Here is a 115,343-nt window from a genome sequence, read left to right as displayed (position 1 = left end):
TCAGCAGACCGGTGGGCGACGGTGGGAACCGGACCCGCACCTGGTTGGGCTCCAAGCCGCCGAGAACATCGTCGTCGGTCGGGGCGGGCTTGTCAGTCACGCACGATCACCTTGTTCGTCAGAGTTCCGAGTCCTTCGACGCTGATCGCGACCTCGTCGCCAGGCAGCATCGGGCCGACACCCGCGGGGGTGCCGGTGAGTACGACGTCGCCGGGCAGCAGCGTCATGAACGAGGTGATGTAGGCCAGCACCTCGGGGATGTCGAAGATGAACTGCGAGGTCCGGCCGTCCTGCTTCGGCTCGCCGTTCAGCGTGGTGGTGACTCGCAGGTCGGCAACATCCAGGTCGGTGCTGATCCACGGGCCGAGCGGGCAGAACGTGTCGTACCCCTTCGCCCGCGCCCACTGGCCGTCCGACTTCTGCAGGTCCCGCGCCGTCACGTCGTTGGCGATCGTGTACCCGAAGATGACCTCTTCGGCCCGCTCGCGGGGCAGGTCGCGGCAGATCCGGCCGATCACGATCGCCAGCTCGCCCTCGAAGTGCAGGTCGTTGGTCTGCTCGGGGTAGACGATGCCGTCCCGCGGGCCGATCACGCTGGTGTTCGGCTTGAGGAAGATCAACGGCTCCTTCGGCACCTCGTTGCCCAGCTCTTCGGCGTGCGCGGCGTAGTTGCGGCCGACGCAGACCACCTTGCTGCGCGGGATCACCGGGGCCAGCAGCCGGACGTCGGCCAGTTGCAGCTGCTCGCCGGTGAGCTTCACCGGCCGGTAGAGCGGGTCCGAGTCGAGCACTGCGACGGTACCGGTGAGCCCCTCGGGGTCGTCGGTCTCGACGATGCCGTACTTCGGCTCGTCATCAACGGAGAATCTGGCGATACGCACGGGCCCGAGCCTACCGTCGTACCAGGGTGAGACAGTTACACGGTGACGACTGACATCCGGCTGGCAAGGCCCGCGGAGTACGAGGACGTGGGTTCGCTGACCGTGGACGCCTATGCCGCGGACGGCTTCATCCCCGAGGGATCCGACTACGGACTGACCCTGCGCAACGCGGCCGACCGCGCCGCGAAGGCCGAGTTGTGGGTCGCGGTGGACGGTACAGAACTGTTGGGCACGGTCACTTTCTGTGCCCCCGGCTCGGTCTACGGCGAGATCGGCCGCGCCGGCGAGGGCGAGTTCCGCATGCTCGGGGTGGCGGCGAACGCGCGCGGCCGTGGCATAGGTACCGCGCTGTCGGCGCACTGCGTCGACCGCAGCCGCTCACTGGGCTACCACCGCGTCGTCCTGTCCAGCGCCAGCTACATGACCACAGCCCACCGCATGTACGAACGCCTAGGCTTCACCCGCCTCCCCGACCGCGACTGGTCCCCCCGCCCCGGTGTCGACCTGTACGCCTTCTCCCTGGACCTATGACCGCCGTACTGAACCCGACCGTCCTGGAGCCCGCCGACTGGCAGGCCCAGCAGGCAGCCCACGCCACTCGCGTAGACGCCTTGCTCGCCGCCCACCTGGAGCGCAAAGCCCGCGGCGAGAAGCACCCGGTCGAGGATTTCCTCTTCACCTACTACCCCACCCGCCCCAAACAACTCCGCCTCTGGCACCCCGGCCCAGGCGTAGGCCTACGCGGCGCCCGGGCTTACGAGGGCAAACGCGGCTACCTGTACGCCGACGACGTAGCCCGCCTGGACCCCGCCGAGGTGTTGAGGCGCGCCGACTCCATCACCTGGATCGGAAAGTTGCTCTCAGCAACCGCATCCCGCCAACCCCAGTTCGGCTGCTTCGGCCTCCACGAATGGGCGATGGTCTACAAGACCGACGACATCCGCCACGACTGGCCGTTGCGTCTAGGCAGCGAAGCCACCAACCAGGTAGTGGAATCCAGCAAAATCACCTGCTCCCACTTCGACGCCTTCCGCTTCTTCACCACCCCCGCCCGCCCCCTCAACCTCCTGCAACCCACCCGCGAATCCCAACCCCTGCTGGAACAGGGCGGCTGCCTACACGCCAACATGGACCTCTACAAATGGTCCACCAAACTCATGCCCTTCACCCCCAGCCCCCTACTCCTCGACTGCTTCGAGCTGGCCAAGGACATCCGCACCCTAGACATGCAAGCCTCCCCCTACGACTTCACCCCCCTCGGCTACGACCCCATCCCCATCGAAACTCCACTCGGCAAAGCCCAGTACGCCGCGGCTCAACGCACCTTCGCAGACCGCGCCCGCCTGCTGCGTCTCCAACTGGCCGACCTCTGCGACCTCCTACTTCAGAGCGTGTAGGAAGTTTCGCTCCCGCCACTCTTGCGTCCCGGCGAAGGACGCCCCCAACTGTCACCATCTATAGATGCCACAGCAGCTCCCCCGCCTGATCCTCCGACAGCAACTGACCGAGGTACGTGCTGGCATCGCTGGCCAGTTCACCGAATGGAATCCCGGTGCCGTGCTGACGAGGCTGCGCGCATCGGCTACAAGCGACGGAGACATCCACAGTCCGTGGGGAGCTTGGAAGCCCGGCGACGCCCCGCTGCTCGCGGCCGCCACCCCTTGGTCAGTCGACATGTGGCTGCCAGATGTTGCCCAGTGGCGGCCAGAGGTTGACTTCTCGCAGCCCGACGACGCTTGGCTGTTGCGCTCTGATGACCTCGGCGGCACGACAGAGTGGGGTGCCTGGGGCTTGGTCGATGGCTCGCCTGTGCTGGCGCTTGGCTACCACACCGGCTCGAAGTTCGGGCACTTACTCTGGCGGGAAGACGCTGGTCTGAAGGCGTTTGAGCCTGGATCGCAAGACGCGCTGCTGTGGGGCGCTTGGGGGAAGGTCGACGGCGCGGCTGTGCTGGCGACCGGTGGCGAAGACGGCTGGGTGCGGCTTTGGGATCCGGTCACCCTGAAGGAGCGCGGTGGGATCCAGACCGGGAAGGCCGGACGGCAGGTCGGCTGGGGAGCCTGGGGTGAGATGGATGGCCAACCGGTGCTCGCGACCGGAGGAGACACCTCCCTGCAGATCCTGCCGACCGCAGCTCTGCAGACCACGAGTCACTCGACCTCGGTCGGCCTGTCGATGCTTCCTGGCGACGAGACGACCTGGGGTGCTTGGGGCACGGTCGACGGGCGGTCTGTGCTCGCGTACGGCGGTGTGAACAGTTCGGTGCGGCTCCACGATCCGGCGGCGACCAACCGGTCCACGACCATCGAGCTTCAGGTGGGCGGGGAATCCGGCGCCACCACGATCTGGGGATCGTGGGGCATCTTCAACGGTGAGCCGATGGTTGTGGCCGGCGGGCCGGACGGGCAAGTGTGGTTCTGCGATCCGGTCAGCCTCACGTCGCACTGGGTTGTGCTCGGTCACCCGGTGCGCTGGGGGTCGTGGGGCTGGGTGAACAACCAGCCGGTACTGGCTGTCGGCGACGGCCACGGGGAGGTCCGGCTGTACGACCTCGCCTGGGAGCGGGTTGTGCCGCGGGTGCCGAACTATCGGTCGGATACCGGTGGGGCTGTCGATCTGCTGGGGCGGCGGGATGATGCGGCCGCGTTGGCTGATGTGATCACCGCGCGGTCGGCTCAGCCGCCGTTGGCTGTTGGGTTGTTCGGGCAGTGGGGTGATGGGAAGAGCATGTTCCTGGAAATGTTGCAGGAGCAGGTGAGTGAGCGAGCCCGGACCGCCGGGGTCAACGATCCGATCGCGCACGGGAACATCCGGCAGGTGCGGTTCAACGCCTGGCACTACGCCGAAGCTGACCTGTGGGCGAGCTTGGTTGCTGAGCTGTTCGCGCAGTTGAGTGATGGTGCCAATCCGGTGCGAGAGCAGCGACAGCGGTCGCGGTTGGCCAGTGAGTTGGTGCAGGCGCGCGGGCTGAGGGAGCAACTCGGTGCGGCCGAGGAGCGGCTGGCTGATCTACGGCAGGCCGGTGGGAGTGAGGATGGCGGCTGGGCGAGTCTGACGCCGTCGGCGCGGCTCCGTCTGCAGGACCTCCTCGGAGCCGACGCCGAGAGGCTGTACCGGGAAGCCGCCGTGACCGCGTCAACCACCCGGCGATCCTGGCGCTCGACGAAGAGGTTGCTCAAGGCGATCTCTTGGCGTGGATGGTTGGCTGCTGCGGCTGGAGTCGCCGGCACCGCCGCACTCGTCACCTGGGGATCCGACCTCGCGCGGTGGATCGAGGCTTTGCCGGTGGTGGCGGGACTGGTCGCCTTGGCCGGTGCCGGCGTGCGAGGTTGGGCTGGAACGCAACCTGCCCGGGAGGCGATCGGCTCGGCCTGGCAGACGGTTCGCCGGGTTCGGGACGAGCAGAAGCAACGGCTCGACACCGCCGAGGCGGTTGCTGCTGCCGAGGTGGAGGAGCTTCGGAAGCGGCTGCAGAACCTGACCTCCGCGGGGCAGCTCGCCGGTGTCGTCCAGGAGCGCGTCGGGGCGGCGTCGTACCGGGAGCGGTTGGGGTTGATGACGCAGATTCGGCAGGACTTCGAGCGGATGGCGGAGTTGCTGCGACCGGATGAGGCGATGCGCAGCGACGTACCGGTCGAGGATGCAGCTGGTGACGAACTGCCTGCGATCGATCGAATCGTCATCTACATCGACGATCTCGACCGGTGCCCGCCCGATCGGGTGGTCGATGTGCTGGAGGCTGTGCATCTGCTACTTGCCGTGCGGTTGTTCGTCGTCGTGGTAGCGGTCGATCCGCGGTGGTTGTTGCGGTCGCTGACCAGTCATTACCGGGAGCTGTTCGCCGCGGCGGAGGGGGCTCAGGATGACGACGAACTGTGGGCCGCGACGCCGGCGCAGTATCTGGAGAAGATCTTCCAGATCGTGCTCACGCTGCCGCCGATGGAGCAGGACGGCTATCGGAAGATGATCGACGACCTGGTCGGCCTCCGCACCGACTCCGATCCGGAATCCGAGGCTGCGGCGGCGGAGGCAGCCGCCAAGGCGAATGCGGTAGCGCGGGCGGCCGCGGACCTTGGGGTCAGCGCCGTGATTCCGACCGGCGGTCCAGCGGCGATCGACGCAGTGAGCAGGGCTGCGGCGATCACGGCGAACGCGGAACTCCGGGCGGCCGCGGCGAAGGAGAAGGTGGCGGAGGCCGCATGGCGCGCGCCTATCGACTTGACTGCTGTGGTCACCGAGCGGGTCGATCCACTGGCGCTGACACCGGCCGAGTACGAGTTGATCAATCTCCTCGGGCCGCCGCTGGTGACCGGGCCGCGTTCGGTCAAACGGCTGGCCAACAGCTACGGGCTGCTGGTCGCGACCGGCACGCGTCTGGCCACCGGACAACGCTCGGACCTGGAGCCGGTGCAGGACCTGGAGGGCGCGACGCCGCCGTACCGGGCGGGCATGGTGTTGCTGGCGGCGGTGATCGGGTTTCCGATGCTTGGGCCGTCCTTCTTTTCTGACCTGCACCACGCCGCACTGTCCAGTCCGAACAGTCGATGGGCCGACCATCTCGAGAGCCTTCATCCGACTGCGACGGGCAACCGCGCCGAGCTAACTGTTAGTCCATTCCGCAGTCAGCAGTGGAACGATTTCCTGTCCGCCTTGGAGAAGGTCGGACGACGCGCCACTGCCGCCGGCCAGCCACTCCCTGAACGCCTGTCGATCTGGTCAGCTTGGGTGATCCCTGTCGGGCGGCTGTCCTTCCCGACCGGCAGCACAGTCACCAAGTTGATGACTTAGTTCTCTTATTCAAGCTTGTTATCTAACCTTGAATAAGAGATAGTGGTCGATATGGCCAGGGTTGAGTTGCATCGGTGGCCGGGGCAGCTGGATGGGTTTACGCGGGCTGAGCGGCTGGGTGGGTCTTATGAGTTGTACTTTCCGGATCCGTTGGTGGGGCGGGAGTTCGATCTGAGTGGTGAGGTGCTGGCTGCGTTGGAGGATGCGGCCGGGGATTTGGGGCGGTTGGATGGGACTGCGGCGGTACTGACCAACAGTGAGGCGTTGGCTCGGTTGTTGTTGCGGGCTGAGGCGGTGGGGTCGTCGCAGATTGAAGGGTTGGTGGTGGGGGCTCGGCGGTTGTTGAAGGCTGAGGCGTTGCGGGATGGGGGGCGGCATCGGGATGTGACGGCTGAGGAGGTGTTGGGGGCCGTCGATGCGATGGTTTGGGTGACTGAGTCGGTGCGGATCGGGGACAAGCTCGAGGTTGAGCATCTACTTGAAGCGCATCGGCGGTTGATGGCGCATTCGCCTAATCCCGAGTTCGGGGGCGAGGTGCGGTATCTGCAGAACTGGATCGGGGGGCGGTCGCCGGCTGAGGCGTACTACGTGCCGCCGCCGGCGCAGGTGGTGCCTGGGCTGCTGGGTGATCTGATGGCGTTTGTTCGTGAGTCGCCGTTGCCGGTGCTGGCCAAGACGGGGATCGCGCATGCGCAGTTCGAGACGATCCATCCGTTTGCTGATGGCAACGGCCGGACGGGGCGGGCGTTGATTCACATGATCTTGCGCGCCGAAGGGCTGGTGGAGCGGAGTGTGCCGCCGGTGTCGTTGTCGCTTGCCACACATGCGACGCAGTACGTCGAGGCGCTGACCGCTTTCCGGCATACCGGGAAAGCGACTAGTCCCCGCGCACGTAGAGCTGCCAACGAATGGCTGCTGATGTTCGCGACCGCATGCAGCCATGCGACCGCTGAGGCAGCGCGTTTCGAACGTACGGCCGCGGACCTCAAGATCGCTTGGCGCGAACGAGCCGCCCCGGTGCGCGCGGGGTCCGCCGTCGACCTCTTGATCGAGACGGTGCCGGCCGCGCCCGTTCTGACGCTCGCCGCCGCGGCCGAGTTGATCGGCAGGTCGCAGCAGGCCGCCAACCAAGCGCTGACCCGCTTGACCGAGGCCGGGGTCCTGCGGGAGATCACGGATGGTCGCCGCAACCGGGTCTATGAAGCTCCTGAGTTGATCGATGCCTTCACCCTCCTCGAACGCCGCTTTGCCAGCCCGGCTGCCGATACACGGGTGGCAGCGCCTAGCAGACCTGTTCCTTCAGTGCCGGGACCGACACGCTGAGCTGATTGACTTTCCTCGCTTCCTCGATGAACAATTCGAACATACGTTCGAGAGCTGGACCAAATCGGGGAGTGTGAGGATCTGTGATGCCGGAGCCGTTCGACTGGGAGATCTTGCAGCGGCCGTCCGCGATGGCGATGGTGCGCGGGCAGCTCGGCTTCAGCTGGATGGTGTTGGCGGGGCGATTGGCGGCACTCACCGACGAGGAGTATTTCTGGAGGCCGAGCAGTGAGGCGCTGACGGTCGTCCGGCGGCAGTACGCGGGCCGGTTCAGGTCGCTCGGGTCGGGCGAGTGGGTGGCGCAGTGGCCGGACGAGCCGGACCATCGCGGGCCGCGGACGATCGCCTGGCTGATCGCCCACCTGACCGAGACGTTCTTCGAGCGCTGGGAGTGGACCTTCGGAGCGAGCCGGCAAGGCCGCGCGGACATCACTCTGCACGGCAACGCCCAGGACGCGGTCGCCTGGCTGACCCACTGGGTCGAGGCCTGGCGCGATTCGATCGCCGAGCTCGAGGAGGAGCAGGTGATGACCGTCGGCCTGAGTCAGGCGACCGAGCTCGACGCCGCCGAGCCCTTCGGCCACGTCGTACTCCGCCTGAACCGCGAACTCATCCACCACGGCTCCGAAATCATGACCCTCCAAGACCTCCACTCCCTGGCCGCCTAACCCACCCAACCGTTCCCGAACCGCCTGACCCACACCACCCCGATCGCCTGGTCGTCGAGGCGGAGGCCACTCCATCCACCGCTCAGGAGTGCGCCTCGGCGACCAGGCCCAGGCCCAAGCCCAGACCCAGAGGTCCCGGCCCATACCCAGACCCAGCCCCGGGCACCGCTCAGGAGAGCGCTTTGGTGGCCAGGTCCCAGACCTGCTCGAAGGCGTTGATTTCGGTGGGGTTGAAGCGGTTCTTGGTGACGGCTACCGAGATGCCGGTGGCGGTGTCCGCGTACGCTGCGCTGCCACCGATGCCGACCATGCCGAAGACGGTGGGCTCGACAGGGCGCATGCCGAGTTGGCCGATCGTGTAGCCGAGGCCGTACTGCGCTGGGCCGCCGGTCATCTCATCGAGGCCCGTGGTGGACAGGGCTGAGGCCTCGGCCAGCCGGGACCGGGACAGCAGGCGCACACCGTCGACTTCAGACATCAGTGCGGCGTACATGCGGGCAAGACCACGGGCGGTCACGGTTCCCCAGGCGGGGATGTCGGCCATCGTCACGTCGACGTTGTTGGCCAGCGCCGCGTTGGGGAACAGCGATCGCGGGCCCGACTTGAAGAGCGGAAAGTCCGGCGGCAAAGAAGCGAACATAGCCGCGCCGGCCGGGTCGTCCTCGAAATGCGCCACCCGCCCGAGTTCCGAGGCCGGTACGCCGAAGTACAACTCCCCCGCGATCCCCAACCGCGAGCCAATCTCAGAAGCCAGCACAGCAGAGATCGGCACACCAGTAGCCCGCCGCACCACCTCGCCAAGGATGAAGCCGAAGGTGACCGCGTGATACCCGACCCGCTCCCCCGGCACCCACCAAGGCTTCAGCCCAGCGATCACCGCACACATCGCCTCCCAATCGCAGAACCGCGCCAACGTCAGATCCGCCGGCACCGCCGGTACTCCCGCCGAGTGCGTCAGCACATGCCGGACCGTCGTCCCTTCCTTGCCATGAGCCCCGTACTCCGGCCACACCGAGGCCACCAACGTGTCGTAAGACAACACCCCCTGGTCCACCAACACGTGGACGACACTCGACGTCACCCCCTTCACCGCCGACGCCGCATAGAACAAAGTGTCCGACGCAACGGGCCGCCCCGGAGCGGCCATCCCCGCCACCGCATCCACGATCAACTCCCCCCGGCGGTAGACAGCGGCCTGTACGCCGTTCTCCGAACCCGACGCGACCAGCCCATCCATCACCGACTGGATCTGCTCCTGCAAAAACTCGTTCATCCCGGCTCCTTCTTGACGACTCCCAGCACTGGGTCGGAGCCGGCAAGCCAAACTTGACATGGTGTCGAGCTGAGTTTCTGACACAAGATGTGCGACACGCGGCGCGTCGAGACACTAGATGTGGGGTTCAGCGGGTTAAAGTCTCACCACTGGTCGTCAGGGGAATCCGGTGAGAATCCGGGGCTGCCCCGCAGCGGTAAGCGGGTAAGCGGTCCCGTGAGCCCGAATACCTGCGACCGGTGCGTGTGCCGCCGGCACGCGCTGTCCGAGGCCTCGAGGGTGGGTCGCAGGGCGAGCAAGCGACAGATCATGCAACGCCGGCGGGCGCACAGGTCTGGTGCGGGAACTCGTCATGCGCTTCTCCGGGTCCTCGGCCTCAAGAGACTCGCGTGGAGAGAGCGCTTGTGATCATCACTTCAGCAGGCAAGTCGGCCCCGGCCGCACCCCCGAACCAGCTCACCGTCGTACGCCGGGACGGCAACAGCACCGCCTTCGACCCGACCAAGATCTCGGTCGCCCTCAGCAAGGCGTTCCTCGCCGTCGAAGGCAGCGAGGCCGGCGCCAGCCACCGCGTCCGCGACCTGATCGCCGACCTCACGGCCAAGGTGGTCGACGCGCTGACCAGCCGCGGCCGCCCCGGCGTGCAGGTGGAGGACATCCAGGACCAGGTCGAGCTGGCGCTGATGCGGGCGGGCGAGCACCAAGTCGCCCGCGCCTATGTCCTGTACCGGGAAGAACGCGCCAAAGCCCGTACGCCGGACAACGCGGCCGAGCTGAGCACCAGCGGCGGCAATGACAGCAGCAACACCACCCCCACCCGCCCGTCGATCACCGTCCGCGCCGCCGACGGCAGCACCGCTCCCCTGGATGTCGACCGGCTCCGCGTCATCGTCGCCGAGGCAGCGGCGGGTCTCGATTCCGTGGACGCCGAGCTGATCCTCAACGAGACGCTCGGCTCCTGCTACGACGGCATCGCTCAGCACGAGGTCGAGCTTGCGCTGGTGATGGCGGCTCGCGGGTACGTCGAGACGGAACCGGAGTACAGCTATGCCGCAGCCCGCCTGCTGCTCGACCAGATTCGCCGCGAGACCCTCGGCCGGGTGCACGGTGAGTCGCGGCAGGCGAGCCAGGCCGACATGGCCTCGGCGTACGTCGACTACTTCCCCGAGTACATCAAGACCGGTATCGACGCCGGCCTGCTCGACCCCGAGCTGGCCACGTTCGACCTGGCCAAGCTGGCCGCCGCGATCAAGCCCGAGCGCGACCTGAACTTCACCTTCCTCGGCCTGCAGACCCTGTACGACCGTTACTTGCTGCACATCGACAAAACCCGGTTCGAGCTGCCGCAAGCCTTCTTCCTGCGAGTGGCGATGGGCATCTCACTGAAGGAGGAGAACCGCGAGGACCGCGCGATCGAGTTCTACGAACTGCTCAGCTCGATGCGGTTCATGTCGAGCACGCCGACCCTGTTCAACTCCGGTACGACCCGCCCGCAATTGAGCTCCTGCTTCCTCACCACCGTCGACGACGACCTGTCCGGCATCTTCGCCGGCATCCGCAACAACGCGCTGCTGGCGAAGTACTCGGGTGGCCTGGGCAACGACTGGACTCCGGTCCGCGGGATCGGCGCCAAGATCCGCGGCACCAACGGCGAGTCCCAGGGCGTCGTACCGTTCCTGAAGATCGCCAACGACACCGCCGTCGCGGTCAACCAGGGCGGCAAGCGCAAGGGCGCGGTCTGCGCGTACCTCGAAACCTGGCACATCGACGTCGAGGAGTTCCTCGACCTGCGCAAGAACACCGGTGACGAGCGTCGCCGCACGCACGACATGAACACGGCCAACTGGGTGCCCGACCTGTTCCTGCAGCGGGTCGAGTCCGGAGGCGACTGGACGCTGTTCTCGCCGGACGAGGTGCCGGACCTGCACGATCTGTACGGCACCGCGTTCCAGACCGCGTACGAAAACCATGAGCGCAAGGCCGACCAGGGTGAGATCCGGGTGTTCCGCCGGGTCAAGGCCGTCGATCTGTGGCGGCGGATGCTGACCGTGCTGTTCGAGACCGGCCACCCGTGGATCACCTTCAAGGACGCGTGCAATCTCAGGTCGCCGCAGCAGCACGACGGCGTCGTCCACTCGTCCAACCTGTGCACGGAGATCACGCTGAACACGACGGTCGACGAGACCGCCGTCTGCAATCTCGGTTCGGTCAACCTGGTCGCCCACCTGACCAGCACCGGTCTCGATGCCGAGCTTCTGAAGAGCACCGTCAAGACGGCTGTCCGGATGCTCGACAACGTGATCGACGTGAACCTGTACACCACGCCCGAGTCGGAGCGCGCGAACCAGCGCCATCGCCCGGTCGGCCTCGGCCTGATGGGCTTCGCGGACGCGCTCTTCGCACTGCGCATCCCGTACAGCTCCGACGCCGCCGTCGCGTTCGCCGACAGCTCGATGGAGCAGATCAGCTACCACGCGATCGAGGCGTCGAGCGATCTAGCTGCCGAGCGCGGCCGGTACCAGACGTACGAGGGCTCGTTGTGGAGCCAGGGCATCCTGCCGATCGACTCGCTCGAGCTGCTCCGCCAGGCGCGCGACGGCGACCTGACCGTCGACACGAGCAAGCAGCTCGACTGGGACGCGCTGCGCGGCAAGGTACTCCGCGACGGCATGCGCAACTCCAACGTGCTGGCGATCGCGCCGACCGCGACGATCTCCAACATCTGCGGGGTCAGCCAGTCGATCGAGCCGATCTACCGCAACCTGTTCGTGAAGTCGAACATGTCCGGTGAGTTCACCGTCGCGAACCCGTACCTGGTCGCCGACCTCAAGGCGCGCGGGCTGTGGGACCAGGTGATGGTCTCCGACCTCAAGTACCACGACGGCATCCTGTCCCAGATCGACCGCGTACCGGCCGACCTGCAGGAGCTGTACGCGACCGCGTTCGAGCTGGACCCGCTGTGGCTGGTCAAGGCGGCGTCGCGCCGGCAGAAGTGGCTCGACCAGGCGCAGTCGCTCAACCTCTACATGACGGCTCCCTCGGGCAAGGCGCTCGACGAGCTGTACCGGTCGGCGTGGCGCTATGGGCTCAAGACCACGTACTACCTGCGCTCCCAGTCGGCCACGCACGTCGAGAAGTCCACAATGCAAGGCACGGACGGCCGGCTGAACGCAGTACCGGTTGCACTACCCGAACCCACGGGTGCCGTCTGTTCAATCGAAGACCCTGAGTGCGAGGCCTGCCAGTGACGACCACCGGATTGGGCGAGATCGCCCTCGGAGCGGCCCGTGTCGACGTCACCGACAAGGCGATGATCAACGCGCGAGCCGACGTCAACCAGCTGCTGCCGCTGAAGTACCAGTGGGCCTGGGACAAGTACCTTGCCGGCTGCAACAACCACTGGATGCCGACCGAGGTCTCGATGCAAGCCGACATCGCGTTGTGGCGGCGTCCACCAGGGGGCAAGGACGGTCTGACCGAGGACGAGCGGCTGATGCTGAAGCGCAACCTCGGCTTCTTCGCGACCGCGGAGTCGCTGGTCGCGAACAACATCGTGCTCGCGGTCTACCGTCAGCTCACCAACCCCGAGTGCCGCCAGTACCTGCTCCGCCAGGCGTTCGAGGAGGCCGTGCACACGCACACCTTCCAGTACATCTGCACGTCGCTCGGGCTGGACGAGGGCGAGCTGTTCAACATGTACCGCGAGGTGCCGTCGATCTCCGACAAGGACGCCTGGGCGCTCAAGTACACGCAGCACCTGGAGGACCCGGACTTCAGGACCGGTACTCCCGAATCGGACACCGACTTCCTGCGGGACCTGATCGCGTTCTACGTGGTCTTCGAGGGCATGTGGTTCTACACCGGGTTCGCGCAGATCCTGTCGCTCGGCCGGCGCAACAAGATGGTCGGGATCGCCGAGCAGTACCAGTACATCCTGCGCGACGAGTCGATCCACCTGAACTTCGGCATCGACTGCATCAACCAGATCAAGCAGGAGAACCCGCACTTGTGGACGGCCGAGTTCCAGGCCGAGATACGCCAGATGCTGACCGAAGCATGTGAACTCGAGGTCGCGTACGGCCGCGCGACCATGCCCAACGGCATGCTCGGCCTCACCGCCGACCTCTGCGAGCAGTACATGCACTTCGTCACCGACCGGCGCGCCGAGCAGATCGGCATCGCCCCGATCTTCGGCGAGACCCGCAACCCCTTCGGCTGGATGTCCGAGATGATGGACCTGAAGAAGGAGAAGAACTTCTTCGAGTCCCGAGTGATCGAATACCAGTCCGGCGGCGGCCTCAGCTGGGACTAGTCAGCTCGCCGAATGGCGCCACTCCGCCAAGGGGTGGCGCCATTCGGCGCATTCAGGTGGGTCGGCCGATTTGATGGAGGGAGCGGTCGAGGAGGGTGATGAGCAGGAGCAGGGAGGTGGTGATCAGGAGGAAGAAGGACAAGTGGTGGAGGCCGGTGGTGGTGGCGCCGGTTTTGAAGAAGGTGGCGTTGGCGGCGGCTGCCATCAGGGCGCCTAGGTAGGTGCCCGTTCGGAGTAGGCCGGCGGATGAGCCGATGCGGGCTGGATCCGCTTGGTGGTAGAGCGCGTTCTGGTTGGCCAGGCCGTTGAGTCCCTGGGGAAAGCCTGCGGTGATGCCCAGGGCGATGAGCAGCCAGAGAGCGCTTCCCGCCTGGGCCAGTTGGAGGCCGGAGACGGCGAGCAGCAAGATGATGCTGCCGGCAACGAGTTTGCCTCGTACCCAGGCCCGCCGACCCGTGATCGCGGTGATCACGATCGCGGCACCCGACATCGGCAGCAACACCAGCCCAGCCGCGGAGGCACTCAGCGAGCGCGACTCCTCCAGCCATTGGGCGAACCCGTACAGGAACGAGTAGCTGACCACGAACGACAGCACCTGACGGGCATACGTCGCGAGCAGAGGCGCGTTGCCCCCGAGCACGCGCAGGTCGATGAACGGTTCCAGCGTCCGCAGTTCACGCCAAGCGAAGGCTGCTCCGAACCCAACGGCGAGCACCGGCAGGTACAGGCGAGACACAGCAGGCAGCATCAGGAAGACCATCAGCGACACCAGCATCGCCGCGAACAACCCGATCCCGGCATAGTCCAGCCGCTGCCCAGTCCGTACGCCGGTCGCGCGGCGAGGTAGCCAGAACCAGCCCAGCACAACGCAGGCGATCGACAGCGGCACGTTGATCGTGAAGATCAGATGCCAGCCACCGAGGCCGATCAGCACGCCACCGAGCGTCGGGCCGATCACCGCGATCACCTGGTTCGCGATCGAGAGAGCGCTCAGTACGCCGGTCGGGCTCTCCTGGCCGGTGCGGTCGGCCTCACTACGGATAAGGGACATCGAGGCCGGGTACGCGGCCGAAGTACCGAAGCCGAGCAGTACCCGCGAGGCGATCAGGAAACCGAGACTCGGCGCCAGCGCACCCATCAGGCCGGCGATCCCGACCAGTGCGGTGCCGATCAGGTAGAGCCGGCGCGGTCCGTACGTGTCGACGAGCTTGCCCATCACCGGCTGGCCGACCGCCGTCGCCAGGTACAGGCCGGTGACCAGCCACGCGGTCTGGGACGGCGGGATGCCGAACGCGGCGCCGATCGGGATCAGCGCGACCGCCAGCATCGACGAGTTGATCGGGTTGAGGATCGAGCCGAGGATCATCGGCGCGATCAGCTTGCGATCGAAACCCGCGGAGCTCACGCCTGGGTCACTTCATCCAGCAGTGCGAGTGCCTCGATGATCTTCTGCCGTTGCTCCTCGGTGCATTTGTCCTGCAAGGTCGCGGCCAGCCACTCCTGCCGGACCTGCCGATCGCCCTGCAAGCGCTCAACTCCCGCGGTGGTCAGCGAGATCAACTGCTTGCGTCCGTCGCCGGGATCAGGTGTCCGCTGGACGAAGCCCAGCTCCATCAGGGCCGCGACCGTGGCCGCCATCGACTGCGGGCGGACGCGCTCGGCCGCCGCGAGATCACTGGCCGAGGCCACGCCGTGCTTGTCGAGCCGGCTCAGCACCGCCTCCTGCGAAGGCGTCAGGTCATCGGACGCCGCCAGTGCTCTCAGCCGTCGGCGAAGGCGGCCGAAGGTCACCCGCACCTCGCTGGCCGCGAGCGCGGCGGACTCCGAGATCTCCATCCCTCCACGATAAACCTTCAGTTCAAACTGTCCAGTCCAGGCTGTCTATATTTATCGTTGGTGCAACCAACAAACTCGGCGTATCGTTGGCCGCACCAACAAAGGAGTGGATGATGATCGAGCCGTTCACGATCGACGTACCGCAGGCCGACCTCGACGACCTGGCCGACCGCCTCACCCGCACCCGCTGGTCCGACGAGCTGCCGGACGTGGGCTGGGACTACGGGATCCCGCTCGCCCGGGTGAAGGAGCTGGCGGAGTACTGGACGACCGGTTTCGACTGGCGCAAGCACGAGGCGCGGCTCAACGAGCTGCCGCAGTACATGACCGAGATCGACGGGCAGCGGATTCATTTCGTGCACGTGCGATCAGCCCGCGATGATGCGTTGCCGCTGATCCTCACCCACGGCTGGCCGGGCTCGTTCCTCGAGTTCGAGCAGGTCATCGAGCCGCTCAGCGAGAACTTCCACCTGGTGATCCCGTCCATCCCAGGCTTCGGATTCTCCGGACCGACCCACGAGCAGGGCTGGGGTGTCCCCCGCGTCGCCCAGGCCTGGGCAGAGCTGATGAGCCGCCTCGGCTACGACCGGTACGGCGCCCACGGCGGCGACTTCGGTTCCGGCATCTCTCGCGCGCTGGCGGCCGTCGCGCCCGGCAAGGTGGTCGGCGTGCACCTCACCTACCTGCCCGGCCCGCCGCCGCCCGGCGTGACGTTCGACCTCGACGAGGAGGACACCCGGCGACTGGCCCGGATCAAGGGTTTCATCGCCAACAGGCCGGCGTACCAGGCACTGCAGGCGACCCGGCCACAGACGATCTCGTACGCCCTGACCGACTCCCCCGTCGGCCAGCTCGCCTGGATCGCCGAGAAGTACACCGAATGGACCGACCCGGAATCGGAGATCTCCAGCGACGAGATCCTGACCAACGTCTCGCTCTACTGGCTCACCGGCACGGCCGGCTCAGCCGCCCGACTCACCAAGGAGACTGCCGGCATCGCCCCACCAACCTGCGCAGCACCCATCGCCGTCGCCGTCTTCCCCCACGACATCACCCTGGCGATCCGCCCGCACGTCGAGCACCTCTTCGACGTCCAGCAATGGACCGAATTCGAACACGGCGGCCACTTCTCCGCCCTGGAAGTGCCCGAGTTGCTCGCGGCCGACATCACCGGCTTCTTCGCGAAGCTTCAGAGCCGGGCGTCGACCGCTGCCGCGGAGTAGACCTCGTCGACCACCAGCCGCGCGATGCCCTGCAGGGCGGCGCGATCCGCGAGCCGGCCGGTCACCACCTCGAGGTGACGGGTCGCTCGCGGCAGCGTCGTCTGGTAGAGCACCTCGTGCACGCCGGCGACGAAATGATGGTCGGCCAGGTCGCCCGCGATCATCAGCACGCCAGGGTTGAGCACGCTGACGACCGTCGCCAGCACCTCACCGACCCGCCGGCCGGCCTCGCGAGCCAGCCGTAAAGCGTCCGGCTGGCCCGTCGCGATCAGTTCGCGGACATCGGCCCCCGACCGCGCGACCACGCCGAGGTCCGACAGCGCGCCGGCAATGGCGCCACCGCTGGCCACCGCGGCGAGGCAGCCGATCGAACCGCACTGGCACTTGGCGTCGCCGCCGTCGCGCACCCGGATGTGGCCGATGTCGCCCGCTCCGCCGTCGATCCCGCGGAAGACCGAGCCGTCGATCACCACTCCCGCGCCGATTCCGGTGGAGACCTTGACCAGCACGAACGCGGGACAGTCCGGGTACCCGGCCGCCTGCTCGCCGAGTGCCATCGCGTTGGCGTCGTTGTCGACGAACACCGGTACGCCGAAATGCCGGCCGAGGTGTTCGCGGATCGGGTACTCGTCCCAGCCCGGCATGATCGGCGGGCGGATCACCAGCCCTGTATCGAACTCGACCGGCCCCGGCACCGACAGCCCGATCCCGGCGACCTCGTCCACCGCGCGACCCACCTGCGAGAGCAACCCGGTGAACCAGTCCGTGATCGTGTCGAGCACCACGGCCGGCCCGTCGGCGACGATCAGCTCACCCGACTTCTCCGCGAGTACTTCCCCGGCGAGGTCGAGCACCGCGGCGCGAGCATGTCGGGTGTCCAGGTCCGCCGCCAGTACGACGGCATGACGCGCGTCGAACCGCAGTACCGTCGGCGGGCGCCCGCCGGTGGAAGCGGTCGAGCCCGCCTCCACCAGCCAGCCGTTGCCGAGCAGCCCTTCCAGTCGCAGGCCCAGAGTCGATCGGGACAGGCCGGTCAACTGCTGCAGCTCGCCCCGGGTACCGGCTCGGCCGGTCCGGACCAGTTGCAACAGCTGCCCTGCCGAGGCTGCCCCGTCAGCTCTTGTCTGCCCCACTCGTCAACCCTTCCGTCAGCATCCGCTCCGCGCCGTAGAACATGAGTACCACCGGCAGCGTCAAAACGACGGATCCTGCCATCAGTACGGTCTTCGGCACCTCCACGCCGTTCGCCAGTTGCTGCAGTCCCAGCGACACCGTCCAGTGCGACGGTTCGGCGGCGAGGAAGAGCAGCGCGAAGAGGAACTCGTTCCACGCGATCATGAAAACGTACAGGCCGGTCGCCATCACCGACGGCGCCGCCAGCGGCAGCACGACCCGCCGGACGATCTGGTACCGCGAGCAGCCGTCCAGCGCGGCGGCCTCCTCGATGCTGATCGGCACGGTGGTGAAGTAGCTGCGCAGCATGTAGATCGCCACCGGCACCGTCTGCGCGATGTAGACGATGACCAGCCCGATCAGACTCCCCTGCAACCCCACCTTCGCGAACATCACGAACAGCGGGACCGCAAGGAGCGTCGACGGGAACAGGTAGACCCCGAGGAACAGCGCGCTGACCTTACGCTGCCCGGTGAACCGCAGCCGGCTCACCGCGTACGCGCCCGGGATCGCCACCAGCAAGGTCAGGATCACCGCTCCGATCGAGACCAGCGCCGAGTTCCGCAGCATCAGCAGGAATCCCTGGCCGCCGTTCTCCACCGAAGTGAGCACGGATCGGTACGAGTCGATGGTGAACTCACTGGCCGAGACCCAGATCCGCCCCGGATCCAGCAGCAGGTTGTCGATCGGTTTCACCGACAGCAGCAGCATGTAGTAGAAGGGGAACAGCGTCGCCACCACCAGGCCGGCGATCACCACCCACCGCATGATGCCGAAGAACTTGTCCTGAAACGCGCCCCTGGTCACGACTGCTCCTCCTGTACTCGGCGGCCGAAGAACCGGAAGTAGAGGCCGAGCGCGACGACCAGCACGATCGCCAGTACGACGGCCTGTGCGGAGGCGAGCCCGACGTCGAAGCGCGCGGTGAGGAACCGGTAGACCCGGACCGCCACCACGTCCGTACCGGCTCCGCCGCCGGTCAGCAGGTAGACGTCATCGAACTTGTTGAACGTCATGATGAAGCGCAGTACCGACAGCAGCGCGATCACCGGCATCAGTTGGGGCAGCAGGATGAAGCGGAACCGCTGCCACGGCGTCGTACCGTCGACCACCGCAGCCTCTTCCAGCACTGCGGGCACGGCCTGCAACCGGGCCAGCAGGAAGAGGAACGCGAACGGGAAGTACCGCCAGGTCTCGAATCCGATCACGGTCAACAGAGCCATCGGCACCGGTACGCCGGCGACGTCGTACGACCGCTGGGTCAGGAACGCGATCGGCCGGTCCCAGCCGAAGATCGTCGTTCCCCAATGGTTCACCACGCCGAGGTCTGGGCTGAGCATGACCTGCCAGACGAACGCGACGGCGACCACCGGAGCGACGTACGGAAGCAGCATCGCGCCCCGGATCAGCGCGCGGCCGCGGAACGGCTTGCGCAGCGCCAGGGCGGCGATCAGACCGACCAGGATCGATCCCAGGGTGGAGCCGATCGTGTAGACGACGGTGGTACCGAGCGAGGACCAGAAGCCTGGTGAGGTGAAGACCCGGTCCAGGTTGCGTAAGGTCCAGTGGCCGAGCAGGCCCTGGCTCTGGATGTCGACCAGCCGCACGTTCTGGAAGGCGAGCACGATCGTCCACAGGATCGGCAGCACCACCACGACCAGCACGATCACGAAGGTCGGCGAGACCAGCGCCAGGCCGGCCCGGTTCTCTTGTCCCCGCAGCGTGCCCTTGCGGCGCGCGGCGGCCCGGCGGCCGGGCTCCGGCTCGGTGGCCGGGGGTCGTTGCGTCACAGTTGTCATCTCTGCCTCACCCGAGCGAATCCTGGATCGAGGCGACATCGGCGGTCGCCTGTTCGGCGGCCTTGTCCGCGTCCACCTGTCCACTGGCCAGCGCACTGATTGCCTTCGGCACCGGTAGCTCACCGAGCGTGGCGCCCACCAGCGCGCCCTGCCCTTCAGTGATGCCCCAACGCTGCATCTTCCCGAGCCCTTCGCGCAGCTCTGAGATCACCGGCGCGGGGTAGATCGCGGCCAGTGGCTTGCGGGTGTCGACCCCGATGTCGGCCTTGTCCCAGGCCAGGTCGAACTTGTCCGGATCCGCCGCGGTGCCCGGCCGGACCGGGAACTTGCCCTCGGCGGCCATCCCGAACCACTGTTCGTAGCCCTGGTTCATCATGTACTCGACGAACTGCTCGCTGGGATCAGCCTTCGCGGTCTTCATCACCGCCCAGCTACCGACCTCGCCGAACTGAGCAGGCGCCTTGCCGTCGGGACCCTGTACCGCCGTGACGACGCCGGTGTTGCGGGCCAGCCAGCCCTTGTCCTTGGCGCACTGCTGACAGCTCGGCAACGCGTCGTCGCGCAGGCCGGCCAGCTCGTCGAGCAGGAACGACGACCACACCACCATCGCGGACTTGCCCGCGAAGTACGAGGCGCGGGTGGAGTCCACAGTCTGGGTGCCGGCCGCGGAGTACTTGGTGGCCAGGTCGCCGTAGAACCTGAACGAGTCCTTGCAGGCCGGGCTGTCGAGCGCGACCTTGCCCTGGGCATCGACCAGCTGACAGCCGTTCGCCAGCGCCAGGTGCTCGAAGCTCTGCTGGGTGAACGGATCCGACGGATCCGTCGCCAGCGAGATGCCTTCGACGCCGCCGGTGTTCAGCGTCTGCGCCGCCTTCTCGATTGCCTCGTACGTCGTCGGCGCGGGCAGCCCGGCCTTGGCGAACAAGTCCTTGCGGTAGAAGAGCAGTTGCGTCCAGCCGTCGGACGGTACCGCGATCTGTTGATCACCGCTGCGGGTCAGCTCGAGCGCGCGGGGATTGAACGTCTTCGGTCCGAGCGCATCCACCACCTTCTGCGCGGCGTCGGGGTTGAGCAGGCCGTTGCTCGCCATCTGCTGGATCCCCGCCAGCGACACGCCACCGATCACGTCGGGCAGCTTGCCGGCGGCCGCGGCGGCCATCACCAGTTGCGGGACCTGCGGTTCGTCGACGCCGACCAGCTTCGTCTCGATGCCGGTGTCGGCGGTGAACTTCTTCAGGATCGCGCGGGTCGTCTCCAGCCGGCCGGCGACGTTCTCGAGCGACCACACGGTGATGCTGCGCCGGTTGCCGGCTTCGGACTCGTTGCCGCAGGACACCAGCAGCCCGGCGGTCAGCAGGAGCGCGCTCATCGCGGAGAGCGCCCTGACCATACGTGACATGCATCCTCCTCAAGGGACTTTCATCACGCATAACATCAGGACTATTGTATTTTGACAAGACCTAAGTTCTCGTTCAGGAGGTTTCCGTGGCTCGCGTTGTCCAGTTCACCGCTCCCCGCCAGGCGGAGGTGGTCGAGTTCCAGCCGGAGGCGCTGCCGCGCGGGCATGTCCGGGTCCGGACCGCCTACTCGGGGATCTCGGCCGGTACGGAGCTGACCGCGTACCGCGGTACCAACCCGTATCTCACCCGTACCTGGGACCCGGACGCGCGGATCTTCCGGGACGCCGAGGCCGGCGTGGCGTTTCCGGTCGTCGGATGGGGCTACTCCGAGACCGGCGTGGTGATCGAGCTTGGTGACGGCGTCGAGGGTCTCGCGGTTGGCGATGAGGTCTGGGGCATCTGGGGGCACCGCAGCGAAGCCGTCGTACCAGCCGAGAAGCTCGCCGGCCACCAGCTTCCCGCAGGCGTCTCCCTCTCCTCGGCAGCCTTCGCCCGCGTCGGCGCGATCGCCTACAACGCCATCCTCGCCGCCCGCATCAACCTGGGCGAACTGATCGCCGTCTTCGGCCAAGGCGTCATCGGCCTACTAGCCACCCGCCTAGCCACCCTCAGCGGCGCCCAGGTCGTCACAGTCGACGGCGTGGAGTCCCGCCGCAACCAATCCCTCCACTTCGGAGCCACCCACTCCTTCACCCCCGGCACCGCAGCCGAACAAATCCGAGCCCTGAGCACCGCAGGCGCGGGTGCTGATACTGCAATTGAGCTGAGCGGGGTTTATGCGGCTCTGCATGAGGCGATTCGGTCGGTTGGGGTTGGCGGGCGGGTTGTTGCCTCGGGCTTCTATCAGGGGGAAGGGAACGGGTTGCGGCTCGGGGAGGAGTTTCATCACAACCGGGTGGAGCTGGTCAGCTCGCAGATCGGCGGGGTGCCGCTGGAGCTTGCCAACCGGTGGTCGGTCGACCGGCTGCAGAAGACGTTCCTCGGACTCGTCGGCAGCGGCGCCGTCGACGTCGAACCACTCATCAGTCACCGGGTCCCGATCGAGGACGCGGCCGACGCCTACACCCTGCTCGACACGCGTCCCGGCGACGCCCTGCAAGTACTACTGGAGTTCTGATGATGAAGATCGCATGCCAGGAGCAACTACTTCCCGGTACCACCCTGCAGGAGAAGTGGGAGTTCGCGGTCGCCGCCGGCTACCAGGCGATCGAGCTGCGCGGCAAGGGTGACCTGTCCTTCCGCGACCGCCTGCCCGAGCTGCGCAAGGCCCAGGCCGACGGCGTCGTGATGCCGACAGTCTGCGTGGACATGCTGCACTTCTTCGGCGCCTTCGACGACGACCTGCGCGCCGACGCGCTGGTACAGATGAAGTCGCAGCTCTCGGTGATCGCAGAGCTCGGCGGACTGGGCGCGCAGACGCCCGCGTCGTACGGGATGTTCTCCCGCCGGCTGCCTCCGTTCGAGCCGCCGCGGGACGAGGCCGGCGATCATGAGGTACTGCTGGACGGCTTGCGTCAACTGGGTGAGCACGCGGCGGCCGAAGGAGTCGAGCTCTTCCTGGAGCCGCTCAACCGGTACGAGGATCACATGGTCAACCGGCTCGACCAGGCGGTCCAGCTGATCAAGGAGGTCGGCCTCGACTCGGTACGGATCGGCATCGACAGCTACCACATGAACATCGAGGAGACCGACCCGTCAGCCGCGATCATCGCCGCGGCGCCGTACATCGGCCATGTCCAGCTGAGCGACTCCAATCGCTTCCAGCCCGGCGCCGGCCACCTCGACTGGGCCGCCTTCCTGGGCGCCCTCGACACGATCGGCTACGACCGCTACCTGGCCATCGAATGCCGCCTCACCGGCGACCCCACCGAAGCGATCCGCTCGATCCCTCCAGTCGTCCGGAGGTACGTATGACGGCCGAACCCACAGAGCGGGTCCGGCGGGACGCGGCGCGGGTGTTGTTCGGGAACTGGAGCGGGCACTCGACCGTGCCCTCCCATTCGCTGTATCCGCATCAGTGGAGCTGGGACTCGGCGTTCATCGCGATCGGTCTGCGCCACCTCTCCCCCCGCCGGGCGCAGATCGAGCTGGAATCACTGCTCGGCTCCCAGTGGACCGACGGCCGCATCCCCCACATCAGCTTCTCCCCCTCAGTCGCCCGCGACGCGTACTTCCCCGGCCCGGACTTCTGGCAGGCCACCACCCGCGGTGGCGTCGAGACCTCCGGCATCGTGCAACCGCCGGTCCACGCCCTCGCCGTCCTCCTCACCCACGCGGCCGACCCCACGGAGTCCGTACGCCGCAACTTCCTCGCCCGGACGTACCCGAAACTCGTTGCCTGGCACACCTATCTGCGCACCCGCCGCGACCTCGGCGGCCGGGGCCTGGTCGCGATCGTCCACCCCTGGGAATCCGGTATGGACAACAGCCCCGCCTGGGATGACGCCCTCGCCAGAGTCGAACCAGCGCCCCTGGACTCCTTCACCCGTCGCGACACCGACCACGCCAGCGACGCCGACCGCCCCACGGACCTCGACTACGGCCGGTACGTCCAACTGGCCGCCACCTACCGCGACCACTCGTACGACGATGCCACGACGCCGTTCGCCTTCGCTCTCGAGGACCCGTGCTTCAACGCCCTCCTGATCGCCTCCGAACACGCACTGGCCGAGATCGCCCGAACCCTCGGCCTCGACCCCACTCCCCACCTGAACACCGCGGACGATCTAACCAACTCCCTCGGCACCCTCTTCGCCGACGGCGTCTTCCGCGCCCGCGACCTGAAGACAACGGAACTGGTTGCCGCCGACACCATCGCCGGGCTGATCCCGCTGCTCGTTCCACAACTGCCACAAGCAACCGAGCTCCTGGCCACCGCCCGAGGCAGCAGGTTCCAGCTCGGCAACGCCCGAATGGTCCCCAGCTACGACCTGACCGGCCCCGCCTTCGAACCCGGCCGCTACTGGCGTGGTCCCAGCTGGTTCAACACCGCATGGCTGGTGCACCGCGCCTTGGTCACGCTGGACCAGACAGTTGCCCCGCGCACCGAAGTACAGGCGCTGGCGACCGCGCTCCGGGACGACATGCTCGCGCTGGCAGCAAGCACCGACTTCGCTGAGTACGTCGACCCGTCGACCGGCGAAGGCCGCGGTGCCCGCGACTTCAGCTGGACCGCGGCGCTGACGCTGGATCTCGTCCGGGACGGGCTCAGGAGTAACTGACCTCGAGGACGCCGATGATCTTGTCGAGCCGGGCGGCGACCCGGCCGGCGTCGAAGCCGTTGCCTTCGACAACGATGCGGAGGGTGCTGGTCTCCAGGCAGAGGTTGAGTTCGCGGACGTCGTACGGGTTCAGCTGGACCGCGATCCGGGCGAGCAGGCCGCGGGTCTCCACCACCTGGGCGGTGAAGGTGGTGAGGATCCGCTCCGGTACCACGTAATCGACCGGTTCCAGGGTTGCCAGCGTGGTCATCGCACGACCTCCTTGTGGCGAAGCAGACCGTAGGTGACGCCGTCGACCAGCGCCTCCCACGAAGCCTCGATGATGTTGTGGCCGACCCCGACGGTGAGCCACGAACCCTCACCGTCGGCGGTCTCGATCAGGACTCTGATGACCGCGTCCGTGCCATGACCCTGGTCGAGGATCCGGACCTTGTAGTCGACCAGCTCGAACTTGTTGACGACCGGATAGGCGCGCTCGATCGCTGCCCGCAGCGCGTGATCGAGCGCGTTCACCGGGCCGTTGCCCTCGCCGGTGACGATCTCGCGATCGCCATTGGCGACAAGCTTCACAGTCGCCTCCGAGACCGCCTCGCCGTCAGCGCGCGACTCGGTGATCACCCGCCAGGACTCGACGTCGAAGAAGCTCACCCGCTCGCCGGCGACCTCTTCGGTCAGCAGCAACTCGAACGACGCGTCCGCGGCCTCGAACGTGTAGCCGCGCGACTCCATCTCCTTCACCCGGTCCGTCACCCGGCTGACCAGGTCACGGTCGTTGCCGAGGTCGAAACCGAGTTCGCGGCCCTTCAGCTCGACGCTCGCCCGGCCGGCCATCTCCGAGACGAGCATCCTCATGTCGTTGCCCACCAGGGCCGGATCCGTGTGCTGGTAGAGATCCGGATCCACCTTGATGGCACTGGCGTGCAGTCCCGCCTTGTGGGCGAAGGCTGACACACCGACGTACGGCTGCCGGGTCGACGGCGGCACGTTCGTCACTTCGGCGATCGCGTGCGCGATCCGGTACGACTCGGCGAGCCGTCCGGGCGGGAGCAGTTCCATCCCGCGCTTGAGTTCGAGGTTGGCCACCACCGCGAGCAGATCGGCGTTGCCGGTCCGCTCGCCGTAGCCGTTGATCGTGCCCTGTACGTGGGTGCAGCCCGCCTCGACCGCGGCGATCGAGTTGGCGACCGCGCAGCCGCCGTCGTTGTGGGCGTGGATGCCGAGCCGCGCGCCGGTGCTTTCGAGGACATCGCGGACGACGTCCTGCAGCTCGCGCGGAAGCGTTCCACCGTTGGTGTCGCAGAGCGCGACCACGTCGGCGCCGGCCTCGGCCGACACCCGGACCACCTCCAGCGCGTAGGCACGGTTGGCCCGGTACCCGTCGAAGAAGTGTTCGGTGTCGAGGAAGACCCGCTGACCGTGCTCACGCAGGTGCCGGACGGTGTCGGCGATCATCCGCAGGTTCTCGTCGAGGGTGGTCCGCAAGGCCCGCTCGACGTGCGCGTCGTGGCTCTTGGCAACCAACGTGACGACGGCCGCGCCGGACTCACGCAGCGCCGCGACCTGCTGGTCGTCGGCTGCCGGCGTACCGGGTTTGCAGGTCGCGCCGAACGCGGCGAAGGTCGCGTGCCGCAGGTGCAGCTCGGTCCTTGCCCGCTGGAAGAACTCGGTGTCCTTGGGCACCGCGCCCGGCCAGCCACCCTCGATGAAACCCACCCCCAGGTCATCCAGGTGCTGGGCGATGGCGATCTTGTCGGCCACTGACAACGCCAGACCCTCCTGCTGCGCGCCGTCGCGCAGGGTGGTGTCGTAGACGTGGAACTCGTCGGTTGTGCTCACGGAATCGCCTTCCGATGGGGGCTGCAGGCAACACTTCAGGCAAACAAAAAGACCTCCCGCAAGGTGCGAGAGGTCTGCGCGCTCAGGTACTGCTCGGCTGAGCGCGCTAGTCGATAATGATCTGGTAGCTCTTCATGACATTTGGCAGTCTGCCACAGGAATTCGCAGCTGCGGCCGATTGTCTCGAAACGCGAACATCCAGTACGTCAGCCTGTACTACGTCGTCCACCGGAGTACTGAATCACGCGGTGAGCGACCAGCCCGGGTCGTCCCAGGCGGTGTAGAAGTCCTCCCGGCTGAGCGGCCGGAGCCCCCATTCGTCGCGATTCAGCCCTTCCTCGACGAGGGCGCCGTCCTCGTCCTCGAGCCGCTGCCACCAGTACCGCAGTACGGTGCCGTCCTCGCCGACCTGCAACTGCCGGACGATGACCCACTCGCGCTCGTGCCAGACCGCCTCGAACAGCCAGTCGGTGCCGTACTCGTCCGCGCGCGCCCCGAAGGTCCGGGCGCCGGTCCCCCGGTCGAGGTCGCGGATCAGCTCCACCGAGGCCCGAAAGGCCCGCACGGTGTCCGGCTGCCAGCCGCGTTGATCGGCCAGCTCCGCGTAGTACGCCTCAACCTCATCCGGAAAGCCGCTCATACCCTCGCCTTCGACTGGCTGCCAGTCACTCGACCCTACCCAACGGTCCCCGGTCAGCGGCTGAGAGGATCCTAATGAATTCCGGTGGTTCGAGAGGACACGATGAAGCACTCGCAGTTCCGGCCGGCGTCCATCATCTGCGGCATCGCCGCGATCCTGGTGCTGGCGCCGACCTGGTTCACCTTCGCCGGCTCGCCCGGTCACGACGCCTACCACGCCAGTGGCTTCGGCCTGACCGGCGTGATTCCCGGTCAGGACCATTCGCCGACCGGAGCCGTCGGCGTCTTGATGGTGCTGGTCACCGTCGTGGCGGCGCTCGCTCTGCTGGCGATTCCGCCGGACGACAAGGCCACCTTCGTACTGGCCGTCGCCGGGCTGATCGCGACAGGCGTCATCCTCGCCGACCGCGGTCCCCGGATGATCGGAGTCTCGGCGACCTGGGCACCCTATGCGGCCGCCGCCATCTGGCTGGTCGCCGTCGTCGTCTGCCGCACCGCCGGCACCCGAGCCCAAACGCCCCGGCGACCCTGAGGTCACCGGGGCGTTCAGTTCTGGACTTCAGCAGACCTTGGTCATCCAGCCGTGCGTGTCGGTGGCGCGGCCGTACTGCAGGTCGAGCAGGGCCGAGCGGACGGCCGCGGTGACCTTGCCACCCTCGCCGTCTGCCACCTGGACCTCGCCGCCGTTCCACTTCAGCGAGGCGACCGGAGTGATCACCGCGGCGGTACCGCAGGCGAACACCTCCTGGATCCGGCCGGACGCCGCCCCGTCGCGCCACTCGTCGATCGAGATCTTGCGCTCGGTGACGGTGTAGCCGAGATCGGTGACCAGCTTCAGGATCGAGTCCCGGGTGATGCCCTCGAGAATGGTGCCGGACAGTTCCGGTGTGACGACCGTGCTGTCGTCGAGGACGAAGTACAGGTTCATCCCGCCGAGCTCTTCGATCCACTTCTTCTCGACCGCGTCGAGGAAGGCGACCTGGTCGCAGCCCTGCTCGGTGGCCTCTGCCTGGGCGAGCAGCGACGAGGCGTAGTTGCCACCCGTCTTCGCCGCGCCGGTACCACCCGGGGCGGCGCGCGTGTACTCCTCGCTGAGCCAGATCCGGACCGGCTTCACGCCCTTGGCGAAGTACGAGCCGGCCGGTGAGGCGATCGCGCAGTACGTGACCTGGGCCGACGGACGGACACCGAGGAACGGGTCCGAGCCGAACATGAACGGCCGCAGGTACAGCGAGGTCTCGCCGCCGGTGGGGACCCAGGCCTGGTCCAGCTCGATCAGCTTGTGCAGCGAATCGAGGAAGGACTCCTCCGGCAGCTCCGGCAGGGCGAGCCGCTGGGCGGAGCGGTTGAACCGCGCCGCGTTCGCCTCGGGCCGGAACATGTGGATCGTGTCGTCGGGGTGCCGGTAGGCCTTCATCCCCTCGAAGATGGTCTGGGCGTAGTGGAACACCGAGGTCGCCGGAGACAGCTCCAGCGGTCCGAAGGCGGTGATCCTCGCGTCGTGCCAGCCGTTGTCCCGGGTCCAGGTGGCGATCGCCATGTGGTCGGTGAAGTACTGCCCGAATCCTGGGTTCGCCAGGATCTGGGCGCGCTGGTCGTCGCTGGCCGGTTGGGTGTTTGGCTCAACGGTGAACTGCAAATCCGCGCTCATAGGCGCACCGTACCTCTTGCTGAACTGGTCATGCGAGCCCTCCGTTGTCAGCCCGCGGCGCGCTTGGCGATCGCGTCACCGATCTCGGAAGTCGTCCGGGCCGAGCCCGTACGCTCCTCGATGTCGGCCGTCACGGCCGCCTCGATCGCCGCCGCCGCCTCGGTCAGGCCGAGGTGGTCGCAGAGCAGGGCGGTGGACAGGATCGCTGCCGTCGGGTCCGCCTTCTGCTGGCCGGCGATGTCCGGCGCGGAGCCGTGCACCGGCTCGAACATGCTCGGCGCCCTCTTGTCCGGGTTGATGTTGCCGCTCGCGGCCAGCCCGATGCCACCGCTGATCGCGGCCGCCAGGTCGGTGATGATGTCGCCGAACAGGTTGTCGGTGACGATCACGTCGAAGCGGGCCGGGTCGGTGACCAGGAAGATGGTCGCCGCGTCCACGTGCAGGTAGTCGACGGCGATGTCCGGGAACTCCGTTGCGACCGCGTCGACGGTTCGCTTCCAGAGGTGACCGGCGTACACGAGCACGTTGTTCTTGTGGACCAGCGTCAGCTTCTTGCGCGGCCGCGCCTGCGCCCTGGCGAACGCGTCCCGGACGACCCGCTCCACGCCGTACGCCGTGTTGACGGAGACCTCGGTGGCGATCTCGGCCGGTGTGCCCACGCGGAGCGCGCCGCCGTTGCCGGTGTACGGGCCCTCGGTGCCCTCGCGGACGACGACGAAGTCGACCTCGCCGGGGTTCGCCAGCGGCGAGCCGACACTCGGGTAGATCTTCGAGGGCCGCAGGTTCACGTAGTGGTCCAGTGCGAAGCGGAGCTTCAGGAGCAGGCCGCGCTCGAGCACCCCGGACGGCACGGTCGGGTCGCCGACGGCGCCGAGCAGGATCGCGTCGTGGCCGCGGATCTCCTCCAGCTCGGCGTCCGGCAGCGTCTCGCCGGTCTCGTGCCAGCGCTTCGCGCCCAGGTCGTACTCGGTGCGCTCGAACGTGACGCCGTAGTTCGCGCTGACCGCGTCGAGGACCTTGAGCGCCTCGGCGGTGACCTCGGGACCGATCCCGTCGCCACCGACCACTGCCAGCTTGAACGACTTTTGCGTGCTCACTTCTTGGGTTCTCCCCCGTTGTCGCGGCGGTTCATGGCCTCTTGGACTGGTTGGGTCTCGGCCTGGCGTGGGGCGGGACGGCGACGGCGGGCGGCCTTGCGCTCGCGTCCGTCGACGACCTTCCAGTTGGCCGGATACATGTCGTACATGCTGCTCTCCCGTTTGGTCTGGTGCTGTCACAAACGGCCGACGACTGGCACTACCGGGCGGGAGGTACGCCGAACCCGCGCCGGGGAGGTCGGCCTCAGCGGACCCCGGCGCGGCAGCGAATAAGGCGTACCACGAACTTCATGATGGCTCCGAAGATACTCTGGCGTCCGACTATTTCGCCACAATGCGGGCATCCTGTCTCGGTATTTGAGATATCAGTGACACAACTGGACCAATGCTGTGCAACTCTCAACCGGTGAGTGCTCCCCCAGAACTGCCTCCGCTGGTTTCAGCGGCCCTCAGCCTGTCCGGACGCCGTGGATTCGTCAGCGCGACGCGCAACGAGACCGGCCGATTGCTCGCCACCCTGGCGGCCTCGCGGACCGGAACGCTCGGCGAGGTCGGTACCGGCTGCGGCGTCGGCTCGGCCTGGCTGCGGCACGGCGCGACCGACGACACCAAGATCGTCACCGCCGAGAGCGACCCGCAACTGGCCCAGGTGGTCAAGGAACTGTTCGCCGACGACGGCCGGATCGAGGTCCTGTCGGCCGACTGGACCGCGCTGATCGAGCGCGGCCCCTTCTCCCTCCTCTTCGTCGACGCCCGCGAGGCCAAGCTCTCGGCCCGCGACGTGATCGCCGAAGCAGTCGAGCCCGGCGGCTTCGTAGTACTGGACGACTTCACCCCGTCCGCGGTCTGGCCCCCCATGTACGAAGGCCGAGTCGACACGCTGCGCCAGGAATGGCTCCAGGACAAACGCTTCACCACAGTAGAAATCATGGTCGCCACCGACGCCGCAGTCCTCCTCGCCACCAAACGCTAGGTACTCCCGCGCAGGTGCCGCGATATCCGCTGTCGGTAGCGACGTCCGCCAGCCAGAATGGGTCCATGGCGACTGACGAGATGCCCGGGCACTGGTACGACGCCTACGAGCTGGGCCGGCCCGGCTACCCAGCTCAGGTCGTTGATGTCGCCGAGCTTGCGCCGTCGGCGACGGTGCTCGAACTTGCCGCTGGGTCGGGCAAGCTGACCCGTCGGCTCAGCTCGAGATTCGCGCACGTGGTGGCCGTCGAGCCGGACCGTGGCATGCGTCGCCTGCTCGCCGCGGGTTGTCCAGGCGTCGAGGCGATCGACGGTACCGCGGAACGGATCCCGCTCGCGGACGACGCGGTCGAAGCGGTCTTCGTGGCCCAGGCCTTCCACTGGTTCGACAACGAAGCCGCGCTGGCGGAGATCGCCCGCGTCCTGCGGCCGGGCGGCGCCCTCGTGGTGCTGTGGAACGTGGCGAACGGCCCGGTCGTCCCCTCCATCACGGCTGTCGAAGAACTTCTCGCACCCGTCTGGCCTCAAGACTTCGGGCTTCCGCTCGACATGATGAGTGGCGACTGGGCACCCAACGCCTGGAGCCTGCCCTTCGCCGAACGGACCTTCGACCCGATCTGCGACGCGCGGCTGCCGAATCCCCAGACCCTCGACCCCGAGGGGCTGGTCGCCTTCTTCGGTTCCATGGGCTGGATCGCGAACCTGCCCGACGAGGAGCGGCGGCCACTCGTCGACGCCATCAGGTCTCACCTCACCGCCGCCGAGTACGTGCTGCCCTGGCAGACACGCGTGCAATGGACGCGACTCGAAGCATCGCAATGAATCAGGGTGGTCCTGCCAACACTTTGGCGGTCGCGGAGCGTCAAGGGGGCAGCTGGTGCGAAGGGCACCGGGTGTTGAGAGGACACGGATGGCTATTGGGCGTGAATTCGAGGAATTCACGATCAGCAGACAGACAGCGCTGTTCCGTTACGCGTATCTGCTGATCGGCGACCGGCAACTCGCCGAGGATCTGCTCCAGGAGTCCCTCACGAAGACCTACGTGCGGTGGCACAAGCTGCACGACGCGGCCAACGCCGATGCGTACGTCCGCAAGGTGATGACAAATACGGCGATCAGCTGGTTTCGGCGCAAGTCGTGGCGTGAACGACCCCACGACAGTCTGCCGGCCGGCGTACCGGCGCGCCCCGACGAGGACGTGCCCAGCAGGGTCTGGCTGTGGGGCGAGGTGCGGAAGCTGCCGCCGCAGCAGCGCGCGGTACTGGTGCTCCGGTACTACGAGGACCTGAGCCAGGCCGAGACCGCCCGCATCCTCGGATGCAGCGAAGGCACGGTGAAGAGCCAGAGCTCCCGTGCCCTGAAGAAACTTCGCGCCGGGCTCGGTCCCGAGGCGCTCGTGCTGATGGAGAAGGTGGTGACCGCATGACCGGTCTGCTGAAGGAGACGTTTACCGAAGAGGCCGAGGCGATCGGCGACCCGAACCTCGACCTGGACGCGATCGTTGCGACCGGCAACCGTCGCATCAAGCGCCGCCGGCTGGGCTCGATGCTCACCGCGGCGGCCGCGAGTGTGGCGGTGGTCGGCGGCGGACTGGTAGCGGCGCAGCACTTCGGCAGCAACGAGGGCGCCCAAGTCGCCACCGGTGGACCGCTCACCGAACGCCGCCCGACGTGGGCCTCTGGCAAGGAGATTCACTTCGGCACCGACGTGATCCGGGTGCCTGTCGCCGTCGCGTCGTTCGTCCAGACCAATGCGTACTTCGTCTTCACCAGCGCCGACGGCAGCGTCTACCGCGTCAGTGACATCGGTTCCGCCGGCAAGATCGGCAAGGGCAGCAAGACCCACCAGCTCGCGGCGGATGCCGAGCACGGAATCGTCGGCTGGGTCGACGCCACTCGCCCGGTACCGGAGTTCGTCCTGTACGACCTGGAGGCCGACCGCGAGGTCGCCCGCACGGCAGCCGGCAACCAACGAGCCTCATCGCGCGCCGAATCGCCGCGCGTTGCCGCGATCGACGACGGCATCGCGTACCTGGCGGCCTCCGACGGCCTCCGCCGCTGGACCCTGGCCACCGGCGTCGGCGAACTCATCAAACCCAAGGCCGCGCCGAACTTCCTGCTCGCCGCCGAAGCGGGCCAACTCGTCTGGGACAACAAGGCCGCCGACGACCTCGCCGTGGGCACCGACGTGAACGCTCCGGACCCGGCCCATTTCGACGGCTGGCACGCCAGCATCTCGCCCGAGGCTCGCTACCTGCTGACCGACAAGGCGGACACGGTCGGAGTCGTCGACCTTCGCAGCGGCAAGTCGGCGCCGGTGACGATCCCTGGCTACACGCTGATCGCCCCGACCCAGTGGAAGGACGACCACACCGTCTACGCGGTCGGCTTCCGCGACGAAACCTCGCCGCTGGACCTGCTGACCTGCACGATCAAGCCACCGACCAGCGTGGCGTGCACGCCTACCCTGAAGGACTTCGCCCCGCCCCTCACCCGCGCCTCGACCACTCAGTTCCCGAATGGTGCACCCGCCAATTCGTAGAGGCTGCATGATGGGTGGCGGTGGATCGCACATCCGAATTGGGAGTAGACATGCAAGCACTGAAGCTTTCGAACGGCGCCGAGATCCCGGCACTCGGTCTGGGGGTGTGGCAGGTGCCGGAGGGGCCGGTCACCGAGGGGGCCGTGGTCGCGGCGCTCGAAGCCGGGTACCGGCTGATCGACACGGCCCAGGCGTACGGGAACGAGCAGAGCGTGGGCCGGGCGCTTCGGAGCAGCGGCCTACCGCGGGAAGAGATCTTCCTGACCACGAAGTTCCTTCCCAGCCGCCGCGACCCGCTGGCCGAAATGAAGAAGAGCCTCGAACGCCTCGACACCGACTACGTCGACCTCTACCTCGTCCACTGGCCCCAGGGCGGCCCGACAGCCGCCTGGCCAGGCATGGAAGCAGCCCACGCCGCCGGCCTGGCCAAGGCCATCGGCGTCTCCAACTTCAGCGCCGCCGAACTGGCGACGGTCTCGAAGTCCAGCGAGGTCGCCCCGATGGCCAACCAGTTCCAGTACAGCCCGTTCCTGGACCGCCGCACCCTGGTCGAAGCCTGCCTAGCCGCCAACGTAGTCCCCCAGGGCTACAGCCCCCTGGGTACCGGCGAACACCTCGACGACCCCGCAGTAGCCAAAATCGCAGCCACCACCGGCCGTACCCCCGCCCAGATCCTCATCCGCTGGTCCCTCCAACGAGGCGTCTCAGTAATCCCCAAGTCCTCCACCCCCGCCAGAATCAAGGAAAACTACGCCGCCCTCGACTTCGAACTGGACGAGGCCGCAATGGCAACCCTGGACGCCCTGGACACCACCAACCACACCCCCGAAGCCAAGGCCCCGGGCCAGAAGTGGTGGTCCTGACCACCTCGTCGCCCTAGGTTGGCGGCCGTGAAGGTCGTCAAGGCGGTCCAGATCAGGATGAATCCGGCCAAGCGTTCGGGGGGCATCGGCTCCCCGAACGCGAAGACGGCAAGGAAGAACTGCACCGTCGGCGTGAGGTACTGCAGCAACCCGAGATAGGTCAGCGGGATCCGGCGGACAGCCCCGCCGAAGAACAGCAACGGAATCGCGGTGGCCGGGCCGGCGGCCGCCAGGAGTAGCGATGCCGACCAGCCCGCGTGCCCGAACTCCGCGCGTCCGGCGTGCTCGAGCCAGACCAGATACCCGGCCATGAAGGGCAGGACGACCGTCGCCTCGACGGCCAGGCCTTCGATGGCCGGTGTCGCCGCCTTCTTCTTCAGTACGCCGTACGCGGCGAAGCTGACCGCCAGCCCGGCCGCCACCCAGGGAACCCGGCCGTAGTCGATCGCCAGCCACCCGACCCCGGCGACGGCCAGGCCGAGGGCGAGCCATTGCCCGCGCCGTAGCCGTTCGCGAAACAGAACCACGCCGAACAGGACCGTGATCAGTGGGCTGATGAAGTAGCCGAGCGAGGTCTCCACCACCCGCCCGTGGTTCACGCCCCAGATGTAGAGGTACCAGTTGAACGCGATCACCGTCGCGGCAGCGGCCAGGTACCGCAGCGCGGCAGGCCGCTGCCGCAGCGCACGCCACCACCCCGAGCGCGGGCGCAACCACAGCAGCAAAGCGATGAACGCGAGGGTCCAGACGAACCGGTGGGCCAGTACTTCGACCGCTCCCGCGCCGTCGAGAAGCCGCCAGTAGAGGGGCAGCAGTCCCCAGATCCCGTACGTCGAAGCGCCGTACAGGAGGCCGCGGTTCATTTCAGGACTCGGTACTTGAGGTGGGTGACACCGGGCGCCTCGACGGACCGGATCTGTTCCAGCCGGACATTCCCCGACGTGCCGAAGATGCGAGCGCCATCGCCCAGCAGGATCGGCACGACGTGCAGCTCGAGCTCGTCCAGCAGTCCTGCCGCCAGGTACTGCCCGATGATGTCGCCGCCACCCCAGAGCATCACGTCCTTCCCGCCGGCGGCTTCCTTCGCCTGGTCGAGAGCCGACGCGATCCCGTCGGTGATGAAGTGGTACGTCGTACCTCCTGCCATCTCGACCGGCTCACGCGGGTAGTGGGTCACCACGAACACGGGGTAGTGGTACGGCGGGTTGTCGCCCCACCAGCCCTTCCAGTCCTCGTCCACCCATGGGCCGCCGCCGATCGGGCCGAACATGTTCCGGCCCATCACCGCTGCGCCGAGATTCTCCCGGGCCTCCTCGACGACCCGGTCGCTCGCGTTGACCTGACCGCCCTCCTTGCCGTGACCCTCACGCCAGCTGGCCAGTGGCACCACCCAGTCGTGCAGCCGCTCGCCACCCTCGCCGAGCGGGTTCTCCTCGCTCTGGTTGGGCCCCGCGACGAAACCGTCCAGCGAGATCGAGATGTGACACCTGAGCTTGCTCATCGCTCCTCCTCGGTCGGTGGTCCTGAATCCGAGCATGGAGCAGCGGAGAGATGCCGTCTAATGCCAATATGGTGAGGAATACATTGATATTCTCTATCAATGCTGAACCCGGTCCATCTCAAGATCCTGGCCTCGGTGGCGCGCCACGGCTCCGTGACCGAAGCGGCCAGAGAACTGCACTACTCGCAGCCGACGGTGAGCCACCACCTGGCCCGCCTCGAAGCGTCCACCGGCGTCAAGCTCCTGCAGCGGGTCGGTCGGGGGATCCGGTTGACGCCGGAAGGCCGGCTGCTGGCCAACCGGGCCGCCGAGATCATCGGGCGGATGGACGCGGCGACGAACGAACTCGCTGCTCAGGTCGGACTGCAGGCCGGCCGGGTCCGGCTGGCCGGCAACTCGTCGGTGCTGAGCACGATCGCGCCCAGAGCGGCCGGCATCCTGACCCGGACATACCCGGGACTCGAGCTGAGCCTGATCGAGCGCCACCCCGTCGAGGCGTTGCAGATGCTGCGCCACGGCGAGATCGACGTCGCCCTGATCTTCCGGTACGCCGACGCGCCCGCCGAGGACGAAGGGTTCCGCCTGGTCCACATCGGCGACGACTCGATCTATCTGATCAGCGGGCGCCCCGACGACAGCATCGAGAACCATCGCGACTCCGCCTGGATCGGCGGTTGCGAGCGCTGCCAGGAGGAGCTCTTCACCGTCTGCCGGCGAGCAGGCTTCATCCCGCGAATCGGGTCACTCAGCGACGACATGACCGTCGTACAAGCCTTCGTCGCGGCAGGCATCGGCGTCACCACGCTGCCCGGCCTCGCCCTCCAGGCCCACCGCCACCCCGACATCCACGCCACCAAGATCCCCAACCACACCCGCCAACTCCACGCCGTTACCTACGGCGATCCCCCTGACCCCCCAGCCGTCACCGCCTTGCTGGAAGCCCTGAAAGCCTCCGTCGAGTAACCAGCCGAAAGCTCCCGCATTCCGGCGCTCGACCAGCCCCACATGCTGCGCCCTCGGCTAGTCCGCAGTGCGCGACTAGCCGTCGACTGAGCACCTACCGGAGTACCCGGTAAAGCAGGTGGGCCCGAGCGCGCTCCCGGTGGGAGGGCTCGGGCCCTGGCCGGCCGCCATGCGCCTGCGGGCGGCTGGCCGGACCTGTTTGAACAGTTTGCCTTTCCCTGGGGTCGGTAGCGACCCCAGGGGTGTTTCGACTTGTCAGACCTCGAGGTCGACCGTGCGGGCGGTGTCGGCCTGTACTGCGGTGGCGATGTCGTCCAGGACCGCCGTCGGGATGCTGGAGTCGACGCTCAGCGCGACGAGGGCCTTGCCGCCCTTGCGGTCGCGGCTGACCTGCATGCCGGCGATGTTGATCTCGGACTTGCCGAGGATGCCGCCGACCTGGCCGACGATGCCCGGGCGGTCCTCGTAGCTCAGGAACGCCAGGTGCGCCGCCAGCTCGACCTCGAGGTCGAAGCCGTCGATCTCGACCAGCCGCTCGGACTGCTTGACGCCGACCAGCGTGCCAGACACGGATACCTGACCGCCGTCGGCGAGCGTGCCGCGCAGGGTGATCAGGTTGCGGTGCTCCGGGCTGTCGTGGTCGGTGACGAGGCGTACCTCGAGCCCACGCTCGGCCGCGAGCAGCGGGGCGTTCACGTACGACACGTTGTCCTCGACCACATCGGCGAACACGCCCTTCAGCGCGGCCAGCTCGAGCACCTTCACGTCGTACTGCGTGATCTCCCCGCGCACCTCGACGTCCAACTGCTGGGCGACGCCCCCGGCGAGAGCGGTGAAGATCCGCCCCAGCTTCTCGGTCAGCGCGATCCCCGGCCGGACGTCCTCGGCGATGACCCCGCCCTGGACGTTGACCGCGTCCGGCACGAGCTCACCCGACAGCGCCAGCCGCACGGACTTGGCGACGGCGATACCGGCCTTCTCCTGCGCTTCCTCGGTGGAGGCGCCCAGGTGTGGAGTGGCGACGACGTTCTCGAACTCGAACAGCGGGGAGTCGGTGCACGGCTCCTTGGCGAAGACATCCAGCCCGGCCGCGGCCACCCGGCCTTCCTTCAAAGCGCTGTAGAGAGCAGCCTCGTCGACGATGCCACCGCGGGCGGCGTTGACGATGATGACCTCGGGCTTGACCTTGTGCAGCTGCTCGTCGCCGATCAGCCCGATCGTCTCGGGCGTCTTCGGCAGGTGCACGGAGATGAAGTCGGACGCGGCCAGCAGCTCGTCCAGCGACGCGAGCCGGACCCCCATCTGGGCGGCGCGGCCGGCCTGCACGTACGGGTCGTAGGCGATCACGTTCATGCCGAAGGCGGCCAGCCGCTGGGCGACCAGGACGCCGATCTTGCCCAGGCCGACGATGCCGACGGTCTTCTCGAACAGCTCGACGCCGGAGTACTTCGACCGCTTCCACTCGCCGTTCTTCAGCGAGAGGTCGGCGGCCGGCACCCGGCGAGCAGCGGCGAGCAGCAGCGCGACGGCCAGCTCGGCGGCGCTGACGATGTTGGAGGTCGGTGCGTTGACGACCATCACGCCGGCCTGGGTGGCGGCCTTCACGTCGACGTTGTCGAGGCCGACGCCGGCGCGGGCGACCACCTTGAGCTTCTTGGCGGCGGCGAGCGCCTCGGCGTCCACCTTGGTGGCGGACCGGATCAAGATGGCGTCGACGTCGGCGATGGCCGGGATCAGCTCGGCGCGGTCGGCGCCGTTCGCGTGCCGGATCTCGAAGTCGGGGCCGAGCGCCTCGACGGTGGCCGGGGACAGTTCTTCGGCGATCAGGACGACGGGCCGTTGAGCGTCAGTCATGAGAGATGTCTCCTGCAGAAGCGGTTGGGGGCTCGAAGAGTCAGAGCACCGCGCTGTGCCCGCTGAACACGATGCTACCTGGTCGCCGATCCGGCTGCCCGCAGGGTCTCATCTCAGTCGCAGGGCTGCGGATCCCGTACCGCGACCGCGCGGTCGACCAGCAGCCGGCCCTTCTCGCGCACCAGCTGGTACCGGTTGTCGAGCCGGTTGCAGGTCTGACCGAGCGCGCCGACGCTGTTCGGCGAGAACAGCACGCTGTACGTCACGCGGGCGTTCACCGTCTCCCCCACCTGGGTCACCTCGATGATCCGCGGACCGAACAGGTACGACGTCTGGTGGTGCTCGCGGTCCTCCTCCTCAGTGAGGCTCCTGGCGAGTTTCGACGAGTAGAGCGCCCGCAAGCCGTCGAAATCGTGCCTGTTCGTGGTGGTCATGTAGGCGCCGATCAAGGTCTGCACCTCGCCCGCGAGCGGCGTGTTGGCGACGGTCAGCTCGGGCACGATCGCGGCCTGCGGTCCACGCGAGCGCACGCAGGTGCCGCCGGGTTCCGGGGTGATGCCGGGCTGCCCGGTACCGGCGTACTGGCGCAGTTTTGCGACCGGGACGATGGTGGCCTTGGGCACCGTGTCGCCGGTGATCAGGCCGACCACGCGGCCGGAGCGGTCCAGGGCGGGCGCGCCGAGTTTGGTTGCGTTCAGCACCGCGGTCAGTGGAGTGGGGTTCTTGGCCGGGCCGAGCGGCAGGACGGTCTGCAGCCCGTTGGCGATGTAGCCGACCACGGCTCGATCAGCACCTCGCGACGGCTCCTTCGACGCCAGCTCAGCCGGCGGGTTGGGGAGCTGGCCGATCATTCGCAGTACTGCGACGCCGTCCGCGCTGCTGCCGAGCACGTTGGCCCGCCGGACGTCACCGGTCGACGTGACCAGCGCGACGGACATCGGCTTCTTGATCGCCGAGGCTGCGGTCAGTACGAGGCCGTTGTCGAGCATTACGCCGCTGGCGATGCCGGTGCCCTCGCAGGTGGTGGCGAGGATCTTGACCACGCTCGGACCGGACTTCCGGAGGACTTCGGCCGTGTCCAGGGTCAGGCTGTCCTCGCGGATCAGCCAGCCGGCGCCGGCGCCCAGGACGAGTACGAAGACGATCAGCGGGACCACGAACCGCGGCCGGAACCTCGGCGGCAACGGCGGCTGGGTGGTCACGGCCGGCCGCCGTGGCGGTGGCGCTTCGATCGACGTCAGCGGAGTCGGCACTCCGGCCGGGACGCGCCGAGGCGGCTTCGGCAGCTCTCGCCTGCCGCTGTCCACCATCGACTACCCCCTGGTCACCCGCTCCGGCCCGTTGCGTCACTGATTGTGTCAAACGCCCGGCCCACCACAAGGGCGGGCCGGGCGTCCGGGCGTACAGGCGGAGGTCAGCGAGCCGCGCTGCCCTCGACGTAGTCGTCGTCGTGCGACTTGACCCACGCCATCAGACCGCGCAGCTCCTTGCCGACGGCCTCGATCGGGTGCTCGGCGCTCTTCTTGCGGAACTCGGCGAACTCCGGCGCGCCGGCGTCCTGGTCGGCGATGAAGCGGGCGGCGAAGGTGCCGTCGGTGATGTCGCCGAGGACCTCCTTCATCCGCTGCTTGACCGACGCGTCGATGATCCGCGGGCCGGAGACGTAGTCGCCGTACTCGGCGGTGTCGGAGACCGACCAGCGCTGCTTGGCGATGCCGCCTTCGTAGATCAGGTCGACGATCAGCTTGAGCTCGTGCAGGCACTCGAAGTACGCGACCTCGGGCTGGTAGCCGGCCTCGGTCAGTACCTCGAAGCCGGACTGGATCAGCTGCGAGACGCCACCACAGAGGACGGCCTGCTCACCGAACAGGTCGGTCTCGGTCTCCTCGGTGAAGGTGGTCTTGATACCGCCGGCCCGCAGGCCGCCGATGCCCTTGGCGTAGGACAGCGCGAGGTCCCAGGCCTTGCCGGACGCGTCCTGCTCGACGGCCACCAGCACCGGTACGCCGCGACCCTCGGAGAACTCACGACGGACCAGGTGTCCGGGGCCCTTCGGCGCGACCATGAAGACGTCGACGCCGGCCGGGGGCTTGATGTAGCCGAACCGGATGTTGAAGCCGTGGCCGAAGACGAGCGCGTCGCCGTCGACCAGGTTCGGCTCGATGGCCTCCTTGTACAGCGACCGCTGCGCCGGGTCCGGGGCCAGCACGACGATCACGTCGGCCTCCTCGCACGCCTCGAACGGGGTGAGCACCCGCAGGCCCTGGGCCTCGGCCTTGGCGCGGCTCTTCGAGCCCTCCGGCAGGCCGACCCGGACGTCGACGCCGGAGTCGCGCAGCGACAGCGCGTGGGCGTGGCCCTGGCTGCCGAAGCCGAGCACGGCCACGTTGCGGCCCTGGATCACCGACAGGTCGGCGTTGTCGTCATAGAACATTTCTGCTGCCACTTGGAGCTCGTCTCCTTGATTTCTTTTTGATGAGGTTTTTGAAGCTCAGGCCTGTCGGGCGGGAGCGGGACGGTGACCGGGCGGCGGGTGCGGCACCGGGTGATTCGGGTTGGCGGCGGCCGGCGCGCCGTTCGCAGTACCGGCCGGGGCGCTGTTCGCAGTACCGGCCGGGCGGGCCTGCAGCGTCGGGGATCCGGTCGCCACGTGTGGTGGCGGGACCGGGACCGGGCGCAGGGTGCGGTCGGAGATGGAGCGGCTGCCCCGGCCGATCGCGACCATGCCGGACTGGACCAGCTCGCGGACGCCGAAGGGTTCCAGCACCCGGAGCATGGCTTCGAGCTTCTCGGGGTTGCCGGTGGCCTCGATGGTGATCGCGTCCGGAGCGACGTCCACCACTTTCGCACGGAACAGCTGGACGGTCTCCAGCACCTGCCCGCGGCTCAGGGTGTCCGCCTTGACCTTCACCAGCAGCAGTTCACGCTGCACGGTGGCGGTCGGCTCGAGCTCGACGATCTTGATCACGTTGATCAGCTTGTTGAGCTGCTTGGTGATCTGCTCCAAAGGCTGCTCGTCCACGCTGACCGCGATGGTCATCCGGGAAACCTCCGGATGCTCGGTCGGGCCGACGGCCAGCGAGTCGATGTTGAACCCGCGCCTGGAGATGAGCGCCGCGACCCGGGCCAGAACACCATGCTTGTTCTCGACCAGAATGCTCAGGGTGTGCTTGGACATTTACAGCTCCTCCCCATCCCACTGCGGGGCCATGTCACGCGCGAACTGGATGTCGTCGTTGCTGCTGCCGGCGGCCACCATCGGCCAGACCATCGCGTCCCGGTGGACGACGAAGTCGACGACGACCGGCTGGTCGGTGACCGACATCGCCTTGTCGATGGTGGCGTCGACCGACTCCTTGTCCGAGCAGCGCAGCCCGACGCCGCCCATCGCCTCGGCCAGCTTGGCGAAGTCCGGGATCCGGGCCGAGTGCAGGTCGGTGTTGGAGTAGCGCTTGTCGTAGAACAGCGTCTGCCACTGCCGGACCATGCCCAGCGACTGGTTGTTGATCACCGCGACCTTGATCGGGATCCCCTCCAGCGCGCAGGTGACGAGCTCCTGGTTCGTCATCTGGAAGCAGCCGTCGCCGTCGATCGCCCAGACGGTTTTGTCGGGCCGGGCGACCTTGGCGCCCATCGCCGCGGGCACGGAGTACCCCATGGTGCCGAGGCCGCCGGAGTTCAGCCAGTGCATCGGCTTCTCGAACGGCAGGTAGTGCGCGGCCCACATCTGGTGCTGGCCGACGCCACTGGTGTAGATCGCGTCCGGTCCGGCGATCTGGCCGATCCGCTGGATCACGTACTGCGGCGACAGGCTGCCGTCCTCCGGCTCGTCGAAACCGACCGGGTACTTGGCCCGGACCGCCTCGAGCTGGGCACGCCAGGCCGAGTAGTCGGGGGACTTGCCGTTGCTCGCGATCTCGCTGTTCAACGCCGCGATCAGATCGACGACGACCTCCTTGCAGTCACCGACGATCGGCACGTCGGCATGCCGGTTCTTGCCGATCTCGGCCGGGTCGATGTCCGCGTGGATCACCTTGGCCTCGGGCGCGAACGAGCTGAGCTTGCCGGTCACCCGGTCGTCGAACCGCGCACCCAGACAGATCAGCAGGTCGGACCGCTGCAGCGCGCCGACGGCCGAGACCGAACCGTGCATGCCCGGCATGCCGAAGTGCAGTTCGTGCGTGTCGGGCAGCGCGCCCCGCGCCATCAGCGTGGTGACGACGGGGATGCCGTGCTGCTCGGCCAGTTCCTTCAGTTCGGCGTGGGCCTTGGCGCGGATCACGCCTCCACCGACGTACAGGACCGGCTTCTCGGCGGCGGCGATCAGCCGGGCCGCCTCGCGCACCTGCTTGGGGTGCGGGCGGGTGACCGGGCGGTACCCGGGCAGGGACAGCTCGGTCGGCCAGCGGAAGTCGACCATCGCCTGCATGGCGTCCTTGGTCACGTCGACGAGGACCGGGCCGGGGCGGCCGGTGCTCGCGATGTGGAAGGCCTCGGCGATCGTACTGGCGATCTCGTTCGGGTCGTTGACGAGGAAGTTGTGCTTGGTGATCGGCATCGTGATGCCGCGGATGTCCGCCTCCTGGAAGGCGTCCGTGCCGATCGCGGCGCTGGCCACCTGGCCGGTGATCGCGACCATCGGCACCGAGTCCATGTAGGCGTCGGCGATCGGGGTCACCAGGTTGGTCGCGCCCGGGCCGGAAGTCGCCATGCAGACGCCGGTCTTGCCGGTCGCCGAGGCGTAGCCCTGGGCCGCGTGGCCGGCGCCCTGCTCGTGACGTACCAGGATGTGGCGGATCTGGGTCGAGTCGAGCATCGGGTCGTACGCCGGGAGGATCGCGCCACCCGGAATGCCGAAGACGGTGTCCACACCGGCATGTTCCAGTGCGCGGATCAGAGCCTGTGCCCCGGTCAGCTGCTCACTCATGGTGCCTTCCCTTGGTCGTCACTGCTGCTTACTACTGCTAGACAAAAGACCGATGCTGATACAAAGAAAAAGCCCCCTGAGCCGGGTGGGCTGAGGGGGCGCGCTCGACTCGAAGGTCGCGTCAGTCGGCGCGCCGCACAAGTACGAGAAGAATCGATCGCATGCAGTCACCTTCGCCGACTCCTCTCGATCCGGTCAAGCCTGGCACAGTTCCATCTCATTGGCTGAGATGAGTGTCTTACGTTTGAGCCAGTTTAGGAGATGCAGACGGCGCCCTGGGAGGCGGAGGTGACCAAGCGCCGGTACTTGCCCAGCACTCCCCTGGTGATCGCGGGCTCTTTCGGCGTCCATCCCTGGCTGCGTCTTTCGAGTTCCGCGGGCTCGACGTGCAGGTCGAGGGTGCGGTTCTTGACGTCCAGGGTGATCCGGTCGCCGTCGCGGACGAACGCGATCGGGCCGCCGTCGACCGCCTCGGGCGCGACGTGGCCGACGCAGAGTCCCGTCGTACCGCCGGAGAAACGTCCGTCGGTCAGCAGCAGCACGTCCTTGCCGAGGCCGGCGCCCTTGATCGCGCCGGTGACGGCGAGCATCTCGCGCATTCCCGGGCCGCCCTTCGGGCCCTCGTAGCGGATCACCACGACGTCGCCGGCCTTCAGCGTGCCGTCCTCCACCGCGTCCATCGCGCCGCGCTCGCCGTCGAAGACGCGCGCGGTACCTTCGAAGACGTCCTCGTCGAAGCCGGCGCTCTTCACCACGGCGCCGTCCGGGGCCAGGCTGCCCTTGAGGATGGTGATACCGCCGGTGCCGTGGATCGGCTTGTCCAGCGCCCGGATGATCGTGCCGTCGACGTCCGGCGGGGCGATGTCGGCGAGGTTCTCGGCCATCGTCTTGCCGGTCACGGTCAGGCAGTCGCCGTGCAGCAGACCGGCGTCGAGCAGCGCCCGCATGACGACCGGGATACCGCCGACGCGGTCGACGTCCGTCATCACGTACCGGCCGAAGGGCTTGAGGTCACCCAGGTGCGGGACCTTGTCGCCGACCCGGTTGAAGTCGTCGAGGGTGAGCTCGACCTCGGCCTCGCGGGCGATCGCGAGCAGGTGAAGTACGGCGTTGGTCGAACCACCGAGCGCCATCACGACGGCGATCGCGTTCTCGAACGCCTCCTTGGTGAGGATCTGCCTCGCGGTGATTCCCAGGCTGAGAAGATTGACGACGGCTTCGCCGGACCTGCGGGCGAAACCGTCTCTGCGTCGGTCGACCGCGGGCGGCGCCGCCGAGCCGGGCAGCGACATGCCGAGCGCCTCGGCCGCTGAGGCCATCGTGTTCGCCGTGTACATGCCGCCGCAAGCACCCTCGCCCGGGCAGATCGCGCGCTCGACGGCGTCGACCTCCTCGCGGGTGATCAGGCCGCGCACACATGCTCCGACGGCCTCGAAGGCGTCGATGATGGTGACGTCCTTGTCCCCGAGCTTGCCGGGCATGATGGATCCGGCGTACAGGAAGACCGATGCCAGGTCGAGCCTGGCTGCGGCCATCAGCATGCCGGGCAGCGACTTGTCACAGCCGGCCAGCAGAACCGAGCCGTCGAGCCGCTCGGCCTCCATCACCGTCTCGACCGAGTCGGCGATGATCTCGCGGCTGACCAGCGAGTAGTGCATGCCGACGTGACCCATCGAGATCCCGTCGGACACGCTGATCGTGCCGAACTCGAGCGGATACCCCTGGGCCGCATGCACGCCGTCCTTGACCGCCTTCGCGAGCCGATCGAGCGACAGGTTGCACGGCGTGATCTCGTTCCAGCTGGACGCGACCCCGATCTGCGGTTTGACCCAGTCGTCGTCCCCCATCCCAACAGCCCGCAACATCCCCCGGGAGGCCGTCGCCTCCAACCCATCGGTGACCGTACGACTCCGCGGCTTGATATCAGGCGTCTTCGACATACCGCTCACTGTAAGAGCGCCACCCCCACAAGACTCCCGACCCCCTGTCCAGTACTACGCCATCTGCTTGGCAACCGCGGTGGCGTAGGTCATCAACGGGTCGTCGCCACCGCTGTATCCCCACGGCAAGGACTCGATCCGTCCCTGGGTCAGCGTCGCATGATCCATCGCTGCCTGCTTGGCGCCGGCTTTCATCAGAGCGAACGCCATCGTGCCGTGACCCGAGATATCAGCGGCCTGCGGCGCCCGGCCGGGGATCAGCCACTTCGCGCTGGCTGCCAGCAGAGCGTCCTTGCGGTTGGTGATCTCGCGGGTGTACCGGGCACCGCGCTGGAGCTTCGTCAGTTCGCTGTCCGACAGCACATCGATCCACACTTCGGCCGCGACCATCCCGAGGACCGAGTTCAGCACCGCCCCCGGCTTGGCCTTGCTCACCGTCTCGTCCCCGAACCGGACCAGCTCGGCGATGTCGCGACCGGACCATTTGGGCGCCAGCACCTGAACCCGTCCGGAATGGGCGGCATAGCTGTCCGGCTGGCGTTCACAGGCGGATCTGAAGATGTGGTCCTTGTCCTCCGGCGACGCCTGCAGACCGAGCGCAATCCACTGCAGCACATCCCACGGGGACGCGTCATCCGGCGCTTGGTCGATCGCCGTGTTCACCACGGCACCTGCGGTCGCGAGGATGTCGTGGAAGGTGGCGAACTGCTGATCGGAGACCTCCTTCGCCCGCTTCCCGCTGCGTACCTCCCATGCCTCGGACACGAGTACCCGCCCGAGCCACAGCAGCAGATCCGGATCGCCCGGTGCCGCCTCCAGGAAGAGTTCCAGCTGCTCACTGCGGCCGGTCGCAGCCTCCCCGAGGCCGCCGACGCGGATCGACCGCTGATCGGTGTTCGGCTCGGTGGCTTTCAGCAACTCCAGCCCGACGGCCAGATCACCCTTGCGAACAGCCTCAAAGGCAGCATCCAGCTCCGGATCGGCCCAGCCCCGATCCAGCAGGAGGCCATCGGTGCTGACCTGCGCCGGCGCCTGTTTGCGCGAGAAGATTCCCATTCGCGGAGAATACGGCCCCGCGAGCACCCTCCAGCACCGATCTGCTGCTTGTTGCAGTTAAATCATCAGCCGCCGGCGACGCTGGGGAGGATCAGGAGTTCGTCGCCGTCTGACAGGTTGGTGTCGAGGGCGTTGAGGTCGCGGATGTTGTCGTTGCCGAGGAAGACGTTGACGTGGCGGCGGAGGGCGCCTTGGTCGTCGGTCAGGCGCCGGCGCAGAGCTGGGTGCTCGGCCTCCAGCGCGGCGAAGACCGAGGCGACGGTCGCCTCGCCGGAGACGTCGACCTCCACCCGCTCCACTCCCCCGGCGAACGGTCTCAGCACCGTCGGGAGTTTGACTGCCACGGACATCAGCCGACCACCGCAGCGCGCACGGTCAGTACGTCGGGCAGATGGCGCGCCACCTCGACCCACGAGTCCCCCGCATCAGCACTCGCGTACACGCACCCGTCGCGAGTACCGACGTACACCCCGGCCGAGTCCGCCTGGTCAACGCACAGCGCGTCACGCAGTACCGGCGCATAAGACGGAACATCCGGCAGCCCGTTCGTGAGCGCCTCCCAGGTCGAGCCCGCGTCACGGGAGCGATAGACCCGGCATTTCGCGTCGGTCGGGATCCGGTTGCCATCAGCAATCAACGGGAAGACGTAGACGGTCGACGGCTCGTGCGGATGCACCACGATCGGGAACCCGAAGTCCGACGGCAGCCCGTCCGCGATCGACTTCCAGATCGCGCCACCGTCGTCGGAGCGATAGACGCCATGATGGTTCTGCGCGAACAACCGCTCCGGTACGTCGGGATGCCCGGCCAGCTTGTGCACGCACTGACCGAACTCCGGATCCGGGTCAGGCATGAAATACGCCTTGATCCCATGATTCGCCGGCGACCAGGACTCGCCGCCGTCAGCAGTCTGGTAGACCCCACCCGTCGACATCGCGACGCTCATCCGTTGCGGATCGGTCGGATGCGGCAGCACGGTATGGACCGCCTGACCGCCGAACCCGGCACCCCAGTCCTTGCGATGCGGGTGATCCCAAAGCCCCCGGACCAGCTCGAACCGGACGCCCCCGTCGGTCGACCTCCACAACGAGGACGGTTGCGCACCGGCGTACACGACTCCCGGTTGATCCGCCGGCGCCGGCTGGATCTGCCAGACGCGCTCGAGCGACGCCTCCTCGCCGGCCGGGAACCCGATCGAACCCTCCGGCGGCTCGTCCCACGTCCGGCCGAGGTCATCGGAGTGGAACACGGCCGGTCCCCAGTGCTCGCTGGTACCCCCCGCGAAGAGCCGTGGCTGGTCGCCACGGGTGTCGATGCCGACCGAGTAGATCCCCTGCATCTCGAACATCGGCCCGTCGAGCGTCCACTCGCGGCGCTCGGTGTCGCTCCGGCCGATCCAGAGCCCCTTCTTGGTACCGATCAGCAATACGGTCTCGGACATCTTTGTCCATCTCCATCGGTCTGCGCGGCGGGCCCGCGCGGTCGGTCTGCGCAGCCGCGACAGCCGCGCAACGGTTCAGGTCAGCGCGGCGGCCCCGCGACGACGTTGATCAGCGGTACGCCGGCGACGTACCGCTCGAGTTGGGCCCGGACCAGCCGGGCGACGCGTGGTGCGAAGGCCGTCGAGGCGCCTCCGCGGTGGGGGTTGATGAGGATGTTGGGCGCCGACCAGAGCGGGTGTCCGGCGGGCAACGGCTCGGGGTCGGTCACGTCGACGGCGGCACTGATCCGCTCGGTGGTCAGCTCGGCGAGCAACGCGTCCGTGTCGACGACCACACCCCGGGCGACGTTGACCAGCAGAGCACCGTCCTTGAGTTGCGCGAGGAACTTGGCATCGACCAGCCCGCGCGTCTCGGCCGTCGCCGGTGTCAGCAGCACGACGACGTCCGCACGCGGCAACAGCTCGGGCAGATCGGTGATCGGATGGACGCCGTCGCGAGCCCGACGCGCCACCCGGATGATGTCGCACTCGAACCCGTCCAGCCGCCGCTCCAGCGCCTCCCCGATCGAGCCGTAGCCGAGGATCAGTACGGTCCGATCGGCGAGCGAATCGTCCAGCTCCTGGTAGGACGACGGCCACTCGCCGTGCTCCTGGTTCTTCACGGCGCGCGCCAACCGCCGGTACGACGCCAGGATCAGCCCGACGGCGAGCTCGGCCGTCGACGCGTCGTGCACACCTCGCGCATTGCACAGAGTGACGCCCTCCCGCAGGACCGGCAGCAGGTTCTCGAACCCCGCCGTCTGGGTTTGGACGACCTTCAGCGCCGGCATCTCGGCGACGATCTCGATCACGTCGGACGAGCCCATATAGCTCGGCACGTAGAACTCGACAGTGTCCAGCGCCGGCGGCTCGCCACCGGCGTAGAACTGCGTCTCGACGCCCGCGGGCAGCCCGCGGAGGAAGCCGTCCGGGTCCTCCCACGGCAGCAATGCCTTCACCAAATCACCCATGTCCGGCAACCTACTCGCTCCCTCCGACAAGCCGCATCGACTCGTCCTCCGCCCGCAACGTCGGAGCCGATGCCGCAGTCTCGACATCCCGCTCCCGCACTACTCCCAGTAGACAGGACCACCGCGGCGAGTGGTCCCAAAGTGCACTCTCGGTGCACCACGGGTGCAGTGAGAATTCCGTGCCGAGGACGTTTTTGAGTCGTACTCTGAACAGGTGCCTACGACATCGGATCTGGCCTCGACTCTCGATCACGATCAGGCCGTCGGGCGGCTGCGGTCCTCCTACCAGCGCATCCCGGCGGGAGCCCCGGTCCGCCTCGCGAAGCGCAGCTCAAACCTGTTCCGCCCCAGAACGACGCTCGAGACCCCCGGCCTCGACGTCTCCGGCCTCACCGGGGTGATCTCGGTCGATCCGGTCAGCCGCACCGCCGACGTACAGGGCATGTGCACGTACGAGGACCTGGTCGCCGCGACCCTCCCACACGGGCTGGTGCCGATGGTGGTCCCCCAACTGCGGACGATCACGCTCGGTGGCGCGGTGACCGGCCTCGGCATCGAGTCCTCGTCGTACCGGGCCGGTCTCCCGCACGAATCAGTGCTCGAGATGGACATCCTCACCGGCGACGGCGAGATCGTCACCGCCCGCCCCGACGGCGAGCACGCCGACCTGTTCCGCACCTTCCCCAACTCCTACGGCTCCCTCGGCTACGCCACCCGCCTGCGGATCGAGCTCGACCGCATCTCCCCGTACGTCGCCCTCCGGCACGTCCGGCTCGGCCTCGACGAGCTCGGGCCGGCCATCGAGTCGATCGTTGCCGACGGCACGTATGCCGGCCAGCCGGTGGACTTCGTCGACGGCGTCGCGTTCAGCCCCGACGAGGCGTATCTGACGCTGGGACGGAACAGCGACACCGCAGTACAGGTGAGCGGCTACACCGGCCAGCAGATCTTCTACCGGTCGATCCAGCAACGGTCGACCGATGCGCTGACCGCGCACGACTATCTGTGGCGGTGGGACACCGACTGGTTCTGGTGCTCGGCTGCGTTCGGCGCTCAGAACCCTTATCTCCGGCGGATCTGGCCCCGCCGCCTGCGCCGCAGCGACGTCTACCACAAGATCATCGGCCTGGAGAACCGCCATCAAGTTGCCGCCCGCATCAATCGCCGACGCGGCAACCCGGATCGCGAGCGGGTCGTCCAGGACGTCGAGATCCCCGCCTCGCGGCTGGCCGGCTTCCTGCGCTGGTTCGACGCCGAGGTCGGGATGCGGCCGGTCTGGCTGTGCCCGTTGCGCCTGCGCGGCTCCTCGGCCTGGCCGCTCTACCCGCTCGAGCCCGGCGAGACCTACGTGAACGTCGGCTTCTGGGGCACCGTCGCGATCGCCCCGGGCGCCGCGGACGGCGATGTGAACCGCCGGATCGAGGCGGCTGTGGCCGAGTTCGACGGCCACAAGTCCCTGTACTCCGACGCGTACTACGACCGGGAGACCTTCGACCGGCTGTACAACGTACCGGCCCTCACGCTGGTGAAAGAACGCTACGACCCCGATGCCCGGCTCACCGGGCTCTACGAGAAGGCGGTGACGCGCCGATGACGGCAACGATCCCGACGCAGATTTCGATCGCAGCAGCGCTCACCGCGGTGGCGCCCGAAGGACTTCCCTTCCGCTTCACCGCGTACGACGGCAGCGCGACCGGGCCCGAGGACTCCCCGATCCACATGCACCTGGCCACCGAGCGCGGCCTGTCCTACGTCCTGACCGCACCCGGCGACCTCGGGCTGGTACGCGCTTATGTATCAGGAGATCTGGAGATCGAGGGCATCCATCCGGGCAACCCGTACAACCTGATGAAGATGATGCTCAACCAGGTCCACTTCCAGCGCCCCAGCCCGTCGGAGGCCCTGCGCATCGTCCGCGGCCTCGGCTGGAGCCACCTCAAGCCGCCGCCTCCGCCCCCGCAGGAGCACCTGCCCAAGTGGCGCCGCACCTTCGAAGGCCTCCGCCACTCGAAGAGCCGCGACAAGGCCGCGATCCACCACCACTACGACGTCTCGAACACCTTCTACGAGTACATCCTCGGCCCCTCGATGACCTACACCTGCGCCGTCTACCCGACCGCCGAGGCGACCCTGGAAGAAGCCCAGTTCGAGAAGTACGACCTGGTAGCCCGCAAACTGGACCTCAAGCCCGGCCAGCGCCTCCTGGACGTAGGTTGCGGCTGGGGCGGCATGGTCCGCCACGCGGCCCGCGAGTACGGCGTGAAGACGCTGGGCGTAACCCTCTCAGCCGCCCAAGCCGAATGGGCCCAGGCCGCGATCAAACGCGAAGGCCTGGAGGACCTGGCCGAAGTCCGCTTCTCCGACTACCGAGACGTCACCGAAACCAACTTCGACGCCATCTCCTCCATCGGCCTCACCGAACACATCGGCGTCCGCAACTACCCCAGCTACTTCGGCTTCCTCCTGGACCACCTGAAGCCCGGCGGCCGCCTCCTCAACCACTCCATCACCCGCCCCGACAACCGCTACCGCCCCACCGGCGCCTTCATCGACCGCTACATCTTCCCCGACGGCGAACTCATCGGCTCCGGCCGAATAATCGCCGACGCCCAAGACGCCGGCTTCGAAGTCCGCCACGAAGAAAACCTCAGAGAGCACTACGCCCTGACCCTCGCCGCCTGGTCCAACAACCTGGTAGCCCACTGGGACGAAGCGGTCGCCGAAGTCGGCTACGCAACAGCCAAGGTCTGGGGCTTGTACCTAGCCGCCTGCCAAGTCGGCTTCGAACGCAACAACACCCAACTCCACCAGGTCCTAGCCGTAAAACTAGACGACCAGGCCAACGCCCACTTCCCCCTCCGCCCCACCTGGGGAAGCTGAACTCCCACTCAGCCCGCGGTACGAAGAAGCCTCGCCCCCGGACGACCGGGGAGCGAGGCTTCTTGAATGTTCGACACCTCAGCAGCCGACTACGGAAGCCACCCTTCCTTGTTGGAGCCAGTGTCGATCGGAAACGTCACATCCGAAGGAAATTCCAGCCCCGTACGCTCTTCATACACATCTGCAGCCAGATAGATCAACTCCTCCGCGCGCTGGGCATACGGCACCACGAACTGCGCAAATTCGGGGACCTCCACCTGCGCCCCCGCATAGCGAGATTCACCACCGAGAACGCAGGCACACCTGGCATAGAGGAAATAGTCGTCCGTCTGCGTCAAAACCTGCCCGGATGACAGGGTGACCGGAATATCAGCGAGCTCCTTCTTGTCAATCCGAAAAAGATGCTCACGCAATTCCTTGTCAAACTGGATCAGTTCCGATTCGGCAAGACCCGACAGCCGCCGCCCGACAGCGGCCACCGCCTCCTCAACTTCTTCACCGCTCGTGAGCGCACTAGATCCGATGATCTTCCAGAATTCGGTCATGTCCTACCCATCTCACCAAAGCGTGAGCTGCTCATAGTTCCGCTCCTGCAAGATCTTCTTTCCCGGCGACGCCTTCTTGTTGGACAACGAGACGCCCTGGCCACGAAGTTCCTCCATACGCTGATGCTCAGCCACGAGCAGATCCTCGTCCGTCCCACACACGTGGGTGCACTTCGCATCCGCGCGGCTGGCCAACCGCCCGTCACTCACATGAGTCCGGAGGCGTCGAGGGAGGTCCAGCGCCTTACCGACGTACGTATCACCGGGACTTGCCAGGTCGGCAAACTCATAGATGCCCTGTTTTTTACCACAGTTGTGCACGAGCACCGGAACATCGCCGGCCACCACGTAGTACGTGTGAATTTCACGGATCGTGAGGTTGTAGACCCGCGCCTGCGTCGAGTACCGGGTGACAGTGCTGACCGTTGCCGTCGACCCATTGCCGAAGGCCGCTAGCCGGGTTCCGCGCACCAGGTTGCCGGCGTCGACCCACTGCCGGCTGTCCGGCAGATAGAAGCGATGTCCTGCGGTCGCCGTGAGCTTTGCGGTCGTCGGCGGGCCACGCGGCCCCGCGACCTCGACCTCGATATCCACCAGGTCCTTGGAACCCTGGCCGATGATCGTCCGCACCACTGGTTCAGCCGAGCTCTTGGCCGATGCCGGGTCGGCGGCGAGGACCTTGTCCTTCAGGGTCAGTTTTTCGATCGGTTTCTGGGTGCCGTTGGTGAGGAGGACCAGGGTGCCGGGTGCGAACGAGTTGATCGAGCAGGTTTCGCCGGCTATCTGTTCGGCCTTGTGGAGTTCTTCTTCGGCTTTGCGGACGCCCTTGACGCCGTCGATCATTTCGTCGACGAGGCCTTTTATTCGGCCGATCAGTTTCCAGGCTTTTTTGGCGTGGAGGAGGTATTTGCTGACCAGCTTGCCCGCGATGCCGCCGACGAAGGATGAGAGGACGGTGACGCCGGTGGAGATGCAGGCGCCGACGTCGCCGTTGGTGAAGCAGTTGAGGGCGTCGGTGATGCCGAGTTCGTCGGCGACGATCTTGACCAGGTCCTTGACGACCTTCTTGATGCGTTGTTTGGCTTGTTCCTTCGCCTTCTTGTGGTGGCTGATCTGCTGGACGGCCTCGTGCCGGTTCTGGGCCTTGACCTGTTCGTAGGTGGGGGTTTTCGGCGGCTTGTAGTTCGGCCGGGGTGCGTGCACGCCGTCGTTCGCGGGGTCGTCGGGGAAGTACTCCTTCAGGCCGTCGGGATCGCTGAAGGTGGCCGGGTTGTTGTTGCCGTAGCGGTAGCCGTTCAGGGTGATCGGGTCGGTGACGTCGATCAGTGGGTCGACGCTGATGAAGCGGCCGAGCTTCGGGTCGTACTCCCGGGCGCCGAGATGGGTCAGCGCGGTCGACGGATCGTCCACCCCGTTGACGAAACCGTGGGTGTTCGGCTCCCAGGTGGACGACGTCGGACCGCGACTGTTGCCGAACGGGTCCATGTACCGCCGCGAGACAGCCGCGGTCAGGCCGTCGACCGAGACCGACGCCGTGCCCTGCGGGTCCGACATCAGGTACTCGACGGACTGACTGTTGTTGCGCATGGCCACGGTCGAGCCGTTGTATTCGTAGTACCTGGTCGACGACACCGTGTCGGCTGCCTTGTCCCACCGGACCTCCGCCGCTGACAGGTACAGAGTGGCGCCCTTGGGGTCATGGCGAATCAGCCGACTGCCCTCAGGGTCGTACACATAGCTGGTGTCCCCGCCGGGACCGGAAACGGACGCCAACCGCCCCTCGGCATCCCAGACGAAGGCGTCGGTATCGCCGCCAACCGTCCGCGACGACATGTTGCCCGAGGCGTCGTACCCGTAGCTGTCAGCTGACGTGCCACCCGGGCCGGCCGTCGTCACACCGGTGACCGCGTGCGGCCGGGCGGCGGTCGCGGCCGGGTAGGCGAACGTCGACGTCGTGTCGCCGGCCGCCTTGTGGTCGATCAGCGACGTGCGGTTGCCCGACGCATCGAAGCGATAGGACTGCCAGTACGGCGCGGGCCCGGCCAGCGTCGACGCCGATCGGGCGTCCGTGCAACTCCCGGCCGGCGTCCAGGCTTCGGTCGTACGCCGGAGGTAGTCGTTCGTGAAGCACTGCCGGTCCACCGTGGTGCCCATCGTGTGGGTCACCGACGTCACGTTGGCCGCGTTGTCGTAGCTGTAGTCGAACTTGTCGTCCGACGGCACCTGACCGCTGCGATCCACCGTCATCTGCTGAAGCCGGCGAGTGCCCTGCTCGTAGGCGAAGGACTGCCAGATCGACAGCTCCGACTTCTGCCCCATCGTGTACTGCAGCGTGTCGCCGTACTCGCTGTACTTCGTCGCGGCGACGTACGACTGCCAGCCACCCATCCCGCGCAGGTTGCCGAACTCGTCGTACTTCATCTCGATCGTCTCGTCCGGCAGCCCGGGCGTCGTCGGCAGCTTCGCCTTGTTGACGCTTCCGTCCGGGTTGAAGCTGGTGGTCGAGGCGTAGGTGCCGGCCAGCTTGCCCTCGGACGCCGGGATGACGACCTGCGTGGCGGTGGGCCGGTCCAGCGAGTCGTACGCCGTGACCGCCGACACGTAGTCGTTGCCGTTGATCGTCCGCGTCGACGACGTCAGCAGCCCCTTGCCCAGCGTGTCGTAGACCCACGACGCCAGCACCGGGCCGGTCGCCGAGCCACTCCGGACGGCGGTCTTGCGGTCCAGCTCGTCGTAGGAGATGAACTGTTGCTGCCCCCGCGCGTCCTTGGTCGACGTGACCCGGTCGGCGGCGTCGTACGTCGTCGTCGTGGTGCCCTTGTCCGGATCGGCCGAACTGATCTGCCGTCCACGCAGGTCGTACCCGTACCGCCAGACGCTCCCCTCGGCGTTCGTCACCGTGTCGAGCTGCTGGTCCGGCGTGTAGGTGTACTTCGTGGAGTCGAACGAACCGGTCGGGGCGACACCGTGGTACTGCCGCAACTCACTGAGCTTGCCCCGGGCATCGAGCACCTGCGTGGTCGTGGTCCCACCGGCCGGCGGGATGACCGTGACGGTGTTGCCGCCGTAGCTCGTCTGGGTCTTCCAGCGTTCGTGCCCCTGGACCTCGAAGCTCTGGACGACAGGCCGGCTCGCCCCGTCGTACGAGGTCACCGTCTGGGACGGCAGGTTCTCCTCGTTGACATCGAACAACACGTCCGACGGGCCGGAGCTCGCGTCGTAGTACACGCCCGTCGTGGTCTTCGTGTTGCCGCGCCGGTCGTATGTCGTGTCGGCCAGTACCCGCCCACTGCCGGTCGCCGCCGGCGTCTGGACCTGCCGCTGCCGCAACTGCCCGTCGAACAGGGACTTGGTCGTCTTGTAGGTCCCGTCCGGCTTCAACTCCTGGGTGGTGGTCACGTTCGGCGCGTTCTTCGACACGGAGTAGCCGAAGATCATCGACGCGGTGCCTGTCTTGATCCGGTTCGGCAGCCAGACGCCGGTCAGCCGGCCGAGAGCGTCGTACGCCAGATCGGTACGCCGCCCGTTCGGGTCGACCTCGGCGACCGTCGCGCCGAAGGCCGGGTCGATCAGCGTCGAGCTGACGTATCCCTTCGCGTCCTCGACCGCACGAGCCGTGACAGGTCCGCCGGTGGCCGGTGTGAAGGTCACCTTGCCGGTGAGCCGGTTCAGCCCGTCGTACGTCTCCTTGACCCGCCCGAGCGAGTCGTACGTGGTCCGGGACCGCTGCTCGTACTGCGGCCCGTTCGACCAGCCGCTCATCGACTCGATCTTGCTGACCAGTCCCTGGGTCGGCGCGGCGTTCAGGTCGGTGTGCTGGTCGTAGAACGTGCGCTCGTCGGAGATGATCTGGGCCGGCCGGTTCGGCGTCGCGGCACAACCGACCGAGACGGTCTCCTCCCGGCTCACCGTGGTCAGGATCTGCGCCGCGGTGTTGCGGCTGTACGTGAGCCGCGTGCACCGGTCGTCGTTGCCGAGGGCGACGTCGCCGCGATCGTTGATCTCGGTCGCCATCCCCAGATCGTCGAACTCGGTGTCCAGCGCGGTGATCTGGTAGCTGCCGTCGCTCAGCCGGGTCCGGGTCGAGGTGGACTTGGTCTGCAGCATCGTCGCGGCCCCACCCAGTGGTGAGGTGGTCTGCTTGGTCCACGGCGTGTTGATGGTCGCGCTGACCTCCGGACCGCTCACCCCGTTGTAGGTGATCTGCTCGCGGGTCATTCCGTTCAGCCGGGGCGAGTCGACCAGCGCGTTGCCCTGGCTGTCGGTGACGCTGACGTTCTTGCGGGTCGAACCATCAGCCTTCGCGTAGTCACCGTTCATGCCGCGGAAGAAGGTGTACTGCGTGCGGGTCTGGTCGGCGGGATCCAGCCCACCGGTCCTGACCTCGACCTTCTGGTACCCGCGCCAGTCACCCCAGCTCCGGTACGCCGGCAGCGTCAACTCGTTGTCGTCGTAGTGCCAGGCCGGCGTGTCGAGGTAGTCGTAGTACGTGCCCTGATCCGGGGCGTCGGTGCTCATGTCGTCGATCACGACGCTGGTCACGACGTACTTGTTGAACCAGTGCATGGTCGGCTTCTCGGCGCCGTCGATCCCCCAGAAGACCGGGAAGCAGCGCTTGGTGTTGGTCGCCGGATCCGGCCGGAACGACGACGTGCACTCCTGGTCGCTGTAGTTGACGTTGGTGATCTGGCCCGACTCCGACGCGATCGCCGAGATCCGCCACTTGACCATCGCCGGGGCGCCGTCGCCGATCGCGTCGACCCGGTTGGGCTTGTCGACGCCGACGAAGGACACCGACGGATTGGTCAGCGTCGTTGCGCCGGCCAGTCCCTGATGGGTGATGGTGCGCAGGAACAGGGACCGGTTCTCGACGCTCGAGGCCGGGTAGTCCTGGGTCAGCGTCCAGCTGTCGACCGGTGAGAAGGTCGAGCCCTTCAGGATCCCGGTGGTGATCTTGGCCAGCCGCTTGCGGGTGAAGAACGACGGCGACGTCCGGTTCGGGCAGGTCGTCGTGGAGGTACAGATCTGGTCGAACGGGGTGTCCGGCCAGGCGTAGGCGTTCGCCGCGGTCAACTGGTTCTCGGCGCAGGTGATCGTGCCGCTGGGCAGGCAGCGCTCGGCGACGTCGAACCAGACCCGAGCCGGGGCCACGGTCGTGGTCTCGGTCGCGCCGACCACCTTGCCGTAGTCGATGAACCACGGGTAGCTCGCCCGCTGGTACTGCGAGACGCCACTGTTGTTGTTGCGCCCGTAGTAGTTGTTCTCCCGGACGTACCGGTACCGCATCAGGTTGCCGTTGACGTCGACCACCCGGTCGACGTTCCACCGCCAGGCCTGCTGGCAGTACGACGCGGCGAAGGTGGTCGCGTGACAGGGCTCGCCTGTCTGGTTGCCGAAGACGGGCACGGTGTTGACCGAGTCCGCGCGGTCGGAGCCGGAGATGATCGGGTTGCTGCCGAAGTAGTACTTCGTACCGTCCGAGGTGGTGACCAGCCAGTGCTCGCCACCCTTGGCGCCGCTCTCGTTCGTCGCGTCGTACAGGCGCTGGATACGCGACCCGTCGTCCTTCTCGAGCCGGAACGTGTTGTCGTCCATCTTGACCAGCTCGCCGGAGTGACCGCCGAGCGAGAGCACCGCGTTGTCCGACTTCCAGCACTGGTCGCCGGTCTTGGTCGTGGTGTTGCTGCCCACCATGTCGTCGGCACAGGACACGTACTTGCGCTCGATGAAGCCGGTCTCGAGGCTGTGCCCCTCACCGACCCAGGACGTCTGGTTGTTGCTTGAGGCAATCTGCCCGTCGACCGAACCGGAGCTGTAGCCGATCGACAGGTCAGGGCGCGGACCGGCCGTGCCGGGTGGGACACGCAGCGGGTAGTTCCAGCTGAAGTCACCGGTCTGGACGCTGACGTTCCAGGCCGACGACGGAGACAGCGGCGTGGCGGCGTACGAGCCGGTCGAACCGGCGGCACCGGCAGCGACGGCGAAGGTGCTGAACGACGTACCGGCGCTCTTGGTCTGCGCGCTCCGGGCTGCCTTGCTGGGCAGCGCGACCTCGGCGGTCACGGTCTGCTTGTCGTTGTCGTTGACCGAGCCGGGTACGACGCGACCTTCGGCGCAGGTACCGCCGGCCGTGCAGTTCAACTCGACCAGGCGCAGACGGTCAGCCCAGCCACCGCCGAAGGCCGTGGCGAACTTCGAGTAGTCGACGTTCACCTTGACCTTGGCGGCCTGGGATTGCCCGTCGGTACGGGCCAGCTGGACGACGACGCCTTCGACCCCCAGCTTGGTGGTCGCCGCCTGGTCCAGTACGTCGACGCGCACCGATGGTTGCACCACCACCGTGGCCGACTTGGCCGCCTTGACCGGAATGGTGGTCACGGTGACCGGCGAGGCGGCCGTCTTGCCGGAAACCCCGCCGGTCAAGTTCGCGGAGCGGGACAGCGGCGTACCGGCCGTCGTGCTGGTCGCCCCCGGCCAGACCGGGGCCGCCGCGGCCTTCGAGGCGGCCACGGCCTGTTGCGCGGACTTGTCGACACCGGCCTGTTCTGGCCGGAAATCCTTGCCGGGCGTGGGTTTCTCGGACTTGACGGCCGGGGCCGGGCGGGACGTCGTCTTCGCCTCGGCCTCCGGAACGTACGACGCCACTCCGGCCACCAGGCTCACGCCCAGCAGAGTCACCAGGCCCGCATTGGCCCGTCGTTTGATGCGCATCAGCAGGTCCTCGGCTACTCGGTGGGCGTGGAGTCTTCGTAGTTCTGGCTGAGCGCGGCCTCGTCGATCGGGCCCGGGTAGATCCGGACGTCGTCGACCTGGCCGTCGAGGAAGTGGTTCTGAACCCCGGCGTCGAGGGCGGACCCGATCCGCAGCTGCCCGGTACCGTCTGGTGCGGTCACGGTTCCGGGGACGTCGACGGTCGTCTCGAAGGCGCCGTCGTCCAGGGTCAGGCTGAGCTTGCGGTCGGCCGAGTTGTAGTAGCCGGTGAGATAGATCCAGTCACCGAGTTCGTAGCCGATCGAAGGGCTCTTCACGACGACCTGGCCGGTCCCGTCCGGATCCGGGATGGCGAAGCTCCAGACCGCCTTGCGTTCGTCGGGATCGGTCAGATCCCAGTGGTCGAAGCCGAGCATGAAACCACCCGTACCGGCCCGGTCCTCGCTGACGGCGACCTGCCGGGTCGCCTTGGCGCCGGCCTTCACCCGGGCGCTGACGGTGAAGTTGCGACTGGTGTCGATGATGTTGGACGCGCTGGTGGCGATCGACGAGGTGCCGGGTAGCGCTACCGACCAGTCGTTCGCGCCGGTCGACGTCGAGTCCCACGAATCACCGTGCGCCCAGCTTGCCGGCGTACCGACGGTGAAGTCGTGAGCCTTTCCGCTGGTGTCCTTCGAGGTGGTACCGGTTCCCTCGTCCAGGTACCAGCGGCCGATGAACGGACCTGTCTCGACCCGGATCGTCAGGGCGTTGGAGTCCTTGCTCAGGTTGCCGGCCCGGTCGACGCTCCAGGCTCTGATCACCAGCGGGCCGGCCTTCATCGGGATGAACCGGAACGTTCCGCTCTTCGTCGCGTCGATCGACACCCACTCGGTCCCCGGCTCCAGCTTGTCGATCGCGTACAGGAAGTGGTTCGGGTCGTTGGTGGTGACGCTGAGCTTGACGTCGATCGGCTGCTGGAGCGGGAAGACGTCGCCGGGAGCCGTGGTGATCACGGTGATCTTCGGCGGCGGCGGCTCGGTCAGATCGATGATGAACCAGCAGTAACCCGACCAGGCCGAGTAGTCGATGCCGTCATAGGCCCGGGCACGCCAGCCGATCAACTGGTTCTCCGGCAGGCCGGAAACGTTCGCGCCCGGGATGTACTCGATCAACTTGCCGCTGGCCTTGGTCATGCTGCTGCCGGTCCAGATCGTCGATGCGGCGCCGCTGACCCGGAACTCGAAGTCGACCTTGGACGGCTGGAGATCTGGGTCCAGGATCGTGACCGTCGGGACCGGGCTGTCCTGACTCACCTTTGCCGGAGCGGTCGAGGTCGGGCAGCCCATCGTCGGGCTGGTCGTGTGCGCGTTGGACAGAACCGGGACGTGGTTGTAGATGATGTCGAGCCGGACCGCCTTGCCGAACCGCTTCCAGGCCATCGCGTCGGTCTCACTGGCCGCCCGGAGTCCCAGGTAGGCGTACTGGCTGCCGCCACCGGCCTGTTCGGCGATGATCGTGGTCGCGTCGAACTCGAGCCACTTGCCTCCCGGCGTGCAGCCGTCCCTGCCGACCGCGTCGACGACAGAGTCGACCTTCTTCAGCCAGGTGGCCGAACCGGAGCCGGTGTTCCAGGTGATGCTGGGGGTGATCGCCGAGGTCTTCCACAGCTGCACCTCCTTCTTGGTGCAACTGGCAGCCCAGGTCTCGTACCCGCTGAAGACCGCCTTCGTGATGTGCGTGTACTGCAGCCCGGCGATCCGCATGTGGTAGATCAGGCGCTTGCGGCTCCACGGCTCGAAGTCCTGGTAGCCGACGCCCTCCGGCCCTTCCCACTGCCAGGACGCGGTGGTCGGGTAGTGCTGGTTGATCATCGCGCGGCCGTACTGGGCCGAGTGGAACGCCGGGTCGATGTAGATCGGGTACTTGACCGCGGCATCGTTCACCAGCGCGGCAGCCGGGCTGACCCGCATCGACAACTTGCCGACCGTGAGCGGGATCGGTACGACCTTGTCACCCTCGAGCGGCATCTCGCTGCGGTCCTCGTCCGTGGGCGCCTTGCCCGCACCGCGGGAGTCCCACATCACCGGCGCCGGGCTGGTGAAGACGACCTTGCCGAACTTGTCCTTGGCCAGCACGACCCCACCGGCCACCTTGGCGACCTGGAGAGTGGGTGCCTTCACCGCGAAGTCAAGCCGCTGCAACTGCGGCAGCCGGGCAGCCTGAGGCGTCTTCACCACCAGTACTTCGCTGTAGGAGCTCGTGTCCGCGGTGATCTTCAGATCGACATCAGGAAAGACGTTCTGGTACGTGACGTTGTCACCGGCAACGACCGGCACAGGCAACGGCTCCGGCCAGGACAGCGTCAGCTCGTGCCCCTCGGACCTCATCGAGATGAGCGCGCCGTCACCACCCCCGGAGAAGCTCATCTCCATGGCAGCAGCCTTGGGCCGCACCCGCCCGTCCGCCCCCTTGCTCAGCGACGCGTCGAGATCGACCCACTCCCCACCCCGCTTCGTCCGCACCGGAACGTTGCTCTGCTCAAGAGTGAAACTGCCATCCGGATTGGCAAACGTCCGAGCCATCTCGGTCCGCTTCCCCACCACCTCAACCCGCGTCTTGGAGTCAACAGCCCGCTTGGACGCCGACTGCTCGCCCAGCCCCTGCCCCTGCCCCTGCCCCACAGGCGCAGCCACAGCCGCTTCCCCGGACTCAGGCGCAACAGTCACCCACCCCAAGACCCCAACCGCCATGGCACAAACCCCCGCCACAGCACGCCTCTTACCCAAGATCCACCCGGCCATGACCCCACCGCTCTCGACTCCCCCGAGCCACAGATGCGATGACGCTAAGCCCTCAACCCCATCCCCCAACACCTACAACTTATACAGTTCACCCATACAATTCAGCGCCCACTAGCACCAGAACCCCAACACCACAAGGCAAACCCACTGCCACTAGCTGCAAAAGCAGATCGCCTAGTCGAGGTGGAAGTGAAGAGCCGCGCCGGCTCTGGTTGGGACTGGGTCGTTCCAGTGTTCTAGGTAGTTTTCGGTGGTGGAGAGGGAGCGGGTTTCCAGTTTGTCCACGTAGACGGTGCCGTGGAGGTGGTCTGTTTCGTGTTGGACGATGCGGGCCTGCCAGCCTTCGAAGGGCTCGTGGTGGTTGGTGCCGGCGGGGTCTGTGTAGGTGGCGGTCACGGCGTAGGGGCGGTTCACTACGCCGGTGTAGCCGGGCATGCTGAGGCAGCCTTCGTAGAAGCCTCGGCGTTTGTGGCCGTGAGCTTGGTATGAGGGGTTGATGGCGGCGAAGAACTCCAAGGGGTAGCGGTGGCGGGCTTCGGCTACCTCGTCGGAGATGGTGGCGGGGTCTTCCAGTACTGCGATGCGCACCGGTACACCGATCTGCGGGGCGGCCAGGCCGACGCCGGGAGCTGCCAGCATGGTGCGACGCATCAGGGCGATGAACTCGGTCAGTACCTTGTCGTCGACCTGGCCGTCGAAGGGCTCGGCGACCTGGCGTAGTACGGGATCCCCCAGGGACACGATCGGGGCAACACCGTCGCGGTGCTCCTCCACCAGCTTCGTGATCTGATCCTTGATGTCGTTCATAGGCGGGCGGCCAACTCCTGAGGCTGTCTGGGCGGAACCGGCCAGCGGCAGGGCCGCGGTACCTGCGAGCAACGCGCGCCTGGTGATACTCACAAACCCTCCCGCTGTCGGTTCGTTCGGACCTCTATTTGATCAGGAGACGACAGTGATCCTGATATTGGTGGGCTCGAAGCTCTCGTTGCCTGCCTTGTCGTAGGACCAGGCGTTGATGTAGCTCGGGCCTGCCTCGGTCAGCTTGACCTTGGCCGTGCCGGTGCGAGCGGGCACAAAGGTGTTCGGCTCCTGGGACAGGACGCTGAATCCGTACTTCGTGACGTCGGCCGAGCCCGCGTTGGTGAAGTTCAGGGTGATGGTCTGGCCGACCTTGTACGGCTGCTCGGCCGGGGTGATCGTGAGTCCCGGAGAGTTCGGCTTGACCGTGTCAACCGTCAGTTCACAGGTCCTGGACCAGGCCGACGTCGTGGTGCCGTCGGAGACGCGTGCGTGCCAGCCATAGGTTGTTGCGTCCTGCAGTTGGGGCGGCAGTTCCAGGGCCTGCGTCCAGAGCCCGGTCTGGCCGGGGTTCTTCGGGAAGCTGGTACCGGTCCAGATCACCTGGCTGTCGGCGAGGGTGAACAGCTCGAAGTCGACGGTGTACTGGTTCGTGGTCTCCGCGCCGGGAAGGAACGCCTGCAGCCGCGGCTCGACCTGGTCGATCCACGGGCGGGCGGTACCGCGGAGGCAGGTCGTGGCCGGATCGATTGTCCGGAGCTGCTTGTCCGTGGGTCGGGGTGGTCCGGCCGCGACGTCGGCCGAGGCCGTCGCCGTGCCGATGGTTGCCAACAGCATCACAACGCCCGCACCGAGCAGGCGTGTCTTGAATCCGCGCATCGTCATCCTCACGTTGTCAGCCCCGAGCGTGCGAAGGCTACGGTGCGCGATCGGGTGGTGACAACTGTCAGAAGCTGCAACCGGGCGGCCGGCCGTGGTGTATCTCATTGCGACCGAGTCGGAGGTGTCTGAGGGGGCAGGCATAACGTGCTGGGGTTTGTGGCGTTGGAGTGGTCGATACCTTGGGGGTCTGGGGATGGGTTAGGGATGGGTGGTGGGCATGGGTAAGGGTCGCTGGGGTTTGGTGGCGGTTTTGGTGGTTGGGGTGGTGGCGGGGTGTGGTGATGGGGGTGGAGACGCGCGGCCGTCGTTGTCTACTTCTTCGCCTAATGGGCCGACCGGGACGGCGACGGGGAAGGCTTTGAAGGTTGCGGCGGCTGGGGTGGTGGCTACTGGGGTGGAGGTGCCTTGGGGGTTGGCGTTTTTGCCGGACAGCAGTGCGTTGGTGACTGAGCGGGATTCGGGGCGGATCAAGCGGGTCACGGGGGCGGGGATCGTCAGTGACGTGGGGACGGTGGCGGGGGTTGATCCGTCGTCGGAGGGTGGGTTGCTGGGGATCGCGGTGGATCCGCAGTATCCGAAGCGGCCGTACGTCTACGTGTACTACTCCAGCGGGGATGACAATCGGATCGCTCGGCTGACCTACAGCAATGGTGGGATCAGCGAGCCGACGGTGATTCTGGAAGGGATTCCGCAGGCCGCTGTTCACAACGGTGGGCGGTTGCGGTTCGGGCCGGATGGGTTCCTGTACGCCGGTACGGGTGATGGCGCGGATCGGCCGAACTCGCAGGACGACGACTCGCTCGGCGGGAAGATTCTGCGGATCACCACGGAGGGCAAGGCCGCGCCGGGGAACCCGGATGGCAGGTTGTGGATCTCCAAGGGGCATCGCAATGTGCAGGGGCTCGCGTTCGGCGGGTCGCAGTTGTACGCCGCGGAGTTCGGGCAGGACACCTGGGACGAGTTGAACGCGATCACGCCCGGGGCGAACTACGGGTGGCCGGCCGCCGAGGGCGTCAGCAATCTGGATGGCATGGTCGATCCGATCGTCCAGTGGCCGACGAAGGACGCCTCCCCCAGCGGAATCGCCTTCGCCCAGGGCCACATCTTCATGGCTGGACTGCGAGGCCAGCGACTTTGGGCGATCCCGGTCGCCGACGGCAAGCGGACCGGTGAGCCGGTGGCGTTTTTCAGCGGTCAGTACGGCCGGTTGCGCACGGTCGAGGCGGCGCCCGACGGCTCGCTGTGGCTGACGACCTCGAACACCGACGGCCGCGGCGACCCGAGGCCGGGTGACGACCGAATCCTCCGCCTCACCATCTCGAGCTGAGTCCTCTCGAAGGTTTCCGCTTGGGCAGACCTGGTACTGGTGGAGTAGTCGCACCAGTGAGGGAAGGGGAAAAGGTTTGCGGTCTGCTGCGCAGGTGCCGGTTCATGACACGGTGATCGTCTCCGCGAGGAGCTACCCGGAGGCTGAGGAGACGGTCCGCCTGCTCCGCTCGTCGGGGATGACCCGGGACAGTCTCGTCATTGTCGGAGCCGAGCTCGTCCTGGCCGACAGACCCGCGGGTGCCGGCCGGCTGGGCAGGCTGACCGCGAGGAATGCGGCGATCGGGCTGGGGATCGGACTGCTGGCGGCAGTCTTCGTGACGCTGGTCGCCGACACCACCATGACCGGTCTGGTGGTGATGCTGTGGGGCGCCGTCTATGGCGTCATCATCGGTGCGCTGACCGGGTTCTTCAAAGGGCTCGTCAACAACCGCCCGGATGCCGGATTCACCGAGGTGCTCCCCGCGCGCTACGAGGTGCGGGCATCGGCGCAGGACGCATCGGTCGCTCGCGCCCTGCTCGACCAGCCGTCCCAACGCGCCGCCTGAACGCAACAGCGCTGAGGCCCATTCCGACAGATCTCAGCGCAGCCTGACCGCGACAGCGCCGAGGCCCGTTCCGTCCGACCTCAGCGCTGCATGAACGCGACAGCGCTGAGGCCCACATGACGGATCTCAGCGCTGCCTCGGTGGAACGTCAGATGCCCAGGGTCGCGTTCAGGAGTTCGCGGACCTTGGCGGCGTCGGCCTGGCCTCGCATGTCCTTCATGACTGCGCCGATGAGGGCTCCAGCGGCGGCGGGCTTGCCGGAGTTGACCTTTTCGACGACGTCGGGGTTGGCGGCGATGGCTCGGTCGATGGCTTCCTGAAGGGCGGAGTCGTCCGAGACCAACGCGAGGCCGCGAGCGGCGATGATCTCGGTGACGGAACCTTCGGACTTGACCAGGCCGTCGAAGACCTCGCGAGCGAGCTTGTCGTTCAGCGCGCCTGCCTCGACGAGCTTCTGGACCTCGGCGATCTCGGCCGGCCCGACGCCGAGCGCGTCGACGTCCTTGCCGGCCTCGTTGGCCGCGCGGGCCAGCTCGCCCAGCCACCACTTCTTGGCCGCGGCAGGAGCGACACCCAGCGCGACGGTCTGCTCGATCAGGGTCTGCACGCCGCCGTTGACGACGTCGCGCATCTCCAGATCGGTGAAGCCCCACTCGGTCTGCAGCCGCAGCCGCTTGGCCGGTGGCGCCTCAGGCAGCGTCGCCCGGATCTCCTCGACCCAGTCGCGCGCCGGAGCAACCGGCACCAGATCCGGCTCCGGGAAGTACCGGTAGTCGTCGGCGTCCGACTTCTCCCGGCCCGAGGTGGTCACCCCGGTGTCCTCGTGCCAGTGCCGGGTCTCCTGGAGAATCTTGCCCCCGGCAACCAGTACGGCGGCCTGCCGGGTGATCTCGTAGGTGATCGCGCGCTCGACCGAGCGGAACGAGTTCACGTTCTTGGTCTCGGTCCGGGTGCCCAGCTGCGACGACCCGGACGGCTTGAGCGACACGTTGGCGTCACACCGCAGCGACCCCTGGTCCATCCGGACGTCGGAGACGTCCAGCGCCAGCAGCAGATCACGCAGCATGCTCACGTACGCCCGCGCCACCGCGGCCGCCTTGGCCGGCGGCACCTCGATCGTCTTGGTGACGATCTCGATCAGCGGGATGCCGGCCCGGTTGTAGTCGACCAGCGAGTGCGACGCGCCGTGGATGCGACCGGTCGCGCCACCCACGTGGGTGGACTTGCCGGTGTCCTCCTCCATGTGCGCGCGCTCGATCTCGATCCGGTACGTCTCCCCGTCGACGACGACCTCGGTCCACCCGTTGAAGGCGATCGGCTCGTCGTACTGCGAGGTCTGGAAGTTCTTCGGCATGTCCGGGTAGAAGTAGTTCTTCCGGGCGAACCGGCACCACTCGGCGATCTCACAGTTCAGCGCGAGGCCGATCTTGATCGCGGACTCGACCGCCCGCGCGTTCACCACCGGCAGCGCGCCCGGCAGGCCGAGGCAGACCGGGCAGGTCTGCGTGTTCGGCGGTGCGCCGAACTCGGTCGGGCAACCACAGAACATCTTCGACAAGGTGTTCAGCTCGACGTGGACCTCCAGGCCCATTACCGGGTCGAACTGCGCCAGGGCGTCATCGATGGACAGCACATCAGCAACCACAGTCATCGGGTGACCTCCAGCTCCGGAGCCTTCGACATCAGCACGCCACCCCACTGGTCGGCGTACGCCGACTCGAGCGCCGCCCCGACCAGGTAACACAGGTCGTCGCGCATCACCGGCGCCATCACGTGGAAGCCGACCGGCAGGCCGTCCTCGTCCGCGAGGCCGACCGGGAACGACGCGGCCGCGTTGCCGGCCAGGTTCGACGGGATCGTGCAGAGGTCGTTCTTGTACATGGCGATCGGGTCGTTCACCCGGTCGCCGATCGCGAACGCGGTGGTCGGCGTCGAGGGCGACACCAGTACGTCGACGTGCTCGTAGGCCGCGGTGAAGTCGCGGGCGATCAGCGTCCGCACCTTCTGCGCCTGGCCGTAGTACGCGTCGTAGTAGCCGCTGGACAGCGCGTGCGTGCCGAGCATGATCCGGCGCTTGACCTCGGGACCGAAACCGGCCTCGCGGGTCAGGCTCATCACCTTCTCGGCGTCGTTCTCGCCGTCGTCGCCGACCCGCAGGCCGAACCGCATCGCGTCGAACTTGGCCAGGTTGGACGAGGCCTCGCTCGGCAGGATCAGGTAGTACGCCGGCAGCGCGTACTGGAAGTGCGGGCAGGACACCTCGACCACCTCGGCGCCGAGCTTGGTGAGCAGCTCGACCGCCTCGTGGAAGCGGGCCTCGACCCCCGGCTGGTACCCCTCGCCACCGAGCTCCTTGACCACACCGATCCGCAGACCGGTCACGTCACCACGACGCGCGGCATCAACGACGGGCGGTACCGGCTGGTTGATCGAGGTGGAGTCCATCTCGTCGTACCCGGCGATCACCTCGTGCAGCAGCGCCGCGTCGAGCGTCGTCCGCGCACACGGGCCAGGCGTGTCGAGGCTGGAGGCCAGCGCGATCAGCCCGTACCGCGAGGTCCCGCCGTACGTCGGCTTCACGCCGACCGTGCCCGTGAAGGCGGCGGGCTGACGGATCGAGCCACCGGTGTCGGTGCCGATCGCCAGCGGCGCCTGGTACGCCGAGATCGCGGCCGATGAGCCACCACCCGAACCACCGGGGATCCGGTTGAGGTCCCACGGGTTGTGGGTCGTCCCGTACGCCGAGTTCTCCGTCGAGGAGCCCATGGCGAACTCGTCCATGTTGGTCTTGCCGAGGATGACGATGCCGGCCGCCTTGAGCCGCTTCACGACCGTCGAGTCGTACGGCGGCTTCCAGCCCTCGAGGATCTTCGAGCCGGCGGTCGTCGGGACGCCGTCCTGGGTCAGCACGTCCTTCAGCGCCAGCGGTACGCCGGCCAGCGGACCGAGCTCGTCACCCGCGGCCCGCCGGGCGTCGACGTCGGCCGCCTGGGCGAGCGCGCCCTCGGTGTCGACGTGCAGGAACGCGTGCACGGCGCCATCGGTCGCACCGATCCGGTCCAGGTGCGCCTGGGTGATCTCCACCGACGACGCCTGGCCCGAGCTCATCAGCTCGGAGAGCTCGACCGCGGTCTTCCGCGTCAGGTCGGTCATCTCATGCCTCCTCGGTCAGAATCCGCGGTACCCGGAAACGCTGCTCCTCGGCTGCCGGGGCGCCGGACAGCGCCTGCTCCGGGGTGAGGCAGGGGACGTTCACGTCAGGCCGCATCACGTTGGTGAGCGGCAGGGCGTGCGACGTCGGCGGGATGTCCTCGGCAGCCACTTCACTGACCTGGGCGACCAGGCCGATGATCTGCTCGAGCTGCGGAGCGAGGTGGTCGAGCTCGTCTTCGGTGAGCTCGATCCGCGCCAGCCGCGCCAGATGCGCGACCTCTTCGCGGGTAATCGATGGCATGAAGGATTCCAATGGTCTACAACGAGTTGCCGGCAGCGTGCGGCTCGCACCTACCTGTACGGACGCGGCCATCCTAGTGGGCCGTTGTGACACTTGTATTTCCGGTTTCCACAGGGTCATCCGTTCATCAGATGAGAGGGCCCGGCGTGTCACTTTGTTCCGCTCTGTAACATTGGCCGCGACAGGGCGTAACTTGGGTGGTATTCGGCTGGGAGATGATCGTTCGGTGTTCCTGCTGCGATTGATCATCCCGGACCGGCCCGGTTCGCTGGGCACCGTGGCAACGGCACTCGGCGAGGTGAGCGCCGACATCCACGCGATCGAGATCGTGGAGCACCGGCGCGAGAACGGCACCGCCGTCGACGACATCGTGGTCGACCTCCCACCGGGCGTGCTGCCCGACCGGCTGGTATCCGCCTGCAACGGCGTCCCCGACGTCGAGGTGATCTGGTTCTCCCGGTACGGCGCCGGCGGCGGCCTGCACATGGACCTCGAGGCCGTCGAGCAGATGACCTCGGCTCCGGCCGAAGCGGTCGACATCCTGGTCGAGCAGGCACCCGCGGTGCTGCACGCCGACTGGGCCGCGCTGCTGGACGGTACCGGCAGCGAGATCAAGGTCGCGCTGGAGACGAGCGCGACGCCCGAGTTCGGCGACCTGGGTGACCAGTGGCTGCCGCTGGAGAAGGCGACCACGCTGACCGCTCCGGACCACAAAGGTCTGGCCGAGTCGGTACTGGTCGCCGCGCCGCTGGAGTCCAACCGCCGGGTGCTGGTGATCGGCCGCCGCGGTGGACCCGAGTTCCTCGGCTCCGAGGTGGCCCGGCTGAGCTACCTGGCCAACCTCGCGGTCACCATCCGCGCCACCGCTTAGACCTGAGCATCAACGAAGAAGGGCCGCTCCGATCGGAGCGGCCCTTCTTCGTTGTCCGGATCAGTTGAACTTGAAATACCACAGCGTCCAGGCGCCGGCCAGCAACAGCAGCAGGATCACGCCGATGGCGGCGACGATCACCACCGTCTGGGTGTTGTCGCCGTCACGCTCCGGCAGGTCGAACTGGGTCGGCCCCCACGGACCGCCGCCGTCCACCCGGGACACCGACTCCGGCGGCGGCTTGGCCACCTGGGTCTCCGGCCGCTTCTCCGGGTTGGACTTCATCACACCTCACACGTAGTACGACTCGTACTTGATGCTGATCGACTGGGACGAGTAGTCGTCGTTGGCCGTGCCGGTCTGCTGAACCCGCCAGCCGGCCACATAAGCAGCGTACGGCTTCCCGTCGGTGTGTGCTTCGAGGAAGGTCTTGAGCGCAGCCACATCCGGGCCCTTGAGCACACCCATCGCATCGGCGACGGCGACCGGGAGGGCCGCCTTGACCTCGGCGGGGTCGCCCGACGCCTCGATGTCGAGCGAGCGGATCGCCTTGCTGCTGCCGCCGAGCGGGAAGATCCGCTGCGAGCCGGATCGGCCCAGGTCCTTGCGGCAGGCCAGCGTGCAGGCGTACTGCTTCGCCTTCAGCGCGGTGGTCATCTGCTCGACGGTGGTCGGGAACTCCTTGGTGGGCAGGTCGAACGACTCCATCCCGGACTTGCTGCCGGAGACCTGGACCGAGTCACCGTTGTTGAACAGGTTGAAGTCACCCCAACTGCCGGCGACCTTGGCGTCCTTCTGACCGGTCTTCACCGCTGCCTGGATCTTCGCCACGTCGCTGCCGCCGATGGTGTCGTTGCCGATCGCCTGCAGCGCCGCGTCGAAGGAGACCGCGGCGTTGTTGACGTTCTCCCGGTTCACCGACCGGATCAGCGTGCTGATGATCGTGCCGTCGGCCTGGAACTGGAAGATCACCTCGGCCTGGCTGACCTCGTCGAACTTGAAGCAGCCGCGGTGCGCGCCCTGGGCGCCGTTGAACAGATCACTGCACTGGAAACCGGCGTTCTGCAGCCTGTCGGTGGCACCTTGCGCCTGTCCACCGGCCACCGACTGGGTCGGCTGTGTGCTCGGGTTGGTCGTCGTCGTCTTGTCGTCGCCGCCGAGAAAGTGGATACCGAGGAACACCAGCAGGGCGATCACCACCAGGCCGATCAAGCTACCGCCGACCACCAGCGGCAGCTTGTCCTTGGAGATGCCGTCCCTCTTACGACCGGGCCCACCCTGCCAAGGCTGCTGCCCCTGCTGCCACCCACCCTGCGGCTGCTGCTGACCCCACGGCTGCTGATACCCACCGGGCTGCTGCCCGTACTGCGGAGGCTGACCCTGCTGCGGAGACTGCCCGTACTGCGGCGGCTGACCCTGCTGCGGAGGCTGCTGCCCGTACGGCGGTTGCTGCCCGTACCCCGGAGGCGGCCCCTGCGGAGGCTGGCCCTGCTGGGGAGGCTGCTGGCCGTACTGCGGCGGCTGACCTTGCTGCGGAGGCTGCTGACCCCAACCACCAGGCTGCCCACCCTGCGGGGGTTGCCCACCCTGCGGGTGAGGACCCTGCGAAGGCTGGCTGCCTTGCGGAGGTTGGCCACCCTGCGGAGGCTGGCTGGACTGGTGACCCCAGCCGCCGCCCTGCTGCGGGGGCTGACCATGCGGGGGCCCCGCCGGCGGGTACTGCTGTGCCGGCGGCTGGCCGCCCTGCGGAGGTTGGCCGGGCTGCTGGTTCCAGCCGCCATGCTGTGGCGGCTGGCCCTGCCCGGGACGACCACCAAGCGGTCGTCCTCCTTGTTGTCCGCCCGGCTGGCCCTCTGGCTGCCCAGGACCCCACGGTCCCTGTGGCGGCGTCGTCATAGCTGCTCCTTAGAAAACCACGTCTAGAAGGTGAAAACTAACAGTCGGACGGATCAGTGGAGCCGCTGGATCCGTCGACTGTCAGGCCTCTTCCGGCTCGCGATTCGTCGCCACCGCCGCAGCCGCCTCCGGCCCCTCGGTCAGCAGTACGACGAAGCCCGCCGCATCCAGAATCGGCACCCCGAGTTGCACCGCCTTGTCGTACTTCGACCCCGGCGCATCCCCCACCACCACGAACGAGGTCTTCTTCGACACCGACCCCGCGACCTTGCCGCCGCGCGACACGATCGCCTCGGTCGCCTCGTCGCGGCTGTACCCCTCGACGGTGCCCGTCACCACGACGGACTGGCCGGTCAGCGTCTGCTCGACGGTCGGCCCGGTCCGCACCTGCCGCAACTCGACGCCGGCTTCCTTCCACTTCCGGACGATCTGCTGATGCCAGTCGATCCCGAACCACTCGATCACCGCATGCGCGATGGTCGGCCCGACCCCCTCGATCTGCGACAGCTCCTCCTCCGAGGCCGCCTCGATCGCATCGATGTCGTCGTACGCCGCCGCCAGCGCGGCCGCCGCGGTCGGACCGACATGCCGGATCGACAGCGCGACCAGCCCACGCGACAACTGCTGAGTCTTGGCTTGCTCCAGATTGGTGAGCAACTTCGTGGCGTTGGCGGACAGCGCACCGGCCTTGGTGGTGAAGAACGAACTGGTCGCCAGATCTTCCGCGGTCAGCGAGAACAGATCCCCTTCGTCCGCGATCAACTCACTGCTGATCAGGGCATCGGCAGCCTTGAAGCCCAGCACCTCGATGTCAAAGGCAGACCGCCCCGCCAGATGGAACAGCCGCTCCCGCAACTGCGCCGGACACGACTGAGAGTTGGGGCAACGAATGTCGATGTCCCCTTCCTTCATCGGCCGCAGCGTCGTCCCGCAGGACGGGCACTCGGTCGGCATCCGGAACGGGTACGCGTCCTTGGGCCGCAGCTCCATCACCGGCCCGAGGATCTCGGGAATCACGTCGCCGGCCTTGCGCAGTACCACGGTGTCGCCGATCCAGACGCCTTTGCGCTCGACCTCCTGGCTGTTGTGCAGGGTGGCGAACTCGACGGTCGACCCGGCCACCCGGACCGGCTCCATCACGCCGTACGGAGTGACCCGGCCGGTACGCCCGACGTTCACCTTGATGTCGAGCAGCTTGGTGGTGACCTCTTCCGGCGGGTACTTGTACGCGATCGCCCACCGCGGAGCACTCGACGTCGAGCCGAGCGCGCGTTGCAGATCGACCTCGTCGACCTTGACCACCACGCCGTCGATCTCGTGGTCGACCGAGTGCCGGTTCTCCCCGTAGTACGCGATGAACTCGTTGACCTCGTCCAGGGTCGTCACCCGGCGGGCGCGGTCGCTGACCGGCAGACCCCACTCCTTCAGTTGCTCGTACGCCTCCGAGAGGCGGTGCACGTGATAGCCCTCGACCTTGCCGAGACCGTGTACTACGAAGCGCAGCGGGCGACTCGCGGAGACGCGCGGGTCCTTCTGCCGCAGCGATCCGGCCGCACTGTTGCGCGGGTTGGAGAACGGGTCCTTGCCTGCCTCAACGAGTTGCGCGTTCAGCTCGGTGAAGTCCTCGACCCGGAAGTAGACCTCGCCCCGCACCTCCAGGAAGGCCGGCGGGTCGTCGGTCTTCAACTCGTTCGGGATCGAGTCGATGGTGCGCGCGTTCAGCGTGATGTCCTCGCCGGTGCGGCCGTCGCCGCGGGTGGCGCCGCTGACCAGCCGGCCGTTCTCGTAGACCAGGTCGAGTGCCAGGCCGTCCACCTTGAGCTCGCAGAGGAACCCGCTCTCGTGGATCTGCGCGACGGTGACCTCACGCTCCAGCCGCTTCGCCCACGCCTCCATCTGCTCGGCGGAGAAGGCGTTGCCGAGGCTCTCCATCCGTTGCGGGTGCTCGACCGCGGTGAACAGCGTCGAGATCGGCACGCCGACCTTCTGCGTCGGCGAGTCCGGCGTCTGCAGCTCGGAGTACTGCTCCTCGATCCCCTGCAGCTCGTGCATCAAGGCGTCGAAGTCCGCGTCGGAGATGGTCGAGGTCGCCATGTAGTAGCGGAACCGGTGCTCCTCGATCTCCCGGCTCAGCTCGGCATGCCGCTCCCGCACCTCCGGCGGCGCGGCAGGCTGGTCGGCGGCACTGGTCTCGGGAATCTCCGTACTCATAGACCGAACTTACCGCCAGCCAGGGACATTTCTAGGCCTCTGCGGCGTCTCCTACTACTTGTGCCGTACGACCGAGAAGTTCGAGCCGTGACCGGGCGTCCGATGGTGACGTCGAGCCCGCGAGGCCACACGCTGGGGTGATCACGACGTCGACCAGTGACTTCTGGGCCAGGCCGATCTCGTGCCAGCGACGGGTCAGGAGCGCCGCTGCCTGCTCAGCCTTTGGCACAGGTCCAGTGGTCGGTACTACGCCCGCATACAGCGTCGTCCCGTCCTCCACTGCGAAGGCAATCTGCTCCCAGGCGGCATCAGTCAGCAGGGACACGTCCACTGCTACTCCCCCGGCCCCGGACTTCCGGAAGACCTCAATGGGCGGGCGTGCGGCACAGCAGTGGACCACTGTGATCGCAGGCGCTGCAGCCTCGATCACTCGGCTCAGTAGATCTACAGACCCCGGCCCGTCGACAGAGCGGTGCTTACCCCACCCACTGGCAGTAGGCACAGCCCCAGCCAGTACTGCGGGCAGCCCCGGCTCATCAAGCTGCACCACAAGCGAGGCCCCCGGCACCCGTCGCCGAAGGTCAGCAATGTGGTCCTGCAGCCCATAAGCCAACGCCTCGGCCAGATCGCGCCGAGCACCGTGATCCGCGAGCACCTTGTCGCCACGAGGCAGCTCGACCGTCGCAGCGAGTGTCCACGGCCCGGTCACCTGGAGCTTCAGCGGGCCGGTGTACCCATCCGCCAGCTCCTCCAGGACATCCAGGTCCTGCAGCAGCAAGGACCGAGCCCGTCGCTGATCAAGGCTCGCCCGCGGGTCGTTGCCACCCGTCAAGCGCCAGCCAGCCGGCTGCAGATCCATAGCCAGCGACGTCACCACGCCAGCGGCCCGGCTCACCATGTCGGCGTACGGGCGGGCCGGCAACTCGGGCAGGAACGGGATCGTCACCCCCTCCAGCACGTACTTGGTCCACTCGCGCACGTCCTCGCCAGGCAGCGAGCCCATCGCAGTGGTCGCCGCTGGGCCGAAGGGACTGCTCACGTGGTGTTCCTGTTCCTCTGGAGATATCTGGCGATGCGGCCGGGGGTACGCGAAGCGATAGCGGAAGCACCTGTAGTGCGGGTCGGCCGCCTGACCAGCTCGCCGCCGCAGTTGGGACAGACATGCGCCATCGCCTCAGAGCACTCCGGGCAGAAGGTGCACTCGTAGCTACAGATCACCGCATCGGCCGTAGGACCGAGTTGCGCGGCACAGCGCTCGCAGGTGTCCTTCATCCGCAGCACGGGAGATCAGACCTTCTGCGTTGCGCGCTCGACCGAGTCGATGGTGGCCGACCCGATCACCCGGGTGCCGTCGTACAGGACGACTGCCTGGCCGGGGGCGACGGCATCGGCGGGCTCGTCGAAGGAGACCAGCACCTGGTCGCCCTCGAGCCGTGCAGTGACGGCGATCTCCTCCCCGTGCGCCCGCAGCTGAGCCTTGACATGCATCGTCGACGTCGGGACCGGGCCGCACCAGCGCGGGTTCGACGCAGTGAGGCTCTCGACCGCCAGCTCCGCCCGCGATCCGACCGTGACGGTCCGCTCGACCGGGGAGATGTCCAGCACGAAACGCGGCTTGCCGTCGGCTGCCGGCGTACCGATCTTGAGGCCCTTGCGCTGGCCGACGGTGAAGCCGTGGGTGCCCTTGTGCTCGCCGAGCTTGTTGCCCTGGGCGTCGACGATGTCACCGGGCGCCTCGCCGAGCTGCTTGGCGAGGAAGCCGGGGGTGTTGCCGTCGGCGATGAAACAGATGTCGTGGCTGTCGGGCTTGGCCGCCACCGACAGCCCGCGACGCTCGGCCTCGAGCCGGATCTCGGTCTTCGGAGTGTCGCCGAGCGGGAAGAACGCGTGCTTGAGGTGCTCCTGGGTCAGTACCCCGAGCACGTAGGACTGGTCCTTCGCCGGATCGACCGCGCGGTGCAGCTCACGGCCCGCCGCGGTCTCGACGATCTGCGCGTAGTGCCCCGTGGCGACGGCGTCGAAGTCCAAGGCCAGGGCCCGCTCGAGCACCGCGCTGAACTTGACCTTCTCGTTGCAGCGCAGGCACGGGTTCGGCGTACGGCCTGCTGCGTACTCCGCGACGAAGGGCTCGACCACATCGGCGTGGAACCGCTCGGCCAGGTCCCAGACATAGAACGGGATCCCGATCACGTCGGCGGCGCGGCGGGCGTCACGGGAGTCCTCGATGGTGCAGCAACCGCGGGCGCCACTGCGGTACGACTGGGGGTTGCGGCTAAGCGCCAGGTGCACGCCGACCACGTCGTGCCCGGCCTCGGCCATCCGCGCCGCGGCGACGGCGGAGTCGACCCCGCCGGACATGGCTGCGAGTACCCGCATCAGTGGTTCCTTCCTACGTTCTGCAATCCGGCGGACATCGCCCGCTCGACCACGGGCCCGATGTTGTCCAGTACGGCGTCCACGTCGGCCCGGCTGGACGTGTGCCCCATGGTGAAGCGCAAGGACCCGCGGGCCCGCTGATCGTCGTACCCCATCGCCAGCAGCACATGGCTGGGCTCGGCGACACCCGCGTTGCAGGCTGACCCCGTAGAGACCTCGATGCCGCGCGCGTCGAGCAGCAGGAGCAGCGAGTCGCCCTCGCAGTCCTTGAACGACAAGTGTGCGTTACCCGGCAAGCGGTGCACCGGATCACCAGACAGCATCGCGCCCGGGACCGTACTGGTGATGCCCTCGATCAGGGCGTCGCGCAGAGCTGTCAGCCGCGCGCCGTGCTCGGCCTGATGCTTGACGGCATGCTCGATCGCCGCCGCGAACCCGGCCGTCGCCGGGGTATCCAGGGTGCCCGAGCGGACGTCGCGCTCCTGCCCACCGCCATGCACGATCGGCGCCAGCTTCGTCTCCTTGTGGACGACCAGCGCGCCGATCCCGAACGGACCGCCGACCTTGTGCGCACTCACCGTCATCGCGTCGACACCCAGCTCGGCGAAGTCCACCGGCACCTGCCCGACCGCCTGGACGGCGTCGGTGTGCACCGGGATCGCGTACGGCTTGGCGAGCGCGGCGACCTCCCGGATCGGCTGCAGCGTGCCGACCTCGTTGTTGGCCATCATCAGCGTGACGAAGGACACGGACTCGGGGTCCTTCTCGATCGCCCGCTGGACGTCCTCGGCCCGCACCCGGCCCAGCTCGTCGACCGGCAGCCACTCGATCTCGGCGCCCTCGTGTTCCTCGAGCCAGATGGCCGGGTCCAGTACCGCGTGATGCTCGATCCCACTCAAGAGGATCCGCCGCCGACGCGGGTCCTCGGCCAGCCGGGCCCACCACAGCCCCTTGAGTGCGAGGTTGTCCGCCTCCGTACCGCCCGAGGTGAACACCACCTCGCTCGGCTGGGCACCCAGCGCCTCCGCGATCGTCTCCCGCGACTCCTCGACGGTACGCCGCGCGGCCCGCCCGGACCCGTGCAACGAGGACGCGTTGCCCGTACGCCCGAGGTGGGCAGCCATCGCCTCGATCGCCGCGGGAAGCATAGGTGTCGTCGCGGCGTGATCGAGATAGACCGTCCGACGGCCTGAAGAGGTCATAACACCCTCAAGAGTAAGTCCTCGCCCCTTGTTCCCGAATTGCGCCGTTTATTCCCGATCGCCCCGATTGTTTTGCTCAGCCGCCGCGGATCTGCTCCAGCCAGGCGTGGTCGGGGTGCAGGTGGTGAACCATGTCGGCCAGCCAGCTGCGCCTGGCCGCTCCCAGCAGGGGCAGTGCGGCGGCCAGGTCGGCGCGATCCTTCGGACGGTTCCCCTGGGCCTTGTAGGCGAGCGCCATCTCCGGATTGACGTAGCGGATGCCGTCGTCGGCGACCCAGGTCACCTCGTCGAGCGCGTAGTCAAGGGACGGATCGCGGCGGAACACCCAGCGCCCGTCGCGATCCGGGTTCAGCACCACGTCGTACTTCCAGGGCGCCAGCGCGTGCTCGCGCAGCCATACCTGGTCCGCGTCGTCCGGTATCACCGGCCGCTCGGGTGAGAGCGGGGAGAGCTTGTGACTCCCGGCCGACCAGACGTGGTACCGGCCGTCCGCGTACCTGACCAGCTCCGGCACATGACGCCGCCAGAACGACACGTCGAGATCCTCGTGCGGCCGGGAGACACCGGTGAACGTTTCGACGGCCCAGCCGCCCGCGACCCACCAGTCCAGCCCGAGTCCGCCGAAGAACTCGACCGCCTCTTCCCGGGTGGCCGGTTCCACCGGTCCGTACAGGCGCTGGAAGGCCAGTTCCTCGGGGTCCAGGCCGTCGGCGTACCAATACGTCTGCTCCATCGTCCGATCCTGACACCTCGTCGGTCCGGACGAAATCGGGCCGGTCAGTTGTCGGTTGCGACGAATACTCCGGCGGCGGCCGGTCCTAGCGTCGGTGCATGGCGACCCTGAGCGAAATCGAGACGTGGCTTCAAGACCGGCTGCCGGCGTTGCTCGCCGAGCACCAGGTCCCCGGTACGGCGGTCGGCGTGCTGTTCGGCGGCGAGGTGATCGACCACGCTGCCGGCGTACTGAGCAAGGCGACCGAGGTGCCGGTCACCCCCGACACCGTGTTCCAGATCGGCTCGATCACGAAGGTCTGGACGACGACGCTGGTCATGCAACTGGTCGACGAGGGCAAGATCGACCTCGACAAGCCGCTGCGCGACTACCTCCCGGAGTTCGTGATCAGCGACGAGGCCGCGGCGGCCGTGATCACCGTTCGCCAGTTGCTCAGCCACACGTCCGGTTTCGAGGGCGACATCTTCAACGAGACCGGCAAGGGTGACGACGCGGTCGAGAAGTTCGTCGCCAGCATCGCCGAGGTCAGCCAGCTCTTCGCGCCCGGCGAGATGTTCTCCTACAACAACGCGGCCTTCGCGGTCCTGGGCCGGCTGATCGAGGTACTTCGCGGCAAGCCGTTCGACACCGCCCTCCGCGAGCACCTCTTCACTCCACTCGGCCTCACCCACGCGGCGACCGACCCGTACGAAGCGATCCTGTACCGCGCCGCGGTCGGCCACATCCGGCCCGCTCCCGACGCGGAACCGGTACCCGCGCCGATCTGGGGGATGACGCGAGGGATGGCCCCCGCGGGCGCCATGCTCGCGATGCGGCCACGCGACCTGCTCGCCTTCGCCAAGATGCACCTCGACTCAGGAACAGCCGCCGACGGTACGTCGGTACTGAGCCCAGCGAGCGTCAAGGCGATGCAGGAGGAGCAGGTCAAGCTGCCCAAGCTCGGGATGATGGGCGACTCGTGGGGCCTCGGCTGGGAGTTGTTCGACTGGGACGGTACGACCGTGATCGGCCATGACGGCGGCACGATCGGCCAGAACGCGTTCCTGCGGGTCGTACCGGAGCATGGGCTGGCGGTCGCCGTACTGACCAACGGCGGCGACACGATCGAGCTCTACAAGACTGTGGTCGGCCACGTGGTCAAGGAGCTTGCCGGGCTGGACCTGCCCGCGTTGCCCACTCCCCCGGCCACGCCGGTGCCGATCGACGTGGACCGGTTCGTCGGCACCTACAGCTGTGAGGTCGTCGACGTCACCGTCCGGCAGGACGAGGACGGCAAGGTCTGGCTCGACCAGACGCCCAAGGGGATCTTCGCCGAGCTCGGGCCCGCGCCGGACCCGGTCGAACTGGTCGGGCGGAACGAGGAAAGCCTGATCGCGCGCAAGGCGGAGAACGGCGTTCACATTTCTTATGTGTTCGTAGGGAACGAATCGGGCGGTCCGGCCCTCTTCATCCACAGCGGCCGGGCCATCCGCCGCGCTTCAGCCTGATCCGCCCTTTCCCTTCGGAGGAATCATGAGATCTGCCATCATCGCCGGCGCGCTGCTCACCGGACTGGCCTTGTCTGCTTGCAGTTCGGGCGAATCGACCACCACCGGCGGCGGCAAGCCGGTCGAGGGTCAGACGCTGACCATGGCGCTCGGCTCCGACCCCGGCAACCTCGACCCGCAGTTCACCTCGCTGTCGATCACCAAGCAGGTCGACGCGTTCCTCTACGACTCGCTGGTCAACCTCGACCAGAACGGCCAGCAGGTGGCGGGCCTGGCGGAGAAGTGGGAAGGCACGACCACCACGGCGAAGTACACGCTGCGCAAGGGTGTCACCTGTCTGGACGGCAGCCCGCTGACCGCCACCACGGTCGCGGCCAACATCAACTTCGTCGGCAATCCGGCCAGCAAGTCGACCAGGATCGGCGTCTTCGTCCCGGCGGGCGCCAAGGCTGTCGGCGACGACACGGCCGGCACGGTCACCGTGACGGCGGCCGCGCCGGATGCGTTCCTGGTCCGCAACATCGGTGGTCTGCACATCGTGTGCGACAAGGGCATGAAGGACCGCAAGCTGCTCAAGCAAGGCTCGGACGGCACCGGGATGTACAAGGTCACCGAGGCCGTGCCCGGTGACCACTACACGCTGACCCGCCGCAAGGAGTACGCCTGGGGCCCTGGCGATTTCAAGGCCGACCAGCCGGGTCTGGCGGACAAGGTTGTGCTCAAGGTCGTCGCCAACGAGACCACCGCGGCCAACCTGCTGATCTCCGGTCAGGTCAACATCGCCGCCATCTCCGGCCCGGACAAGCAGCGGCTGCAGGCGCAGCAACTCTTCAACCGCAGCGCCGGTACTCCGCTCGGCGAGCTCTGGTTCAACCAGAAGCCCGGCCTGCCGACCGCCGATCTCGCCGTCCGCAAAGCGCTGACGCAAGCCCTCGACCTGACCCAGCTGGGCAAGGTGATCACCGGCGGCACCGGCAAGCCGAGCACGAGCTTCGTCGTCCCCGGCACTGGGCCCTGCAACGACGACACGATCACGGGCAACATCCCCGGCCATGACCTCGACGCCGCCAAAGCAGCTCTCGACGCGGCCGGCTGGAAGGCAGGCGCGGGTGGTATCCGGGAGAAGGGCGGCACCAAGCTGTCCCTCGTCTTCTATTACTTGACCAACCTGGGCCCGACGCTGCAGTCCGGCGCCGAACTGTTGCAGAAGGCCTGGGGTGAGCTCGGCGTCGATGTCTCGCTCAAGGCCGTGTCCACTGCGGAGATCAGCACCGTCGTTCTGGCCGGCCAGGGCACCTGGCACGCCGGGCTGATCCCGCTGACGGTGAACCTGCCCAGCCAACTGGTCAGCTTCATGTCCGGCACGGGTCCGCCCAACGGCGGCAACTTCGCCTCGATCAAGAACCCCGAGTACGACGCCGCGATCGCCAAGGCGTCCAAGATCGCCGGCGCGGACGGGTGTGCCGACTGGGCGACCGCTGAGCGCGCTCTGCTGAAGGAGGTCAACGTGGTGCCGTTCGTGGACTCGACCGTGCCGATCTTTGGCAAGGGCGCCACCTTCGAGCTCAGCGACGGCGTCGCCCCCCAGACGATCCGGATGCTCGGATGACCACAGCCACCGGCATCCAGGGAACCGGCTCTGTCAGCGGTCGGCCAGGCGGGGGGCCGCGCGGGTTGGGCAGTGCGGCCGGGCTGCCGGCGGGCTTCGCCGCTCATCCCTGGGTGCGGTTCGCTGTCCGTCGGCTGGGGCGGTTGGCTGGATCGATTCTGGTGCTGGTCAGCGCGGCCTTCCTGATGATCCACCTGATCCCCGGCGACCCCGTCCGGGGAGCACTCGGACCGGCAGCCGCGCAGAGCCTCGTCGACGCCCAGCGCGAGTCACTTGGCCTCAACGACCCGCTCTGGTTGCAGTACATCCACTACCTGCAGCACCTCTTCACCGGCAACCTCGGTACTTCGATCACCACCGGCCTTCCCGTATCCGACGTGATCCGGGACCGGCTGCCGGCCACTGTCCAGCTCGCCTTCGCAGCCTTCATTGTTGCCATGCTCATCGCCTTGCCGGTCGGCTTGGCGATGGGCGTCCTGACCCGGGCCGGGCGACGGCCGCGTGCCGAGCTGAGCTTCACGTCGACGACGGTCATCCTGGCGGCGATCCCTGAGTTCCTGCTGGCCGTGGGGCTCGTGTACGTCTTCGCAGTGAAGCTCCACTGGCTGCCGGTGGCCGGGCGCGGAGGCTTGTCGTCGTACGTGCTGCCGGTGATCTCACTCGCTATCGGCCCAGCGGCGGTGCTGGCCCGCATCTGCCGGGTGGAGCTGCTTGCCGTCCTGCAGACGGACTACCTGCGTACTGCCCGGGCCAAGCGACTCCCGGCCGTTGCTGTCTACGTGCGGCACGCGCTGCCCAACGCAGTCACGGCCACGATCACTCTGGGCGGACTACTGCTCGGTGGCATGGTCGCCGGGACAGTGCTGGTCGAGAACGTCTTCGGCTGGCCGGGACTCGGCAGCACGATCGTGTCGTCGATCCTGTCCAAGGACTACCCGCTCGTGCAGGGCGTGGTGCTCGTCTACGGCGCGGGCGTCCTCCTGGTCAACCTGGTGGTCGACGTGATCCTCGCTCTGCTGGACCCCCGATCAACCATCAGGGAGAGCTGATGAGAGGGCAGAAGAGATGAGAGGGCAGACCAGGACGGGAGGGCAGGCCAGGATGAGGGCGCGCTGGATGGCGGTACTTCGTACGCCGGTCGGCTTGGGCGCTGGCGTGCTTCTGCTGGCGGTGCTCCTGCTGGCGCTCTTCGCCCCGATCATCTGGACCCAGCAGGCGAGCGCGATCGACACCGAGCACTTGCTGGAAGGCTCGTCCGCGGCGCATTGGCTCGGCACCGACAATCTCGGGCGCGACATCTTCTACCGGGTGCTGGTCGCCTCGCGGACATCGATTCTGCTCGCGCTCGCGGCGATCTCGATCGCTGTGGTCAGCGGTCTCGCGCTGGGTTGTGCGCCGGTGCTGCTCGGGCGGCGGGCCGGCCGGTTGACGACCGCGGTGGTGAACATCGCGGTCGCGTTCCCTGGGTTGCTGCTCGCGTTGTTCTTCGCGGTGATCTTCGGAGTCGGCGCGAAGGGCGCGGTGCTGGCGATCGGCTTCGCCGGAGCGCCGTCCTTCGCGCGGCTGACGCAGACGCTGGTCGCGGGGATCGCCGAGCGGGACTTCGTGGCGGCCGCGCGGATCGCCGGAGTCGGACGGTTCCGGATGCTGCTGCGGCACATCCTGCCGAACATCGCCGAGCCGCTGGTGGTGAACGCGACGATCGGAGCGGGCGGCGCATTGCTTGCCTTCGCCGGGTTGTCGTTCCTCGGGTTGGGAGTGCAGCCGCCGGCGTACGACTGGGGCCGGTTGATGGGCGAGAGCCTCAACAGCATCTACGTGCATCCGGCCGCGGCGTTGGCTCCCGGGGTTGCAGTGGTCGTTGCCGGGTTGGCGTTCAACCTGTTCGGGGAGGCGGTGGCGAAGGGCTTCGGCGTACCTGTGCTGAAGAGTTTCGTGCCGGCCGTGAAGGGCTCACTCGAGCGGATGCCGGAGACCAGGCCCGCGGCGGCTGTCGATGACGATGCCGTGCTGGTCGTCGAAGACCTGCACGTCAGCTTTCCCGGCCCTGTTACACCGGTACGTGGAGTCAGCTTCACGATCAGCCGGGGCGAGATCGTCGGCGTCGTCGGCGAGTCCGGGTCGGGCAAGAGCCTGACCGCGTTGGCTGTCGCGCAGTTGATCGAGTCGCCTGGGGAGGTACGGGCCGCTGAGTTGTCCTTTCTCGGGGCGCCGTTGCTCGGGCGGTTGGCGGTTCGCAGTACGGCGGCCGCGCGGCGGCGGCTGTTGGGGACGTCGTTCGCGATGGTGTTCCAGGACCCGATGACGTCGTTCAATCCGACGAAGCGGATCGGGACGCAGTTGGCCGAGGGTGCTCGCGAGCATCAGGGGTTGACGCGGCGCAGTGCGATGGCACGGGCTGTCGATCGGCTGCGGGCGGTTCGGATTCCGGAGGCCGAGCGGCGGGCTCGGCAGTACCCGCATGAGTTCTCGGGCGGGATGCGGCAGCGGGCGATGATCGGGATGGGGCTGATGGGGGCGCCGGCGCTGATCGTCGCCGATGAGCCGACCACCGCGCTCGACGTGACCGTGCAACAGCAGGTGCTTCAGTTGCTGGAGACGATTCGGACCGAGGACGAGGTCGCGGTGTTGCTGATCAGCCATGACATCACCGTGGTTGCGCAGGTCTGCGATCGGGTGCTGGTGATGTATGCGGGGCGGATCGTGGAGGACTTGCCTGCGGCCGAGTTGGCGACTGGGGCTCGGCATCCGTATACGCGCGCGTTGCTGGACGCGGTACCGGATCTGGAGACGCCGCTGGACGAGCCGTTGGCGGTGATACCGGGGCGGCCGGTGGATCCGTCGGCGTTCCCGGTTGGGTGCGCCTTTGCGGCTCGGTGTGAGTTTGCGCAGGACCAGTGCAAGGTTGAGGATCCGGCGCTGGTCAGCCATGGGCCGGCGCACCAGGTGGCTTGCTGGCATCCGCAGGGGACGGCCGCCACGAGTGCTGGAGGCGACGCGGCGGCTTGGCATGCTCGGTATCTCGGCGGCGAGTCGATCCGGACGGGGCGGGCGCGATGAGCGAACTGCGTTTCGATGGCGTGACGGTCAGGTTCGGCACCGGCAGTCGCGCGGTGACCGCGGTCGACGGGGTCGATCTGACGGTGCCATCCGGCCAGGTGGTCGGGCTCGTCGGCGAGTCGGGGTCGGGCAAGTCGACGCTGGCACGCGCCGCGGTCGGGCTGACGACACCGTCCTCCGGCCAGATCCTGCTGGACGGCGTGCCGCTGCGTCATCGGCCCGGTCAACGCCGCCCCCTGCAGATGGTCTTCCAGGACCCGTACTCCTCCCTGGACCCACGGATGACCATCGGCAACACCATCGCCGAGGCCATCCCCCGGCCATTCCCCGACCGACACAAAGAAGTTGCGCGGTTGTTGGAGTTGGTCGGGCTGGATGGTGAGCGGGCGGATGCTTATCCGGGGGCGTTGTCCGGTGGGCAGCGGCAGCGGGTGGCGATCGCCCGGGCGCTGGCCGCCCAGCCGGACGTGATCATCGCCGACGAGATCACCTCCGCGCTCGACGTGTCGATCCAGGGCACAGTGCTCAACCTGGTTCGCTCCCTGCAGCGGGAGCTGAAGCTGTCAATGCTGTTCATCTCGCACAACCTCGCGGTCGTCCGCTACGTCAGCGACCTGATCGCCGTGATGTACCTCGGCCGGATCGTCGAGTTCGGACCTGCCCACGAGGTCCTCGGCAATCCACAACACGACTACACCAGAGAACTTCTCGCGGCCGTACCCCGCCGCGGTACGACCTCGCTACCCCCGCTTCCAAGGAGGACTTCCCCGTGACCCGACGTCTGCTCATCGACGACCTTTCCGAGTTCGCGGTACCGGAGCAGGCGGCCCTGTCGCCGGACGGCTCCCAGCTCGCCTATGTCCTGCGAACCACCGACCTGAAGGAAGACCGGACTCTGCGGAGCCTCTGGCGAGTACCGGCTGCCGGTGGCGAGCCGCAGCAGCTCACCCGAGGTACCAGCGACAGCACACCCGTCTGGGCGCCGGATGGCTCGCAGTTGGCGTTCCTGCGAGCCAAGGACGGGCCGGCGCAGCTCTGGGTACTCCCGGCAGCCGGTGGTGAGCCAGAGCAGCTCACGACGCTGCCGCTGGGAGCAGGTGCACCACGGTGGAGCCCGGACGGCACCAGGATCGCCTTCAGCGCACCGGTCGACATTGCCGCGGCTGCCGGCGAGGACGACGAGGCACGCGGCCGCCGTGGGCATGCGCCGATCGTCACCGAGCGACTCGACTACCAGGCTGACGGTGCCGGCTGGTTGCGCACCATGCGCCAGCATGTCCACCTGCTGGAGGTCGGCTCGAAGAAGGTCCGGCAGGCGACCGAGGGCGACTGGCATGCGGGTGACCCCGCCTGGTCGCCTGACGGGAGCAAGGTCGCCTTCGGAGCAGCCACTGCTCCCGACGCCGACCTCAACCCGACAGCACCCGCCTACGTGCTCGACGCGACGGATGAGAAGGCCCAGCGTGAGCAGGTCGGGCTAGCGGAGGGACTGGCCGGTCCGGTGCTGTGGACGGCTGATGGCTCGGGGCTGCTGATCGTCGGCAACCCGAGTGGGCCGGTGGGACATGCTGGGTTGCTGCGGCTCACGCTGGACAGTGGCGAGCTGGTGAACCTGGCGGCCGGTCTCGATCGAAACGTGATGCCGGGCGGTCCGGCGTACCCGGGGGCCCTTCCTGTCTTGAGCTCTGACGGCGGCACTGTCTTCTTCTGCGTTCGGGACCGCGGCTGTAGTCACCTGTACTCCGTGCCTGTCGCGGGTGGGACGCCGGAACGCGTGCTGGGCGAGCCGGGGCAGAACGTGTCCGGCCTCAGCATCGCGGGCGACCTGGCGGCCGTCGTACTGGTCACCGAGACGTCGTACGGCGAAGTGGTCACGCTGGACCTGGCGAGCGGCGAGGCGACTCCGCGGACGACGTACGGGGAGAAGTTCGCCGACGTCGAGCACTTCAGGCGGGTGGAGCGCGAGTTCACGGTCTCGGACGGGACCGTGGTGCCGGCCTATCTGATCCGCGATCCTGCCGCGACCGGAGCGCAGCCGCTGCTGCTCGACATCCATGGTGGTCCGCACAACGCTTGGAACGCGGTGGCCGACGAGGTGCACCTGTACCACCAGGAGCTCGCTGCGCGCGGCTGGACCGTGCTGCTGGTGAATCCGCGGGGTAGCGACGGCTATGGCGAGCAGTTCTACAACGGGGTGGTCGGCGGTTGGGGTACGTCGGACGCCAAGGACTTCCTCGAGCCGCTCGACCAACTGGTTGCCGAGGGCATCGCTGACCCGCAACGACTCGCAGTCGCCGGCTACAGCTACGGCGGCTTCATGACCTGCTACCTCACGAGCCGCGACGACCGCTTCGCGGCGGCAGTCACCGGCGGAGTGGTCAGCGACCTCACCAGCATGGCCGGTACTTCGGACAGCGGGCACTTCCTGAGCGTCTACGAGCTGGAGTCGACAGACGACGTCAGCGCCATGTCTCCCTTCAGCCAGGTCGACAAGGTGAAGACGCCGACCTTGGTGCTGCACGGTGATGCGGATGTGCGCTGCCCGGTCGGCCAGGCGCAGCAGTGGCACACGGCGCTGCGCGAGCAAGGGGTGCCGACGCAACTGGTGCTGTACCCGGAGGCGAGCCACCTGTTCATCGTGGAGGGGCGGCCGTCGCACCGGCTCGACTTCAACCGGCGCATCCTCGACTGGGTCGAGCAGTATGCCGGTGATGCGAGTGGGCCCCGGCGAGCTCGGATCGACGCCTCGCACTGGCAGCGCAGGCTGAGTACTTTGGCGGCGAAGCACGGCGTACCGGGTGCCACGCTGGGGATCTTGCGCGGTGACGAGTTGGTGGAGGCCGCTTTCGGCGTACTGAACAAGAACACCGGCGTCGAGGTGACCACCGATTCGCTGTTCCAGATCGGGTCGATGACGAAGGTGTGGACGGCGACGCTCGCGCTGCAACTCGTCGACGAGGGGCTGCTCGACCTGGACGCGCCGATCATCGAGGTACTGCCCGAGCTGCAGCTGGGCGATCCCGATGTCGCCAAGAAGGTGACGATGCGGCAACTGCTCACCCACACCAGCGGGATCGATGGCGATGTGTTCACCGACACCGGGCGTGGTGACGACTGCTTGGAGAAGTACGTCGACGGGCTGGCCGAGGTCGGCCAGAACCATCCACTGGGCGCTACCTGGTCGTACTGCAACTCCGGCTTCTCCCTCGCAGGCCGGGTGATCGAGAAGCTCACCGGCAAGACCTGGGATCAGGCGCTGCGTGAGCGGATCATCGTCCCGCTCAAGCTGGACCACACCGTCACCCTGCCCGAGGAAGCGTTGATGCATCGCGCAGCGGTCGGGCATGAAGGCGAAGGTGGCGAGGAGCCTTCAGTTGCTCCGGTCTGGGGGTTGCCGCGGTCGCTTGGTCCGGCCGGGTTGGTCACCTCGACTGCTGCGGATGCGTTGGGTTTTGCCCGGCTTCACCTGTCCGGTGGGCTTGCACCCGACGGCACTCGGGTGCTCAGCTCCGAGTCGGTGACCGCGATGGCTGAGAAGCACGCGGAACTGCCGGACAAGTACTCGCTCGGCGACTCGTGGGGCCTGGGCTGGATCAGGTTCGACTGGGATGGCCACCGGCTGATCGGGCATGACGGCAACACGATCGGACAGGCTGCCTTCCTGCGGGTGCTGCCGTCTGAGGGGCTGGCGGTGACGCTCCTGACTAATGGCGGCAACACGCGGGATCTGTACGAGGAGCTCTATCGCGAGATCTTCCTCGAACTCGCCGGCGTGGCCATGCCTGCGTCGCTGTCCGCGCCCGCGGAGCCGCCGGTTGTCGATGTCCACAAGCATGTCGGTCGGTACGAGCGGGCCAGTTCTCTGCAGGAGGTGTTCGTACGCGACGGTGAAGCGGTACTGCGGATGACGCTCACCGGGCCGTTGGCCGCGTTGACACCGGAGCCGTCGCACGAGTTCGTGATGACGCCGGTCGACGAGAGCGGGGATCTGTTCGTACTGCGGCAGCCGGGATCGTTGACCTGGATTCCGCTGACGTTCTATTCGTTGCCGACGGGCGAGAAGTACCTGCACTGCGGGGTTCGCGCCACTCCTAAGGTGGGCGGATGACTTCACTGGTTGATCAGCTGCAGGCCGCGCTGCCGTCGATGCTGGCGGATCTGGAGACGCTGGTGACGTGTGAGTCGCCGTCCTCGGATCTCGCTGCTGTGGCCCTTAGCGCTTCGGTGGTGGCCAGGGTCGGGACGGAGCGGCTCGGCGTTGCACCGGAGTACGTGGAGGTCGACGGCGTCAAGCACTTGCGCTGGCGGCTCGGCGATGGGCCGGCGCGCGTGCTGGTGCTGGCGCATCACGACACGGTTTGGCCTGTCGGTTCGCTCGCCACGCATCCCTTTCTTGTTGAGGACGGCGTACTGCGGGGGCCTGGGTCGTTCGACATGAAGACCGGGTTGGTGATGGCTTTCCATGCGCTGGCCGCGCTGCCTTCGGCGGCGGGGGTGACGTTGCTGGTGACCGGTGATGAGGAACTGGGGTCGCCGTCGTCGCGTGCGCTCATCGAGGAGGAGGCGGCGGGGTGCGTTGCTGCTTTGGTACTCGAGGCTTCGGCGGAAGGCGCGCTGAAGCTGGAGCGCAAGGGTGTCTCCAACTACGAGATCCGGATCGTCGGGCGCGCGTCGCATGCCGGGCTCGAGCCCGAGCTCGGGGTCAACGCGAGCATCGAGGCCGCGCATCAGATCCTTGCCGTCAGCAACCTTGGTGATCCGTCATTGGGCACCACCGTCACGCCAACGATGCTGACCTCTGGCACCACGCGGAATACCGTGCCCGCCGCGGGTAGCTTCCTGATCGACGTCCGGGCCCGGTCCGTCGCCGAACAACTCCGGGTGGACGCGGCCCTCCATGCCTTGAAGCCGGTACTTCCCGAGGCGACTCTCGAGGTTCTTGGCGGTCCGAACCGGCCGCCGCTCGAACGCAAAATGTCCGAAGACCTCTACCGCCGAGCGTCTGAGCTGGCCGCTTCGCTGGGCCTGCCGCCCTTGCGTGAGATCTCCGTCGGTGGCGGATCGGACGGCAACTTCACCGCCGGAGTCGGCATCCCGACCCTCGACGGCCTGGGCGCCGTCGGCGGCGGCGCCCACGCCGACGACGAGCACGTCGTCGTGTCCGAGATAGCACCACGAACCGCGTTGCTGACAGCCCTCCTCGCCGACCTACTGGACAGACCATGAGCGCTCTCGATGAGGAGTTGATTGTCTCCGAGGCTGCGCGGGATGGGCTGGCGGCGGCTGCGTCTGCTGGGGTGGAAGTGCGGGAGCTTCGCGAGTTGGCGGAGCTTGAGCAGGTCTACCGGTTGTACGACTCGATCTGGCGCCCGGACCCGAAGAACCCGCCGGTGACCACGGAACTCCTGCGCGCCCTGACCAAAGCAGGCAACTACGTAGGCGGCGCCTACGACGGCGACACCCTCATCGGCGCCTGCGTAGGCTTCTTCGGCGCCCCCGCCGAGGTGACCATGCACAGCCACGTAGCCGGCGTCTCCACCGCCGCCCGAGGGCGCAACATCGGCTTCGCCCTGAAACTCCACCAACGCGCCTGGGCGCTGGAACGCGGCGTCACGGCGATCTCCTGGACCTTCGACCCACTGATCCGCCGCAACGCCTACTTCAACCTGACCAAGCTGGCCGCCCAGCCCACCGAATACCTGACCAACTTCTACGGGCCGATGGCCGACAGCATCAACAACGCCGACGACTCCGACCGCCTCCTGGTCCGCTGGCAACTGGACGCCCCCGCCGTAACAACCGCCGCCCACCGCCGAAGCACGGGCACTCATCTGGATGCGAAGACGTTGCGGGAGGCAACGATTTTGCTGGCGGTCAGCAGTACTGGGCGACCGGTTGCTGGTGGCTCGGGTGGGGATGGAGGGACGGTGCTGGTCGGCGTACCGGCGGATGTTGAGGGGTTGCGTGGGAGTGATCCGGGAGCGGCCAAGGAGTGGCGGTTGGTGTTGCGGGAGGTGCTGGGTGGGTTGATGGCGGATGGGGCCCGGGTGACCGGGTTCGATCGGGCTGGGTGGTACGTGGTCGAACGTCCTGGGAAGGGGCTGCTGTGATGAAGCTGACCGGAGTCGAGTTGCGGCGGATCTCGTTGCCGTTGGTGTCGCCGTTCCGGACGTCGTTCGGGACCGAGACGACGCGGGACGCGTTGCTCGTCCGCGTCGTGTCCACCGAGGCCGAGGGCTGGGGCGAGTGCGTCGCGATGAGCGGGCCGCTGTACTCGTCGGAGTACGTGGACGGCGCGATCGACGTACTGCGGCGCTTCTTCGTACCCGCCTTGGGTGCCGTCGAACGCCTGTCAGCCATCGACGTCGCGCCGGCGTTGGCCAAGTTCCACGGGCACCGGATGGCGAAGGCCGCGTTGGAGACCGCCGTACTGGACGCCGAACTCCGAGCCGAAGGCCGCCCGCTGGCGCGCGAACTCGGCGCAGTCCACGACCGCGTTCCCTGCGGCGTCTCGGTAGGCATCATGAACTCGATTCCCGAGCTGCTGGACGCCGTCGGCGGCTACCTCGACGAGGGCTATCTGCGGATCAAACTCAAGATCCAGCCCGGCTGGGACATCGACCCGGTGGCAGCAGTGCGCGAACGCTTCGGCGACGACGTCCTGCTGCAAGTAGACGCCAACACCGCCTACTCAGTCGCAGACGCCCGCCACCTCGCCAGACTCGACCCGTTCAACCTCCTGCTGATCGAGCAACCCCTCGACGAGGAAGACATCCTCGGCCACGCCGAACTGGCCCGCTCGATCAAAACCCCGGTCTGCCTCGACGAATCCATCACCTCGGCCCGCGCGGCCGCCGCCGCGATCACCCTCGGCGCGTGCTCGATCATCAACATCAAACCCGGCCGGGTCGGCGGCTACCTCGAATCCGTCCGCATCCACGACGTCTGCGTAGCCCACGGCATCCCCGTCTGGTGTGGCGGCATGCTCGAAACCGGCCTCGGCCGAGCCGCCAACGTCGCCCTCGCGGCCCTCCCCGGCTTCACCCTCCCCGGCGACACCTCCGCCTCCAGCCGCTACTACCAAACCGACATCACCACCCCCTTCACCCTCGACAACGGCCACCTCCCCGTCCCCACCACGCCCGGCATCGGCGTCGACCCCCTCCCCGACCAACTAGCCGCAGTGACGACCTCCACCGAATGGCTTCCGCTGTAAGTTGTTGGTTCGGACTAAATCGAGGGCTGAAATTGTGCGCCTGGACGAACTAGGCTGGGTTTCCGGCTTCTAGGTTCGGAAAGGTGCTGCCTTCCGTGACGAATCGACCACGTGCCAGTCTCGGCCGGGTGCTCGACGACCTGGGCGCCACCCTGCTCGAGCTCGTCCATGGCGACCCCGACCAGCCGGCCGAGATCGGTGGCGTCGTCATCCATGACCCGCTCGACGAACCGGTACTTCCCCGCCACGCGCTCGTTCTCGGCGTCGGCCTTCAGGAGCCGGCGCTCATCGCCTGGGTACTCCGCGACCTCGGCCGCCAGCAAGCCGCCGGGCTCGTCGTCCGCTCCCCGATCACCCCGGACGAGACGATCACCAACGCGGTGACCGAGTCCGGCGTCGCATTGCTCGGCCTCACCCGAGGCGCCTCTTGGGACCAGCTCGCAGTACTGCTGAGATCGCTCCTCGCCGACGGCGACATCGGGGTCGCCGAGCCGGAAACCCTCGGCGGTATGCCCTCAGGCGACCTCTTCGCCCTGGCCAACGCGGCCGCCGCCCTCCTCGACGCGCCGATCACCATCGAGGATCGCAGCTCCCGCGTCCTCGCCTTCTCCAACCGCCAGGACGAAGCCGACCCCGCCCGGGTCGAAACCGTCCTCGGCCGCCAAGTGCCACAGCGCTACTCCCGCCTCCTCAACGAGCGAGGCGTGTTCCGCGACCTGTACCGGACCGATCAACCGGTCTACATCCCGCCGATGCCTGTCACCAAAGGCGAAATCACCCTCCCCCGCGTCGCCGTCGCCGTCCGCGCCGGCGACGAGATCCTCGGCTCGATCTGGGCCGCCGTCCGCGACCCGCTGAGCGAGGAACGCACGCAGGCCCTCTGCGACGCGGCCAAGCTCGTCGCCCTCCACATGCTCCGCATCCGCGCCGGCGCCGACGTCGAGCGCCGGCTTCGCGCCGACCTGGTCAGTACTGCACTCGAAGGCGGCGCCGGAGCCCGCGATGCGCTCGACCGGCTGGGCCTGGCCGACCAGCCTGTCGTGGTACTGGCTCTGGCTGTACCGGTCTCCGACTCGCTGGTCGGCGAGGCGGGGCTGGCCACCGAGCGGCAGCGTCTGGCCGATGCGTTCGCGATGCATCTCGGTGCCGTCCACCCGCGTTCGGCCGCCGCGCTGGTCGGCGACACCGCCTATGGGTTGATGCCGGTCCGCGCCGATCGCTCGGATGGCGAGGAGAACGCGGTACGGATCGCCAAGGACTTCCTCGACCGGATCGGCGAACGCGTCACCGCCACGATCGGCGTCGGCCCGGTCGTACGCGAAACCGCCCGTCTCCCCCATGCCCGTGCCGGGGCCGACCGAGCTCTCCGCGTACTCCGAACAGCCCGCGGCACCCAACGAGTCGCCCGGCTGGCCGACGTACACGTCGAATCGCTCCTGCTTGAGCTGCGAGACCTCATCGAAGCCCGGGGCGACCAGCCGACCGGGCCGATCGCCCGCCTCGTCACGTACGACCGCGAGCACAACACCAACCTGGTCGAAACCCTTCGAGCCTGGCTGGACGCCTTCGGCGACGTCATCGCCGCGGCCGCCGCCGTCTACGTCCACCCCAACACCTTCCGCTATCGGCTCCGCCGCCTCGCCGAAGTAGGCGCCCTCGACCTGGACGACCCCGAAGCCCGGTTCGCCGCCATGCTCCAACTCCGAGTCGTCAACCCACCGCGGCCTTCCCGCGGGGCAGCATCAGCTCGGTTTGCGGAGGATGCCGGTTCGTAGTTGCCAGTGGTTGCCGGAGCGCAGGTGGGAGACGAAGGCTCGGTGCAGCGAGGTCTCCTGGGGTACCCGCGCGAGGTCGTCGTCGGTGAGTGGGCCATGGTCAGGTACCGAGAGATGCAGGCCGAGCCGCATCATCTCGCGGTCGCCCTCGCTCGGGTCCTTCATCGGCAGCAACGGGAGCAGATCGAAGCGCCGCTGGAATCGGATGATGTTGGAATCCGCGGACAGGTACTCCGCGAGGTTCGGATCGAGCAGCCACGAGTGACAGACGAACGCGGCGACGGGCTCCTCGGGATAGCAGCGCTCGAACAGCCGGGTCGCCTCGGCAACCGACTCCTCGGACGCTTGCGCATCGAGCGGCCCGGTCGGCGGGATGTGCATCATCAGTACGTGACCTGAAACGCCGTCGCCGATCCCCAGCTGAGCGCGCGTGAACGCATGCCGGCCGATCTCGAAATCCGCACCCCGGAACCGCAACGGCGGACTCCACAACGGAATCAGCCCCACTCCCGCCCGCCCGAAGATCTGCCGATGCGTACTCATCACGCCACCGAGCGCCGACACGGTCGCCACCGTGACCGCCTCCGGCACCCCACGCCGCGCATGCACCTCGACCAACCGCGGAACGCACGCCAGCAACGCCCAAGCACCAGCAAACAACCCCACCGCCGACGACTCCATCGGCACCGCCGGCCAAGCCTCGAACCCAGTCGACGGAACCGCCTTCGCCATCGCCCGCTCAACACTCCCCGCCAACGCAGCCGTAACCGCCCACCACTCCGGCTCCGCCCCAGCATCCGGCCGAGCCGCCAACATCTCCCGCCGATCCACCACCCCCACCCCACAAAACTCCATCAACCCAGCAGCCTCATCCCCGGGCAACTCCAGGCCCGCACCAGCTGCCCGATCCCCTGAGACCGCCCCCTCGTCGCCAACCGTCGCCTGCCGAAACCACTCCCGCCCCTCGCCCGAAAACCCCAACTGCTCAACAACTTTGTCCAGCCCGCCATCCACGCCAACCATCCGAGTCCCCTTCGCCGAGATCGCCCTCTCCTCGACCCCACCACGGGCCGCCCCGGCCCCGCACGACTCCTGTGACTCACCTCACATCCAGCGTTCGTTGCGCATGCCCGACCGGAAGCCAAGTAGCGCCGGCTCTACCGCGGCGGTAGTGGACGGGTGATGTCCGAGCGCGTGGCTGGGCGGTGTGCTTGAGGAAGTGGATCTCGACGACCCTGCAGAGGTGGGACATGAGCCTTGACCGAATCACGCCCGGGCGACGCGGAGTACTGGCGATGGGCATGGCCGCCGCGACGGCACCCTGGCTGACATCCGCGCCGAACGCTGCAGCCGACAGTGCGGCGATGCAGTCGGATGGTCCTGGTATCGCCGAGCTCGCCAGACGCATGGCGGCGGGGAAGATTTCTGCTGAGGAGCTGACCCGGTACTACCTGCACCGGATCGACAAGATCGACCGGCGCGGACCTGGGCTGCGGGCCGTGATCGAGGTCAACCCCGATGCCATGCGAGAAGCAAGACGATTGGACGGCGAGCGGCGTACTCGCGGTGTTCGCGGCCCCCTCCACGGATTACCGATGCTATTGAAGGACCTCTTCGACACAGCAGACCGGATGCACACCACAGCCGGCTCGCTCGCCCTGGAAGGCGGGCGACCAACAGCAGACTCGGCCGTGGCGGCGAAGCTCCGCGCGGCTGGCGCAGTACTGCTCGGCAAGACCAACCTGAGCGAATGGGCCGGTGGCATCTCGATCACCCACCACCCTGGCTGGAGCGCCCGCGGCGGCCAGACCCGCAACCCGTACAAACTCGACCGATCGCCGAGCGAATCCAGCTCCGGTACGGCGGTAGCGGCCGCCGCGAACCTGTGTGTCGCCGGGATCGGTACCGAGACCAACGGCTCGATCGTCGACCCGGCCGCGGCCAACTCCGTCGTCGGCGTGAAACCCACCGTCGGACTGATCAGCCGCGCCGGCATGATCCAGGGCGTACCGAGCCAGGACAGCGTCGGCCCGATCGCCCGCACGGTACGCGACGCCGCGATCGTCCTGGGCACGCTGGTCGGAGTGGACGACCGGGACCCGGCCACCGCGGCGAGTCGCGGGCACTTCCACCTCGACTACACGCGATTCCTCGACGCCGACGGACTGCGGGGCGCGCGGATCGGCGTACCGCGTGAGGTCTATTTCGGGTACAGCCCTCACGCCGACGAGATCGCCGAGCAAGCGCTCGACGTACTACGGAAGGCCGGCGCGACAGTGGTCGACCCGGCCGACATCCCGACCGCGCAGCAACTCGAGAACACCGAGACCTCGATCGTCGTGCAGGCGTACGAGGCCAAGAGAGCGATCAACCGATACCTGTCCACGACTCCCGGCAACCACCCGCGCAGCCTCTCCGAACTGATCGCCTTCAACCGCGAACACAGCGACCGCGAACTGCTCTACGTCCGCCAGGACGGACTCGAGGCCATACAGGCTTTGAACTTCTCCGAGGCGGAGTACCGCGCAGCCTTGGCCACCAACCATCGACTGTCCCGTACCGAAGGCATCGACGCCGTACTACGCCAGCACAGGCTCGACGCCTTGGTGATGCCAACCAGCGCACCCCCAGGCAAGATCGACCTCATCAACGGCGACAACTACCTGGGCGGCAGCTCCACCCCGGCCGCGCTGGCCGGCTACCCGGCCATCAACGTCCCCGCCGGCTTCGCCTTCGGCCTCCCCATCGGCATCACCTTCATCGGCACCGCCTGGTCCGAACCAGTACTCCTACGCCTAGCCCACGCCTACGAACAAAACTCCCAAGCCCGCCGCACCCCCACCTACCACCCCGCCGACATCGGCCTCTAACCCAAGGCACACAACCGGTACGCCGGCCAGCTGCCGAAGACGTCTGACCAACTCGACCTCAGCCACCCGCCGGTTCACCCCGAACACCCAACACCCGCCGCGATCCAAGCCCATCGCCCGCCCCGCCTACCTCCCCACCGCCACACGCCCCAAGAGGCCCGACAGCCACCGCATGATCGGACACCACCAAACACACCACGACCCCGCCCAGCACGCACCCCCGCGCACGACCAGACACACCACCACCCGGGTCAGCGCACAGCACCCGGCACAAGCAGACACACCACCACCACCACCCGTCGGCGTGGCCGGACCGGGTACGGGTGGGTGCGGCACCGCCCAGTCAGCAGGCCGGACCAGTCACGAGCAGACACGCCAGTACCCGGTCAGCGGACCGGACCGGACACCAGCAGACACCCCAGCACCCCCGTCTGCAGACCACATCGGACACGAGCGGACACGCCAGCATCCCCGTCAGCGGGCCGCACTGGAGACGAGCAGATACGCCAGTACCCGGTCGGCGAGGCGCACCGGGTACGAGTGGGTGCGGCAGCGCCACTCAGCAGGCCGGACCGGGCACGAGCAGACACGCTAACACCCGGTCAGCGGACCGCACCGCACACCAGCAGACACCCCAGCACCCCGTCAGCAGACCGCACCGGGCACAAGCAGATACGCCAGTACCCAGTCGGCGGACCGCACCGGACACGAGCGGACGCGCCAGTACCCCCGTCAGCGGGCCGGATCGGGCAGCAGCAGACACGCCAGCACTCTGTCGGCGGGCGGACCGGGTATGCGTGGATGCGGCAGCGCCCGGTCGGCGGGGGCCGACCGGGCGCTGGGTGATTAGTTGGGTGGGTCAGGACTTGCGCTTGGTGACCTCTTCGGTGGTGGCGGGGAGGACCTTGTGGAGGTCGCCTACTACGCCGAAGTCGACCAGTTCGAAGATGGGGGCTTCTTCGTCCTTGTTGATGGCGACGATGGTCTTCGAGGTCTGCATGCCGGCTCGGTGCTGGATGGCGCCGGAGATGCCTGCGGCGATGTAGAGCTGGGGCGAGACGGTCTTGCCGGTCTGGCCTACCTGGTAGGCGTGCGGGTACCAGCCCGAGTCGACTGCTGCTCGGGAGGCGCCTACTGCTGCGCCGAGCGAGTCGGCGAAGGCTTCAATCGGAGCGAAGTCGCCGCCGGTACCGCGGCCGCCGGAGACGATGATGGCGGCCTCGGTCAGCTCGGGACGACCGGTCGCCTCGCGGGGCTTGGAGTCGGTGATGCGGGCCGTCTTGGCGCCGTCGGAGATCGTGACGTCGAACTCCTCCACCTCCGGCGAGGTCTCGGCCGCTTCGGGCGTCGCCGCGTTCGGCTTGACCGTGATGATCGGCGTGCCGTGGGTGACCTTGGCCTTGACGGAGTAGTTGCCGGCGAACACCGACTGCGTCGTCACGGGGCCCTCCTGGACGTCGACCGCGTCGGTGATCAGGCCCGAGTCGAGCTTGACCGCCAGCCGGGCGGCGATCTCCTTGCCCTCGGAGTTCGAGGAGATCAGGATCGCGCTGGGCTCGATCTTCGCCGCGACCTGCTGCAGCGCCTCGGCCTTGGGGGCCACCAGGTACTGCGTGAGCTCGGGGGCGGTCAGCGCGATCACCTTGGTCGCGCCGTACTGGCCGAGCGCGGGCAGTGCGTCCTGCACGTTGTCGCCGATGAAGACGGCGACGGGCTCGCCGAGGCGGCGCGCGATGGTCAGCAGCTCAGCGGTCGTCTTGCGGACCTTGCCACCGGTGTGGTCAACGAGAACGAGTACGTTCGACATGAATTGCTCGCCCCTCAGAGGAACTTGTTGGTGGACAGGAACTCGACGAGCTGGGCAGCGCCGCTGCCGTCCTCGTCGGTGACGATCGTGCCGGCCGAACGCGGCGGGCGGGCGGTCACCTCGGTGACCTCGGTCCACGCGGACGCGGCACCCACCTGGTCAGGCGAGATCTCCAGGTCGGCCAGCGACCAGGTCTCGACCGGCTTCTTCTTCGCGGCCATGATGCCCTTGAACGACGGGTACCGCGGCTCGCCGGACTGGTCGGACACCGACAGCACCAGCGGCAGCGTGCCCTCGATGGTGTCGCTGGCGGTGTCACCGTCCCGGCGGATCGTCACCTTGTCACCGTCGACGGTGACCGACGAGCCGAGCGTGACACCAGGCAGCCCGAGCCGCTCGGACACCATCGCCGGTACGACGCCCATCGAGCCGTCCGTGGAGGCCATCCCGAAGACGACCAGGTCGGCCTCGAGCTTGCCCAGCGCCTTGGCCAGGATCAGCGAGGTCGCCACGGCGTCGGAGCCGTGGATGCCTTCGTCGTTCACGTGGACGCCGGCGTCGGCACCCATCTGGAGGCCCTTCTTGATGGCGTCCGCGGCCTGTTCCGGCCCGACCGTGAGGATGGTCACCTCACCATCGCCGGCCTCTTTCACGGTCAGCGCGGTCTCGACGGCGTACTCGTCCAGTTCGGACAGCAGCCCGTCGACCCCGGCGCGATCCACCGTGTTGTCCTCGGAGCGGAAGCGGCGGTCCGCCGTGGCATCCGGCACGAACTTCGCGCAGACGACGATCTTCATAGCGTGTGGGACCCCTTCTGGTTAACGGTCTCTCCCAGCCTGCCACGGATGTTACTCACGAGAAACATATGACGCGTGCGAGTCCCATCACAGTTACAGTCACCTGGTGACCGAGACGTTACCGCTCACCGGTGAGAGAACAGCCCCCGGGATCTGGCATGAGAACTACTGGTTCGCGCGCCACGAGGCTGCCTATCGCTGGATCACGGCGAATTGGCTGACTTCCGAGACCCGCCGCGTCCTCGACGCCGGCTGCGGCGAGGGGTACGGCGCGGACCTGCTGCACCGGGCCGGAGCCAGGCAGGTGTTCGGTCTCGACTATGAAGGTACGACGCTTCGTCACGTCGCGAAGGCTTATCCACAAGTCAATCTGGTGCAGGGCAATCTCGTCCAGACAGGCTTCGCCGACTCGGCCTTCGAGCTGCTCGTGTCGCTGCAGACGATCGAGCACCTGTGGGAGCAACCGCGCTTCGTCACCGAGTGCGCGCGGATCACGGCGCCCGGCGCGACCATCGTCCTCAGTACTCCGAACCGGCTGACCTTCCCGAGCGGCAACTGGTACCACACCAGGGAACTCACCGGCCCCGAGTTCGTCGAGCTGGTCGAAGCGGACCTGGAGGTCGTCGAGACGCTCGGCCTCTGGCACGGCGAGAAACTGACCGCGTGGGAGGCGGCCAACGGATCTTGTGTCGACGCCCAGCTCGCGACGGATCACGCGCACTGGCCGGCCGACCTGGTCCGGTTGGTGAAGGAGACCGGGTACGACGACTTCGTGATCCGGCCGGGCGCGCTCGACGACAGCCTTGACCTGATCGTCGTCGCCCGGCCGCGGACCACGTAGTACGGGGACGTGGCGTCACGTAGTACCGGCGAAGGTGCCGGCGAACGTACCGGTGAAGCTCAGGGCCGGATGAAGCGTTCCGCGATCTTGCCGATGATCAGGTAGACGAGCGCCGCGATCCCCCAGTTGACGAGCAGGGTGTTCTTCGCCGTCTCCAGCCGGAAGAGGTCCTTGAACGGGCCCACCAGGTCGTGCCCGCGCTCCAGCACCCACTTCACGATCTCGTTGCTCTGATTGGTCTGGTCGAGCGCGGTGAAGAGCGCGCCCAGGGCAAGCACCGCGGCCGCGATGACGGCGATCAGCCAGACCAGCGAGGCCAGCAGGTTCCGGAACTGCTTGACGCCCGAGCCGACCGCGGACATCGCGGCCTTGCCCTTGTCCGTACTCGACGTGGACGACACGGTCTTCTTCGTCACCGCTGTGGTCTTGGGGGTGGTCGAGCCCGGTACTGCGGCGGCGCTCGGCGCAGCAGGTTGCCGGGTGACGGGCTTCGTCACCGCGGTCTCGTCCTGGGGCGGCTCGGCCGCGGCCTTCTCGCGGGCCCGCTGCTCGGCGACGATCTCGGCCGCCGTCTTCGGCTTCGCGGGCTTCGTCGCGGTCGCGGTCGTGCCGCGCGCGCTGGACGCCTCGGCGGGCGTCGCGGTCGCGGGAGTCTCCTCAGCCTCCACGTCCGGTGTCACCGCCTTCTCGGCATCGGCGGTCTTGGCCGCCTTGTCGGGTTGAGTACCCACGTCGTCCATCTCCTCAGCCGGGATCGGTTCCTCGTCCGTCACCGGTGCCGGGACCGGCGGTTTCCTGCGTCGGTTGCCCGGTACCGGGCGCGGCGACAGTTTGCGCCGCACCCTCCAGATCGGCGCGGACGGCGCGCCGTCCGCTGTCTCCAACGTAGCCAGATCCACACCGTCCGTCACATCCGCCACCACGATCGGCACCGGATCCACCGCCCGGTGCCGCGCGTCGGTGATCGAGCCGTCGGCGGCCGCCTGGTCCAGGATGGACCCCTTGTCCGCCTGCTCAGCCACGCTGCGTCTCCTCTTCGGCTACTTCCGGGACATAGTGCACGACTGGCGAGTAACTTGAGAACCCCCTGGTCACATCTGCCTTATCACCAGTTGTCCTGGAGCTGTTACCCGCCGCGTCTACTTCTGGTGTGAAAGAAGAAGAATTTCTGGCCGGCGAGGGTTGGTTGGGCGCGGCGGGCGGCTTTGTTGGGCGCGGGCTGGTCTGCGTCGCGAGGTTGTTTTCGGAGGCTGCGCCTGCACTGGGCCGGGTGGGTGGGGTGGCTTTGCTGGAGGGCGTTCCTGCAGCCAGAGGCGGGGTGCCAGCTTGCAGGCGGGCTGTGGTTTCGGCGTTCGAGCGGGCCAGGTCGGCCAGGTAGGCGCGGCGGGGGGCGTCTGCTTCGTAGCGGGTGCGGCGGTCGCGGACCACTGCGGCGGGGACGCCGACGGCTACGGAGTACGCCGGGATGTTGCCTCGGGCAACGCTGTTGGCGCCGATCACCACGCCGCGGCCGATGTCGGCGCCGCGGGTGACGGTGACCTTGGTGGCCAGCCAGCAGTCCGGGCCGATCCGGACCGGCGACTTGACCAGGCCCTGGTCCTTGATCGGCAGGTCGAGGTCCTCGGTCTTGTGGTCGAAGTCGCAGATGTAGGTGCCGTCGGCGATCAACGTCGACGCGCCGATCTCGATGTCGAGGTAGCAGTTGACCGTGACGTCGCGGGCGAAGACGACCTTGTCGCCGATCCGCAGGGTGCCCTCATGGGCGCGCAGCCGCGTCTCGTCCCCCAGATGCACCCACTGGCCGAGGATCAACCGCCCGTGCCCCGGCCGCGCGACGATCTCCAGCTTCTTGCCGAGGAAGACGAACCCCTCGGTGACGACGTGCGGGTGCCGCAGCTTGAACCAGCCGAAGCGCCAGTAGCGCTTCAGGTAGTACGGCGTCCACGCCCGGTGGCGCACCACCCAGCGCAGATTCGCCGCCGTCAGCAACCGCATCCGTCCAGTATGTACACCGCTACTGAGCGACGCCGGTGATAGACACGTTGTAGTAGAGCTCATCGGGTACGACCTGAGACAGAACCTTGTCGACCTTCGACAGTTGCAGCCAGGACTTGTACGCGAACATCCGCCACCCGAACCCGAGCTTCTCCTCCGGTACCGCCGCCTCGAACGTCCGGATCGGCCACCCGACCCAGGCCGCCAGCAACTCCTCCGTCACCGTCCGTACCTCGACCGCGCCGGCGCGCGAGGCCATCCGGGCCAGCGTGTCCGGGTCGAACGTGTGCAGGTCGACCACGGCCTCCAACGCGGCCGCCCGCGACGACTCGTCCAGCTCCGACTGCGACCGGCGCCAGTGCGACAAGGCGGGCAGCTTGGTCACATTGGTCGTCGCCCACCAGGTGAACCGCGACAGCCGCCGCGCCACGAAGTCGCCGTACCGGGTGGGCTCGCCGCAGATGACGAAGCGGCCGCCCGGCTTGAGCACCCGGAGCATCTCGCGGAAGGCCAGCTCGACGTCCGGGATGTGGTGGATCACCGCATGCCCGATCACCAGGTCGAAGGTGTCGTCGTCGTACGGCAGCTTCTCCGCGTCCGCGACCTTGCCCTCGATCGCGAAGCCGAGGGTGTCCGCGTTGCGCTTGGCCGCCTCGACCATGCCCGGCGACAGGTCGGTGACGTGCGCCTCGGCCAGTACGCCGGCCAGCTTCAGGTTCAGCGTGAAGAAGCCGGTGCCGGCGCCGATCTCGAGCGACTTGCCGTACGGCCAGCCGTCGGATCCGGCGACGTCGGTGAACCGGTCGCGGGCGTAGTCGACGCAGCGTTCGTCGTACGAGATCGACCACTTCTCGTCATAGGTCGACGCTTCCCAGTCGTGGTACAGCACCTGCGCGAGCTTGTTGTCGTTCCACGCGGCCTCGACCTCTTCGGCAGTGGCGGCGGGCTTGGCGGTAGTCGGCTTGGAAGGAGAGGTGGTCATTCAGATTCCCTTGAACTCGGCCTTGCCGGGGCCGTTCTCGACAAAAGACTTCATCCCGATCGTCCGGTCCTCGGTGGCGAACAGCGCGGCGAACTGCTGCCGCTCGATCTCCAGCCCGGTGTGCAGGTCGACCCCTAGCCCGGCGTCGATCGCCTCCTTGGCGGCACGAAGCGCCAGCGTGGCCGCCTTCGAGAACTGCGAGGCCCAGGCGACGGCGGCGTCATACACCTCGGCAGCCGGTACGACCTTGTCGACCAGCCCGATCTGCAGCGACTCGGCCGCGTCCACGAAGCGCCCGGTGAAGATGATGTCCTTGGCCTTGGACGGACCGATCAGCCGCGACAGCCGCTGCGTGCCACCGGCGCCGGGGATGACTCCGAGCAGGATCTCGGGCTGACCGAGCTTGGCGTCGTCAGCGGCGATCCGGTAGTCGGCGCACAGGGTCAGCTCGCAGCCGCCTCCGAGCGCGTAGCCGGTGATCGCCGCGACGGTCGGCTTCGGGATGGCGGCGACCGCGTTCAGCGCGGCCTGCAGCGGACCGGAGCGCTTGACCATGTCGGCGTACGACATGTCGGCCATCTCCTTGATGTCCGCGCCGGCCGCGAAGACCCGCTCGCCGCCGTAGATCACGACGGCCCGCACCGAGTCGTCCGCGGTCGCCGCCAGCGCGGCGTCGCGGATCTCGTCCTGGACCTGCACGTTGAGCGCGTTCATCTTCGGCCGGTCCAGCCGGATCGTGCCGACCCCATCGGCCACGGTCAGGTTGACGAACTCACCCATCACAGCTCCTCAGTCTCAGCACTACCCACCGGTCACATCCCCGGGCACGGTACCGGACCACTGCGAATACTCGTACTACGCCCTCCCCGCAGGGTCCGCCCTCCCCGGCAGGGTTCGCCCTTGTGGGCGGGGTTCCCCCACTGTTGGAGCAGGGGGTGAACCCCACGAGGAGGGGCGGAGCACACCGACTACACGTCGACGGGTTGTCCTGCGGCGACGGAGCGGCGGGCGGCGTCGACTATGCGGAGGGTGCGCAGGCCGACTGCACCGTCGGGCTGCGGGACCACGGCAGGGGTAGTACCGGGTACTGCCTTGCCAGAGGCCCGTACTGCGCTCAGGAACTCGCCAAGCATCATCGAGTCGAGGTCGCCGCCCACTGAGAGGAAGACCTCGCCGGAAGCATCCGTACCGCCGACATGCGACTGGAACGGCGCTATCTCGACCGAGCCCTGCGTACCCGTCACCTGCAGCGTCACGCCGCCCCAGGTCGGCCCGTTGTCGGGCACGCTCCACGAGCAGTCGATGGTTGCCAGCAGTCCGTTGTCGTAGGTGATGGTGACCAGGCCGCCGGTCTCCACCTCCACGCCCTTGTCCTGGTGCAGCACATGATTGGCCACTGCATGCACCCGCACGGCCTCCGCACCACCGGTCAGCCCGTCGATCAGGTCGGCACAGTGCACAGTGTGGTCGACCATCGCTCCCCCACCGGCCAGCTTGGCGTCGGTGAACCACTGCCGCTGGGCATAGGGGATCTTCCCGTTGTTCGTCCCCAGCACTGCGAAGACCTCGCCCAGCCGTCCAGCCTCGACCGATGCTCGTAGCCGGCCGTAGGACGGCGCGAAGCGCACGGGGTAGGCCGTCATGAGGATCACGCCGGCTGCCTCGCAGGCGGCGAGCATGGCTTCGCCGTCGGACACCTCGGTCGCCAGTGGTTTCTCGCAGAGCACATGCGCACCCACTGCGGCTGCACGCTCGGCCAGGCCGCGGTGCAGCGCGTTCTCCGCGGTCACTACGACAGCATCTGGGCCCCAGGCAAACAGCTCGTCGTAGGAGTCGACGTAGGGGATGCCTAGCTTGGCGGCGAAGGCAGCACCGCGAGGACCGGCGTCGGGGGCCGCAGGGCCGTCAGGGTCAGCGGACAACACCTCTACGTCGGGCAGAGCGCCTAGCAGTCCGGCGTACGACGAAGCGTGGGTGTGGGCGAAGGAGGCGATCGCTACCTTCAAAGTCATGCCGGTACTCCTGCCGGGTTGAAGGTAGTCATGTCGACAGTGCGACCAGTCGCCATTGATTCGCGGGCGGCCTCGGCCAGGTAGACGGCCGCAGTGCCATCAGCGGCGGCCACCCGCGGGGTGGAGCCGTCCTTCAGGGCAGTGGACAGCTCGCGTAGCTGCGTCAGGTACGGGCTCTCATAGAGAGTCGACGACGGGATGAGCAGGTCTCCCCCGACGGCCTCGCCCTGCAGTTCCTCGGCATAGCCGGTCTCCTTGTCGGAGGTGTACTCGAGCACTCCGGATGAGCCGGCGATCGAGAAGCCAGTCTTGAACGGGGTGCCGGTCGCGCCCCAGGTCGCGCGCAGGTGACTGATCGCGCCACCCTCGTGGGTCAGCGTCACATGGGCTGCCACATTGACCGGGCTGATGCCATCCACGCTCGGCGGACTCTGTACGGCGTACACGCTGGTCACCTCGCCGCACAGCCAGCGGGCCTGGTCGAGGTCGTGCACCATCAGGTCCATGATGACGCCGCCGGAGCGTGCGACATCGCGGTACCAGCCTGCGCCGGCCGGTGACGATGCCTGCCGGAAGAAGCGGGCGACAGCCACCTTGCCGATCCGCCCATCGACGATTGCATCATGCGCGGCGACGTACTCCGGGAAGTACCGGACCACATGCGCCGGGTAGATCCGTACGCCCGCAGCAGCAGCCGCCTCGGACAGCTCGTGCGCGTCGCTGGCCCGCAGAGCGAGGGGCTTCTCGCAGATGACGTCGCGGCCGGCCTTGATCGCGGCCAGCGCGATCTCCTTGTGCGTCGCCGACGGGGTGACGATGTCGACGAAGTCCACCTCGGCGAGCAGTCCCTCGAGGGTCGGAGCGAACTCCAGTCCGTACTTCGCGGCCAGTTCCTCGGCGCCGGCGGCCGAGTGCACCAGCACCCGCGCGCCCAGCGCCTGCCAGGCCGCGACGTGAACGTGCGCGATGTTGCCCGCGCCGATCAGCCCGACCGTCAGGTCAGAGTCAGACATGGAGTTCCTTCACTAGAGCCGCGTGGTCGGGAGTAAGTTAATAACACTCCTTGCGTATTTGTCAGGACTTGTATCAGGTTTCGCTCCCAGGAGGCGCGGTTTGACCTGTCATGGGCACAATGTGCCGGTGACCGAAGCCACCGCCGCCCCGAATGCGCTCGGCCCATCGACCGATCCGGACCTCCGGCTGGGCGCGGTGGTCCAGTCCGATGGCACGAATTTCACCGTCTGGGCGCCTGCCGCCGAGCGGGTCGAGTTGACGCTGATCGACGACCGCGGGGGCCAGCGCAACCTGGACCTCGCGCACACCGGCGAGTACTGGACCGGGTTCGTCGCGGGGGTCGGGCACGGGCAGCGGTACGGGTACCGGGTGCACGGCCCGTTCGACCCGACGCACGGGCTGCGATTCAACCCGGCCAAGCTGCTGCTCGACCCGTACGCGCGTGCGGTCGACGGGGGGCTCGACTTCGCATCACCGGTGATCTACGACTCGTCGGAGGGCGACTCGGCCGGGCATGTACCGGTTGGGGTCGTTGTTGCGTCGTCGGAGCCGCCGCCGCCCATCAGCAGGCCGGTGCCGTGGACCGAGACGGTGATCTACGAGCTCCACACCAAGGGGTTCACCAAGCTGCATCCCGACGTACCGGAGCACCAGCGCGGCACATACGCCGGACTGGCCCATCCGTCGGTCATCGCTTACCTGGTCGACCTCGGGGTCACCTCTGTCGAGTTGCTGCCCATTCACCACTTCCTGACGGAGCCGGCGATCGCTGCGCGGGGGTTGCCCAACTACTGGGGCTACAACACGCTCAACTACTTCGCGCCGCATGCTCCGTTCTCGTCATCGGGGTCGCTCGGTGAGCAGGTTGCCGAGTTCAAGGCAATGGTCGCCGCGTTCCATGCCGCGGGAATCGAGGTGATCCTCGACGTCGTCTACAACCACACGGCCGAGGGTGGCTTCGACGGGCCGACGCTGAGCTTCCGCGGGCTGGACAATCGTGCGTACTACCGGCTGACGCAAGGCGGCGCCATGTACGACGTCACCGGCACAGGGAACTCGGTCGACACGTCACACCCGCAGGTCCGGCGGCTGGTGATGGACTCACTCCGGTACTGGGTCGAGGAGATGGGCGTCGACGGCTTCCGGTTCGACCTGGCGGTGACGCTGATCCGCAACGAGCGGCACGAGGTCGACACGGTCGGGCATCCGTTCCTGGCGGAGGTCGCGGCGGACCCGGTGCTCGGGCGGGTCAAGCTGATCTCCGAGCCGTGGGATGTCGGGAACTTCGGGTACCAGGTCGGCAACTTCGGGACGCCCTGGTCGGAGTGGAACGGCAAGTACCGCGACAGTGTGCGCGACATCTGGCGCACTTCGTCGTACGGCGTACAGGACCTCGCGTACCGGCTCTCGGGATCGAGCGATCTGTACGGCGACGACGGGCGGTACCCGTATGCGTCGATCAACTTCGTCACCGCGCACGACGGATTCACGTTGCGCGATCTGGTGTCGTACAACCACAAGCACAACGAGCTCAACCGCGAGGACAACCGCGACGGGACCGACGACAACCGGTCCTGGAACTGTGGTGTCGAAGGCGAGACCGACGATCCCGGTGTCGTCGCGTTGCGCAAACGGCAGATGGCGAACCTGATGGCGACGCTGGTGCTGTCGACCGGCGTACCGATGATCACGGCCGGCGACGAGTGCGGGCGGACGCAGCACGGCAACAACAATCCGTACTGCCAGGACAACGAGACCTCCTGGTTCGACTGGTCGCTGCCTGGCGTGTGGTCCGATCATCTCGCGCTGACGAAGAAGCTGCTCGCGTTGCGGGCCGCGCATCCGACGTTGCGCCAGTGGCACTACTTCTCCGGTCAGCCGGTGGTGCCGGGTGGACGCAAGGATCTGTCGTGGATCGCGCCGCACGGCGGAGAGATGACGCAGGCCGACTGGCACGACGGGAACCTTCGGACGATCGGTATGTTCCTGGCCGGCGACGCGATCCGCGGAACCGATGCCGAGGGCAACGTTCCGGTGGACAACTCGTTCCTGCTCGCCCTCAACGCGACGGCCGAGACCCGCGACGTCGTCGTACCGGACGCCTCCTGGGCGCCGGCGTACGAGGTCGTGCTGGACACCAGCTCCAGCGGAGCGACCGAGGTCGTCGCAGGTGCTGTCGTTCCTCTTGCCCCTCGCTGTCTGGTGCTGCTCCGCGCGCTCTGAATTTGCTCGCTGGGTTGTTCATCTTCATCGGGTACCTTCGCTGGTCACCAGCTGTTCACCTCCGGGTCACCTCGTGTGTTCCGGCGCCGAGGTGATGACCAGAGGGGGGCCGAGTGGCTTTACTAGGTGCTGCCGAAAGGCACTACGAACGCAGTCAGCATGACCATGCGACGCCGATCGGGGTGCTGCATCAGATGGTGGTGCGGTGGGGTGACGCCGACCGGACGACGGCGCGGCGCGCGTTTCGCCGGTGGTGTGACGGGGTTGCTTATGTGGACGTGCAGGCGCGGACGTATGCGGAGTACTGGACCCGCCAGAACGAGACGGCGCTTGTTGGCGACGGCCCGCTCTGGGTCGTGCTCGGCGACTCGACCGCCCAGGGTCTGGGCGCGACCTCACCGCTGCATGGGTATGTCGGGCAGGCGGTCAACGTGTTGAACGAGTCCTCCCGTCGGCCGTGGCGGGTGCTCAACCTCTCGCGCGCCGGCGCCCAGGCGGCTCACGTCCTCCACGACCAACTCCCGATGCTCGAGAGGCTCGGCGTCGAACCAGACCTGGTGACCTGCGGAATCGGCAGCAACGACATCCTCGGCACCGCACCGAAACTCGTCCACAGCAACCTGCGTCAACTCATCCAGCGCCTCCCATCGCCCTCGGTCGTGATGGACCTGCTCCTTCCCAACCGCTTCTGGGGAATCGGAAGCCTCTGCAGCCCGTACGTCGCCGGCATCAACCGCACCATCCACGCCGCGGCAGCGGAACGCGGCCTCCCGGTCGCCGAACTCTCCCGCCACGTCCGCCCACCATGGCGCGGCAAGCTGGCTCCCGACCTCTTCCACCCCAACGACCTCGGCTACCGCCCCCTGACCAACGCCCTCCTAGCAGCAATCCCAGCTACCGCCACCCACTCCCGCCACTGAAAGCACCTCCGGCTGGCTCCCGCCGCCTAGAGCACCTCGTCGGCCCAGGTCCCGTCCTAGACCATCGCCTTCACTCGGGCCTGGTCTCGAGCATCGCCTCCAGGCGGTTGAGGGACTTGGTGCTCTCCCGGCGTACGCCGATCGGAATGAGTGCGGCGCGGCCCGGCACCCGGACTCCGCCGGTGAGGGCGACTCGCGTACCGCCGCCGTCTGGCTCCTCCGCGACCGCCATCCCCATCAGCAGGAAACGGCTCTGCAACCAGCACCACCCTGGCCGGATGGTCCCTTGCAGACGGGCTCTCATGCCGTAGCGGCTGCGGACCTGCATCCGCACCCGATCCCCGTCACGCTCGATCCACTCGACCTTCTTCATGTCGGTCTGGAACTCGACGAAGGTCCTGCCGTCGCCCCAGATCAAATCCCACGCATGGGCGGGCGTGGTGTCGTAGACGCGTTCGGTCACGGTGGCGCCGGGGATGCCTGCTGCCAGCACACGCAACCGCCGCACCGCATCCAGCTGAACGTCAGGCCAGTTGTCGGTCATGATGCCCACGCCTTTCGGAAACTTGCCCTGGCTCGGTGGAGGCGGGACTTCGCCGTCCCTGCCGGTACTGCGAGCAGCGCCGCCGCCTCGCGCTCGTCCAGTCCCTCGAGGTCGCGCAGGACGAGCAGCGCGCGGTGGTCGGGCGACAACCGTGCCAAGGTGTCGCGGATGTCGACCGCGAGTTGCGGGTCGCCGCGAGCCGGCAGTTCGGCGAGGTCGGCTGCGGTCTGGCGCTCGTGCTGTTTGGCCACCCGGATCGCCGCGCGGATCGCGATCGCCCGGACCCAGCCGAACAACGCGGCCGGCTCTTCCAGCGTGCCGAGTGATGTGAACACCGCGACGAGCGCCTCCTGGGTCGCGTCCGGCCCGTTGCTCAGTGCGATCGGCGCGCAGATCCGTCCGACGTACGGCGTCAACTGATCGAGCAGGTCGTGCATGGCGAGCGTGTCACCTCGCTGCGCCGCGCGTACCAACTGCTCGGGCTCCTCGATCACGGCACGAACTCTTCCAGCAACGGCGTCACCCGATCCGCACAGTCCAGAGTGAGGGCGTGCCCGCAGCCCGCCAGCGTCCGAACCGTTGCATGTGGCAACAACCTCGCGAAGCGCTGCGCTTGCGCGACCGGCAGCACTGTGTCCTCCTCGCCCCAGATGATCAGCACAGGTTGCCCGGTGCGCGGCAAGGCCGCTTGAGTGATGCGCCAGTCGAGACCCCGCTCGAGCGCGTACATCGCCCGGACGTTGTCACGATACGTGCCCGGCACCCACATCTGATCGACCAACGCCGGAGTCACCAGGTCCTTGTGGACAAAGAGATCCCGGACCGCTGCCTGCACAGCCGACCGACTGGTACCGAGCTTCGCCAGCAGTTCACCGGCGAGTGGAAACCTCAAGGCCTCCCAACTCGCGGGGTCCGGCTCAGCCAGCCCGGAGGGCGCCAGCAAGAGCAGTTTGGACACCCGCTCGGGATGTTGCTGGGCATAGGCGAGCCCCCAGCCGCCGCTCCAGGAGTTCCCGCCCAGGACGACCTGGTGCAGGTCGAGCTGGTCCAGGAACTCTCCCAGTGCTCCGGTCATGGCGTCCAGGTCGAAGGCGAACCCTGTGCCGTGCAGCCGGGTCTCCCCTTGTCCGGGGAGATCCACGACATACACGGCATGGGTCTTCGACAAAGCGTCCAGTTCAGGCTGCCAGGCCGAAGCCGGCGAGGCGCCTGGCGACAGGAGCACGACGGGTGCGCCGGTGCCGCGCTGCAAGTAGTGGAACCTTGCCAGCGGCGTTTCGACGTACCGGGAGTCCTTTGATGGCTGGGGGCTCGGCTGGGCCGTTGGCTGGTAGCCGTAGGCCAGCAAGCTGACTAGTACTACGCCGAGAACGGGCAGTGGAATGACTAGTCGCTTGAGCCACTTGGCCTGGAGCAAGCTGACGTCGATCGCCAGGAGAGCCACGCAGGCCGGTGTGTAGAGCAATAGGTTGAGCCAGTAGAACGCAGTACCGGCGTCGGTCTCGACGAAGACCCAGACGACACCCAGAGTCGCTCGGGCGGCCAGGCCGGCTGCGAGGCCGGCTACTACGACTCTGGCCAGAGCGGACCGGTCGGACCGGAGCACCGCGATTGCCAGGAGCAAGTGGAATGCGGCCAGTGGCAGCACTATTTGTGGGGCGAATGATGCTTCCCCACCGAGGACCGCTCGGGAGAGTGATCGCTCGTCGGGCGCCGGCCAGGTTGCGCCTGTCGCCCAGTAGACGTGCGCCGCTGCAAGCACGATGTGTGCGCCCGCGGCGAGCTTTCGGATCTCCATCTCGGCCCTCCTCAGATGTGTGAACATCGAGGAAGAGGAGCCGTTCGGCCGAAACGTTCCCTGCGAGGTGCAGGTTTTTTTCAGGCCTCGGAGGTCTTCGGGCCGTCGGCCAGCAAGAGATACAGCGACCTGCGGGCGTCGGACAGGATCTTGGCTGCCGCCGCGCGATGTTCGTCCGAACCGCTGCGGGCTACCTGGCGAGTGGCTGAGTGCAGTTCTTCGAGTAGTCCGCGCAGGTCGTTGGCGGGCTCTGCGTTCGCGAAGCCGGCGAAGGGATCGGCGGACGTCTCGCGACGCTCCTCGACGTACTGACGGCCCGCGTCGGTGAGGGTGACGAGTTTGCGGCCGGCGTCCGCGGTGACGGTCACCAGGCCCTCGTCCTCCAGCTGGTTGATGGTCGGATAGATCGCGCCGGGGCTGGGAGTCCAGCGTCCGCCGCTGCGGTCGGCGATGGCCTGCATCAGCTGATAGCCGTGCATCGGCTCCTCGCCGAGCAGGATCAGGACGGCCGTTCGGACATCACCGCGAGGGGCGCGTCCGCGACCTGCGCCGCGTCCCGGGCCCCGACCACCGCGTCCGCGGTGCATCGGCATGCCTTCTCCCATCCGCGGTCCACCGCGGCGGGGGTGTCGGTGGCCGCCTCGGCGGCCTCTGGTTTCAGTGTTGGGGGTGTTCATGGAATCCTCCTCGATATTGTTCATGACACTAAAGATATATCGTTACCGTCATGAACACAAGAGCTGTGGAGAAACTTGTTCCTGCCCCTGGGGCAGGGTGTTCACTGACGGGCATGGCAGAGGCACGGGAGATCGAGGGCGAGCTGACGATCGGCGAGTTCGGCCGGCGCTCAGGGCTGTCCCACAAGGCACTGCGCCTGTACGACGTATCCGGGCTGCTGACCCCTGCCCGGGTCAACCCGGTCAACGGCGCCCGGCTCTACTCCTTGGGCCAGCTCGAACGGCCCGGCGGATCAGCGTGATGCGCCAACTCGGCATGCCGCTGGCCACGATCACCGAGGTGCTGGCCGGCACCGACGAGGAAGGTCTGATCCGGCTCGACCGATGGTGGGCGGCCGAGCAGGCGAGCAACGAGGCGCGCAAGGCGACGCTTGAGTATCTGCGCGATCGGCTGCTGCGATCACCCGGCCCTGGGCTGGCGCCGCGGGCGGTGCTGACCCGGTTCGTGCCGGAGGCCAAGGTGGCTTGCATCCGCGCCGATTCGGATCAGCAGTCGCTGGTCGGCGTACTGGTCTCGTCGATGATGGAGATCCACGCTCATCTGGAGCAAGCCGGGGCCGAGCTGCCCGGCGGCTGGTCGGTGATCTTCTACGGACCGGTGACACCGGAGAGCGAGGCGACCGTCGAGGTCTGCGTGCCGTTCACCGGGCTGGTCGATCCGGCGGGGCCGATCGCGATCCGGGTCGAGCCGGCCCGTTCCGAGGCGTACTGCACGATCACCAAAGACGAGTGCAGCTATCCGCGGATCATGATCGCCTACGACCTCGTCGACGCCTGGGTCCGGCGCTCCGGGTGGCTGACGACCGGACCGGTCCGCGAGGTCTACCACCCCGGATTCCAGTACGCCGCCGGCTCCGACCTGTCTGTCGACATCGCCCAACCGATCGAAGGAACAGCACGATGAACTACGCGGACCAGACTCCCTACAGCGACCCGGGTGAGCACGCAGGGCTGTTCGACGCGCTGCCGTCTGACATCGCCGGGCTGACAGCAGTGATCCGAAACCTGTTGATCCACTACCGCGGTGGCGGGATCGAGTTCACCGGCGATCGGTATGAGGAGATCAACCATCGCTGGGTCTCGGCGATGCTCGCGACCGATCAACGACGCAACGGTGCTGCGCTGGCCGTGCCGCGGCAGCCGTTCGACCGGGTCGTCGGATGCTGCCGTGACTACACCTTGATGACGGTGTCCGCCCTGCGGCACAAGGGGATTCCGGCCCGCAGCCGGATCGGGTTCGCCTCGTACTTCGTCGACGGGTTCAACCCCGACCACGTCGTGGTGGAGTACTGGAACGGCGAGCGGTGGGTGATGGTAGACCCTCAACTCGATCCAGGACCGCACTGGAGTTTCGATCCGCAGGACATGGCGCCCGGGCCGTTCCGGTCCGCGGCCGAGGTCTGGCTCGGGTATCGCTCCGGCGTTCCGGATGACGCCGACTTCGGGGTGGACCCGGCATCGCCGATCAAGGGCGGCTGGTTCATCCGGAACTATGTCTTCTACCAACTGGCCCACCTGCAAGGTGACGAGCTGCTCCTCTGGGACACCTGGGGCGCGATGACCGACTCACTCGACGGCGCCGATCTCGAACTGACCGACGAGATCGCAACCCTCCTGGTTGCCGCCGACAACGGAGACGATGCGGCTGCCGAAGTACTGACCGCCCGCTACACCGCAGATCCCAAGCTCCACCCAACAGACCAGATCACCCAACTGTCCCCAGCCGGCAACCCGCCACGAACAGTCGACCTCAAACGCCGCATGGTGGTCCCTTAACCACCGGTGACGGGATGGCGGCTCAGCCAGCTGGTGGTGCGTGGGTAGCGGTGGCGATTTTAGGCGGCCTGGTTGTGGGGTGGGCAAGGTTGCGGTTTCAAGCGCTGGCTGTCGGATGCGCGACGGTGGCGGTTCACGCGACTGATGGCGGGTGGATGCCCAGTACCAATTCACGCGGCCGGTCGCGGATGGACGCCCAGTGCCGGTTCACGCGGCCGGCGCCAGGTGCCCGATACCGATTGACGCGCCGGTCGCGGGTGGATGCGCCCTGGAGCAGCGGTGGGTACAACTGGTCCACTCGGTGCCGATTCACACGGCCGGCGACGAGTGGGTACCGGTGCCGATTGAGCGGCTGATGGCGGTGGGGTGGGTAGCAGTGCCGGCTCAAGCGGCTGATGTGGGTGAGTGACGCTGGCGGGTTCAACCGGCTGGCTGTGGGGTGGACGATGCGGCGATTCAGGCGGCTGGTTGTGGGGTGAGTGCCAGCGTCGGTTTGAGCGGCTAATGGTGGTGGGCCCTGGTGGGCTGGCGGTTTAGGCGCGTGGCGGTGGAGCTGGTCGTGGTCGCCGGTAGGCGCTAAAGGTGGAGCTGGTAGTGGTCGCCGGTTAGGCGGGTGGTGTGCGGTGGGTCGTGGTCGCCGGTTAGGCGCGGGGTGGTGCGGTAGGTCGTGGTCGCCGGTTAGGCGGGGGGTGGTGCGGCAGGTCGCGGTCGCCGACTAGGCGCGCGGTGGTGCGGCAGGTCGCGGTCGCCGACTAGGCGCGCGGTGGTGCGGTAGGTCGCGGTCGCCGACTAGGCGCGCGGTGGTGCGGTAGGTCGCGGTCGCCGACTAGGCGCGGGGTGGTGCGGTAGGTCGCGGTCGCCGACTAGGCGCGGGGTGGTGCGGTAGGTCGCGGTCGCCGACTCGGCGCGGGGTGGTGCGGTAGGTCGCGGTCGCCGACTAGGCGCGTGATGGCGGGCTCGTCGCGGTGGCGGGTCAGGCGCGTGATGGCGGCGCTCGTCGCGGTGGCGGGTTAGGTGGGTGGTGGTGGGGTGGGTTGTGGTTGGGGGTTGGGGAGGATGGTGATTGCTACGGCGGTGAGGGTTAGGGCTATTGCGATCCAGGTTGTTGCGGGTGGGGTGTGGGCGCCGAGGGCGTCGAGGAGGACGGCGCCCAGGAGTTGGCCGACGACGCTGGCCAGGCCGAAGACGAGTACTCCGACGCGGCGGACGACGGTGGTTGCGATGGCGATGATGGCTACGCCGATGAAGCCGCCGCAGTACAGCCAGGGTTTGGTCGGGAGTTCGCCGGGGGTGGGGCCGCGGAACAGGAACTCGATCGGCAGGGCAACGCAGAGCGTGCATCCCGCGATGACGAAGTTGACGAGGGCCGCGGCCCACGGCGAGCCCGCGATCGCGCCGACCCGGCCGTTGAGAGCGGACTGCAAGGAGAGCGCCAGGCCGGCGATCACCGGGAGGGCGAGCAGCCAGAGATTGCTGTCGCCTGCCAGTTGGTCATGACCGGCGATGGCTACGGCGGTGACGCCGATGATCGCACCGACTATCCGTGGCGTGGTGATCGCGCGTGGGCCGCCCGGGCCGAGTCCGGAGCGATCGACAGCGAGGCTGCCTGCCGAAGTACCGCCGACGACGGCGACCACGAAGATGCCGACCCCGATGGAGCCGACGCTGACGCCTTGGCTGACGACGTACAGGGCGCCGCCGACTCCGCCGAGACACTGCCACCAGCGGAGGCCTTGTACTCGGAGTGCCTCACGGAGTTGGCGGAGTGCTCGCCGGCCGCCGCGCGAGGTCGGGACGATCGCGAGCAGGATGAGGATGCCGCTCGCGGTGGAGATCATCGACGCGACAACCCCGTCGCCGAGACTCGCGCCCAGACCGCCGTTAAGCCGAGCCTGCACCGCCAGTCCAACCCCTCCGACTGCAGCCAACCCGACCATCGGCAACCGCTGAACCTCGCGAACCCTCACCCGACGGATCCTCCCACCCGACCACCCCACCTACTCCCACGGCCGCTCAGCCACCTACTCCAGCGGTCGCCCAGCCAGCTACTCCCACCGTCACTCAGCGATCTACTCCAGCGGTCGCCCAGCCAGCTACTCCCACCGTCACCCAGGGATCTACTCCACCGGTCGCTCAGCCAGCTACACCCACAATCACTCAGCGATCTACCCCAACAGTCGCCCAGCCACCTACACCCACAATCACTCAGCGATCTACCCCAACAGTCGCCCAGCCACCTACACCCACAATCACTCAGCGATCTACCCCAACAGTCGCCCAGCCACCTACACCCACAATCACTCAGCGATCTACCCCAACAGTCGCCCAGCCACCTACACCCACAATCACTCAGCGATCTACCCCAACAGTCGCCCAGCCACCTACACCCACAATCACTCAGCGATCTACCCCAACAGTCGCCCAGCCACCTACACCCACAATCACTCAGCGATCTACCCCAACAGTCGCCCAGCCA

Annotated in this window: 97 protein-coding genes, 1 pseudogene and 1 riboswitch (1 of these 99 running past the window's edge); of the genes and pseudogenes, 41 read left to right on the top strand and 57 right to left on the bottom strand. The window is 67.6% G+C overall.

Going from position 1 to position 115,343, the window contains the following annotated elements; genetic code table 11:
• Positions 1-100: the beginning of a glutamate--tRNA ligase gene (gene gltX, locus ACIA12_RS35495; protein WP_396371703.1), read on the bottom strand. 1,439 nt of this gene lie to the left of the window's left edge; 100 of the gene's 1,539 nt are visible here — the first part of the coding sequence; the start codon lies at positions 98-100; the stop codon falls past the left edge of the window.
• Positions 93-881, bottom strand: a complete 789-nt coding sequence (locus tag ACIA12_RS35490) for a fumarylacetoacetate hydrolase family protein (protein WP_396371702.1) — start codon at positions 879-881, stop codon at positions 93-95. The genes gltX and ACIA12_RS35490 overlap by 8 nt, the downstream gene beginning before the upstream one ends.
• Positions 882-923: 42 nt before the next feature.
• Here ACIA12_RS35490 and ACIA12_RS35485 point away from each other — a divergent pair, with 42 nt between their 5' ends.
• The 5 genes from ACIA12_RS35485 (at position 924) to ACIA12_RS35465 (ending at position 7,660) form a co-directional block, all read left to right on the top strand.
• Positions 924-1,412 carry a GNAT family N-acetyltransferase gene (locus tag ACIA12_RS35485; RefSeq protein WP_396371701.1) on the top strand — a complete coding sequence of 163 codons (489 nt, stop codon included), beginning with the start codon at positions 924-926 and terminating at the stop codon, positions 1,410-1,412.
• Positions 1,409-2,278, top strand: coding sequence for a 3-methyladenine DNA glycosylase (locus tag ACIA12_RS35480; protein ID WP_396371700.1), 870 nt, complete (start codon positions 1,409-1,411; stop codon positions 2,276-2,278). Before ACIA12_RS35485 ends, ACIA12_RS35480 begins: the two co-directional genes overlap by 4 nt.
• Before the next feature lie 64 nt (positions 2,279-2,342).
• Positions 2,343-5,669 carry a P-loop NTPase fold protein gene (locus ACIA12_RS35475; protein ID WP_396371699.1) on the top strand — a complete coding sequence of 1,109 codons (3,327 nt, stop codon included), beginning with the start codon at positions 2,343-2,345 and terminating at the stop codon, positions 5,667-5,669.
• 51 nt (positions 5,670-5,720) lie between these two features.
• Positions 5,721-6,992: a Fic family protein gene (locus tag ACIA12_RS35470; RefSeq protein WP_396371697.1), complete on the top strand. Its 1,272-nt coding sequence runs from the start codon at positions 5,721-5,723 to the stop codon at positions 6,990-6,992.
• Positions 6,993-7,078: 86 nt separating this feature from the next.
• Positions 7,079-7,660 carry a DinB family protein gene (locus tag ACIA12_RS35465; protein ID WP_396371696.1) on the top strand — a complete coding sequence of 194 codons (582 nt, stop codon included), beginning with the start codon at positions 7,079-7,081 and terminating at the stop codon, positions 7,658-7,660.
• Between the two features lie 169 nt (positions 7,661-7,829).
• On the opposite strand, the gene ACIA12_RS35460 is transcribed toward ACIA12_RS35465, so the two are convergent.
• Positions 7,830-8,933, bottom strand: a complete 1,104-nt coding sequence (locus ACIA12_RS35460) for a serine hydrolase domain-containing protein (RefSeq protein WP_396371695.1) — start codon at positions 8,931-8,933, stop codon at positions 7,830-7,832.
• A 136-nt stretch (positions 8,934-9,069) separates the two neighbouring features.
• Positions 9,070-9,186, top strand: a riboswitch (cobalamin riboswitch).
• A gap of 136 nt (positions 9,187-9,322) precedes the next feature.
• Between ACIA12_RS35460 and ACIA12_RS35455 the strand changes: the two genes are divergently transcribed.
• On the top strand, positions 9,323-12,181 hold the full coding sequence (locus tag ACIA12_RS35455; protein ID WP_396371694.1) for a ribonucleoside-diphosphate reductase subunit alpha: 2,859 nt from the start codon (positions 9,323-9,325) through the stop codon (positions 12,179-12,181).
• On the top strand, positions 12,178-13,245 hold the full coding sequence (locus ACIA12_RS35450; protein ID WP_396371692.1) for a ribonucleotide-diphosphate reductase subunit beta: 1,068 nt from the start codon (positions 12,178-12,180) through the stop codon (positions 13,243-13,245). The genes ACIA12_RS35455 and ACIA12_RS35450 overlap by 4 nt, the downstream gene beginning before the upstream one ends.
• A 52-nt stretch (positions 13,246-13,297) precedes the next feature.
• On the opposite strand, the gene ACIA12_RS35445 is transcribed toward ACIA12_RS35450, so the two are convergent.
• Both ACIA12_RS35445 and ACIA12_RS35440 read right to left on the bottom strand, forming a co-directional pair.
• Positions 13,298-14,650 carry an MFS transporter gene (locus tag ACIA12_RS35445; protein ID WP_396371691.1) on the bottom strand — a complete coding sequence of 451 codons (1,353 nt, stop codon included), beginning with the start codon at positions 14,648-14,650 and terminating at the stop codon, positions 13,298-13,300.
• Entirely contained in the window at positions 14,647-15,081 is a 435-nt protein-coding gene (locus ACIA12_RS35440; RefSeq protein WP_396371690.1) for a MarR family winged helix-turn-helix transcriptional regulator, read from the bottom strand. Before ACIA12_RS35440 ends, ACIA12_RS35445 begins: the two co-directional genes overlap by 4 nt.
• A gap of 113 nt (positions 15,082-15,194) precedes the next feature.
• Here ACIA12_RS35440 and ACIA12_RS35435 point away from each other — a divergent pair, with 113 nt between their 5' ends.
• Complete coding sequence (locus tag ACIA12_RS35435) at positions 15,195-16,304, top strand: epoxide hydrolase family protein (RefSeq protein WP_396371689.1); 1,110 nt, start codon at positions 15,195-15,197, stop codon at positions 16,302-16,304.
• On the opposite strand, the gene ACIA12_RS35430 is transcribed toward ACIA12_RS35435, so the two are convergent.
• Genes ACIA12_RS35430 through ACIA12_RS35415 form a run of 4 tightly spaced genes read right to left on the bottom strand, consistent with a single transcriptional unit; the run spans position 16,271 to position 20,675 of the window.
• Complete coding sequence (locus ACIA12_RS35430; RefSeq protein ID WP_396371688.1) at positions 16,271-17,437, bottom strand: ROK family protein; 1,167 nt, start codon at positions 17,435-17,437, stop codon at positions 16,271-16,273. The two genes, ACIA12_RS35435 and ACIA12_RS35430, sit on opposite strands and share 34 nt — an antisense overlap.
• On the bottom strand, positions 17,418-18,284 hold the full coding sequence (locus ACIA12_RS35425) for a carbohydrate ABC transporter permease (RefSeq protein ID WP_396371687.1): 867 nt from the start codon (positions 18,282-18,284) through the stop codon (positions 17,418-17,420). Before ACIA12_RS35425 ends, ACIA12_RS35430 begins: the two co-directional genes overlap by 20 nt.
• Positions 18,281-19,276 (bottom strand): carbohydrate ABC transporter permease, encoded by a 996-nt coding sequence (locus ACIA12_RS35420; protein WP_396371686.1) that lies wholly within the window; start codon positions 19,274-19,276, stop codon positions 18,281-18,283. The genes ACIA12_RS35425 and ACIA12_RS35420 overlap by 4 nt, the downstream gene beginning before the upstream one ends.
• 7 nt (positions 19,277-19,283) lie before the next feature.
• Positions 19,284-20,675 (bottom strand): ABC transporter substrate-binding protein, encoded by a 1,392-nt coding sequence (locus ACIA12_RS35415; protein WP_396371685.1) that lies wholly within the window; start codon positions 20,673-20,675, stop codon positions 19,284-19,286.
• A gap of 86 nt (positions 20,676-20,761) precedes the next feature.
• Here ACIA12_RS35415 and ACIA12_RS35410 point away from each other — a divergent pair, with 86 nt between their 5' ends.
• The 3 genes from ACIA12_RS35410 to ACIA12_RS35400 are packed head-to-tail and all read left to right on the top strand — an operon-like array spanning position 20,762 to position 23,897.
• The gene (locus tag ACIA12_RS35410; RefSeq protein ID WP_396371684.1) at positions 20,762-21,793 is read left to right on the top strand and encodes a zinc-binding alcohol dehydrogenase; all 1,032 of its coding nucleotides are present in this window, start codon (positions 20,762-20,764) and stop codon (positions 21,791-21,793) included.
• Positions 21,793-22,590 carry a sugar phosphate isomerase/epimerase family protein gene (locus ACIA12_RS35405; RefSeq protein ID WP_396371682.1) on the top strand — a complete coding sequence of 266 codons (798 nt, stop codon included), beginning with the start codon at positions 21,793-21,795 and terminating at the stop codon, positions 22,588-22,590. The genes ACIA12_RS35410 and ACIA12_RS35405 overlap by 1 nt, the downstream gene beginning before the upstream one ends.
• Positions 22,587-23,897, top strand: a complete 1,311-nt coding sequence (locus ACIA12_RS35400) for an MGH1-like glycoside hydrolase domain-containing protein (RefSeq protein ID WP_396371681.1) — start codon at positions 22,587-22,589, stop codon at positions 23,895-23,897. Before ACIA12_RS35405 ends, ACIA12_RS35400 begins: the two co-directional genes overlap by 4 nt.
• Here the strand turns inward: ACIA12_RS35400 and ACIA12_RS35395 are convergent.
• The 3 genes from ACIA12_RS35395 to ACIA12_RS35385 form a co-directional block, all read right to left on the bottom strand.
• Positions 23,884-24,147, bottom strand: a complete 264-nt coding sequence (locus tag ACIA12_RS35395) for a hypothetical protein (protein ID WP_396371679.1) — start codon at positions 24,145-24,147, stop codon at positions 23,884-23,886. The two genes, ACIA12_RS35400 and ACIA12_RS35395, sit on opposite strands and share 14 nt — an antisense overlap.
• Complete coding sequence (gene cimA, locus ACIA12_RS35390; protein WP_396371678.1) at positions 24,144-25,733, bottom strand: citramalate synthase; 1,590 nt, start codon at positions 25,731-25,733, stop codon at positions 24,144-24,146. The genes ACIA12_RS35395 and cimA overlap by 4 nt, the downstream gene beginning before the upstream one ends.
• A gap of 241 nt (positions 25,734-25,974) precedes the next feature.
• Entirely contained in the window at positions 25,975-26,373 is a 399-nt protein-coding gene (locus ACIA12_RS35385; protein WP_396371677.1) for a hypothetical protein, read from the bottom strand.
• Positions 26,374-26,475: 102 nt separating this feature from the next.
• On the opposite strand from ACIA12_RS35385, the gene ACIA12_RS35380 reads away from it, so the two are divergent.
• Complete coding sequence (locus tag ACIA12_RS35380; protein WP_396371675.1) at positions 26,476-26,904, top strand: hypothetical protein; 429 nt, start codon at positions 26,476-26,478, stop codon at positions 26,902-26,904.
• Positions 26,905-26,931: 27 nt separating this feature from the next.
• Here the strand turns inward: ACIA12_RS35380 and ACIA12_RS35375 are convergent, their stop codons facing one another.
• Genes ACIA12_RS35375 through ACIA12_RS35365 form a run of 3 tightly spaced genes read right to left on the bottom strand, consistent with a single transcriptional unit; the run spans position 26,932 to position 29,269 of the window.
• Positions 26,932-28,023: a branched-chain amino acid aminotransferase gene (locus ACIA12_RS35375; protein ID WP_396371674.1), complete on the bottom strand. Its 1,092-nt coding sequence runs from the start codon at positions 28,021-28,023 to the stop codon at positions 26,932-26,934.
• A 47-nt stretch (positions 28,024-28,070) separates the two neighbouring features.
• Entirely contained in the window at positions 28,071-29,120 is a 1,050-nt protein-coding gene (locus ACIA12_RS35370) for a 3-isopropylmalate dehydrogenase (RefSeq protein WP_396371673.1), read from the bottom strand.
• A complete protein-coding gene (locus tag ACIA12_RS35365) occupies positions 29,117-29,269 on the bottom strand; it encodes a hypothetical protein (protein WP_020392829.1) in 153 nt (50 codons plus the stop codon). Before ACIA12_RS35365 ends, ACIA12_RS35370 begins: the two co-directional genes overlap by 4 nt.
• Positions 29,270-29,526: 257 nt before the next feature.
• On the opposite strand from ACIA12_RS35365, the gene ACIA12_RS35360 reads away from it, so the two are divergent.
• The 5 genes from ACIA12_RS35360 to ACIA12_RS35340 all read left to right on the top strand — a co-directional run bounded on the left by ACIA12_RS35360 (position 29,527) and on the right by ACIA12_RS35340 (position 33,496).
• Positions 29,527-30,093 (top strand): class I SAM-dependent methyltransferase, encoded by a 567-nt coding sequence (locus ACIA12_RS35360; protein WP_328326545.1) that lies wholly within the window; start codon positions 29,527-29,529, stop codon positions 30,091-30,093.
• A 65-nt stretch (positions 30,094-30,158) separates the two neighbouring features.
• Positions 30,159-30,914 (top strand): class I SAM-dependent methyltransferase, encoded by a 756-nt coding sequence (locus ACIA12_RS35355; RefSeq protein ID WP_396371672.1) that lies wholly within the window; start codon positions 30,159-30,161, stop codon positions 30,912-30,914.
• Between the two features lie 88 nt (positions 30,915-31,002).
• A complete protein-coding gene (locus tag ACIA12_RS35350; RefSeq protein WP_396371671.1) occupies positions 31,003-31,518 on the top strand; it encodes a SigE family RNA polymerase sigma factor in 516 nt (171 codons plus the stop codon).
• Entirely contained in the window at positions 31,515-32,633 is a 1,119-nt protein-coding gene (locus ACIA12_RS35345) for a hypothetical protein (RefSeq protein WP_396371670.1), read from the top strand. The genes ACIA12_RS35350 and ACIA12_RS35345 overlap by 4 nt, the downstream gene beginning before the upstream one ends.
• A 50-nt stretch (positions 32,634-32,683) precedes the next feature.
• Positions 32,684-33,496: an aldo/keto reductase gene (locus ACIA12_RS35340; RefSeq protein ID WP_396371669.1), complete on the top strand. Its 813-nt coding sequence runs from the start codon at positions 32,684-32,686 to the stop codon at positions 33,494-33,496.
• Here ACIA12_RS35340 and rarD read toward each other — a convergent pair.
• The gene (gene rarD / locus ACIA12_RS35335; RefSeq protein WP_396371668.1) at positions 33,382-34,359 is read right to left on the bottom strand and encodes an EamA family transporter RarD; all 978 of its coding nucleotides are present in this window, start codon (positions 34,357-34,359) and stop codon (positions 33,382-33,384) included. The two genes, ACIA12_RS35340 and rarD, sit on opposite strands and share 115 nt — an antisense overlap.
• Positions 34,356-34,997, bottom strand: a complete 642-nt coding sequence (locus ACIA12_RS35330) for a dihydrofolate reductase family protein (protein ID WP_396371667.1) — start codon at positions 34,995-34,997, stop codon at positions 34,356-34,358. The genes rarD and ACIA12_RS35330 overlap by 4 nt, the downstream gene beginning before the upstream one ends.
• 99 nt (positions 34,998-35,096) lie before the next feature.
• On the opposite strand from ACIA12_RS35330, the gene ACIA12_RS35325 reads away from it, so the two are divergent.
• Positions 35,097-35,960, top strand: a complete 864-nt coding sequence (locus ACIA12_RS35325) for a LysR family transcriptional regulator (RefSeq protein WP_396371666.1) — start codon at positions 35,097-35,099, stop codon at positions 35,958-35,960.
• Between the two features lie 255 nt (positions 35,961-36,215).
• On the opposite strand, the gene serA is transcribed toward ACIA12_RS35325, so the two are convergent.
• The 10 genes and pseudogenes from serA to ACIA12_RS35275 all read right to left on the bottom strand — a co-directional run bounded on the left by serA (position 36,216) and on the right by ACIA12_RS35275 (position 48,188).
• Positions 36,216-37,814 (bottom strand): phosphoglycerate dehydrogenase, encoded by a 1,599-nt coding sequence (serA, locus tag ACIA12_RS35320; RefSeq protein ID WP_396371665.1) that lies wholly within the window; start codon positions 37,812-37,814, stop codon positions 36,216-36,218.
• A 113-nt stretch (positions 37,815-37,927) separates the two neighbouring features.
• Entirely contained in the window at positions 37,928-39,124 is a 1,197-nt protein-coding gene (locus tag ACIA12_RS35315; protein ID WP_396371664.1) for a serine protease, read from the bottom strand.
• Between the two features lie 104 nt (positions 39,125-39,228).
• On the bottom strand, positions 39,229-40,248 hold the full coding sequence (gene ilvC / locus ACIA12_RS35310; protein WP_343964223.1) for a ketol-acid reductoisomerase: 1,020 nt from the start codon (positions 40,246-40,248) through the stop codon (positions 39,229-39,231).
• Between the two features lie 240 nt (positions 40,249-40,488).
• A pseudogene (ilvN, locus tag ACIA12_RS35305) lies at positions 40,489-40,992 on the bottom strand (acetolactate synthase small subunit); the annotation flags it as partial.
• Complete coding sequence (locus ACIA12_RS35300; RefSeq protein WP_396371663.1) at positions 40,993-42,741, bottom strand: acetolactate synthase large subunit; 1,749 nt, start codon at positions 42,739-42,741, stop codon at positions 40,993-40,995.
• A 254-nt stretch (positions 42,742-42,995) separates the two neighbouring features.
• Positions 42,996-44,681, bottom strand: a complete 1,686-nt coding sequence (ilvD, locus tag ACIA12_RS35295) for a dihydroxy-acid dehydratase (protein WP_396371662.1) — start codon at positions 44,679-44,681, stop codon at positions 42,996-42,998.
• Positions 44,682-44,735: 54 nt separating this feature from the next.
• Positions 44,736-45,737, bottom strand: coding sequence for a hypothetical protein (locus tag ACIA12_RS35290; RefSeq protein WP_396371661.1), 1,002 nt, complete (start codon positions 45,735-45,737; stop codon positions 44,736-44,738).
• 65 nt (positions 45,738-45,802) lie between these two features.
• The gene (locus tag ACIA12_RS35285) at positions 45,803-46,087 is read right to left on the bottom strand and encodes a ubiquitin-like small modifier protein 1 (protein WP_396371660.1); all 285 of its coding nucleotides are present in this window, start codon (positions 46,085-46,087) and stop codon (positions 45,803-45,805) included.
• Positions 46,087-47,178 carry a WD40/YVTN/BNR-like repeat-containing protein gene (locus ACIA12_RS35280; RefSeq protein ID WP_396371659.1) on the bottom strand — a complete coding sequence of 364 codons (1,092 nt, stop codon included), beginning with the start codon at positions 47,176-47,178 and terminating at the stop codon, positions 46,087-46,089. The genes ACIA12_RS35285 and ACIA12_RS35280 overlap by 1 nt, the downstream gene beginning before the upstream one ends.
• A gap of 80 nt (positions 47,179-47,258) precedes the next feature.
• Positions 47,259-48,188, bottom strand: coding sequence for a 2-hydroxyacid dehydrogenase (locus ACIA12_RS35275; RefSeq protein ID WP_396371658.1), 930 nt, complete (start codon positions 48,186-48,188; stop codon positions 47,259-47,261).
• Positions 48,189-48,402: 214 nt separating this feature from the next.
• On the opposite strand from ACIA12_RS35275, the gene ACIA12_RS35270 reads away from it, so the two are divergent.
• Together ACIA12_RS35270 and ACIA12_RS35265 are read left to right on the top strand one after the other, a co-directional pair.
• Positions 48,403-49,782 (top strand): FAD-binding oxidoreductase, encoded by a 1,380-nt coding sequence (locus tag ACIA12_RS35270; RefSeq protein ID WP_396371657.1) that lies wholly within the window; start codon positions 48,403-48,405, stop codon positions 49,780-49,782.
• Positions 49,779-51,068 carry a class I SAM-dependent methyltransferase gene (locus ACIA12_RS35265; RefSeq protein ID WP_396371656.1) on the top strand — a complete coding sequence of 430 codons (1,290 nt, stop codon included), beginning with the start codon at positions 49,779-49,781 and terminating at the stop codon, positions 51,066-51,068. The genes ACIA12_RS35270 and ACIA12_RS35265 overlap by 4 nt, the downstream gene beginning before the upstream one ends.
• A gap of 89 nt (positions 51,069-51,157) precedes the next feature.
• Here the strand turns inward: ACIA12_RS35265 and ACIA12_RS35260 are convergent, their stop codons facing one another.
• From ACIA12_RS35260 to ACIA12_RS35240, 5 genes are all read right to left on the bottom strand, one after another.
• The gene (locus tag ACIA12_RS35260) at positions 51,158-51,613 is read right to left on the bottom strand and encodes a DUF4240 domain-containing protein (RefSeq protein WP_396371655.1); all 456 of its coding nucleotides are present in this window, start codon (positions 51,611-51,613) and stop codon (positions 51,158-51,160) included.
• Between the two features lie 12 nt (positions 51,614-51,625).
• Entirely contained in the window at positions 51,626-58,324 is a 6,699-nt protein-coding gene (locus tag ACIA12_RS35255) for an RHS repeat-associated core domain-containing protein (RefSeq protein ID WP_396371654.1), read from the bottom strand.
• Between the two features lie 14 nt (positions 58,325-58,338).
• Positions 58,339-60,999, bottom strand: a complete 2,661-nt coding sequence (locus ACIA12_RS35250; RefSeq protein ID WP_396371652.1) for a LamG-like jellyroll fold domain-containing protein — start codon at positions 60,997-60,999, stop codon at positions 58,339-58,341.
• Between the two features lie 282 nt (positions 61,000-61,281).
• Positions 61,282-62,007 carry a peptide deformylase gene (locus ACIA12_RS35245; RefSeq protein ID WP_396371651.1) on the bottom strand — a complete coding sequence of 242 codons (726 nt, stop codon included), beginning with the start codon at positions 62,005-62,007 and terminating at the stop codon, positions 61,282-61,284.
• 39 nt (positions 62,008-62,046) lie between these two features.
• Positions 62,047-62,784, bottom strand: a complete 738-nt coding sequence (locus tag ACIA12_RS35240; protein WP_396371649.1) for a hypothetical protein — start codon at positions 62,782-62,784, stop codon at positions 62,047-62,049.
• Positions 62,785-63,004: 220 nt separating this feature from the next.
• Here ACIA12_RS35240 and ACIA12_RS35235 point away from each other — a divergent pair, with 220 nt between their 5' ends.
• Both ACIA12_RS35235 and ACIA12_RS35230 read left to right on the top strand, forming a co-directional pair.
• Positions 63,005-64,114 carry a PQQ-dependent sugar dehydrogenase gene (locus ACIA12_RS35235; protein WP_396371648.1) on the top strand — a complete coding sequence of 370 codons (1,110 nt, stop codon included), beginning with the start codon at positions 63,005-63,007 and terminating at the stop codon, positions 64,112-64,114.
• Positions 64,115-64,208: 94 nt separating this feature from the next.
• A complete protein-coding gene (locus ACIA12_RS35230) occupies positions 64,209-64,661 on the top strand; it encodes a hypothetical protein (RefSeq protein WP_396371647.1) in 453 nt (150 codons plus the stop codon).
• A 148-nt stretch (positions 64,662-64,809) separates the two neighbouring features.
• On the opposite strand, the gene gatB is transcribed toward ACIA12_RS35230, so the two are convergent.
• The 3 genes from gatB to gatC are packed head-to-tail and all read right to left on the bottom strand — an operon-like array spanning position 64,810 to position 68,115.
• Positions 64,810-66,312, bottom strand: a complete 1,503-nt coding sequence (gene gatB / locus ACIA12_RS35225; protein WP_396371646.1) for an Asp-tRNA(Asn)/Glu-tRNA(Gln) amidotransferase subunit GatB — start codon at positions 66,310-66,312, stop codon at positions 64,810-64,812.
• Positions 66,309-67,814, bottom strand: coding sequence for an Asp-tRNA(Asn)/Glu-tRNA(Gln) amidotransferase subunit GatA (gene gatA, locus ACIA12_RS35220; protein ID WP_396371645.1), 1,506 nt, complete (start codon positions 67,812-67,814; stop codon positions 66,309-66,311). The genes gatB and gatA overlap by 4 nt, the downstream gene beginning before the upstream one ends.
• 1 nt (position 67,815) lies before the next feature.
• A complete protein-coding gene (gatC, locus tag ACIA12_RS35215; RefSeq protein ID WP_328326589.1) occupies positions 67,816-68,115 on the bottom strand; it encodes an Asp-tRNA(Asn)/Glu-tRNA(Gln) amidotransferase subunit GatC in 300 nt (99 codons plus the stop codon).
• Positions 68,116-68,341: 226 nt separating this feature from the next.
• Between gatC and ACIA12_RS35210 the strand changes: the two genes are divergently transcribed.
• Positions 68,342-68,986 (top strand): amino acid-binding protein, encoded by a 645-nt coding sequence (locus ACIA12_RS35210; protein ID WP_343963711.1) that lies wholly within the window; start codon positions 68,342-68,344, stop codon positions 68,984-68,986.
• Between the two features lie 60 nt (positions 68,987-69,046).
• Here the strand turns inward: ACIA12_RS35210 and ACIA12_RS35205 are convergent, their stop codons facing one another.
• Both ACIA12_RS35205 and ACIA12_RS35200 read right to left on the bottom strand, forming a co-directional pair.
• Complete coding sequence (locus ACIA12_RS35205) at positions 69,047-69,271, bottom strand: hypothetical protein (RefSeq protein ID WP_396371644.1); 225 nt, start codon at positions 69,269-69,271, stop codon at positions 69,047-69,049.
• A gap of 6 nt (positions 69,272-69,277) precedes the next feature.
• Positions 69,278-70,186 carry a hypothetical protein gene (locus ACIA12_RS35200; protein WP_396371643.1) on the bottom strand — a complete coding sequence of 303 codons (909 nt, stop codon included), beginning with the start codon at positions 70,184-70,186 and terminating at the stop codon, positions 69,278-69,280.
• Here ACIA12_RS35200 and ACIA12_RS35195 point away from each other — a divergent pair.
• On the top strand, positions 70,151-70,909 hold the full coding sequence (locus tag ACIA12_RS35195) for a hypothetical protein (RefSeq protein WP_396371642.1): 759 nt from the start codon (positions 70,151-70,153) through the stop codon (positions 70,907-70,909). The two genes, ACIA12_RS35200 and ACIA12_RS35195, sit on opposite strands and share 36 nt — an antisense overlap.
• Positions 70,910-70,963: 54 nt before the next feature.
• Here the strand turns inward: ACIA12_RS35195 and ligA are convergent, their stop codons facing one another.
• The 6 genes from ligA to ACIA12_RS35165 all read right to left on the bottom strand — a co-directional run bounded on the left by ligA (position 70,964) and on the right by ACIA12_RS35165 (position 77,404).
• Positions 70,964-73,093: an NAD-dependent DNA ligase LigA gene (gene ligA, locus ACIA12_RS35190; RefSeq protein ID WP_396371641.1), complete on the bottom strand. Its 2,130-nt coding sequence runs from the start codon at positions 73,091-73,093 to the stop codon at positions 70,964-70,966.
• Positions 73,094-73,124: 31 nt separating this feature from the next.
• Complete coding sequence (locus tag ACIA12_RS35185) at positions 73,125-74,132, bottom strand: methionine synthase vitamin-B12 independent (protein WP_396371640.1); 1,008 nt, start codon at positions 74,130-74,132, stop codon at positions 73,125-73,127.
• Positions 74,129-74,365 (bottom strand): DUF1272 domain-containing protein, encoded by a 237-nt coding sequence (locus tag ACIA12_RS35180; RefSeq protein WP_396371639.1) that lies wholly within the window; start codon positions 74,363-74,365, stop codon positions 74,129-74,131. Before ACIA12_RS35180 ends, ACIA12_RS35185 begins: the two co-directional genes overlap by 4 nt.
• A 15-nt stretch (positions 74,366-74,380) precedes the next feature.
• A complete protein-coding gene (mnmA, locus tag ACIA12_RS35175) occupies positions 74,381-75,469 on the bottom strand; it encodes a tRNA 2-thiouridine(34) synthase MnmA (RefSeq protein ID WP_396371638.1) in 1,089 nt (362 codons plus the stop codon).
• Positions 75,469-76,671 carry a cysteine desulfurase family protein gene (locus ACIA12_RS35170; RefSeq protein ID WP_396371636.1) on the bottom strand — a complete coding sequence of 401 codons (1,203 nt, stop codon included), beginning with the start codon at positions 76,669-76,671 and terminating at the stop codon, positions 75,469-75,471. The genes mnmA and ACIA12_RS35170 overlap by 1 nt, the downstream gene beginning before the upstream one ends.
• A gap of 76 nt (positions 76,672-76,747) precedes the next feature.
• Positions 76,748-77,404, bottom strand: coding sequence for a nucleotidyltransferase domain-containing protein (locus ACIA12_RS35165; RefSeq protein WP_396371634.1), 657 nt, complete (start codon positions 77,402-77,404; stop codon positions 76,748-76,750).
• A gap of 98 nt (positions 77,405-77,502) precedes the next feature.
• Here ACIA12_RS35165 and ACIA12_RS35160 point away from each other — a divergent pair, with 98 nt between their 5' ends.
• The 10 genes from ACIA12_RS35160 (at position 77,503) to ACIA12_RS35115 (ending at position 92,551) form a co-directional block, all read left to right on the top strand.
• A complete protein-coding gene (locus ACIA12_RS35160; protein ID WP_396371633.1) occupies positions 77,503-78,891 on the top strand; it encodes a serine hydrolase domain-containing protein in 1,389 nt (462 codons plus the stop codon).
• 25 nt (positions 78,892-78,916) lie between these two features.
• Positions 78,917-80,500, top strand: coding sequence for an ABC transporter substrate-binding protein (locus ACIA12_RS35155; protein ID WP_396371632.1), 1,584 nt, complete (start codon positions 78,917-78,919; stop codon positions 80,498-80,500).
• On the top strand, positions 80,497-81,549 hold the full coding sequence (locus ACIA12_RS35150) for an ABC transporter permease (RefSeq protein WP_396371631.1): 1,053 nt from the start codon (positions 80,497-80,499) through the stop codon (positions 81,547-81,549). Before ACIA12_RS35155 ends, ACIA12_RS35150 begins: the two co-directional genes overlap by 4 nt.
• 52 nt (positions 81,550-81,601) lie before the next feature.
• A complete protein-coding gene (locus ACIA12_RS35145; RefSeq protein WP_396371630.1) occupies positions 81,602-83,560 on the top strand; it encodes a dipeptide/oligopeptide/nickel ABC transporter permease/ATP-binding protein in 1,959 nt (652 codons plus the stop codon).
• Positions 83,557-84,333 carry an ABC transporter ATP-binding protein gene (locus tag ACIA12_RS35140; RefSeq protein WP_396371629.1) on the top strand — a complete coding sequence of 259 codons (777 nt, stop codon included), beginning with the start codon at positions 83,557-83,559 and terminating at the stop codon, positions 84,331-84,333. The genes ACIA12_RS35145 and ACIA12_RS35140 overlap by 4 nt, the downstream gene beginning before the upstream one ends.
• A complete protein-coding gene (locus ACIA12_RS35135; protein ID WP_396371628.1) occupies positions 84,330-87,668 on the top strand; it encodes a serine hydrolase in 3,339 nt (1,112 codons plus the stop codon). The genes ACIA12_RS35140 and ACIA12_RS35135 overlap by 4 nt, the downstream gene beginning before the upstream one ends.
• A complete protein-coding gene (locus ACIA12_RS35130) occupies positions 87,665-88,786 on the top strand; it encodes a M20 family metallopeptidase (protein ID WP_396371627.1) in 1,122 nt (373 codons plus the stop codon). The genes ACIA12_RS35135 and ACIA12_RS35130 overlap by 4 nt, the downstream gene beginning before the upstream one ends.
• On the top strand, positions 88,783-89,670 hold the full coding sequence (locus ACIA12_RS35125) for a GNAT family N-acetyltransferase (protein ID WP_396371626.1): 888 nt from the start codon (positions 88,783-88,785) through the stop codon (positions 89,668-89,670). Before ACIA12_RS35130 ends, ACIA12_RS35125 begins: the two co-directional genes overlap by 4 nt.
• Positions 89,670-90,776, top strand: coding sequence for an o-succinylbenzoate synthase (gene menC / locus ACIA12_RS35120; RefSeq protein WP_396371625.1), 1,107 nt, complete (start codon positions 89,670-89,672; stop codon positions 90,774-90,776). Before ACIA12_RS35125 ends, menC begins: the two co-directional genes overlap by 1 nt.
• 95 nt (positions 90,777-90,871) lie before the next feature.
• Entirely contained in the window at positions 90,872-92,551 is a 1,680-nt protein-coding gene (locus ACIA12_RS35115; RefSeq protein WP_396371623.1) for a PucR family transcriptional regulator, read from the top strand.
• Here ACIA12_RS35115 and ACIA12_RS35110 read toward each other — a convergent pair.
• Positions 92,519-93,574, bottom strand: coding sequence for an acyltransferase domain-containing protein (locus ACIA12_RS35110; protein ID WP_396371622.1), 1,056 nt, complete (start codon positions 93,572-93,574; stop codon positions 92,519-92,521). The genes ACIA12_RS35115 and ACIA12_RS35110 overlap by 33 nt on opposite strands.
• Positions 93,575-93,801: 227 nt before the next feature.
• Between ACIA12_RS35110 and ACIA12_RS35105 the strand changes: the two genes are divergently transcribed.
• Positions 93,802-95,421: an amidase gene (locus tag ACIA12_RS35105; protein ID WP_396371621.1), complete on the top strand. Its 1,620-nt coding sequence runs from the start codon at positions 93,802-93,804 to the stop codon at positions 95,419-95,421.
• Positions 95,422-96,280: 859 nt separating this feature from the next.
• Here the strand turns inward: ACIA12_RS35105 and ACIA12_RS35100 are convergent.
• Together ACIA12_RS35100 and ACIA12_RS35095 are read right to left on the bottom strand one after the other, a co-directional pair.
• On the bottom strand, positions 96,281-97,228 hold the full coding sequence (locus ACIA12_RS35100) for an electron transfer flavoprotein subunit alpha/FixB family protein (protein ID WP_396371620.1): 948 nt from the start codon (positions 97,226-97,228) through the stop codon (positions 96,281-96,283).
• A gap of 14 nt (positions 97,229-97,242) precedes the next feature.
• Entirely contained in the window at positions 97,243-98,025 is a 783-nt protein-coding gene (locus ACIA12_RS35095; RefSeq protein ID WP_396371619.1) for an electron transfer flavoprotein subunit beta/FixA family protein, read from the bottom strand.
• 106 nt (positions 98,026-98,131) lie between these two features.
• On the opposite strand from ACIA12_RS35095, the gene ACIA12_RS35090 reads away from it, so the two are divergent.
• Positions 98,132-98,866, top strand: coding sequence for a class I SAM-dependent methyltransferase (locus ACIA12_RS35090; protein WP_396371617.1), 735 nt, complete (start codon positions 98,132-98,134; stop codon positions 98,864-98,866).
• A 59-nt stretch (positions 98,867-98,925) separates the two neighbouring features.
• Here ACIA12_RS35090 and ACIA12_RS35085 read toward each other — a convergent pair whose 3' ends face one another.
• The 6 genes from ACIA12_RS35085 to ACIA12_RS35060 all read right to left on the bottom strand — a co-directional run bounded on the left by ACIA12_RS35085 (position 98,926) and on the right by ACIA12_RS35060 (position 104,868).
• A complete protein-coding gene (locus ACIA12_RS35085) occupies positions 98,926-99,888 on the bottom strand; it encodes a hypothetical protein (protein ID WP_396371616.1) in 963 nt (320 codons plus the stop codon).
• Complete coding sequence (locus ACIA12_RS35080) at positions 99,881-100,861, bottom strand: acyltransferase (RefSeq protein ID WP_396371615.1); 981 nt, start codon at positions 100,859-100,861, stop codon at positions 99,881-99,883. The genes ACIA12_RS35085 and ACIA12_RS35080 overlap by 8 nt, the downstream gene beginning before the upstream one ends.
• A 19-nt stretch (positions 100,862-100,880) precedes the next feature.
• The gene (locus ACIA12_RS35075) at positions 100,881-101,843 is read right to left on the bottom strand and encodes a methyltransferase domain-containing protein (RefSeq protein WP_396371614.1); all 963 of its coding nucleotides are present in this window, start codon (positions 101,841-101,843) and stop codon (positions 100,881-100,883) included.
• On the bottom strand, positions 101,844-102,623 hold the full coding sequence (locus ACIA12_RS35070; protein WP_396371613.1) for an enoyl-CoA hydratase/isomerase family protein: 780 nt from the start codon (positions 102,621-102,623) through the stop codon (positions 101,844-101,846).
• 188 nt (positions 102,624-102,811) lie between these two features.
• Positions 102,812-103,855, bottom strand: coding sequence for a Gfo/Idh/MocA family protein (locus tag ACIA12_RS35065; RefSeq protein WP_396371612.1), 1,044 nt, complete (start codon positions 103,853-103,855; stop codon positions 102,812-102,814).
• Complete coding sequence (locus ACIA12_RS35060) at positions 103,852-104,868, bottom strand: Gfo/Idh/MocA family protein (protein WP_396371611.1); 1,017 nt, start codon at positions 104,866-104,868, stop codon at positions 103,852-103,854. Before ACIA12_RS35060 ends, ACIA12_RS35065 begins: the two co-directional genes overlap by 4 nt.
• 127 nt (positions 104,869-104,995) lie before the next feature.
• Between ACIA12_RS35060 and glgX the strand changes: the two genes are divergently transcribed.
• A complete protein-coding gene (glgX, locus tag ACIA12_RS35055; protein ID WP_396371609.1) occupies positions 104,996-107,092 on the top strand; it encodes a glycogen debranching protein GlgX in 2,097 nt (698 codons plus the stop codon).
• 113 nt (positions 107,093-107,205) lie between these two features.
• Positions 107,206-108,012 (top strand): SGNH/GDSL hydrolase family protein, encoded by an 807-nt coding sequence (locus ACIA12_RS35050; RefSeq protein ID WP_396371608.1) that lies wholly within the window; start codon positions 107,206-107,208, stop codon positions 108,010-108,012.
• A gap of 70 nt (positions 108,013-108,082) precedes the next feature.
• On the opposite strand, the gene ACIA12_RS35045 is transcribed toward ACIA12_RS35050, so the two are convergent.
• The 4 genes from ACIA12_RS35045 to ACIA12_RS35030 all read right to left on the bottom strand — a co-directional run bounded on the left by ACIA12_RS35045 (position 108,083) and on the right by ACIA12_RS35030 (position 110,941).
• Positions 108,083-108,556: a hypothetical protein gene (locus ACIA12_RS35045; RefSeq protein WP_396371606.1), complete on the bottom strand. Its 474-nt coding sequence runs from the start codon at positions 108,554-108,556 to the stop codon at positions 108,083-108,085.
• Complete coding sequence (locus ACIA12_RS35040; RefSeq protein WP_396371605.1) at positions 108,553-109,050, bottom strand: RNA polymerase sigma factor; 498 nt, start codon at positions 109,048-109,050, stop codon at positions 108,553-108,555. The genes ACIA12_RS35045 and ACIA12_RS35040 overlap by 4 nt, the downstream gene beginning before the upstream one ends.
• Positions 109,047-110,354, bottom strand: coding sequence for an alpha/beta fold hydrolase (locus ACIA12_RS35035; RefSeq protein WP_396371604.1), 1,308 nt, complete (start codon positions 110,352-110,354; stop codon positions 109,047-109,049). The genes ACIA12_RS35040 and ACIA12_RS35035 overlap by 4 nt, the downstream gene beginning before the upstream one ends.
• Positions 110,355-110,434: 80 nt before the next feature.
• On the bottom strand, positions 110,435-110,941 hold the full coding sequence (locus ACIA12_RS35030) for a PadR family transcriptional regulator (protein WP_396371928.1): 507 nt from the start codon (positions 110,939-110,941) through the stop codon (positions 110,435-110,437).
• A gap of 203 nt (positions 110,942-111,144) precedes the next feature.
• On the opposite strand from ACIA12_RS35030, the gene ACIA12_RS35025 reads away from it, so the two are divergent.
• The 3 genes from ACIA12_RS35025 to ACIA12_RS35015 are packed head-to-tail and all read left to right on the top strand — an operon-like array spanning position 111,145 to position 112,867.
• Entirely contained in the window at positions 111,145-111,333 is a 189-nt protein-coding gene (locus ACIA12_RS35025; RefSeq protein WP_396371603.1) for a MerR family transcriptional regulator, read from the top strand.
• Positions 111,333-111,995, top strand: a complete 663-nt coding sequence (locus tag ACIA12_RS35020) for a MerR family transcriptional regulator (protein ID WP_396371602.1) — start codon at positions 111,333-111,335, stop codon at positions 111,993-111,995. Before ACIA12_RS35025 ends, ACIA12_RS35020 begins: the two co-directional genes overlap by 1 nt.
• A complete protein-coding gene (locus tag ACIA12_RS35015; protein WP_396371601.1) occupies positions 111,992-112,867 on the top strand; it encodes a transglutaminase-like domain-containing protein in 876 nt (291 codons plus the stop codon). The genes ACIA12_RS35020 and ACIA12_RS35015 overlap by 4 nt, the downstream gene beginning before the upstream one ends.
• A gap of 1,010 nt (positions 112,868-113,877) precedes the next feature.
• Here the strand turns inward: ACIA12_RS35015 and ACIA12_RS35010 are convergent.
• Positions 113,878-114,834 carry a DMT family transporter gene (locus tag ACIA12_RS35010; protein WP_396371600.1) on the bottom strand — a complete coding sequence of 319 codons (957 nt, stop codon included), beginning with the start codon at positions 114,832-114,834 and terminating at the stop codon, positions 113,878-113,880.
• Positions 114,835-115,343: the final 509 nt, after the last annotated feature.

The sequence above is a fragment of the Kribbella sp. NPDC051620 genome, assembly GCF_044453825.1.
In the GTDB taxonomy this organism is placed as follows: Bacteria; Actinomycetota; Actinomycetes; order Propionibacteriales; family Kribbellaceae; genus Kribbella.
The sequence above is the reverse complement of the archived record's forward strand: the minus strand, read 5'-3'. Positions and strand labels throughout refer to the sequence as shown.

Bases quoted from the DNA above. Each gene is read 5' to 3' on its own strand.
- ACIA12_RS35285 (WP_396371660.1), bottom strand. From the start codon at position 46,087: ATGTCCGTGGCAGTCAAACTCCCGACGGTGCTGAGACCGTTCGCCGGG.
- ACIA12_RS35145 (WP_396371630.1), top strand. From the start codon at position 81,602: ATGAGGGCGCGCTGGATGGCGGTACTTCGTACGCCGGTCGGCTTGGGC.
- ACIA12_RS35025 (WP_396371603.1), top strand. From the start codon at position 111,145: ATGGCAGAGGCACGGGAGATCGAGGGCGAGCTGACGATCGGCGAGTTC.
- ACIA12_RS35415 (WP_396371685.1), bottom strand. From the start codon at position 20,675: ATGTCACGTATGGTCAGGGCGCTCTCCGCGATGAGCGCGCTCCTGCTG.
- ACIA12_RS35460 (WP_396371695.1), bottom strand. From the start codon at position 8,933: ATGAACGAGTTTTTGCAGGAGCAGATCCAGTCGGTGATGGATGGGCTG.
- ACIA12_RS35265 (WP_396371656.1), top strand. From the start codon at position 49,779: ATGACGGCAACGATCCCGACGCAGATTTCGATCGCAGCAGCGCTCACC.
- ACIA12_RS35015 (WP_396371601.1), top strand. From the start codon at position 111,992: ATGAACTACGCGGACCAGACTCCCTACAGCGACCCGGGTGAGCACGCA.
- ACIA12_RS35315 (WP_396371664.1), bottom strand. From the start codon at position 39,124: ATGGTGGACAGCGGCAGGCGAGAGCTGCCGAAGCCGCCTCGGCGCGTC.
- ACIA12_RS35330 (WP_396371667.1), bottom strand. From the start codon at position 34,997: ATGAGCAAGCTCAGGTGTCACATCTCGATCTCGCTGGACGGTTTCGTC.
- ACIA12_RS35375 (WP_396371674.1), bottom strand. From the start codon at position 28,023: ATGAGCGCGGATTTGCAGTTCACCGTTGAGCCAAACACCCAACCGGCC.
- serA (WP_396371665.1), bottom strand. From the start codon at position 37,814: ATGACTGACGCTCAACGGCCCGTCGTCCTGATCGCCGAAGAACTGTCC.
- ACIA12_RS35470 (WP_396371697.1), top strand. From the start codon at position 5,721: ATGGCCAGGGTTGAGTTGCATCGGTGGCCGGGGCAGCTGGATGGGTTT.
- ACIA12_RS35060 (WP_396371611.1), bottom strand. From the start codon at position 104,868: ATGTCTGACTCTGACCTGACGGTCGGGCTGATCGGCGCGGGCAACATC.
- ACIA12_RS35160 (WP_396371633.1), top strand. From the start codon at position 77,503: ATGGCGACCCTGAGCGAAATCGAGACGTGGCTTCAAGACCGGCTGCCG.
- ACIA12_RS35275 (WP_396371658.1), bottom strand. From the start codon at position 48,188: ATGGGTGATTTGGTGAAGGCATTGCTGCCGTGGGAGGACCCGGACGGC.
- ACIA12_RS35165 (WP_396371634.1), bottom strand. From the start codon at position 77,404: ATGGAGCAGACGTATTGGTACGCCGACGGCCTGGACCCCGAGGAACTG.
- ACIA12_RS35155 (WP_396371632.1), top strand. From the start codon at position 78,917: ATGAGATCTGCCATCATCGCCGGCGCGCTGCTCACCGGACTGGCCTTG.
- ACIA12_RS35030 (WP_396371928.1), bottom strand. From the start codon at position 110,941: ATGCACCGCGGACGCGGTGGTCGGGGCCCGGGACGCGGCGCAGGTCGC.
- ACIA12_RS35075 (WP_396371614.1), bottom strand. From the start codon at position 101,843: ATGACCACCTCTCCTTCCAAGCCGACTACCGCCAAGCCCGCCGCCACT.
- ACIA12_RS35130 (WP_396371627.1), top strand. From the start codon at position 87,665: ATGACTTCACTGGTTGATCAGCTGCAGGCCGCGCTGCCGTCGATGCTG.
- ACIA12_RS35240 (WP_396371649.1), bottom strand. From the start codon at position 62,784: ATGCGCGGATTCAAGACACGCCTGCTCGGTGCGGGCGTTGTGATGCTG.
- ligA (WP_396371641.1), bottom strand. From the start codon at position 73,093: ATGAGTACGGAGATTCCCGAGACCAGTGCCGCCGACCAGCCTGCCGCG.
- ACIA12_RS35420 (WP_396371686.1), bottom strand. From the start codon at position 19,276: ATGACAACTGTGACGCAACGACCCCCGGCCACCGAGCCGGAGCCCGGC.
- ACIA12_RS35300 (WP_396371663.1), bottom strand. From the start codon at position 42,741: ATGAGTGAGCAGCTGACCGGGGCACAGGCTCTGATCCGCGCACTGGAA.
- ACIA12_RS35205 (WP_396371644.1), bottom strand. From the start codon at position 69,271: ATGAAGTCCAACCCGGAGAAGCGGCCGGAGACCCAGGTGGCCAAGCCG.
- ilvC (WP_343964223.1), bottom strand. From the start codon at position 40,248: ATGTTCTATGACGACAACGCCGACCTGTCGGTGATCCAGGGCCGCAAC.
- ACIA12_RS35365 (WP_020392829.1), bottom strand. From the start codon at position 29,269: ATGTACGACATGTATCCGGCCAACTGGAAGGTCGTCGACGGACGCGAG.
- ACIA12_RS35340 (WP_396371669.1), top strand. From the start codon at position 32,684: ATGCAAGCACTGAAGCTTTCGAACGGCGCCGAGATCCCGGCACTCGGT.
- ACIA12_RS35095 (WP_396371619.1), bottom strand. From the start codon at position 98,025: ATGAAGATCGTCGTCTGCGCGAAGTTCGTGCCGGATGCCACGGCGGAC.
- ACIA12_RS35035 (WP_396371604.1), bottom strand. From the start codon at position 110,354: ATGGAGATCCGAAAGCTCGCCGCGGGCGCACACATCGTGCTTGCAGCG.
- ACIA12_RS35475 (WP_396371699.1), top strand. From the start codon at position 2,343: ATGCCACAGCAGCTCCCCCGCCTGATCCTCCGACAGCAACTGACCGAG.
- rarD (WP_396371668.1), bottom strand. From the start codon at position 34,359: ATGAACCGCGGCCTCCTGTACGGCGCTTCGACGTACGGGATCTGGGGA.
- ACIA12_RS35345 (WP_396371670.1), top strand. From the start codon at position 31,515: ATGACCGGTCTGCTGAAGGAGACGTTTACCGAAGAGGCCGAGGCGATC.
- menC (WP_396371625.1), top strand. From the start codon at position 89,670: ATGAAGCTGACCGGAGTCGAGTTGCGGCGGATCTCGTTGCCGTTGGTG.
- ACIA12_RS35150 (WP_396371631.1), top strand. From the start codon at position 80,497: ATGACCACAGCCACCGGCATCCAGGGAACCGGCTCTGTCAGCGGTCGG.
- ACIA12_RS35080 (WP_396371615.1), bottom strand. From the start codon at position 100,861: ATGCGGTTGCTGACGGCGGCGAATCTGCGCTGGGTGGTGCGCCACCGG.
- ACIA12_RS35100 (WP_396371620.1), bottom strand. From the start codon at position 97,228: ATGTCGAACGTACTCGTTCTCGTTGACCACACCGGTGGCAAGGTCCGC.
- gatC (WP_328326589.1), bottom strand. From the start codon at position 68,115: ATGCCATCGATTACCCGCGAAGAGGTCGCGCATCTGGCGCGGCTGGCG.
- ACIA12_RS35440 (WP_396371690.1), bottom strand. From the start codon at position 15,081: ATGGAGATCTCGGAGTCCGCCGCGCTCGCGGCCAGCGAGGTGCGGGTG.
- ACIA12_RS35290 (WP_396371661.1), bottom strand. From the start codon at position 45,737: ATGGGAATCTTCTCGCGCAAACAGGCGCCGGCGCAGGTCAGCACCGAT.
- ilvD (WP_396371662.1), bottom strand. From the start codon at position 44,681: ATGTCGAAGACGCCTGATATCAAGCCGCGGAGTCGTACGGTCACCGAT.
- ACIA12_RS35045 (WP_396371606.1), bottom strand. From the start codon at position 108,556: ATGACCGACAACTGGCCTGACGTTCAGCTGGATGCGGTGCGGCGGTTG.
- ACIA12_RS35380 (WP_396371675.1), top strand. From the start codon at position 26,476: ATGAAGCACTCGCAGTTCCGGCCGGCGTCCATCATCTGCGGCATCGCC.
- ACIA12_RS35235 (WP_396371648.1), top strand. From the start codon at position 63,005: ATGGGTAAGGGTCGCTGGGGTTTGGTGGCGGTTTTGGTGGTTGGGGTG.
- ACIA12_RS35255 (WP_396371654.1), bottom strand. From the start codon at position 58,324: ATGCGCATCAAACGACGGGCCAATGCGGGCCTGGTGACTCTGCTGGGC.
- ACIA12_RS35325 (WP_396371666.1), top strand. From the start codon at position 35,097: ATGCTGAACCCGGTCCATCTCAAGATCCTGGCCTCGGTGGCGCGCCAC.
- ACIA12_RS35110 (WP_396371622.1), bottom strand. From the start codon at position 93,574: ATGGTTGGCGTGGATGGCGGGCTGGACAAAGTTGTTGAGCAGTTGGGG.
- mnmA (WP_396371638.1), bottom strand. From the start codon at position 75,469: ATGCGGGTACTCGCAGCCATGTCCGGCGGGGTCGACTCCGCCGTCGCC.
- ACIA12_RS35480 (WP_396371700.1), top strand. From the start codon at position 1,409: ATGACCGCCGTACTGAACCCGACCGTCCTGGAGCCCGCCGACTGGCAG.
- ACIA12_RS35140 (WP_396371629.1), top strand. From the start codon at position 83,557: ATGAGCGAACTGCGTTTCGATGGCGTGACGGTCAGGTTCGGCACCGGC.
- ACIA12_RS35170 (WP_396371636.1), bottom strand. From the start codon at position 76,671: ATGACCTCTTCAGGCCGTCGGACGGTCTATCTCGATCACGCCGCGACG.
- ACIA12_RS35260 (WP_396371655.1), bottom strand. From the start codon at position 51,613: ATGACCGAATTCTGGAAGATCATCGGATCTAGTGCGCTCACGAGCGGT.
- ACIA12_RS35070 (WP_396371613.1), bottom strand. From the start codon at position 102,623: ATGGGTGAGTTCGTCAACCTGACCGTGGCCGATGGGGTCGGCACGATC.
- ACIA12_RS35350 (WP_396371671.1), top strand. From the start codon at position 31,003: ATGGCTATTGGGCGTGAATTCGAGGAATTCACGATCAGCAGACAGACA.
- ACIA12_RS35385 (WP_396371677.1), bottom strand. From the start codon at position 26,373: ATGAGCGGCTTTCCGGATGAGGTTGAGGCGTACTACGCGGAGCTGGCC.
- ACIA12_RS35020 (WP_396371602.1), top strand. From the start codon at position 111,333: ATGCGCCAACTCGGCATGCCGCTGGCCACGATCACCGAGGTGCTGGCC.
- ACIA12_RS35395 (WP_396371679.1), bottom strand. From the start codon at position 24,147: ATGACCACGCTGGCAACCCTGGAACCGGTCGATTACGTGGTACCGGAG.
- ACIA12_RS35280 (WP_396371659.1), bottom strand. From the start codon at position 47,178: ATGTCCGAGACCGTATTGCTGATCGGTACCAAGAAGGGGCTCTGGATC.
- ACIA12_RS35125 (WP_396371626.1), top strand. From the start codon at position 88,783: ATGAGCGCTCTCGATGAGGAGTTGATTGTCTCCGAGGCTGCGCGGGAT.
- ACIA12_RS35465 (WP_396371696.1), top strand. From the start codon at position 7,079: ATGCCGGAGCCGTTCGACTGGGAGATCTTGCAGCGGCCGTCCGCGATG.
- gatA (WP_396371645.1), bottom strand. From the start codon at position 67,814: ATGACCGACCTGACGCGGAAGACCGCGGTCGAGCTCTCCGAGCTGATG.
- ACIA12_RS35435 (WP_396371689.1), top strand. From the start codon at position 15,195: ATGATCGAGCCGTTCACGATCGACGTACCGCAGGCCGACCTCGACGAC.
- ACIA12_RS35105 (WP_396371621.1), top strand. From the start codon at position 93,802: ATGAGCCTTGACCGAATCACGCCCGGGCGACGCGGAGTACTGGCGATG.
- ACIA12_RS35065 (WP_396371612.1), bottom strand. From the start codon at position 103,855: ATGACTTTGAAGGTAGCGATCGCCTCCTTCGCCCACACCCACGCTTCG.
- ACIA12_RS35180 (WP_396371639.1), bottom strand. From the start codon at position 74,365: ATGAAGGACACCTGCGAGCGCTGTGCCGCGCAACTCGGTCCTACGGCC.
- ACIA12_RS35355 (WP_396371672.1), top strand. From the start codon at position 30,159: ATGGCGACTGACGAGATGCCCGGGCACTGGTACGACGCCTACGAGCTG.
- ACIA12_RS35405 (WP_396371682.1), top strand. From the start codon at position 21,793: ATGATGAAGATCGCATGCCAGGAGCAACTACTTCCCGGTACCACCCTG.
- gatB (WP_396371646.1), bottom strand. From the start codon at position 66,312: ATGACTGTGGTTGCTGATGTGCTGTCCATCGATGACGCCCTGGCGCAG.
- ACIA12_RS35400 (WP_396371681.1), top strand. From the start codon at position 22,587: ATGACGGCCGAACCCACAGAGCGGGTCCGGCGGGACGCGGCGCGGGTG.